This is a genomic window from Kluyvera sp. CRP (genome assembly GCF_019930565.1).
Taxonomy (GTDB): domain Bacteria; phylum Pseudomonadota; class Gammaproteobacteria; order Enterobacterales; family Enterobacteriaceae; genus Kluyvera; species Kluyvera georgiana_A.
In genome coordinates this window covers 2,815,680-2,931,022 of sequence record NZ_CP082841.1, presented here as the reverse complement: position 1 = coordinate 2,931,022, position 115,343 = coordinate 2,815,680, and the positions used below count along the sequence as shown (strand labels likewise).

General features: G+C 54.6%; 94 protein-coding genes (2 of these 94 cut by a window edge). 43 read left to right on the top strand and 51 right to left on the bottom strand.

The window, feature by feature from the left end; genetic code table 11:
• Together K7B04_RS13695 and fabA are read left to right on the top strand one after the other, a co-directional pair.
• Positions 1-310: the final stretch of a Lon protease family protein gene (locus K7B04_RS13695; RefSeq protein WP_223802251.1), read on the top strand. Its footprint begins 1,451 nt before the window's first position; 310 of the gene's 1,761 nt are visible here — the last part of the coding sequence; its start codon lies off the left edge, out of view; it ends in the stop codon at positions 308-310.
• A gap of 69 nt (positions 311-379) precedes the next feature.
• Positions 380-898 carry a 3-hydroxyacyl-[acyl-carrier-protein] dehydratase FabA gene (gene fabA / locus K7B04_RS13690; RefSeq protein ID WP_064548854.1) on the top strand — a complete coding sequence of 173 codons (519 nt, stop codon included), beginning with the start codon at positions 380-382 and terminating at the stop codon, positions 896-898.
• 97 nt (positions 899-995) lie between these two features.
• Here the strand turns inward: fabA and rmf are convergent, their stop codons facing one another.
• The 6 genes from rmf to rlmKL all read right to left on the bottom strand — a co-directional run bounded on the left by rmf (position 996) and on the right by rlmKL (position 8,920).
• Positions 996-1,163 carry a ribosome modulation factor gene (gene rmf / locus K7B04_RS13685; protein WP_163448557.1) on the bottom strand — a complete coding sequence of 56 codons (168 nt, stop codon included), beginning with the start codon at positions 1,161-1,163 and terminating at the stop codon, positions 996-998.
• Positions 1,164-1,425: 262 nt separating this feature from the next.
• Positions 1,426-1,980 carry a membrane integrity-associated transporter subunit PqiC gene (gene pqiC, locus K7B04_RS13680; RefSeq protein WP_223802250.1) on the bottom strand — a complete coding sequence of 185 codons (555 nt, stop codon included), beginning with the start codon at positions 1,978-1,980 and terminating at the stop codon, positions 1,426-1,428.
• Positions 1,980-3,617: an intermembrane transport protein PqiB gene (gene pqiB / locus K7B04_RS13675; RefSeq protein WP_163448553.1), complete on the bottom strand. Its 1,638-nt coding sequence runs from the start codon at positions 3,615-3,617 to the stop codon at positions 1,980-1,982. The genes pqiC and pqiB overlap by 1 nt, the downstream gene beginning before the upstream one ends.
• A gap of 4 nt (positions 3,618-3,621) precedes the next feature.
• On the bottom strand, positions 3,622-4,881 hold the full coding sequence (gene pqiA / locus K7B04_RS13670) for a membrane integrity-associated transporter subunit PqiA (RefSeq protein ID WP_223802249.1): 1,260 nt from the start codon (positions 4,879-4,881) through the stop codon (positions 3,622-3,624).
• Between the two features lie 13 nt (positions 4,882-4,894).
• Positions 4,895-6,802: an ABC transporter ATP-binding protein gene (locus K7B04_RS13665; protein ID WP_167576281.1), complete on the bottom strand. Its 1,908-nt coding sequence runs from the start codon at positions 6,800-6,802 to the stop codon at positions 4,895-4,897.
• 12 nt (positions 6,803-6,814) lie between these two features.
• A complete protein-coding gene (gene rlmKL / locus K7B04_RS13660) occupies positions 6,815-8,920 on the bottom strand; it encodes a bifunctional 23S rRNA (guanine(2069)-N(7))-methyltransferase RlmK/23S rRNA (guanine(2445)-N(2))-methyltransferase RlmL (RefSeq protein WP_223802248.1) in 2,106 nt (701 codons plus the stop codon).
• A gap of 98 nt (positions 8,921-9,018) precedes the next feature.
• Between rlmKL and K7B04_RS13655 the strand changes: the two genes are divergently transcribed.
• Positions 9,019-10,128: a YcbX family protein gene (locus K7B04_RS13655; RefSeq protein WP_223802247.1), complete on the top strand. Its 1,110-nt coding sequence runs from the start codon at positions 9,019-9,021 to the stop codon at positions 10,126-10,128.
• On the opposite strand, the gene zapC is transcribed toward K7B04_RS13655, so the two are convergent.
• Both zapC and pyrD read right to left on the bottom strand, forming a co-directional pair.
• Positions 10,125-10,667, bottom strand: a complete 543-nt coding sequence (zapC, locus tag K7B04_RS13650) for a cell division protein ZapC (protein WP_163448543.1) — start codon at positions 10,665-10,667, stop codon at positions 10,125-10,127. The two genes, K7B04_RS13655 and zapC, sit on opposite strands and share 4 nt — an antisense overlap.
• Positions 10,668-10,833: 166 nt before the next feature.
• Positions 10,834-11,844, bottom strand: a complete 1,011-nt coding sequence (gene pyrD / locus K7B04_RS13645; protein WP_223802246.1) for a quinone-dependent dihydroorotate dehydrogenase — start codon at positions 11,842-11,844, stop codon at positions 10,834-10,836.
• A gap of 251 nt (positions 11,845-12,095) precedes the next feature.
• Between pyrD and ssuE the strand changes: the two genes are divergently transcribed.
• Positions 12,096-12,671 (top strand): NADPH-dependent FMN reductase, encoded by a 576-nt coding sequence (gene ssuE / locus K7B04_RS13640; RefSeq protein WP_163448539.1) that lies wholly within the window; start codon positions 12,096-12,098, stop codon positions 12,669-12,671.
• A gap of 118 nt (positions 12,672-12,789) precedes the next feature.
• Here the strand turns inward: ssuE and pepN are convergent, their stop codons facing one another.
• Positions 12,790-15,402 carry an aminopeptidase N gene (gene pepN, locus K7B04_RS13635; RefSeq protein WP_223802245.1) on the bottom strand — a complete coding sequence of 871 codons (2,613 nt, stop codon included), beginning with the start codon at positions 15,400-15,402 and terminating at the stop codon, positions 12,790-12,792.
• A gap of 264 nt (positions 15,403-15,666) precedes the next feature.
• Between pepN and pncB the strand changes: the two genes are divergently transcribed.
• The 4 genes from pncB to K7B04_RS13615 all read left to right on the top strand — a co-directional run bounded on the left by pncB (position 15,667) and on the right by K7B04_RS13615 (position 21,606).
• A complete protein-coding gene (gene pncB, locus K7B04_RS13630; RefSeq protein ID WP_223802244.1) occupies positions 15,667-16,869 on the top strand; it encodes a nicotinate phosphoribosyltransferase in 1,203 nt (400 codons plus the stop codon).
• A 169-nt stretch (positions 16,870-17,038) separates the two neighbouring features.
• Positions 17,039-18,439, top strand: a complete 1,401-nt coding sequence (gene asnS / locus K7B04_RS13625; protein WP_163448533.1) for an asparagine--tRNA ligase — start codon at positions 17,039-17,041, stop codon at positions 18,437-18,439.
• A gap of 610 nt (positions 18,440-19,049) precedes the next feature.
• Positions 19,050-20,231: a porin gene (locus tag K7B04_RS13620; RefSeq protein ID WP_275957276.1), complete on the top strand. Its 1,182-nt coding sequence runs from the start codon at positions 19,050-19,052 to the stop codon at positions 20,229-20,231.
• A 184-nt stretch (positions 20,232-20,415) separates the two neighbouring features.
• The gene (locus tag K7B04_RS13615; RefSeq protein WP_163448531.1) at positions 20,416-21,606 is read left to right on the top strand and encodes an amino acid aminotransferase; all 1,191 of its coding nucleotides are present in this window, start codon (positions 20,416-20,418) and stop codon (positions 21,604-21,606) included.
• Between the two features lie 61 nt (positions 21,607-21,667).
• Here the strand turns inward: K7B04_RS13615 and K7B04_RS13610 are convergent, their stop codons facing one another.
• From K7B04_RS13610 to cmoM, 7 genes are all read right to left on the bottom strand, one after another.
• On the bottom strand, positions 21,668-22,315 hold the full coding sequence (locus tag K7B04_RS13610) for an MBL fold metallo-hydrolase (protein WP_065355691.1): 648 nt from the start codon (positions 22,313-22,315) through the stop codon (positions 21,668-21,670).
• A 64-nt stretch (positions 22,316-22,379) separates the two neighbouring features.
• The gene (locus tag K7B04_RS13605) at positions 22,380-22,931 is read right to left on the bottom strand and encodes a YcbK family protein (RefSeq protein ID WP_223802243.1); all 552 of its coding nucleotides are present in this window, start codon (positions 22,929-22,931) and stop codon (positions 22,380-22,382) included.
• 183 nt (positions 22,932-23,114) lie between these two features.
• Positions 23,115-24,899 (bottom strand): L,D-transpeptidase, encoded by a 1,785-nt coding sequence (gene ldtD, locus K7B04_RS13600; protein WP_223802242.1) that lies wholly within the window; start codon positions 24,897-24,899, stop codon positions 23,115-23,117.
• A 223-nt stretch (positions 24,900-25,122) separates the two neighbouring features.
• Positions 25,123-29,571, bottom strand: a complete 4,449-nt coding sequence (gene mukB / locus K7B04_RS13595; RefSeq protein ID WP_163448526.1) for a chromosome partition protein MukB — start codon at positions 29,569-29,571, stop codon at positions 25,123-25,125.
• Entirely contained in the window at positions 29,571-30,275 is a 705-nt protein-coding gene (gene mukE / locus K7B04_RS13590; RefSeq protein ID WP_064548815.1) for a chromosome partition protein MukE, read from the bottom strand. Before mukE ends, mukB begins: the two co-directional genes overlap by 1 nt.
• Positions 30,256-31,578 (bottom strand): chromosome partition protein MukF, encoded by a 1,323-nt coding sequence (gene mukF, locus K7B04_RS13585; RefSeq protein WP_163448524.1) that lies wholly within the window; start codon positions 31,576-31,578, stop codon positions 30,256-30,258. The genes mukE and mukF overlap by 20 nt, the downstream gene beginning before the upstream one ends.
• Entirely contained in the window at positions 31,571-32,365 is a 795-nt protein-coding gene (gene cmoM, locus K7B04_RS13580) for a tRNA uridine 5-oxyacetic acid(34) methyltransferase CmoM (RefSeq protein ID WP_163448522.1), read from the bottom strand. Before cmoM ends, mukF begins: the two co-directional genes overlap by 8 nt.
• Before the next feature lie 123 nt (positions 32,366-32,488).
• Between cmoM and elyC the strand changes: the two genes are divergently transcribed.
• Complete coding sequence (gene elyC, locus K7B04_RS13575; RefSeq protein WP_163448520.1) at positions 32,489-33,268, top strand: envelope biogenesis factor ElyC; 780 nt, start codon at positions 32,489-32,491, stop codon at positions 33,266-33,268.
• Here the strand turns inward: elyC and K7B04_RS13570 are convergent.
• The 14 genes from K7B04_RS13570 to K7B04_RS13505 form a co-directional block, all read right to left on the bottom strand.
• On the bottom strand, positions 33,245-34,138 hold the full coding sequence (locus K7B04_RS13570; RefSeq protein WP_163448518.1) for a YcbJ family phosphotransferase: 894 nt from the start codon (positions 34,136-34,138) through the stop codon (positions 33,245-33,247). The genes elyC and K7B04_RS13570 overlap by 24 nt on opposite strands.
• Before the next feature lie 140 nt (positions 34,139-34,278).
• Positions 34,279-35,025, bottom strand: coding sequence for a 3-deoxy-manno-octulosonate cytidylyltransferase (kdsB, locus tag K7B04_RS13565; RefSeq protein ID WP_163448516.1), 747 nt, complete (start codon positions 35,023-35,025; stop codon positions 34,279-34,281).
• The gene (gene ycaR / locus K7B04_RS13560; protein WP_035892430.1) at positions 35,022-35,204 is read right to left on the bottom strand and encodes a protein YcaR; all 183 of its coding nucleotides are present in this window, start codon (positions 35,202-35,204) and stop codon (positions 35,022-35,024) included. Before ycaR ends, kdsB begins: the two co-directional genes overlap by 4 nt.
• Before the next feature lie 51 nt (positions 35,205-35,255).
• Entirely contained in the window at positions 35,256-36,488 is a 1,233-nt protein-coding gene (locus tag K7B04_RS13555; protein WP_163448514.1) for a winged helix-turn-helix domain-containing protein, read from the bottom strand.
• A 27-nt stretch (positions 36,489-36,515) separates the two neighbouring features.
• On the bottom strand, positions 36,516-37,496 hold the full coding sequence (gene lpxK / locus K7B04_RS13550) for a tetraacyldisaccharide 4'-kinase (RefSeq protein ID WP_163448512.1): 981 nt from the start codon (positions 37,494-37,496) through the stop codon (positions 36,516-36,518).
• Positions 37,493-39,241: a lipid A ABC transporter ATP-binding protein/permease MsbA gene (gene msbA / locus K7B04_RS13545; RefSeq protein ID WP_163448511.1), complete on the bottom strand. Its 1,749-nt coding sequence runs from the start codon at positions 39,239-39,241 to the stop codon at positions 37,493-37,495. Before msbA ends, lpxK begins: the two co-directional genes overlap by 4 nt.
• Before the next feature lie 36 nt (positions 39,242-39,277).
• A complete protein-coding gene (locus tag K7B04_RS13540; RefSeq protein ID WP_167576292.1) occupies positions 39,278-41,539 on the bottom strand; it encodes a ComEC family protein in 2,262 nt (753 codons plus the stop codon).
• 214 nt (positions 41,540-41,753) lie between these two features.
• Positions 41,754-42,038, bottom strand: a complete 285-nt coding sequence (ihfB, locus tag K7B04_RS13535; RefSeq protein WP_015965094.1) for an integration host factor subunit beta — start codon at positions 42,036-42,038, stop codon at positions 41,754-41,756.
• A 152-nt stretch (positions 42,039-42,190) separates the two neighbouring features.
• Entirely contained in the window at positions 42,191-43,864 is a 1,674-nt protein-coding gene (gene rpsA, locus K7B04_RS13530; protein WP_064548795.1) for a 30S ribosomal protein S1, read from the bottom strand.
• Positions 43,865-43,976: 112 nt separating this feature from the next.
• Positions 43,977-44,660: a (d)CMP kinase gene (gene cmk, locus K7B04_RS13525; protein ID WP_064548793.1), complete on the bottom strand. Its 684-nt coding sequence runs from the start codon at positions 44,658-44,660 to the stop codon at positions 43,977-43,979.
• Between the two features lie 170 nt (positions 44,661-44,830).
• Positions 44,831-45,598, bottom strand: coding sequence for a M48 family metallopeptidase (locus K7B04_RS13520; protein ID WP_163448509.1), 768 nt, complete (start codon positions 45,596-45,598; stop codon positions 44,831-44,833).
• 136 nt (positions 45,599-45,734) lie between these two features.
• Positions 45,735-47,018 carry a 3-phosphoshikimate 1-carboxyvinyltransferase gene (gene aroA, locus K7B04_RS13515; RefSeq protein ID WP_163448507.1) on the bottom strand — a complete coding sequence of 428 codons (1,284 nt, stop codon included), beginning with the start codon at positions 47,016-47,018 and terminating at the stop codon, positions 45,735-45,737.
• Positions 47,019-47,089: 71 nt separating this feature from the next.
• Positions 47,090-48,178, bottom strand: coding sequence for a 3-phosphoserine/phosphohydroxythreonine transaminase (gene serC / locus K7B04_RS13510; protein ID WP_163448505.1), 1,089 nt, complete (start codon positions 48,176-48,178; stop codon positions 47,090-47,092).
• A 200-nt stretch (positions 48,179-48,378) separates the two neighbouring features.
• Positions 48,379-49,071 (bottom strand): DUF421 domain-containing protein, encoded by a 693-nt coding sequence (locus tag K7B04_RS13505; protein ID WP_163448503.1) that lies wholly within the window; start codon positions 49,069-49,071, stop codon positions 48,379-48,381.
• A 129-nt stretch (positions 49,072-49,200) separates the two neighbouring features.
• Between K7B04_RS13505 and ycaO the strand changes: the two genes are divergently transcribed.
• From ycaO to pflA, 4 genes are all read left to right on the top strand, one after another.
• Entirely contained in the window at positions 49,201-50,961 is a 1,761-nt protein-coding gene (ycaO, locus tag K7B04_RS13500) for a 30S ribosomal protein S12 methylthiotransferase accessory factor YcaO (protein WP_163448502.1), read from the top strand.
• 406 nt (positions 50,962-51,367) lie between these two features.
• Positions 51,368-52,225, top strand: coding sequence for a formate transporter FocA (gene focA, locus K7B04_RS13495; RefSeq protein ID WP_064548778.1), 858 nt, complete (start codon positions 51,368-51,370; stop codon positions 52,223-52,225).
• Positions 52,226-52,281: 56 nt separating this feature from the next.
• A complete protein-coding gene (gene pflB, locus K7B04_RS13490; RefSeq protein ID WP_163447728.1) occupies positions 52,282-54,564 on the top strand; it encodes a formate C-acetyltransferase in 2,283 nt (760 codons plus the stop codon).
• A 206-nt stretch (positions 54,565-54,770) separates the two neighbouring features.
• Positions 54,771-55,511 (top strand): pyruvate formate lyase 1-activating protein, encoded by a 741-nt coding sequence (pflA, locus tag K7B04_RS13485; protein ID WP_064548773.1) that lies wholly within the window; start codon positions 54,771-54,773, stop codon positions 55,509-55,511.
• A gap of 47 nt (positions 55,512-55,558) precedes the next feature.
• Here the strand turns inward: pflA and K7B04_RS13480 are convergent, their stop codons facing one another.
• Positions 55,559-56,407 carry a MurR/RpiR family transcriptional regulator gene (locus K7B04_RS13480; protein WP_167576294.1) on the bottom strand — a complete coding sequence of 283 codons (849 nt, stop codon included), beginning with the start codon at positions 56,405-56,407 and terminating at the stop codon, positions 55,559-55,561.
• A 122-nt stretch (positions 56,408-56,529) separates the two neighbouring features.
• On the opposite strand from K7B04_RS13480, the gene K7B04_RS13475 reads away from it, so the two are divergent.
• From K7B04_RS13475 to K7B04_RS13455, 5 genes are read left to right on the top strand one after another with little or no spacing between them, the layout of a single operon-like run.
• On the top strand, positions 56,530-56,805 hold the full coding sequence (locus K7B04_RS13475; RefSeq protein ID WP_163447730.1) for a PTS sugar transporter subunit IIB: 276 nt from the start codon (positions 56,530-56,532) through the stop codon (positions 56,803-56,805).
• 15 nt (positions 56,806-56,820) lie between these two features.
• Positions 56,821-58,086: a PTS ascorbate transporter subunit IIC gene (locus tag K7B04_RS13470; protein ID WP_064548768.1), complete on the top strand. Its 1,266-nt coding sequence runs from the start codon at positions 56,821-56,823 to the stop codon at positions 58,084-58,086.
• Between the two features lie 12 nt (positions 58,087-58,098).
• Positions 58,099-58,896: a transketolase gene (locus tag K7B04_RS13465; RefSeq protein ID WP_064548766.1), complete on the top strand. Its 798-nt coding sequence runs from the start codon at positions 58,099-58,101 to the stop codon at positions 58,894-58,896.
• On the top strand, positions 58,896-59,807 hold the full coding sequence (locus K7B04_RS13460) for a transketolase C-terminal domain-containing protein (RefSeq protein WP_163447760.1): 912 nt from the start codon (positions 58,896-58,898) through the stop codon (positions 59,805-59,807). The genes K7B04_RS13465 and K7B04_RS13460 overlap by 1 nt, the downstream gene beginning before the upstream one ends.
• Before the next feature lie 53 nt (positions 59,808-59,860).
• Complete coding sequence (locus tag K7B04_RS13455) at positions 59,861-60,298, top strand: PTS sugar transporter subunit IIA (protein WP_223802241.1); 438 nt, start codon at positions 59,861-59,863, stop codon at positions 60,296-60,298.
• Positions 60,299-60,329: 31 nt separating this feature from the next.
• Here K7B04_RS13455 and K7B04_RS13450 read toward each other — a convergent pair whose 3' ends face one another.
• The 10 genes from K7B04_RS13450 to lrp form a co-directional block, all read right to left on the bottom strand.
• Positions 60,330-61,751 (bottom strand): amino acid permease, encoded by a 1,422-nt coding sequence (locus K7B04_RS13450; RefSeq protein WP_064548763.1) that lies wholly within the window; start codon positions 61,749-61,751, stop codon positions 60,330-60,332.
• Positions 61,752-62,002: 251 nt separating this feature from the next.
• Positions 62,003-63,154 carry an MFS transporter gene (locus K7B04_RS13445; protein ID WP_163447733.1) on the bottom strand — a complete coding sequence of 384 codons (1,152 nt, stop codon included), beginning with the start codon at positions 63,152-63,154 and terminating at the stop codon, positions 62,003-62,005.
• 262 nt (positions 63,155-63,416) lie between these two features.
• The gene (locus K7B04_RS13440; protein WP_223802240.1) at positions 63,417-64,280 is read right to left on the bottom strand and encodes a dimethyl sulfoxide reductase anchor subunit family protein; all 864 of its coding nucleotides are present in this window, start codon (positions 64,278-64,280) and stop codon (positions 63,417-63,419) included.
• Position 64,281: 1 nt separating this feature from the next.
• Positions 64,282-64,899 carry a DMSO/selenate family reductase complex B subunit gene (locus K7B04_RS13435; RefSeq protein WP_167576297.1) on the bottom strand — a complete coding sequence of 206 codons (618 nt, stop codon included), beginning with the start codon at positions 64,897-64,899 and terminating at the stop codon, positions 64,282-64,284.
• Between the two features lie 10 nt (positions 64,900-64,909).
• On the bottom strand, positions 64,910-67,354 hold the full coding sequence (dmsA, locus tag K7B04_RS13430) for a dimethylsulfoxide reductase subunit A (protein WP_064548754.1): 2,445 nt from the start codon (positions 67,352-67,354) through the stop codon (positions 64,910-64,912).
• A gap of 203 nt (positions 67,355-67,557) precedes the next feature.
• Entirely contained in the window at positions 67,558-68,850 is a 1,293-nt protein-coding gene (gene serS / locus K7B04_RS13425; protein ID WP_035892448.1) for a serine--tRNA ligase, read from the bottom strand.
• Positions 68,851-68,942: 92 nt separating this feature from the next.
• On the bottom strand, positions 68,943-70,286 hold the full coding sequence (rarA, locus tag K7B04_RS13420; protein ID WP_163447736.1) for a replication-associated recombination protein RarA: 1,344 nt from the start codon (positions 70,284-70,286) through the stop codon (positions 68,943-68,945).
• 9 nt (positions 70,287-70,295) lie between these two features.
• A complete protein-coding gene (gene lolA / locus K7B04_RS13415; protein WP_163447737.1) occupies positions 70,296-70,907 on the bottom strand; it encodes an outer membrane lipoprotein chaperone LolA in 612 nt (203 codons plus the stop codon).
• A gap of 122 nt (positions 70,908-71,029) precedes the next feature.
• Positions 71,030-75,229 carry a DNA translocase FtsK gene (ftsK, locus tag K7B04_RS13410; RefSeq protein ID WP_223802239.1) on the bottom strand — a complete coding sequence of 1,400 codons (4,200 nt, stop codon included), beginning with the start codon at positions 75,227-75,229 and terminating at the stop codon, positions 71,030-71,032.
• Between the two features lie 120 nt (positions 75,230-75,349).
• The gene (gene lrp / locus K7B04_RS13405; RefSeq protein ID WP_000228469.1) at positions 75,350-75,844 is read right to left on the bottom strand and encodes a leucine-responsive transcriptional regulator Lrp; all 495 of its coding nucleotides are present in this window, start codon (positions 75,842-75,844) and stop codon (positions 75,350-75,352) included.
• 550 nt (positions 75,845-76,394) lie between these two features.
• Here lrp and trxB point away from each other — a divergent pair.
• From trxB to infA, 5 genes are all read left to right on the top strand, one after another.
• Entirely contained in the window at positions 76,395-77,360 is a 966-nt protein-coding gene (trxB, locus tag K7B04_RS13400) for a thioredoxin-disulfide reductase (RefSeq protein ID WP_163447739.1), read from the top strand.
• A 123-nt stretch (positions 77,361-77,483) separates the two neighbouring features.
• Entirely contained in the window at positions 77,484-79,250 is a 1,767-nt protein-coding gene (gene cydD / locus K7B04_RS13395; RefSeq protein ID WP_223802238.1) for a cysteine/glutathione ABC transporter permease/ATP-binding protein CydD, read from the top strand.
• The gene (gene cydC / locus K7B04_RS13390) at positions 79,251-80,972 is read left to right on the top strand and encodes a cysteine/glutathione ABC transporter ATP-binding protein/permease CydC (protein WP_223802237.1); all 1,722 of its coding nucleotides are present in this window, start codon (positions 79,251-79,253) and stop codon (positions 80,970-80,972) included.
• 41 nt (positions 80,973-81,013) lie between these two features.
• Positions 81,014-81,718 carry a leucyl/phenylalanyl-tRNA--protein transferase gene (gene aat / locus K7B04_RS13385; protein ID WP_223802236.1) on the top strand — a complete coding sequence of 235 codons (705 nt, stop codon included), beginning with the start codon at positions 81,014-81,016 and terminating at the stop codon, positions 81,716-81,718.
• 284 nt (positions 81,719-82,002) lie between these two features.
• Entirely contained in the window at positions 82,003-82,221 is a 219-nt protein-coding gene (gene infA / locus K7B04_RS13380) for a translation initiation factor IF-1 (RefSeq protein WP_001040187.1), read from the top strand.
• A gap of 105 nt (positions 82,222-82,326) precedes the next feature.
• Here the strand turns inward: infA and K7B04_RS13375 are convergent, their stop codons facing one another.
• The 3 genes from K7B04_RS13375 to clpS form a co-directional block, all read right to left on the bottom strand.
• Positions 82,327-82,557, bottom strand: coding sequence for a DUF2554 family protein (locus K7B04_RS13375; protein WP_163447743.1), 231 nt, complete (start codon positions 82,555-82,557; stop codon positions 82,327-82,329).
• A gap of 171 nt (positions 82,558-82,728) precedes the next feature.
• Positions 82,729-85,005: an ATP-dependent Clp protease ATP-binding subunit ClpA gene (gene clpA / locus K7B04_RS13370; protein ID WP_163447744.1), complete on the bottom strand. Its 2,277-nt coding sequence runs from the start codon at positions 85,003-85,005 to the stop codon at positions 82,729-82,731.
• Between the two features lie 30 nt (positions 85,006-85,035).
• The gene (gene clpS / locus K7B04_RS13365; RefSeq protein WP_064548721.1) at positions 85,036-85,356 is read right to left on the bottom strand and encodes an ATP-dependent Clp protease adapter ClpS; all 321 of its coding nucleotides are present in this window, start codon (positions 85,354-85,356) and stop codon (positions 85,036-85,038) included.
• Between the two features lie 395 nt (positions 85,357-85,751).
• Here clpS and cspD point away from each other — a divergent pair, with 395 nt between their 5' ends.
• A complete protein-coding gene (gene cspD / locus K7B04_RS13360) occupies positions 85,752-85,973 on the top strand; it encodes a cold shock-like protein CspD (RefSeq protein ID WP_163447745.1) in 222 nt (73 codons plus the stop codon).
• Positions 85,974-86,051: 78 nt separating this feature from the next.
• Here cspD and macB read toward each other — a convergent pair whose 3' ends face one another.
• Positions 86,052-87,992, bottom strand: coding sequence for a macrolide ABC transporter ATP-binding protein/permease MacB (macB, locus tag K7B04_RS13355; RefSeq protein ID WP_223802235.1), 1,941 nt, complete (start codon positions 87,990-87,992; stop codon positions 86,052-86,054).
• The gene (macA, locus tag K7B04_RS13350; RefSeq protein WP_223802234.1) at positions 87,989-89,104 is read right to left on the bottom strand and encodes a macrolide transporter subunit MacA; all 1,116 of its coding nucleotides are present in this window, start codon (positions 89,102-89,104) and stop codon (positions 87,989-87,991) included. Before macA ends, macB begins: the two co-directional genes overlap by 4 nt.
• Before the next feature lie 161 nt (positions 89,105-89,265).
• Here macA and K7B04_RS13345 point away from each other — a divergent pair, with 161 nt between their 5' ends.
• Both K7B04_RS13345 and K7B04_RS13340 read left to right on the top strand, forming a co-directional pair.
• Entirely contained in the window at positions 89,266-90,219 is a 954-nt protein-coding gene (locus tag K7B04_RS13345) for a VirK/YbjX family protein (protein ID WP_223802233.1), read from the top strand.
• 174 nt (positions 90,220-90,393) lie between these two features.
• The gene (locus tag K7B04_RS13340; RefSeq protein ID WP_223802232.1) at positions 90,394-91,350 is read left to right on the top strand and encodes a VirK/YbjX family protein; all 957 of its coding nucleotides are present in this window, start codon (positions 90,394-90,396) and stop codon (positions 91,348-91,350) included.
• Here K7B04_RS13340 and K7B04_RS13335 read toward each other — a convergent pair.
• Positions 91,347-93,005, bottom strand: a complete 1,659-nt coding sequence (locus K7B04_RS13335) for an ATP-dependent endonuclease (RefSeq protein WP_163447750.1) — start codon at positions 93,003-93,005, stop codon at positions 91,347-91,349. The two genes, K7B04_RS13340 and K7B04_RS13335, sit on opposite strands and share 4 nt — an antisense overlap.
• 373 nt (positions 93,006-93,378) lie before the next feature.
• Between K7B04_RS13335 and aqpZ the strand changes: the two genes are divergently transcribed.
• The 4 genes from aqpZ to hcr all read left to right on the top strand — a co-directional run bounded on the left by aqpZ (position 93,379) and on the right by hcr (position 97,902).
• Positions 93,379-94,071, top strand: coding sequence for an aquaporin Z (aqpZ, locus tag K7B04_RS13330; protein ID WP_064548706.1), 693 nt, complete (start codon positions 93,379-93,381; stop codon positions 94,069-94,071).
• Between the two features lie 152 nt (positions 94,072-94,223).
• The gene (locus tag K7B04_RS13325; protein ID WP_167576304.1) at positions 94,224-95,123 is read left to right on the top strand and encodes a lysine exporter LysO family protein; all 900 of its coding nucleotides are present in this window, start codon (positions 94,224-94,226) and stop codon (positions 95,121-95,123) included.
• A 147-nt stretch (positions 95,124-95,270) separates the two neighbouring features.
• On the top strand, positions 95,271-96,923 hold the full coding sequence (gene hcp, locus K7B04_RS13320) for a hydroxylamine reductase (protein WP_223802231.1): 1,653 nt from the start codon (positions 95,271-95,273) through the stop codon (positions 96,921-96,923).
• A 10-nt stretch (positions 96,924-96,933) separates the two neighbouring features.
• Positions 96,934-97,902 carry an NADH oxidoreductase gene (hcr, locus tag K7B04_RS13315; protein ID WP_223802230.1) on the top strand — a complete coding sequence of 323 codons (969 nt, stop codon included), beginning with the start codon at positions 96,934-96,936 and terminating at the stop codon, positions 97,900-97,902.
• 85 nt (positions 97,903-97,987) lie between these two features.
• Here hcr and K7B04_RS13310 read toward each other — a convergent pair whose 3' ends face one another.
• Positions 97,988-99,616, bottom strand: coding sequence for an SgrR family transcriptional regulator (locus K7B04_RS13310; protein ID WP_223802229.1), 1,629 nt, complete (start codon positions 99,614-99,616; stop codon positions 97,988-97,990).
• 655 nt (positions 99,617-100,271) lie between these two features.
• Between K7B04_RS13310 and K7B04_RS13305 the strand changes: the two genes are divergently transcribed.
• The 6 genes from K7B04_RS13305 to K7B04_RS13280 all read left to right on the top strand — a co-directional run bounded on the left by K7B04_RS13305 (position 100,272) and on the right by K7B04_RS13280 (position 106,428).
• Complete coding sequence (locus K7B04_RS13305) at positions 100,272-101,078, top strand: GGDEF domain-containing protein (RefSeq protein WP_223802228.1); 807 nt, start codon at positions 100,272-100,274, stop codon at positions 101,076-101,078.
• Between the two features lie 85 nt (positions 101,079-101,163).
• Positions 101,164-101,601 (top strand): FecR family protein, encoded by a 438-nt coding sequence (locus tag K7B04_RS13300; protein WP_167576307.1) that lies wholly within the window; start codon positions 101,164-101,166, stop codon positions 101,599-101,601.
• Between the two features lie 12 nt (positions 101,602-101,613).
• A complete protein-coding gene (locus K7B04_RS13295; RefSeq protein ID WP_167576308.1) occupies positions 101,614-102,195 on the top strand; it encodes an OmpA family protein in 582 nt (193 codons plus the stop codon).
• Position 102,196: 1 nt separating this feature from the next.
• A complete protein-coding gene (locus K7B04_RS13290; protein WP_223802227.1) occupies positions 102,197-104,152 on the top strand; it encodes a CHASE2 domain-containing protein in 1,956 nt (651 codons plus the stop codon).
• A 41-nt stretch (positions 104,153-104,193) separates the two neighbouring features.
• A complete protein-coding gene (locus K7B04_RS13285) occupies positions 104,194-104,571 on the top strand; it encodes a hypothetical protein (protein WP_167576310.1) in 378 nt (125 codons plus the stop codon).
• 240 nt (positions 104,572-104,811) lie between these two features.
• The gene (locus K7B04_RS13280; RefSeq protein ID WP_223802226.1) at positions 104,812-106,428 is read left to right on the top strand and encodes an FAD-NAD(P)-binding protein; all 1,617 of its coding nucleotides are present in this window, start codon (positions 104,812-104,814) and stop codon (positions 106,426-106,428) included.
• Between the two features lie 58 nt (positions 106,429-106,486).
• Here K7B04_RS13280 and K7B04_RS13275 read toward each other — a convergent pair whose 3' ends face one another.
• Entirely contained in the window at positions 106,487-106,921 is a 435-nt protein-coding gene (locus K7B04_RS13275) for a DoxX family protein (RefSeq protein WP_163446959.1), read from the bottom strand.
• Positions 106,922-107,073: 152 nt separating this feature from the next.
• On the opposite strand from K7B04_RS13275, the gene poxB reads away from it, so the two are divergent.
• The 4 genes from poxB to K7B04_RS13255 all read left to right on the top strand — a co-directional run bounded on the left by poxB (position 107,074) and on the right by K7B04_RS13255 (position 112,386).
• The gene (gene poxB, locus K7B04_RS13270; RefSeq protein ID WP_223802225.1) at positions 107,074-108,792 is read left to right on the top strand and encodes a ubiquinone-dependent pyruvate dehydrogenase; all 1,719 of its coding nucleotides are present in this window, start codon (positions 107,074-107,076) and stop codon (positions 108,790-108,792) included.
• Between the two features lie 38 nt (positions 108,793-108,830).
• The gene (gene ltaE / locus K7B04_RS13265; protein WP_223802224.1) at positions 108,831-109,832 is read left to right on the top strand and encodes a low-specificity L-threonine aldolase; all 1,002 of its coding nucleotides are present in this window, start codon (positions 108,831-108,833) and stop codon (positions 109,830-109,832) included.
• A gap of 10 nt (positions 109,833-109,842) precedes the next feature.
• Entirely contained in the window at positions 109,843-111,285 is a 1,443-nt protein-coding gene (locus tag K7B04_RS13260) for a DUF2867 domain-containing protein (protein WP_223802223.1), read from the top strand.
• A gap of 87 nt (positions 111,286-111,372) precedes the next feature.
• Positions 111,373-112,386 (top strand): NAD(P)-dependent oxidoreductase, encoded by a 1,014-nt coding sequence (locus tag K7B04_RS13255; protein WP_065355729.1) that lies wholly within the window; start codon positions 111,373-111,375, stop codon positions 112,384-112,386.
• A 3-nt stretch (positions 112,387-112,389) separates the two neighbouring features.
• Here K7B04_RS13255 and K7B04_RS13250 read toward each other — a convergent pair whose 3' ends face one another.
• Both K7B04_RS13250 and K7B04_RS13245 read right to left on the bottom strand, forming a co-directional pair.
• Positions 112,390-113,229, bottom strand: a complete 840-nt coding sequence (locus tag K7B04_RS13250) for an N-acetylmuramoyl-L-alanine amidase (RefSeq protein WP_163446968.1) — start codon at positions 113,227-113,229, stop codon at positions 112,390-112,392.
• Entirely contained in the window at positions 113,226-113,549 is a 324-nt protein-coding gene (locus tag K7B04_RS13245; protein ID WP_064548683.1) for a heavy metal-binding domain-containing protein, read from the bottom strand. The genes K7B04_RS13250 and K7B04_RS13245 overlap by 4 nt, the downstream gene beginning before the upstream one ends.
• A 192-nt stretch (positions 113,550-113,741) precedes the next feature.
• Here K7B04_RS13245 and K7B04_RS13240 point away from each other — a divergent pair, with 192 nt between their 5' ends.
• From K7B04_RS13240 to artI, 3 genes are all read left to right on the top strand, one after another.
• Positions 113,742-114,257 (top strand): lipoprotein, encoded by a 516-nt coding sequence (locus K7B04_RS13240; RefSeq protein WP_064548681.1) that lies wholly within the window; start codon positions 113,742-113,744, stop codon positions 114,255-114,257.
• Positions 114,258-114,568: 311 nt separating this feature from the next.
• Entirely contained in the window at positions 114,569-115,297 is a 729-nt protein-coding gene (gene artP / locus K7B04_RS13235; RefSeq protein ID WP_064548678.1) for an arginine ABC transporter ATP-binding protein ArtP, read from the top strand.
• 17 nt (positions 115,298-115,314) lie between these two features.
• Positions 115,315-115,343 carry the start of an arginine ABC transporter substrate-binding protein ArtI gene (gene artI / locus K7B04_RS13230; RefSeq protein ID WP_064548676.1) on the top strand. 703 nt of this gene lie beyond the right edge of the window, so the window shows 29 of its 732 coding nt (coding positions 1-29); its start codon is at positions 115,315-115,317; its stop codon lies beyond the right edge, outside the window.

The window sequence follows — 115,343 nt, the reverse complement described above, 5'->3', positions numbered from 1 at the left end:
AGGTTTCTTCGCTATCTGCGCCCAACGTGGCCTGACCGGCAAACAGGGAGTGATTATCCCTTCTGCCAACGTGCGCCATCTAAGCCTTGCCACCGAGGTGCAGGAAGCCGTCGAAGCCGGCGAGTTCTCTATCTGGGCCATTGATGACGTCACCGATGCGCTGCCGCTTCTGACGCAGCTCAACTGGGACGGCGAAGGTCAGACGCTGTTGCAAACTATTCAGGAACGCATCGCACAAGCCACGCAGCAGGAGCCTCGCTACCGCTATCCGTGGCCGTTACGCTGGTTAAACCGGTCGAATTCCAACTGATCGGACTTGTTCAGCGTACACGTGTTAGCTATCCTGCGTCCCGAACTTAAAATAAGGCTTACTGAAAACATGGTAGATAAACGCGAATCTTATACAAAAGAAGACCTTCTTGCCTCTGGTCGCGGTGAACTGTTCGGCGCGAAAGGCCCGCAGTTACCGGCTCCTAGCATGCTGATGATGGATCGTGTCGTGAAAATGACCGAAACCGGCGGCAACTTTGACAAAGGTTACGTTGAAGCCGAGCTGGATATCAACCCGGACCTGTGGTTCTTTGGTTGCCACTTTATCGGCGATCCGGTAATGCCTGGCTGCCTGGGCCTGGATGCAATGTGGCAGTTAGTCGGCTTCTACCTCGGCTGGCTGGGCGGTGAAGGCAAAGGCCGCGCCCTCGGCGTAGGCGAAGTGAAATTCACTGGTCAGGTTCTGCCGACCGCGAAAAAAGTCACCTACCGTATTCACTTCAAGCGCGTCGTTAACCGTCGTCTGATTATGGGTCTGGCGGATGGCGAAGTGCTGGTTGATGGTCGCCTGATCTACTCCGCGACCGACCTGAAAGTCGGTCTGTTCCAGGACACTTCTGCATTCTGATGCCATTTAACGCCGCGATACGCTGGCGATAAATCGGTGTTATGAATCTAAAGGCGAAACCTCCGCAGTGCGGAGGTTTCTTTTTAAAGAGACAGTGTCAGGCAATAACTGCCCTGTCCTCCATGGCTTCTCGCCAGCCTCCCAGCCAGTAAGACCTTTGGTTTATAGTCTGGTAAGGACACATTTCTTTCGGACGCCCGGTAATGCCGGCCTGATATCCACGCTGATGTGCCCGCTCCAGGCGATCTCGTTTTTGTCTCTTCATGCCTCGTTTCCCTCATATCTTGGTCTGGTGGAAAAGAAAACAGTGGCTACAAAATATGCAGGCCACGTAATACGAATACCGCTAAAAAATGGCCCCGTCAATGCGTAGAATTCACACCAATGTCATATTTGTGAGCTAATCAGAAGAACATTTGTACAAAAAATGTGAGGCGGCACAGGTAAGGCGCTGACCTCAGACATAAAAAAACCGCCATCGGTTTTGCACCGACAGCGGCCCTTAGAACAATTAATTCTACTTATGGTTAACGATTGATGGTACGCGCAATAGACGCGGCTTCCTGACTCCAGGCCTGGGCCAGAGTTTTCACCATCGCATCATAACCATCCTGCTGCTGCGCCAGTTCGATGTGGAATGGACGCTTGGTTAACTGCCCCTGATGATTGAGCAGCCATTCGCCGCTCACCACCACTTTGCCATCATAGCGGCCGTGGAATCCACTTACCGACACGTTCAACGTATCCTGGTCGCTGCCCAACGGCTGCGATGAAACCACCCAACCCGGCAGCTGATTGCTCAGGTTGGAAACCAGAGCAGTACGCAGCTGCTGATCCAGCGGGCTGGCCCACAGATTATTGCTGGCAATCACGTACTGAACGTCGCTGGTCTGGTAGACCACCCCGCTGCCCGCAAGGAAGTCAGGAATACTGACCTGCTCTATCCACAGCATGCGTTGGCTGGTGCTGGCACCGTTTTGTACCGTTCCGGTCGCTATCGGCAGCTGATAATACGTTTTATTTTCCGTGGTGCTGCAGGCCGCCAACAGGCAGGTCGCAGCCAGGACTAACCACTTTTTCATTATTTTGCCCTCTTAGGCTCTGGATCTTTTTTATCCTTCGCTTCGAACACCAGCGCGTTGCTCTTCTCATTGAGCGTCTTCAGCACTGGCTGCAGTTCACGCAATACCTGATCCAGACGCTGCATATCGGCCACCATCTTGTTATAGGCCGCGGAACCCGGCTGGAAGCCCTGCATGCTGCGATTCAGTTCACGCAACGTTTTCTGCATGTCACCCGGCAGCTGCTGCGCGGACTGGCTGGCGGTAATCTTGTTCAGATTATCCAGCGTCGTTTGCAGGCGGCGCATCGTATTCTGGCTCTCAGACAGCGTATTGGTGGCCTGTTGCACCATTGGCGTTAACGGCAGATTGTTGATCTTATCCAGCGTCTCCATCAGGCGCTGCTGGATCTGCGCCAGACCGCCGCTGACGGTTGGGATGATCCCCATACCGCTAAACTCTTTCATTTTCGCAATCGCCGGCTCTTTTGGATAGAAATCCAGATCGACGTACAGCGCGCCGGTCACGAGGTTACCGGTTTTCAGCGCCGCACGTAGCCCGCGTTCAATCAGCATCGGCAGATGGCCGCGTACGTCCGGGCTATCGCCAAACTGGGCCGCGAGACGTTCCGGCTCAATCTGGATCAACACCGGGATACGGTAATCATCGGTAATCGACTGGCGCAGGCCCGGCACAAAGTAAGGCACTTTAGCGACGGTACCGAGGCGAATCCCACGGAACTCAACCGGCGCGCCGGGTTGCAGACCACGAATAGAATCCTTAAAGAACATCAGGTAGTCGATATGCTGGGTATAGAGCGAATCCTGAATGCTTTTTTGATCGTCGTAGAGCTTAAACGCCGTCTTTTCCGCAATCGGCTGGCCCAGATCGACGCCTTCCGGCACGTCAAAGCTCACCCCGCCGCTGAACAGCGTCGCCAGCGACCCCATCTCAACGCGCATCCCGGCAGAGGTCAGATCCACCGCCACGCCGCTGTCTTTCCAGAAACGAACGTTACTGGTCACCAGGCGATCGTTCGGCGCGCTGATAAACAGCTGATAGCTGATGCTACGGGTTTGCGGATCGAAAGTACTGGTTTCCACCGACCCCACGCGATAGCCACGGAACAGGACCGGATCGCCGGGGCTTAGCTGCCCGGCCTTTTTGCTGTCGAGCAGCACGCGAATGCCCTTCGCATCTGGCGGCGCCAGCGGCGGCGAGTCCAGCAGTTGATACTGATTTAGCACCGAGCCTTTTTTGCCCGGCTGCAGCTCCACATAGGCGCCCGAGAGCAAGGTGCCAAGGCCGCTAATGCCTTCACGCCCCACCTGCGGTTTCACAACCCAGAAAACGGAGTCTTTATGCAGTAGCTTCTCCATTCCGGAATTCAGACGCGCCTTAATTTCTACGTGGGTCAGATCGTCGGTCAGCGTGGTGCTTTCTACCACGCCAACGTCCACGCTTCGGCTTTTAATGCGGGTTTTACCGCCCTCGATCCCTTCCGCGTTGGTGGTGATCAACGTCACCTCTGGCCCCTGATGGCTATAGTGATAGAACAGGATCCAGGCGCCAATCAGCGCGGTCACAATCGGGAAGATCCAAACGGGAGACCAGTTTTTCACTTTCTGCACTTTTGCCTCCCCACTCTTGGTTTCCATGCTTTTACGACTCCTCATGGCTTGATTCAGGTTCCCGATCCCACGACAGCCGAGGATCAAACGTCATTGCCGAGAACATGGTCATGATGACAACCAGCGCAAACATCAGCGCGCCAATCGCCGGATAAATATTCATTAGCCCCCCAATACGCACCAGCGCGGAGAGCACTGCAATGACGAACACATCAATCATTGACCAGCGGCCCACAAACTCAACCACTTCATAGATTAAGTGCATGCGTTCGCTGTCACGGTGACGCCGTTTCAGGCCGTTCGCGTCCAGACACAGCCAGGCAATGGCAATCATCTTCAGCGTCGGGACCATAATACTGGCGATAAAAATCACCATTGCGACCGGATATGAACCTTCGCTCCACAACAAAATCACCCCGGCAATAATCGTCGACGGCATTTTGTCACCCAGCAGATCGGTAATCATGATCGGCAGGATATTGGCGGGAAGATACAGGATAATCGACGTCACCAGCAGCGCCATGGTCCACTGTAAGCTGTTTTTACGACGAGCATGGCCTTTGCTGTGGCAACGCGGACATTCCAGTTGGTCGACCGGTAAAATGGCCGTACAGCAGGCGCAGGAACGCAACCCCTGCCGCATACCGGTGATGCCCGGCTTCAACGGCTGCGCCAGCGCAGGCATCGGGGCAATATCGTCCCACAGCCAGCGGCGGTCGACGCACTGGAAGGTACGAAGCTGGAGCAAACAGAACAGACACCAGGGCAGGAAGCTGCTGCCTACGCCAATATCACCGTAAGCCATCAATTTCACAAAACTCACCAATACCCCGGCGAGAAAGATTTCCGCCATCCCCCACGTTTTCAGCGTGAACAGAACGCGCGCCAGAAACGCTTTCAGGCGATGGGGCATTGGTACCCGATTTACCAGTAGCAGGATGGTAATCAGACAGAATGCCGGCACCAGTTGCACAAATAGCAAGAAGAACGTCCCGAGGCTGGCGTAGTCTTCCGAGAACATGACGCTGGGAATTTCCAGCAGTTCAATCTGGCTGGTCACTCCCGCGACGTTCATGCTGATAAAAGGGAAAAGGTTGGCCAGCAGCAGCATGAATAGCGCCACCAGCACGTAGGCGGTGGGACGGCGTCTCGGCTCGTCCCACACGGTTGTCAGCGTCGTGCCGCAACGCGGACAGGTCGCTTTATGTCGGTGCTCGAGGTGCGGCAACGCCACCAGCATGTCGCACTGTGAGCACAGAATATGCTGCGCAGCATGATGTTGTTCGCACATGAAAAGTCCTCAATCAGGCGCCGTTTTTCAACGCTTCCAGATATTCCCATCGTTCAAACGCTTCTTCCAGCGCCTGTTCCGCCTGCGACAGATCGGCCAGCACCTTTTGGGTGTGGTCATGCGGTTGGCTGAAGAAGTTTGCGTCAGCAACCTGCGCCTGTAACGCCTCTAATTCCGCTTCCAGCGTTTCCAGTTTCTGCGGCAGTTGCTCCAGCTCGCGCTGCAGGTTATAGCTTAGTTTGTTACTGGTGCGTTTGACAGTTTCTGCTTTAGCTTGAACCACTTCCGGCGTTTTCTTAATATTCGCCTGTTTTTGCGCCTGTGACTGCGACTGCTGCCCACGCGCATCGTGATAGCCGCCGACATACTGACCAATGCGCCCTTCACCTTCGAAGATCCAGCACTCGGTAACGGTATTGTCGACAAACTGACGATCGTGGCTCACCAGCAGCACGGTGCCCTGGTAGCCGTCGATCAGCTCTTCCAGCAGTTCAAGGGTTTCGACGTCCAGGTCGTTGGTCGGTTCATCGAGAATCAACAGGTTACTTGGCTTGAGGAACAGACGTGCCAGCAACAGACGGTTACGCTCGCCGCCGGACAGCGCGCGCACCGGCGTCATCGCCCGCTTCGGATGGAACAGGAAGTCCTGCAGGTAGCCCAGCACGTGGCGCGGCTTACCGTTCACCATCACTTCCTGTTTACCTTCCGCCAGGTTGTCCATCACCGTCCGGTCCGGATCCAGCTCAGCGCGGTGCTGATCGAAGTAGGCGACTTCCAGCTTGGTACCAACGTGAATACGCCCGCTATCGGCCTGCAGTTGACCCAGCATCAGCTTCAGCAGCGTGGTTTTACCGCAACCGTTCGCGCCAATTAGCGCAATTTTATCGCCGCGCTGGACCTGGGCGGAGAAATCTTTCACCAGCACTTTGCCGTCAACCTGATAGTTGACGTCTTCCATTTCAAAGACGATTTTGCCGGAGCGGGAAGCCTCTTCCACCTGCATCTTCGCGCTGCCCATTACTTCGCGGCGGGCGCTGCGTTCATTACGCATCGCTTTCAGGGCGCGAACGCGCCCCTCGTTACGGGTACGACGCGCCTTAATGCCCTGACGGATCCACACTTCTTCCTGCGCCAGCTTGCGATCGAACTCGGCATTTTGCAGCTCTTCAACGCGCAGCGCTTCTTCTTTTTCGATCAGATACTGATCGTAGTTACCCGGATAGGTCACCAGCTTGCCGCGATCGAGATCGACAATACGGGTCGCCATATTCCGGATAAACGAACGGTCGTGCGAAATGAAGATAATTGTGCCTTTAAAGGTTTTCAGGAAACCTTCCAGCCAGTCGATGGTTTCGATATCCAGGTGGTTCGTCGGTTCATCAAGCAGCAGCACGCGCGGCGCGCTCACCAGCGCGCGGCCCAGCGCCGCTTTACGCAGCCAGCCGCCCGACAGTGACGCCAGCTCCATATCGGGCTCCAGCCCAAGCTGCGCCAGCACTTCGTTGATGCGGTTTTCAAGCTGCCACAGGCCGTGGTGATCCAGCTGTTCCTGAACCTTTGCCAGCTCCTGCAAATTTTTATCGCTCGGATCGGTGATCACCAGGTGCGAGATATCGTGATAGCGTTTGAGGTATTCCGCTTGTTCTTCGATACCTTCGGCAACGAAATCATACACGCTACCCTGCACGTTACGCGGCGGATCCTGCTGCAGACGCGCCACGACCAGATCCTGTTCGTAGACAATACGCCCATCGTCAAGACCCTGCTCACGGTTAAGGATCTTCATCAGCGTCGATTTGCCCGCGCCGTTACGGCCAACCAGACAGACGCGCTCGTTATCCTCAATGTGCAGCTCGGCGTTGTCGAGAAGCGGCGCGTCGCTGAACGACAGCCAGGCGCCATGCATACTAATTAATGACATTCTTTATTCCTTTCAGGCTGCGGTAATCAGCCAGCAGTTGTGGATCTGACGGTTACGGGCAAAATCCTGCGACTGTGTTTTCTGGGTAATGTCTTGTGCTTTCAGTCCCAGTTCTGCCAGGCCGTCGTGGTCCATACGGAAGCCGCGTTTGTTGTTGGAGAACATGATAGTGCCGCCTTTACGCAGCAGACGTTTCAGATCCTTCATCAAACGCAGGTGATCGCGCTGGACGTCAAACGCATCTTCCATGCGCTTGGAGTTAGAGAAAGTCGGCGGATCGATAAAGATCACATCAAACTGTTCGTCGGTATCGCGCAGCCATGCCAGCACGTCCGCCTGCATCAGGCGATGCGCGCGACCGGTCAGGCCGTTCAGACGCAGGTTGCGTTCCGCCCACTCGAGGTAGGTACGCGACATATCCACGGTGGTGGTCGAGCGCGCGCCGCCAAGACCGGCGTGCACGCTGGCGCTACCGGTGTAGGAGAACAGGTTGAGGAAGTCTTTGCCTTTACTCATCTCGCCGAGCATGCGGCGAGCAATACGGTGATCAAGGAACAGGCCGGTATCCAGATAATCAGTCAGGTTGACCCACAGACGCGCGTTATATTCGCTCACCTGCATGAAGTCGCCCTTCTCGTTCATCTTCTGATACTGGTTTTTGCCTTTCTGGCGCTCACGGGTTTTCAGTACCAGCTTGTTCGGCGCGATCCCCAGCACCGCGATGGTGGCGGCGATGATATCGAACAGACGCTGACGCGCTTTGTTAGCATCTACGGTTTTCGGCGGCGCATATTCCTGCACCACTACCCAGTCGGCGTAGCGGTCAACGGCCACGTTATATTCCGGCAGGTCGGCATCGTACAGGCGATAGCATTCGATGCCCTCCTGTTTGGCCCACTTTTCAAATTTCTTCAGGTTTTTACGCAGACGGTTGGCATAGTCTTCCGCCAGCGATGCCGGTTTCTCACCCGTCGATTCGGTCAAATGATAGTTTTTCTGCACGCAGTCCAGCGGGCCGTTTTTCGCCTTAAACTGGCGTTCGGCACGCAATTGCAGGCAGCTCAGCAATTCCGGAGAGGCGCTGAACAGCGACAGGTTCCAGCCGCCAAACTGGTTTTTCATATTGCGCCCCAGCAGGCTGTGCATGGCAATCAACGCCGGTTCGCTTTCCAGGCGTTCGCCGTAAGGCGGGTTGCTGATAACAGTGCCGTACGGGCCTTTCGGCAGCGGGTTGCTCAGCTGCGCCACGTCTTTCACTTCAAAGGTGATCAGCTCGCCAATTCCGGCGCGACGGGCGTTACTGCGCGCCAGCTCCACCACGCGACTATCCACGTCAGAGCCAAAGAAACGGGATTCGTAGGCGGCGAGCCCGGCACGTGCGCGGGTCTGCGCGTCAGCCTTCACTTCTTTCCAGACGGCGTCGTCGTGCTGTGCCCAGCCGCTAAAGCCCCAGTGGCCGCGATGCAGCCCCGGCGCGCGATCGGTGGCCCACATCGCCGCTTCAATCAGCAGCGTACCGGAACCACACATTGGATCGAGCAGCGGCGTGCCCGGCACCCAGCCAGAACGCATCACGATAGCCGCCGCGAGGTTTTCTTTGATTGGCGCCATACCGGTGCGATCGCGGTAGCCGCGAAGGTGCAGACCTTCGCCGCTCAGGTCGAAAGAAATATAGGCGGTCTCTTTATTGAGGCGCACGTTAATACGCAGATCCGGATTGTCGCGATCGACGTTCGGACGCGGTAGATTTTTGCGCGTAAAGGCATCGACGATTGCATCTTTTACTTTCAACGCACCGTACTGACTGTTACGAATGCTATCGTTCAGGCCGCCGAAGCTGACCGCGAAGGTAGCATCCGGGGTGAAGATAGAGGTCCAGTCAATAGCCTGTACGCCAAGATACAGATCGAGATCGCTCCAGACGCTACATTCTCCCAGTGGCATCATGATGCGCGACGCCAGACGGCTCCACATCAGGCTTTTGTACAGAAGCTGCGTGTCGCCCTGGAAATGGACGCCGCCCTGGGCAATCTGGCACTCTTGGGCGCCCAGGCCTTCCAGTTCAGTTTTTAACAGCTCTTCCAGCCCACGGGCCGTACTGGCAAACAGAGAATTCATATCGTCACTTTTACTCGCAGAAAATTGTTGCGCATTATAGCCAATCTGCGCCCCATGTCATAAAGTTAAAGGCTTATTTTCGACTCAGGGACAGCGTTGTGGCTACATTATCGCGGCTTTTTATACATCCGGTGAAATCCATGCGGGGAATCGGGCTCACGCATGCCTTTGCCGATATTAGCGGGCTGGCATTTGACCGCATTTTTATGATCACCGAACCCGATGGCACCTTTATTACCGCCCGACAATTCCCGGCAATGGTGCGCTTTACCCCGGCGGTGCTGCACGATGGGTTACATCTTACCGCGCCCGACGGCAGCAGCGCGCTGGTGCGCTTCGCTGATTTTACCGGCCAGCCTTCGCCGACCGAAGTATGGGGCAACCATTTTACCTCGCGTATTGCGCCGGATGCCATTAATCAGTGGCTGTCGCCGTTCTTTAAACGCGACGTTCAACTGCGCTGGCTCGGCGCTGACCTCACGCGTCGCGTTAAACGCCACGATGCGGTGCCGCTCTCCTTCGCCGATGGTTTTCCGTTCCTGTTGGTTAACGAAGCTTCGCTACGCGACCTGCAACAACGCTGCAAAGCCAGCGTGCAAATGGAACAGTTCCGCCCGAACCTGGTGGTGACCGGCGTTGAAGCCTGGGCTGAAGATTGCTGGAAAACCATCCGCATTGGCGACGTCGTTTTTGACGTGGTGAAACCGTGCAGCCGCTGTATTTTTACCACCATCAGTCCGGAAAAAGGGCAGAAGCACCCCGCCGGAGAGCCGCTAAATACCTTACAGTCGTTCCGTACCGATCCAGCCACCGGCGACGTCGACTTCGGGCAGAATTTAATTGCCCGCAACAGCGGCGTGGTGCGCGTGGGGGATGAAGTGGAAATCCTCACCACCGGGCCCGCAAAAGTCTATACCGCCGGGCAAACCGACGATGCCGTCGCGCCGCAGGCTCAGCAAAATGCGTTGGTGGATATCGAGTGGGAGGGAAAAACCTTCAGCGGGAATAATCAGCAAATTTTACTGGAGCAGCTTGAACAGCAGGGTATTCGCGTGCCCTACTCCTGCCGCGCGGGCCTGTGCGGCAGCTGCCGCGTGACGCTGGTCGAAGGGGAAGTGAATCCATTGAAGAAAAGCGCGGTAGGCACCGACGGCACCATTTTGAGCTGTAGCTGTGTTCCCAAAACGGCGCTAAAACTGAGCCGTTAAACCGCCTGCTCCAGGCTGTAGCCGTCCAGCCCCGGCTGCGGTTGCAGCCTGTCGTTCATAATTTTGATCGGGTCGCCGAGTTGCATCGTGCGCCCGGCCAGTACCAGCCCAGGCTGCGCCAGCAAACAGAGCGCAGCGTTTTCACCCGGTTCAACGACCAGCAGATTAACCTGACTGTCGTCATCGCTCAGCCAGACGCTGGCCGCATCGCCGGTCACCGGCGTCCAGCCATTATCATGGGCGCGGAAGTGCCAGCTTTTCGGCATTTGGGGTTTCAGGAAACGAATCGCTACCAGGGCGTTAAGAATCAACTCGGCGCGATGTTCTTTAGACAACAGCAGATCGCGACATTTTTCTTCAAAAGAGAAATAGAGTGCGGCGTCATCGACGCAAAATCCGGTGGGTTCAAAAGCATCGGGAGTTAACATGCGGCGAGCAAAACGCGAGCGAAACAACATGCCGTTGGCTAAATCGAGCATCATGCGATCGTGCTCTTCATCATAATACCAGCGCCAGTTATCATCAGGTTTAATTCGCATTTTTCTCCCCCATCATTTTTGCATCCCGTGCAGCGTTTGTTCTTCCATTGCGTTAATTGTCGCCCTAAATAATAAAAGACCAATATGTCTAAATAAGCAACAATAAGGAAATATAAAGCAACCAGGGCTGGAAATAAAGCCCTGGATCACATTACTGGGAAAAAGACTAGATGTGGGTGACGATTTCTTTAATCAGCGGTGGGCCTTTAAAAATAAAGCCGGAATAAATCTGCACCAGTGACGCGCCAGCCGCCATCTTCTCGCGGGCCGCTATCACCGAGTCGATACCGCCAACACCAATAATAGGCAACTGACCTTTTAATTCGGCGGACAGCATACGAATAATTTCGGTGCTTTTTAATTGTAATGGACGACCGCTTAAACCACCGGTTTCATCACAATGTTTCATCCCCTGAACCAGAGAACGATCCAATGTGGTATTGGTGGCAATTACCCCATCAATATTATGGCGAACTAAACTGTCGGCCACCTGGATCAACTCTTCATGAGAAAGATCCGGCGCGATCTTCACCGCCACAGGAACATATTTATGATGTTTTTCCTGCAACTCAGATTGTTTATTTTTAATACCGGAAAGCAGATCGTCGAGCGCTTCACCATATTGCAGCGTGCGCAGGCCTGGGGTATTTGGCGATGAAATGTTAATCGCAATATAACCCGCGTAGGCATAGATTTTTTCCATACAAATCAGATAGTCATCTTTGCCGTGCTCAACAGGGGTATCTTTATTCTTACCGATATTAATACCCAGAATACCGTCGAAATGCGCTTTTTTAACGTTTTCTACCAGGTTATCTACGCCGTGGTTATTGAAGCCCATACGGTTAATCAGCCCTTCGGCGTCAACGAGGCGGAACAGACGCGGCTTATCGTTACCCGGCTGCGGACGCGGCGTCACGGTGCCGATCTCGATCGAACCAAATCCCATAGCGCCTAAGGCATCAATACATTCACCATCTTTATCCAGACCTGCCGCCAAACCCAGAGGGTTTTTGAACGTCAGCCCCATGCAGGTAACCGGCTTTTCCGGCACTTTCTGACGCACAAGCGCTTCCAGCGGCGTACCGGTGACTCGGCGTAATTGTTGAAACGTTAATTCATGAGCGCGCTCTGGATCGAGCTGAAAAAGTGCTTTACGAACGAAGGGATAGTACATGAACTCTCCTGGATTCCCGGTGTGCAAACCGGGGGCGTATTATGTGCGATCTCGCACAGAAAGGGAATTGACCTGCGGCAAAAAAAGCGCAATCGTTTTCCTTCTCTCCTTTATATATCTTCCCCGCCATATGCATTTTCCGGTAATCCTACGTCGGAAAAAGTATTTCGCGCACCTGACGACCTTTGAGACACTGAGGCAAATGTTATCAATTTTAAATTAATGTGTATTTTTAGTTATAAGGAGTGAACATGCGCGTCATTACTTTAGCCGGCAGCCCGCGTTTCCCCTCTCGTTCCAGCGCTCTGCTGGAGTATGCTCGTGAGAAACTTTCCGCGGCGGATGTGGAAGTGTTCCATTGGCATTTGCAGAATTTTGCGCCGGAGGATCTTTTCCACGCACGTTTCGACAGTCCAGCACTGCAAACGCTGACCGAACAACTGGTTCATGCCGATGGTTTAATCATCGCCACGCCGGTGTATAAGGCCTCTTTCGCCGGTGCGTTAAAAGCGCTGCTCGATTTACTGCCGGAGCGTGCGCTGGAAGGAAAAGTGGTTTTACCCCTGGCGACCGGCGGCACCGTCGCCCATATGTTGGCGGTCGATTATGCCCTTAAGCCGGTTCTCAATGCGCTGAAAGCACAGGAGATTTTGCAGGGTGTGTTTGCCGATGACAGCCAGGTCACTGATTATCAACATAAGCCGCAGTTCAGCCCAAATCTGCACACGCGTCTGGACAGCGCGCTGGAGACCTTCTGGCAGGCATTACACCGGCGAGACATCCAGGTTCCCACGTTAAGCGCAGCACGACAGACCGCGCATGTTTGATAAAAAAAACGCCGCAGGGAAAATCCCGCGGCGTTTTTGTTTACATCAAGTTAGCCCGCAACGGCGGGGAAACCACATATGCCCCGGAGTCGGCATAAACGCCTCGTCCGGGTGACGATCAGGCTAATGCTTTAGCAATCTTCTCGTACAGATCTCCGGAGAGATTCTCCAGCCCCTTCAACTGCTCCAGCGCAGAACGCATCAGCGCCTGACGTTTTGCATCATAGCGTTTCAGGCGGATCAGCGGCTCAATCAGACGCGAGGCCACTTGCGGGTTTTTGCTGTTCAGTTCGGTCAACATTTCAACCAGGAACTGGTAACCGCTGCCGTCTTCCGCATGGAACGCCGCCGGGTTGCTGCCGGCAAAGGCACCAATGAGAGAGCGAATGCGGTTCGGGTTATTCATGCTGAATGAGCGATGGTTCAACAGCTTACGCACTGTCGCCAGCACGTCATCTGCCGGGCTGGTCGCTTGCAGAATCAGCCATTTATCCATCACCAGACCATCATGATGCCACTTGTCGTCGTACTCCTGCATCAGCGCGTCACGGCACGGTAGCTCCGCCGCGACGGCTGCAGACAGTGCGGCCAGCGCATCGGTCATGTTGTCGGCGTTATGGTATTGCTCGCTCACCAGCTTGTTACCCAGCTCGCGATCGCCAAACGCCAGATAGCGCAGGCAGGTATTGCGCAGCGCGCGCTTGCCGATGTCCGCATGTTCAACGCGATAGCTGTCGAGTTTATTGGCGTTGTACACCGCCAGACACTCGTCCACCAGCTCGGTAGCCAGCGTGCGGGTCAGCGCTTCGCGCACTGCGGCAATGGCGATCGGATCAATGATCTCAAACAGTTCAGCAATTTCGCTGGCGGATGGCAGAGTCAGAATTTCCGCGGCCAGCGCCGGATCAATCTTCTCATCCAGCAGAATAGCGCGGAACGCGTCGGCCACGTGAATCGGCAGCGACAGCGGTTGACCCTGCTGATGACGAGCCACGTTCAGCTTAATGTAGGTTGCCAACAGGCTTTGCGCGGCGTCCCAACGAGAAAAATCATTACGCGCATGGCGCATCAGGAAGGTGAGTTGCTGATCGCTCCATTTATATTCCAGCTTCACCGGTGCGGAGAATTCACGCAGCAGCGACGGTACCGGCTGGAAGTAAACGTTATCGAACACAAACGTCTGCTCGGCCTGGGTCACATTCAGCACGTGATGCACCGGATGGCCATCTTTCTGCAGTGGGATCACTTTACCTTCGTTATCATACAGTTCGATATCGAACGGAATGTGCAGCGGGTATTTCTCCTCCTGCTCGGCCGTGGCTGGCGTACGCTGGCGGATGGTTAAGGTGTACTGCTCGGTTTCCGGATTGTAGTCGTCGTGCACGCTGACAATCGGCGTCCCGGCCTGGCTGTACCAGCGGCGGAAATGAGAGAGGTCGATGTTGGAAGCATCTTCCATCGCCTGAACGAAGTCGTCACAGGTGGCGGCGCTGCCATCGTGGCGCTCAAAGTACAGCTGCATCCCTTTCTGAAAGTTCTCTTCGCCCAGCAGCGTGTGCAGCATACGAATGACTTCCGCCCCTTTTTCATACACCGTCAGGGTATAGAAGTTATTCATTTCAATAACTTTGTCCGGACGGATTGGGTGCGCCATCGGACTCGCGTCTTCAGCAAACTGCAAGCCGCGCATGGTGCGCACATTGCTGATGCGGTTAACCGCGCGAGAACCCAGGTCGGAGCTGAATTCCTGATCGCGGAACACGGTCAGGCCTTCTTTCAGGCTTAACTGGAACCAGTCGCGGCAGGTCACGCGGTTGCCGGTCCAGTTATGGAAATATTCATGACCAATGACGCGTTCAATATCGAGATAATCTTTATCCGTCGCGGTATCGGTACGCGCCAGCACATATTTGGAGTTAAAGACGTTCAGCCCTTTATTCTCCATCGCCCCCATATTAAAGAAGTCGACGGCAACGATCATATAGATGTCGAGGTCGTATTCGAGGCCAAAGCGCTCTTCATCCCACTTCATGGAATTTTTCAGCGAGGTCATTGCCCACGGCGCGCGGTCGAGGTTGCCACGATCAACGAACAGTTCCAGCGCCACTTCGCGCCCAGAACGGGTTTTGAAGGTATCGCGCAACACGTCGAAATCGCCCGCCACCAGCGCAAACAGGTAGCACGGCTTCGGGAACGGATCCTGCCACTGTACCCAGTGACGCCCGTTATCCAGCTCGCCTTCGGCAATACGGTTGCCGTTGGACAGCAGGAACGGATATTTGCTCTTATCGGCGGTAATTTTAGTGGTAAAACGCGCCAGCACGTCCGGGCGGTCGAGATACCAGGTAATATGGCGGAAGCCTTCGGCCTCACATTGAGTACACAGCGCTTCACCTGATTGATACAACCCTTCCAGCGCAGTATTCGCCGCCGGGCTGATTTCATTGACAATCTTCAGCGTAAAACGCTCAGGCAGGCCAGAGATGACCAGCTGGTTATCTTCTTCTTTATAGTCGGCCCACGGCGCACCGTTAACATGAATGGAGACCAGCGTGAGGTCCTCACCGTTCAGGCGTAACGGCACATCAGACGCTGCGTGACGGGAAACCTGGCTTTCCGCGGTCACAACGGTTTTTGCGGCATCCAGGTCAAAGGCCAGGTCGATATCACTAATCAGGTAGTCCGGCGCACGGTAATCGTGGCGGTACTTGGCTTGGGGCTGTTGTGTCATAAAAAACCTTTAGCATCTTTTGTAAATGTCACCTCCAGTCTATTCCTGTTGTGTTAAACGCGCTATGCAGAATCTTCATCTTTTCCAGTCAAATAGGGAAAATAGATACATTTACGCAACATGCCGCACAAAACGCCGGAGTGGCGCTTCGTGCCATAACGTGTGATCGGGGTTCAATAAATCGTTAAACAAGGTATACTCCAGCCATTCTCCCCTGTTGTTTATTGTACTAAACGCTCCTGTGAGAGGATGCTACTGCGCACCATGACACAATTCGCTTCTCCTGTTCTGCACTCGTTGCTGGATACAGATGCCTACAAACTGCATATGCAGCAGGCCGTTTTCCACCACTACTACGACGTTAACGTCGCGGCGGAATTCCGCTGCCGTGGTGACGATCTGCTGGGCATTTATGCTGACGCCATTCGCGAACAAGTCGAAGCCATGCGTTCACTCACCCTGCGTGATGATGAATACCACTGGCTGTCCGGTCTGCCTTTCTTTAAGCAGGACTACCTGAACTGGCTGCGTGATTTCCGCTACGATCCACAACAGGTCACCGTAACAAACGATAACGGTAAGCTGAATATCCGCCTTGAAGGTCCGTGGCGTGAAGTCATCATGTGGGAAGTGCCGCTGCTGGCGGTGATCAGCGAACTGGTTCACCGTTACCGCTCACCGGAAAACGGGGTGCCGCAGGCGCTGGAAATGCTGGAACAGAAGCTGTCCGACTTTAATCAGTTGACGGCTGACCTGGATATGTCCGCTTTCAAACTGATGGACTTCGGCACCCGTCGCCGCTTTTCTCGCGAGGTTCAGGAAGCCATTGTCAGTCGTCTCCGTCAGGAGCCGTGGTTTGTTGGCACCAGCAACTACGATCTGGCGCGTCGCCTGAACCTAACGCCCATGGGCACCCAGGCACACGAGTGGTTCCAGGCGCATCAGCAAATCAGCCCGGATCTGGCGACCAGCCAGCGTGCGGCGCTGGCGGCCTGGCTGGAAGAATACCCGGACCGACTCGGCATCGCACTGACCGACTGCATCACCATGGATGCGTTCCTGCGCGACTTCGGCCCGGAATTCGCTACCCGTTATCAGGGTCTGCGCCACGACTCCGGCGACCCGTTTGAGTGGGGCGAGAAAGCGATCAAACATTATCAAAAGCTCGGTATCGACCCGCGCGAGAAAGTGCTGGTGTTTTCCGACAATCTCGATCTGCCGAAAGCCGTTGAGCTGTACCGCCACTTTTCACCGCGCATCAATCTCAGCTTTGGTATTGGCACGCGTTTAACCTGCGATATCCCACAGGTTAAACCGCTAAATATCGTGATCAAGCTGGTTGAGTGCAACGGCAAACCGGTGGCGAAACTCTCCGACAGCCCGGGGAAAACCATTTGCCACGATAAAGCATTTGTTCGCGCATTACGTAAAGCATTTGATCTCCCGCAGATCAAAAAGGCCAGTTAATCACCAGAGGGAGCCCAGGCGGCTCCCTTCTTCTTTATTTATTTCTTAAAACACCCCTTCCTTATGCGAATTCTACTTGTCTGATGGAAGATGACAGGTAACATAGATATCCCCCCGCCGTTCCGGGGAAAAACGATTTTTTTATTGGACTACGAATAGAGAGACTATTATGAGCGTTGTGCCTGTAGCCGACGTACTCCAGGGCCGCGTAGCCGTTGACAGCGAAGTCACCGTGCGCGGCTGGGTACGTACCCGCCGAGATTCAAAAGCTGGCTTTTCCTTCCTGGCCGTCTATGACGGTTCCTGCTTTGATCCTGTACAGGCCGTTATTAATAATTCTCTGCCCAATTACAATGACGAAGTCCTGCGTCTGACCACCGGCTGCTCGGTGATCGTCACCGGTAAAGTCGTGGCGTCTCAGGGTCAGGGCCAGAGCTTTGAAATCCAGGCCTCTCACGTGGAAGTCACCGGCTGGGTTGAAGATCCGGATACCTACCCGATGGCGGCAAAACGCCACAGCATCGAGTATCTGCGTGAAGTGGCGCATATGCGTCCGCGTACCAACCTGATTGGCGCGGTTGCCCGCGTTCGCCACACGCTGGCCCAGGCGCTGCACCGTTTCTTCGACGAGCAGGGCTTCTTCTGGGTTTCCACCCCGCTGATTACCGCTTCCGATACTGAAGGTGCTGGCGAAATGTTCCGCGTGTCTACGCTGGATATGGAAAACCTGCCGCGTAACGATCAAGGCAAAGTGGATTACGACAAAGATTTCTTTGGCAAAGAAGCCTTCCTGACCGTTTCCGGTCAGTTGAACGGTGAAACCTATGCCTGCGCGCTGTCGAAGATCTACACCTTTGGCCCTACCTTCCGCGCGGAAAACTCCAACACCAGCCGTCACCTGGCGGAATTCTGGATGCTGGAGCCGGAAGTGGCGTTTGCCGATCTGGAAGATAACGCCCGTCTGGCAGAAGCGATGCTGAAGTACGTCTTTAAAGCCGTTCTTGAAGAACGTGCGGACGACATGAAGTTCTTCGCCGAGCGTGTAGATAAAGATGCTATCGATCGTCTGGAACGTTTCGTTTCCGCCGACTTCGCGCAGGTTGATTACACCGACGCGGTCACCATTCTGGAAAACTGTGGCAAACAGTTTGAAAACCCGGTGTACTGGGGCGTAGACCTCTCTTCTGAACACGAACGCTATTTGGCGGAAGAGCACTTCAAAGCGCCGGTGGTGGTGAAAAACTATCCGAAAGAGATCAAAGCATTCTATATGCGTCTGAACGACGATGGCAAAACCGTTGCCGCCATGGACGTACTGGCGCCGGGCATTGGCGAGATTATCGGTGGTTCTCAGCGTGAAGAGCGTCTGGACGTGCTTGATGCGCGTATGGCCGAAATGGGTCTGAATAAAGAAGACTACTGGTGGTATCGCGACCTGCGTCGCTACGGTACCGTGCCACACTCAGGCTTCGGTCTGGGCTTTGAACGTCTAATCGCCTACGTCACTGGCGTGCAGAACGTTCGCGACGTGATTCCGTTCCCAAGAACGCCACGTAACGCTAGCTTCTAAAACCGTTTCATCCTCAAGGCCAGCCGCTCGCGCTGGCCTTTTTTTACCTGCACATGTAAAGAAATCTTTATTAATTTTAACAAACCTAAACTTCAAGCCCCCTGCCTCGCGCAGTTTGTTACATCACATTTCCCGGTAATAACCTCGAACAAAAATCATCCACATTTTTATTGCAATCAGGAAATCACTTAAGCCATAGCACATTTTTTATCCAAAACAACAGCTATCTGGACGGCTAAAAAATGTCATAACGAAATTATCATACATCCGCTCTGTGCGATAAGAAAAAGCGTTATACAAATAAAAGATAAGAAATTCATATTGATAGATAAGGCGTTGGTCAAATAACCCGCGTACATCTCAGAATTTTGAGTTAGTTCACAAAGTTCCTCAAAATTCACATTTAGTTACACATAATTTCTTTTGCTTACTTATTCTCGATGTTTGTAGCATTTTCAGGGTGGCGAAAGAATGTTTTGAATGGAAAGATGCCTCTCAGACACATAAAGACACCAAACTATCATCAATAGTTCCGTAAATTTTTATTGACGGAAGTAATTGGCGGCAGTGGCGAGTGTCTATAAAAAAAACCTAATGAGGGTAATAAATAATGATGAAGCGTAATATCCTGGCAGTGGTAATCCCTGCCCTGCTGGTAGCTGGCGCAGCAAATGCTGCAGAAATCTACAACAAAAATGCCAACAAACTGGACTTCTACGGTAAAGCAGTTGGTGAACACATTTGGACCACCAACGGCGACACCAGCAACGAAGACACCACCTATGCCCGTATCGGCTTCAAGGGTGAAACCCAGATCAACGATCAGCTGGTAGGCTACGGCCAGTGGGAATACAACATGGATGCCTCCAACTCTGAAGGCTCCCAGGGCACTAAAACCCGTCTGGCGTTCGCAGGTCTGAAATTTGGCGACGCGGGTTCTCTGGACTACGGTCGTAACTACGGCGCTATCTACGACGTCGCAGCTTACACCGATATGCTGGTTGAGTGGGGCGGCGATTCCTGGGCTGCTACCGACAACTTCATGAACGGTCGTTCTTCTGGCCTGCTGACCTACCGTAACAGCGATTTCTTCGGTCTGGTTGAAGGCCTGAGCTTCGCGCTGCAGTACCAGGGTAAAAACGATCGTAGCAACCCGGTTGCAGCGACCTACAACGACAAAACTGGCGCGCTGGAAAGCCTTGGCTACGGCGGCAACGGCGCTAAAGCGAACGGCGACGGCTTCAGCACCTCTGTACAGTATGATTTCGGCAACGGCATCGCGCTGGCAGCAGGTTATGAAGTTGCAGACCGTACCAACGACCAGGTTAACCCGGGCAGCTCTACCTTCAATGGCACCACTCACACTTGGGCGAGCGCTGGCGGCAGCAAAGCAGAAGCTTGGTCTACTGCTGCGAAATACGACGCGAACAACATCTACGCTGCGGTAATGTATGCTGAAACGCTGAACATGACCCGCGAGCCGGACAACAACTTCGCAAACAAAACTCAGAACTTCGAAGCTGTTGTTCAGTATCAGTTCGACTTCGGTCTGCGTCCGTCCCTGGGCTACGTGCAGTCCAAAGGTAAAGACCTGATCGGCCGTGGCGACTTCAAAGGCGGCGATGCTGACCTGGTTAAATACATCGAACTGGGCACCTGGTACTACTTCAACAAGAACATGAACGTCTACGCGGCGTACAAGTTCAACCTGCTGGACGACAACGCGTACTCTGCTGCCACCAAGCAGGGAACCGACGATCAGGCTGCTGTTGGTATCGTTTACCAGTTCTAATCAGCAGACCCTCACTGCTATATGCCTCAAGAGCAGGACTTCGGTCCTGCTTTTTTGCGTTCTAAAGAGGAAGATCTTAACTTTTGAAAAGCTTCGCGCTTTTAGTCTCTAACGGTTGGCATTTTGTAAATCTACCGTTAACCTGATAGCGGATTTCCCCCGAACTTATTAATGGAACCTCGTCATGTTTGAGAACATTACAGCCGCCCCTGCCGACCCAATTCTGGGCCTGGCCGATCTGTTTCGCGCCGACGAACGCCCGGGAAAAATCAATCTCGGGATAGGTGTTTATAAAGATGAAACCGGCAAGACGCCGGTGCTGACCAGCGTAAAAAAAGCTGAACAGTATCTGCTGGAGAATGAAACCACCAAAAACTATCTCGGTATTGATGGTATTCCTGAGTTTGGTCGCTGCACGCAAGAGCTGCTGTTCGGCAAAGGCAACAGCATCATTAGTGACAAACGCGCGCGCACCGCTCAGACCCCAGGCGGCACCGGCGCACTGCGCGTGGCGGCGGATTTCCTCGCGAAAAATACTGACGTGAAGCGCGTTTGGGTCAGCAACCCAAGCTGGCCGAACCACAAGAGCGTCTTTGGCGCTGCTGGCCTGGAAGTACGCGAATATGACTACTACGATGCGGAAAAGCATGCCCTTAACTTCGACGGCCTGCTGGCGAGCCTGAATGAAGCCCAGGCGGGTGACGTGGTGCTGTTCCACGGCTGCTGCCATAACCCAACCGGCATCGACCCGACGCTGGAGCAGTGGCAACAGCTGGCAAATCTGTCGATTGAAAAAGGCTGGCTGCCGCTGTTCGACTTCGCCTACCAGGGCTTTGCTCGCGGTCTGGAAGAAGATGCCGAAGGCCTGCGCGCATTTGCCGCGCTGCACAAAGAGCTGATTGTAGCGAGCTCCTACTCGAAAAACTTCGGCCTGTACAACGAACGCGTTGGTGCTTGCACCCTGGTCACCGCCGATGCCGACACCGCCGATCGCGCCTTCAGCCAGCTGAAAGCCGTGATTCGCGCGAACTACTCTAACCCGCCAGCGCACGGCGCATCCGTGGTCGCAACCATTCTCAGCAACGACGCGCTGCGCGCTATCTGGGAACAAGAGCTGACCGATATGCGTCAGCGCATTCAGCGCATGCGTCTGCTGTTCGTTAATACGTTGCAGGAGAAAGGCGCGAGCCGTGATTTCACCTTCATCACGAAGCAGAACGGGATGTTCTCGTTCAGCGGTCTGACCAAAGAGCAGGTACTGCGCCTACGTGAAGAGTTCGGTATTTATGCCGTCGCTTCCGGCCGTATCAACGTGGCGGGCATGACGCCGGACAACATGGCGCCGCTGTGCGAAGCCATCGTCGCGGTCCTGTAATCAATACGCTCCCTTCAGGGACAAAAAAGGCCGCATTCGCGGCCTTTTTATTATTCTGAGATTACCACACCGGCAATTCATCCTGCAGGAATGGATTATGCAGACGCTCATAACCCAGCGTCGACATTGGGCCATGGCCGGCAATAAACTTCACGTCATCGCCTAACGGCAGCAGTTTGCGCTTAATCGCATCGATCAACTGCGCGTGATCGCCACGCGGGAAGTCGCTGCGCCCGACGCCACCTTTAAACAGCACGTCACCCGAGATCAGCAAACGCGCCTGGTCATCGAAGAACACGACATGCCCCGGCGTATGTCCCGGACAGTGCAGCACCTGCAGCTTCACGTTGCCGACACTCACCGTATCCCCTTCGTTCAGCCAGCGGTCCGGCGTCAAAGGCTGACAGTCCTCGAGGCCAAACATCCGGCTTTGCGCAGGCAGCCCCTGCAACCAGAATTCATCTTCTTTTTCCGGGCCAATAATCGGCACCCCGTAGTGCTGCGCCAGTTCAGCCGCCGCCCCCACATGGTCAAGATGCCCATGGGTCAGCAAAATTTGCTGCAACGTCACGCCCGCTTCGGCAACCTGCTGCTTGATAGTTTCCGCATCGCCACCTGGGTCGACCAGCGCCGCCAGTTTAGTTTGCTCGCACCAGATCAATGAACAGTTTTGCGCGAACGCAGTCACCGGAATAATACGATAATTCATGTTGCTCCTGTTTGGACTCGTCACCGTTCAGACACTTCAGTGTGCCTGAACGGTTGGCGTAGAGCTACCAGTGCCGGACCGGCCCGGTATCAATATGCACAAAGTTGCTACGTGGGTAATATCCTACACCACCTGCGCGCATAGATAACGCAGCTTTGCGTATATTACTTAATGAAACGCCTTCAATATGAAAATCCATTGCCTGACCTTTCGTGTGATAACTATTTTTAGCCACCCCACGACTGTGCGCTCTCAGTTCGGTATTGGTATCAACAGAACGATACCCGGAAATCAATTGCACAGGTTTATTTGTTCCTAATAGTCCCTGAAGGCGATAAAGCTGATCGAACAAAGAAGGATCGATGCTTTTTATTTTATTCGCGCGATAGTCACGGAAAAAATGGTTTAGTTTTGCTAATTCATCCTGAATATAGCCTCGGCCGTCAAAAAACTCGGCTTTTATCAACTCACCTGTATGCAGGTTATTCAGCGTTAAAATACGCGGACGTGGGGTCGAGAGGGTGGCAAGCGCAGGCGTGGGCAAGATGGCGGCCGCGCTGAGCGCAACACCACCTAACGCCAGCAGCTTGCGGCGATTAGCGTCAAATTTGTCCATGATAATCAGGTCTACAGTCAGTAATGTGATCGAAAAATATGCACTTCTGGCGCACGTTAAGCACCTTACCGGGCATCAAAGCCAGCGTCAAGGCGGCCTGCCGCGCAGAGACACCAGCCCTGGACCTACGGGGCTGGTATCTGCGCTTTTTATTCGACAACTACATTACCTGAACTACTTCATTTATCTGATCAATTGTTCCGCTTTTGGCAAAATCTGTGCACCCGATCGCGCAGTGACATCGTAATTGTAAATATCTGTTCGATATTGTGTCTGACCGTCAGCACCGACAAAGGCGGTCAGATAATAGAGATTAACCGGAATATTCTGCCGGATATTCACGTAGCGCGTATTCCCTTCTTTAAGGGCATCAGAAATTCGGGCGTCATTCCAGCCTGCATCCTGTAACAGCATATTCGCCAGATCGGAAGCTTTATTTACCCGCACGCAGCCGGAGCTTAATGCCCGCGCATCTTTCTGGAACAGATTATGGTTAGGCGTATCATGCAGATAAATGGCATCGGAGCTTGGCATATTAAACTTATAGCGCCCCAGCGAGTTATGTTCACCCGGCGCCTGCTGGAAACGGAACGGCAAATTCGACGGTGTGATTGTCGACCAATCGACCCGCCACGGATCGATAGTCTCTTTACTGTTCCAGCCGCGTAACACGGTGTAATTATGTCGCTCCAGGTAGCCCGGATCATTACGCAGCTTCGGGAGAATATCGTTACGCGCCAGCGTCGGCGGCACGTTCCACGGTGGGTTGACCACCACATTATTCAGCGCGCTGCTCATCATCGGCGTTTTACGATCGGGGCGGCCCACGATAACCCGCGAGGCCAGCGCTTCGTTGCCGTTGAGATAGTAGACCAGCGAGTAAGCCGGAATATTCACCATAATCCCGGTAGAGACTTTCCCCGGTAACAGGCGCAGACGCTGAATGTTCAGCGCCAGCACGCCCGCACGCTGGGCGGAGGAGACGTTCAGCCAATCGCGCGTCGATGCCCCAATGACGCCGTCCGCGCCAAGCCCCTGCGCCGCCTGGAACCGTTTCACCGCATCCACCAGCTGGCGGTCATAGGCGGCGGACCCGCTTTTCGCTGCTTTTTTCGTCTTGCCGACGTTATCCCCCGGCAGCGGAATGGCCGGACTGTTGTCCAGCACGCCATTACGTTGCAGGATTTCACGTAGCGCCGGCACATCGCTGCTCCACTGCCCCGGACGCAATGCGGCCGTCGAGGTCAGTTTTGGCCACGGGCGGTTATCCCCCGTCAGCGCCAGTAGCGCCTGATGCATTGCGCTATACTGCGGATGCTGCGGCGCCAGCGCGGCGATAAACTGCGGCAGCGAGCCGTTTTCCAGCGCTAACTGCCATTGGTTAATCACCGACAGCGGCGGCGTCGCCAGCGTGTACGGTTTATCGCTATACAACCAACGATTGCCCTGAACCGGAATACCGCTGATAAAGTGCAGATAGCCCATCAGCGCGTCGGAAAGTACGACATCACGTGCCATCCCATTGACGCCGGGATCGGTCAGCAGCTCGACCCAACGGGTAAACTGCGGCTGAAAACCGGCGATCGCCACTTCCGCCAGCTGCTGCTGGAAGGCGCGTACCGCATCACGGTTTTCCCACATGGGTTTCATCTCTCGGGCGGCATACAATGTCGCCAGAGGATTCAGGTAGACAGGTTGATATCCGGCAGGTAGCGTAGCCAGAATATCGGCGCGGCTTTTCGCCGCCGCCCCTTCAGCCAGCGGCTGAGTGCCGACAAGGCTCGCCATTGCCGACGATTGCGCGCCCGAGTTCAGAAGCACTGGCGCTTGTTCTGCTGGCGTTGCGGTGCTATCAGAAGGAACCAGTTCTGGTTCATCCGCAAAGGCAGTAAACAGCGGAGCAAATGTCATCGCCAGACACAAACTCATGGCTGACAACCGACGACCATTTTCTTTTTTCAGCAACATCCCTTGCCCCCTGTTATCTATACGAAGACCCCTAACGTGGGCTTACCTTCAGTATATAAAGACAAAAACTATTTTGCCCGTTCAAATGTAAAGAAGTCTAAAGATAATAACGCGCTGGCGGCGAAAAACAGATAACAAAAAAGGCGACATTGCTGCCGCCTTAGATTCTGTATTCGGACACATGGACCGTTTCCCGGAGTCGCTGCGCGCCTCCGGACGACGGTTATGACGCGTCGGCGGTCCCTGGCAAGGTTTCCGGTAACTGTGCAGCAAAGCCGCGCAGCCCCACCACGTGTACGTGTTCGTGGTTGTGTACCACTTTACGCACCAGCTTGTAGGTTGTGCCTTTCTCCGGGCTGATGTTTTCCGGCGCCGCGATAATCAGCTGCATCTCCAGGCGTTCGCACAGCTCGAACAGCGTGGCGATAGAACGCGCATCGAGACGCGCGGCTTCATCAAGGAACAGCAGACGGCACGGTGACAAATCTTTACCGCGCAGACGTCGTGCCTCATCTTCCCAGCTCTGCACCACCATCACCAGAATCGACATCCCGGTACCGATCGCCTCACCGGTCGACAGCGCGCCGGACTCCGCGCGCAGCCAGCCGTCAGAACCACGGTTAACCTCAACTTCCATCTCCAGGTAGCTACGGTAGTCGAGCAGCTCTTCACCAATAGTCTGCGGCGTACGCTGGCCCATATCGATCTGCGGGTTCAGGCGCTGGTACAGCTTCGCCAACGCTTCCGAGAAGGTCAGACGGTTACTGTTGAACAGATCCTGATGCTGTTCGTGCTGCTCAGAGAGCACGTCCAGCAGCGTTGAGTGACTCTCACGCACGTTCACGTTCAGACGCACGCTGTTCACCTGGCCGAACGACACGCTCTGCAGCCCCTGGTTCAGCTGGCGAATACGGTTCTGCTCGCGCTGAATGGTTTTGCGAATAATATTCGCCACGCTACGAGAGCTGATCGCCAGCTTCTGCTCACGGTTGGTCAGTTCTTCAGTCAGACGGCTCAGTTCGATTTCCATCTGTTCGATGGCTTCTACCGGATCATCGGTGCGGATAATATCCTGACGGATACGTTCGCGCAGATGCTGATATACCGCCACGAAGAACTGAATCTTACGCTCAGGACGCTTCGGATCTTCCGACATACGCAGCACGTCACGCAGATGTTCGTTATCCGCAACCGCCAGACGCAGCGCGCCCAATGCTTTATCCGACATTGAACGCAGATCGTCTGCGGAGAGATAGGCCAGCTCGCGGCGGTGCAGGCGACGTTCAACGTTATTGTCTTTCACCAGACGCATTACCGCGCACCATCCCGCTTTCGCGCTGACGACTTGCTCACGCATTTCGAGATAATCACGCTCCAGCTTGCGCAGCTTACGGGTCAGGTTATCCATCTCCGCTTCGCAGAAGGTCAGCGCTTTTTCCAGCTGGTTACGGCGCGCACGGTTGTTGCTCAGCTGCGCGTGCAGCTCGTCACGGCGAATGCGCGCACGCTCTTCTGCACCCGCATCAGCACGTACGCCAATATCTTTCAGCTCTTTGTAGAGATCGTTAAGCAGCTCTTTTTTGGTGTCGTAGGAGCTCTTCAGCGACGCCAGCACCTGGCTGTACTGACTCACCTGCGCAGCGTGCGTGCGCATGGCTTCACGCGCGCGGCTACGCTCGCTTTCTGCCTGCGCCAGACGTTCGCGTAATTTTTCGTTCAGGTCGCTGTTGCCGCTCAGCATTTCCGCTGAGTCAGAGTAACCAAAGTGGGCGCGACGCTGCACGACTTCGGTCAGGGCAAACGCCTGCTGACGCGCTTCGCGCTGTACCTGCTGCGACCAGGCGTAATCTTCTTTCAGCTGTTCAAACTGCTCCGGGTCGCTCTGCAGTACAGAGACCATCGGCTCAAGTTTCGCCAACTGGTTACCGTGCTGCTGAATAAAGCGCGCCGCTTCCTGCGCTTCATCCAGACGCTCCTGAATTTCATCCACGCGATCGGCCAGCGTTTCATCGGCCAGCAGGTTCAGACGCGGCAGGAGACGGTTGAGCAGCGCAACGCCCTCTTTCGCCTGTTCGTACTGCGCCTGCTGCTGCTGGTTATCACTTTCGTGGCTGCTCAGCGCGCGTTCCAGCTCGTTGCGACGGGTATTCAGCTTGCGAATTTCCGCTTCCGGATCGTCGTCAAACGCCACCGACAGGTGACTGCCGATAAAGCGGCTGAACGCCTGATGCAAACGCTGGGTTTTCTGGACGTCGAACGACAGGGTCGCAAAACGTTCAGACAGCACTTCACGCTCGGCGTGCAGGCTCTCAATGCGGCTTTCGCGCGCGGCGCGGCCAAACAGCGGCACCGCCGGGAAGCGCGAATAACGCCACTGGCGGTCGGCGGTCTTCACCACTACCGCTTTTTCCAGCTCGTCGACGTTGAACACGCTGTCATCGAAGGATTGCGGATCCCCTTCAATGAGGTAGAGATCTTCCGGGCAATCTTCCAGCCCTTCCAGATACTCGGCGATCTGCGACAGATCCGGCACCACGATGGCATGACGCGACGGACCATACAGCGCGGAGAAGTACGGCGCGTCGTCCAGGCTGACGTCATCATAAATTTCCGACAGCAGTACGCCGCCAAAACGTTCAGCCAGCGCGTTAAGGCGCGGGTCTTCGGAACCGCCCGGCTGGCTTAAGCGCTCGATTTCATCATCGACGGCACGTTTGCGCGCGCCCACTTCGTCGCGTTCCACGATCGCTTCGCGCTCGCGCTCCAGCAGTTGCTGAAGGTATTCGGTCACATCCTGACTCGACTCGAACTGCTCGCCGCTCTGCTCGCACAGCTGGCTCAGGCTGTTCTGCGCCGCCAGCCAGACCGGCGCGCGGTGCATCAGCGCGGAGATACGCGATTGCAGCTGTTCCTGTTCCTGGCGCAGTTGCATACGCTGCTCGCGAGCGTCAGTCACGCTATCACTCAGGGCGGCGATGCGCGCTTCCAGCTCACGATGCAGGTTTTCAAGATCGTCAATGTCGTACTGTTTGCCCTGACGCTTGCAGAAATCGGCCAGCAGACGCTCGGCCTCCTGCTGTTCGCGCAGACGCTGTTCCAGCTCATTCAGACGGCTGCGCAGCGGCTGCGCCTGTTCTGCCAGGTGACGCTGGTTTACGCCGTCGCGCAACAGTTCACGCGCCACGTCCCAGGCTTCGTTACGCGCCAGCGGGCCGTTGATTGACGCCACCAGCTGATAGGCTTGCTCAAACTGGCTGTGTGCCGTCTCGGCAACGCTCATTTTCTGCTCGAGCGACAGCAGTTTTTCCGTCGCTTCCTGCTCTTTGGCCTGGAAGGTTTCCAGCCATTCCGCTGCGCTGTCAGGGGTTAAATCCGGCAGGTGGCACAGCGCTTTCGCGCGTTCCAATGCCTGTAGCGCCTGGGTGTACTGAATGGCGCGCGTTTGCTGCACGTCCAGCGCCTGCTGGTAGTCGGCGAGCTGGCTTTTCAGCTCATCCACTTCCAGCTCGGCGGCTTCGGCGCGCGCTTCGTTCTCTTCCTGCTGTTCGGCGGCTTCCGCCACCACTTCGTTCTGCTCTTCGAGGCGAATTTGCAGCTCGTCTAAATCCGCTTCATAGCGCTCAATTTTTTCCTGCTGACGCAGTGCAGTTTGCACCAGGTTCAGGTGGTCGCTGGCAGCCTGGTGATCGGCTTCGAGATCGCCTTCCGCGCCGTTGTGTTCCTGTAGCTCACGCGCCATGTCGACGTGCTTGTACTGTTCCGCCGCCAGCTGCGAGCGGGAGGTAAACAGTTCGCGACGGTACTCCAGCGCTTTATCCAGATGCACGCGGCGCTCGTTAGCGTGGCGCATATAGTCGGCGGCCACGTAGTCGGTGGCTTCGGAGATCAGATGCTTGAACAGGTCGCGGTCAGACTGGGTGACGCGAATCGCTTCCAGCGTCATCCGGTTTTCGCGCAGCGCCGCTTCCATATCCTGGAACGCTTTACGCACGCCGCTGTTTTCCGGCAGCAGGTAGTCGCGCAGCGAGCGGGTAATCGCGCTGGAAATACCGCCGTACAGCGAGGCTTCAATCAGGCGATAGAATTTACTACGGTCAGCGGCAGAGCGCAGACGACGCGCGACGATGCCCAGATCGAACATCAGCGCGTGGTAGTCGGTTATCGAGTTGAACTGCTTGAACTGTACGCCTTCGATGGTCTCAAGCTTATCTTTCAGCTCCTGCAACGTCAGCACGCGCGCCTGGCGCTCGTTCAGCGTTTCAGTCAGCAACTGGGTCGGCTGAATAGAGGTTGGCAGTCCCTGAATGGCGAATGGCTTAATGTCGACTTTACGATCGCGCCCCGCCACCTGTTGCAGACGCACGCCGACCACCACGCGCTGGTGACGCGAGTTCATCACGTCAAGCACCGAGTAGCAGACGCCCGCTTTCAGCTTACCGTGCAGACCTTTATCGCGTGAACCACTGGTGGCCCCCGCTTCGGTGGTATTGCGGAAGTGCAGCAGCGTTAAGTCGGGGATCAGCGCCGTGACGAAGGCCGCCATGGTGGTCGATTTACCGGCACCGTTACCGCCGGACAACGTGGTGACCAGCTCATCCAGATCGAAAGTACGGGCAAAGAACCCGTTCCAGTTAATCAGCGTTAGCGAACGAAATTTACCACGTTCGATCATTATTCTTCCTCCCCGCTATCCTGCTGATGGTCGTCGTTCTCGTCATTGAGCTGCAGATGGTTTTCAATCGCCATGGCTTCCCCGTCGCGAATCATGCGCAGCTGCGCTTCGCGCGCGTCATCGCCGGAACGTACGTCGGCGCCGAAGCGGAACACCGATTCGGTGATGCGGAATTTACTGCTGTCATGGCCCATAAACCACACCATGCCCAGACGGCGCAGGCGGTTGAGCGAAGAACGCACCTTTTCCTGTAACTTCTGACGGTCAAGGTCAGAACCGGTGGAACGGTTGTTAACCAGTTTCAACAGTTTGGCTTCATCGGCCAGCGCCAGCAGCTCATCGTACAGTTCCTGCTGGGTGAAGATGCCTTCATTTGCCAGACGTTCCGGGCTGAGGTAGAGGTAGCAAAGGATTTTGCCGACCATCATGTCCAGTTCGGAGAGAACCGAACGCGGAATCAGCGTGGTAGAACGCGGACGCAGATAGAAGAACCCTTCCGGCGCGCGGATCAGTTCAACGTTGTAGCGGGCGTAAAACTCTTCCAGGTACTCCTGGAAATCCATCAAGAAAGCGTGGTTGTCGAGCTCGTCCAGGCCAATATGGCGGCCAGCACGCAGCGCGCTATCCAGCGCAGGGAAAAGGGGGTTGGCCAGGGCCTGTGCCAGTTTAACCGGCATCACTTGTTCAATATTTGTCAATGACATGCGCCTGTACCTTGGCTCCGTAATCATTAATTGCCTGCCATTTGGCCGGCAGTCCGGTGAAATCTGCTTGCGCTACGCCCAAACGAACCGCCTGGTCAACCACAATACGCGCCACGTCGAAGTGACGCGCTCGCGGATACTGAGCCAGATACTCTTTCACTACCAGACCGAGGTCCAGCGGCAGCTGTTTGGTTTTATAGATAGCCAACTGTTCTTCGATCAGCGCGGCAAGCTGTTCGCGGATTTCGTTAAATTCTTCGAACTCTAAGTCCGGCGGAAGTTCGCCGGTGACCTCTTCGTCGCGCAGCGTCATCTCTTCATCACGCATGTCCAGCAAACGGTCGGCGCTGGCGTAGGTGAGCGCCCACGGCGCGTCGAAGTAGGACTGCACCGACTGGCGCAAGCGCTGAGCAAAGACGCGGTTTTTATCCATATCGATAGCGGTACGAATAAACTTATGCACGTGACGATCGTAGCCGATCCACAGGTCAATGGCCTGCTGACCCCAGCTAACGATACGGTCGAGCTTGCTTTGCAGGTCGAACACCAGCCGGTCGACAAAATGCAGATCGTTATGACTCAGCGTGGCATCCTGAATGCGCAGCAGGTTCGCCTGCAGCTTATCGCCCGCCGCGTCCAGCGTATCCTGCAATTCGCGTAACGTGCCGGAGGTTTCGGACAGCAAAAGCTCACAGCTGGAGATCGCCGCGCGCCAGTCTTTATTCAGCAGCTGCGCGATGTCATCTTTGACCGACTGTTGCTGCTCATCCATGATGCGCTGCGTCAGGTCGATGCTGTCAAAAATCTCCGCCACCGAATATTTCAGCGGCGCGTAAACATTGCGGTGCCAGTGAAACTCATCGCCGCCCTCTTCCGCCGAGTCGGCAGCTCTTTTCAGCTCGCTGGCCACAATCGACAGCTGCATTGACAGGCGCAACGTCGAAAATTCACGCTGGCGAATATAGTAGTCGGTAATGCCAATGCCCAGCGGCGTCAGACGATAGATGGCGTTTCCTTCCGTGATTTCGCTGGTAAAGCGGTTCAGCAGACGTTGGCGAACCAGATCGTTAATCGCGTTGTTGGCGCGCGTACCGATGGTTTCACTGGTTTGCTCAAACGCATCACTGACGTGACGGAACGCATCCACCAGCTCGCCTTCCGTCATTTCACCTTCCAGCCGCTCGCCGTTCAGCGTTGCGATAGCCAGCAAAAATGAGAGCCTATCGACGGGTAGCGAAATGGCGAAATCATTTTTTCTGGCCCAGGCAACCAGTTCGGGGACTGTCTGGGAAAATTCACTCATCGTTTATCCTTGTTTCTGTCTGCGGCTTAAGCGCGGTGACATGAATATAGCGCCCCAGGCTGATATAAGGTTCCTGACGGCAATAGCGCGTTTCCAGCTCCAGCAGGATGTCATAGCTATCCTGTTGCTTATGCTTATCGCGCAGATAGTCATGAAACACTCGCACGCCGGTTTTCCCGTTAATTTGCCAGCCAATCTCTTCCAGCCAGCTATAGACCTGCTGCGGGTCGCGCGGGTAGTTCGGCGACAGCGTACGCTTTTTCTTTTTCGGCATGCCAAGAGCAACATAATCAAAGTTGCCCGCCACCATGTTATGCATCAACAGGCCGTTTGCATTGTAGAACATTAATGATAATGCGCCGCCTGGACGCAGCACCGACCACAGCGTGTTTAACGCCTCCTGCGGTTCGGCCACCCACTCCAGTACAGCGTGAAACAATATCAGATCAACCGGGCTTTCCAAATGCCCGGCCACGTCCTGCGCCGCGCATTGTATGAAATGCATGTTGTGGCTCACACCTTTGTCGCTGGCAGCCTGACTTGCACGGGCGATCATCTCGGCAGAAAGATCGCACAGCGTCACATGATGACCGCGCTCCGCCATTTTGATCGCCGTCTGGCCTTCACCGCCGCCGGCGTCCAGAATGCGCAGCGGCTGCGTGCCCATGGCGGCAAGCAGCACATCAAGATCCTGCCACAGAATAGCCTGGCGCAGCTGGCCCTTGGTGGTGCCATAAATATTGCGCGAAAACTTTTCCGCAATGTCATCGAAATTGCGATCCTGCACGGGACGTCCTTCCATCACCAGCCACAAAGGGTCTATTTTGTCACACCCACGGCGAGAATGAAGCTATCTGGTGTAATATCCCTGCATTCATGCGTCAGATGGTTAAAAAAGGTACTCAATAGAATGCTTTTTATGCTGAAAAAGTTTATCGGCGGCATGATGCTGCCGCTACCTTTGCTGCTTTTATTGATCGGTTTGGGAATAGTCCTGGTGTGGTTTACCCGCTTCCAGAAAACGGGTAAATGCGCCATCACCGCTGGCTGGCTTTTTTTACTGCTGCTGAGCCTGCAACCTGTTGCCGACGGCCTGCTTAAACCCATTGAAGATAAGTACCCGACATGGCGCGGCGAGCAGCCAGCGCAGTATGTGGTTGTACTCGGCGGCGGCTATACGTGGAACCCACAGTGGGCGCCCAGCTCAAACCTGATTAGCAATAGCCTGCCGCGGCTAGCGGAAGGGATTCGCCTGTGGCAGGCCAATCCAGGGTCGAAGATGATCTTCACCGGTGCCCCGGCATTAACCAACCCGGTCAGTACCGCCGAAGCGGGTGCGCGGGTCGCGGAAAGCCTTGGCGTACCGCGCAGCGAGATTATCGTGCTGGATACACCAAAAGATACGGAAGAAGAGGCGAGCGCGGTGAAAGCCGCCATTGGTGATGCCCCATTCCTGCTGGTGACGTCGGCGTCGCATCTGCCGCGCGCGATGATTTTCTTCCAGCACGTTGGCCTGCATCCGCTGCCCGCGCCGGCCAACCAGTTGGCTATCACCTCGCCGCTGAATCCGTGGGAGCGTATTATCCCTTCCCCGGTCTGGCTGATGCACAGCGACCGGGTGGGCTATGAAACGCTGGGGCGCATCTGGCAATGGCTGAAAGGCGATTCAGGAGAGCCAGGGGAGCAGTGATTTCGAGGCCAGGTCAAAATTGGCGCGGTTAAATTTTCCCGTGTTGACCAGCTTCTCGACCTCATCCCACAAGAGATACAGCCAGCGCCGCCAGAGAAACGCTTCGGCGACCGGCGCGCGCTGGAGGTAGTGCCATAACAGCTGTTCCGCCTGCGGGCTTTCATGCAGGCGGAACAGCTCGTATTCGCGCGGCGCCCACAGAATCGGCCCTGGGCCGACCATCGCCAGCAGTTGATCGCTGCGCGAATCTTTCAGCATGCTGCGTAAAGTAAGATGACCGTGCACCAACACGCAGTTATCGCTAAAGCCCTCAAACAGCGCCTCCAGACATTCGCGGGTGCGGAACAGCAGTCGCTTATCCTGCATGGTCAGCCCAGTATTCTGATACAGGTTCAGCGTGCCCCACAGCACTTCGATCCGCTGTCGATACCATTGCGGCCAGCTGTTTTCCTGAGTGCTATCCACAAAGCCAACGCAACCCGCACTGTCTACCCGATGCCACGCCAGCAGCGCTTCGACAATCTGATCTTTTAACGCGTCCCAGCGTTGCTGATTACGGGTGGGCGCTTCAGCAGGAACTCCCCGCAGTCGCTCCAGCAGCAAGACATCCGGCCCAGGGTGCTCCTCGTGGGTCATCACGCCATACACTACCGGCATCCGCACGGTGCCGTGACGCGCCAGCGTTGAGAATTTCCATGCCAGCTGGCGAGCCAGGCCGGGGGACGTAAAGCTGCGCGCCAGCAGCGGCATGGCATTGCCTTCGGCATCATACAACGACCACAACGCGGTATCCGTTTGCTCGTTGATGCACTCTACGCGGCTGAGCGATTCACCCAAAAGATGGCTGAGTTCTACCCGTAGCTGTTCCATATCCGATTACCCCCATAAAAGCCATTGCTTTCATAATGAGCATATGAAAAGTGAATTTCACCAGACAAGATCAAAATTGAAACAGAAAGTCAGAAATACCCGGCAGGAAGCCGCCCCCTGAGAAGCAGGGGGCGGCAGGATTACTTCAGTTCGGCGCGGACGCGGGCCAAATCTTCTGGCGTATCAACGCCCGTACCCGGCACTTCTTTGGCGACGGCAACGTGAATTTTTTCGCCGTACCACAGCACTCGCAGCTGCTCGAGCATCTCAATGTGTTCCAGCGGACTTGGCGCCCAGTTAACATAGCGGCGAATAAAGCCGGCACGGTAGCCATAGATACCGATGTGGCGCAGCAGGGTGTCGCCAATTTCTTCGCGGCTTTTGGCGAAGCGGTCACGATCCCACGGAATGGTCGCACGGGAGAAATACAGCGCGTAGCCGTCTTTATCCATAACCACTTTTACCGCATTGGGGTTAAACGCTTCTTCCGCATCGTGAATCGGTACCGCGAGGGTCGCCATACCGGATTGGCTCGCGGCCAGGTTTTCCGCCACCTGGCGGATAATGACCGCCGGGATCATCGGCTCGTCGCCCTGCACGTTAACGATAACGGTGTCATCGCTGAAGGCGCATTTTTCCACCACTTCCGCCAGACGTTCGGTACCAGACTGGTGATCGGCACGGGTCATGCACACTTCACCGCCCGCCGCTTCAACGGCTTTCGCGACTTCGGCATGATCGGTCGCAACAATAATACGCTCAGCGCCAGATTCACGTGCGCGTTCCAGCACGTGCACAATCATCGGTTTACCGTTGATGTCCTGTAACGGCTTACCCGGCAGGCGCGTAGAGGCGAAACGCGCCGGAATAATCACAACGAAACTCATGGTCTGTTCTCTTCAGCGGCTAAAACGCGGGCTTCGTTTTCCAGCAATACGGGGATTCCGTCACGCAGGGGAAACGCCAGATTATCAAGTTTGCAAATCAGTTCTTGCTTGTCCTGGCTGTAATAGAGTTTGCCGTTGCAAACCGGGCAGGCAATAATTTCTAGTAGACGGTGATCCATGGTTCCTCCTGATGGGCCGTATCGAAAACCAGTGCAGCATATCATAGAGCGCTACCGGTCGGCGTCAATCTCCCAACCGTGTCGTTGATGGAGAAAGAGTTTTTCCGCCACCGCGCCGAGGGTCACGCGCGTCGCCCCCTGCCAGCGGGCAAAATCGTTGATGGCCTGCATCAGACCTTTTTCCAGATGCTGGCTGACCCGCACGCCCTCTTCCAGATACAGTGCGAAAATTTCCAGCACGCCGTCGCTACGGTGCATTTTGCTGTCCATGCGGCCAACTAACTCACCACGGTGCAGCAACGGCAGGACAAAATAGCCGTACTGCCGTTTCGGCGCGGGCGTGTAGCACTCCAGCCGATAGGTAAAATTGAAAAACTGTTCGGCGCGTTTACGATCCCAGACGACCGGATCGAAAGGTGATAACACCGCACTGTGGGTCGCATTGAGTTTACCTTCCGCCGCCCGCGCCAGCTCGGCTTGTAAGCTGTGATGTACCCACATCTCGCCAAGCTGTTCAACGTTTACCGGTACCACCTGTTCCTGCTCCTGCCACTGCGCCAGCAGCGCGCGGAGATCCGGCTGGCGCAATCGATAATAGTCCGCCAGCCACTGAGGACGAAAAATGCCCAGGCTGCGAGCGCTGTTTTCCAGCATCAGGGCTTCGGCCTGCGGTTGCGCAAGCGCGTCCCGGCGATCGTCCCACTGCGGCATGACGCGCTCCGTCAGATCGTATACGCGATGGAAGTTTCGCCGCTCGACCACCATAACTTCGCCTGCGGTAAACAGCCCCTCAAGGTGTCGCTTGTGCGGTTTCCACTCCCACCAGCCACTCTGCCCCTTACGCGGGTGTACAAAATCGGCGGAGCGCACCGGGCCATTCTCAGCAATATGCGCTTTCAGAGCCGCAATCTCGGCGGCGTGCTCATCCATCCAGCTTTGGTGATATTTCCAGCCCATGTTATGCGGCGCCAGCATACGATGGCGCACCAGCGCAAAATCGCTGCGCGGCAGGAAACACGCTTCATGCGCCCAGTACTCCATCAGCTCGCCGCGCGCGAGCGCATCATCGAGCCACGACGAAGGATAGGCGCCAAGACGGCTGAAGAGCACCAGATACGGGCTACGGGCCACCACGTTAATGGTGTCAATTTGCAGCAAAGACATTTGCTGAATGGTACGGAGAATATCCGTCGTCTGAGGCTGACGACGTGGACGGGTAAGAAGGCCCTGTGCCGCCAGATGCAGATGCCGCGCGGCGCGAAGGGTGAGTTGCAGTTCTGCCATGCCGTTCCCCTGCTTTCGCCGACGCGGTTAGCGCCGTGCGAGGGTAATCAATTCCTGTAGCAGCGTCTGCGCGCGATCGCCGGAAAGCACGGCGTCCACCGGCAGATACCACCAGTTTTTCTGCGCGAAGCGGCGACATTTCACCGCATCTTTTTCGGTCATGATCAGCATCTGTCCTGGCGCGACCAGCGCCTGCACATCCGCTTCACTCAGCGCCTGGTGATCGACCAGCGCCACCGTTCGTACCGGTTGCAGGCCGCAATCATTCAGGGTGGCAAAAAAGCGCGGCGGGTGACCAATACCGGCCATCGCCACCACGTTTTGTAGTGTGGAAACAGGCTGCCGCTCACCAGTCAGCAGATTGACGGCATCGCCGGGACGTAACGTCATCGGAATTTCGCCCGGCAGCGCTTCGCCACCGTTGACGATCCGCGCATCGACCGTATCCAGACGTGAAGCGCGTTCACGCATCGGGCCAGCCGGTAACCACCAGCCATTACCAAAGCGGCGCACACCGTCGATCACCACGATCTCTTTATCGCGTGCCAGCCGGTAGTGCTGCAAACCGTCATCGGTGACGATCATTTGAAGATCGTGAGCCGCCAGCAGCGCTTTCACCGCATCAACCCGCACCGGCGAAACCGCCACGGGCGCGCCGGTGCGCTGATAAATCAGCACCGGTTCATCTCCGGCCTGCGCGGTAGTGGTATCGGCATTCAGCAGCAGAGGATAGCTGTCCGCTTTGCCACCGTAGCCACGAGAGACCACGCCAACGCGTACTCCCTGACGCTGAAGCTGTTCCACCAGCCAGATAACCACTGGCGTTTTACCATTGCCGCCCGCCGTCAGGTTACCCACAACCACAACCGGGCATGGCGCACGCCAGGACTTCTTCAGGCCGAGTTGATAACACAGACGAATCACGCCGCTCACCAGGCCGTACAGCCAGGAGAGCGGCAGCAGCAGCCGCCACAGCGGCGATTCGCCGGACCAGATCTTCGCTATCATTCGCCAAACTGCATTTTATGCAGCTGTGCGTAGACGCCGCGCTGTTCGAGCAGATCGCGATGGCTGCCGCGCTCAACGATACGTCCGTCTTCGACCACAATGATTTCGTCAGCCTGCTCGATAGTGGACAGACGGTGCGCAATCACCAGCGAGGTGCGGTTTTTCTGCAGTTCGTCCAGCGCCGCCTGAATCGCACGTTCAGATTCGGTATCCAGCGCCGAGGTGGCTTCATCCAGAATCAGGATTGGGCTGTTACGCAGCAGCGCGCGGGCGATGGCAATACGCTGGCGCTGGCCGCCGGAAAGCAGAACGCCGTTTTCACCGATTACCGTATCGAGACCGTTATCCATTTTGTTGATGAAGTCCATCGCGTAGGCCATCCGCGCCGCCTCTTCAACCTGCTCGCGGCTGAACTCGTCGGTGCGCGCATAGGCGATGTTGTTGGCTACCGTGTCGTTAAACAGATGCACGTTCTGCGAAACCAGTGCGACCTGATTACGCAGCGATGCCAGCTTGTACTCGCGCAGGTCATGCCCGTCGAGCAGGATTTCACCTTCATCGATATCGTAGAAGCGGGTCAGCAGGCTGGCGATAGTGGATTTACCCGAACCGGAACGCCCCACCAACGCCACCGTTTTCCCTTCCGGAATCGACAGGTTGATGTTTTGCAGCGCCGGGGTTTCGCGGCCAGGATAGGTGAAGGTAACGTTACGGAATTCAACGCTGCCTTTGGCGCGTTCGATATCCAGTTTACCTTCGTCTTTTTCCTGCTCGCTATCCAGAATGGCAAACAGTGTCTGACAGGCTGCCATCCCGCGCTGGAACTGCGCGTTGACGTTAGTTAACGATTTCAGCGGACGCATCAACGCAATCATGGACGAGAAGACCACGGTAATGGTACCGGCAGTCAACGTTTCCATGACGCTTGGGAAGCTGGCGGCATACAGGACAAATGCCAGCGCCAGAGAGGCAATCAGCTGGATGATTGGGTCAGAGATAGACGACGCGGAGACCAGCTTCATCCCCTGCAGACGCATCTTGTTGCTGACCTTATCAAAACGCTTAGTTTCCACTTCCTGGCCACCGAACATCAGCACTTCTTTATGCCCTTTTAGCATCTGTTCTGCGCTGGTGGTCACCTGCCCCATGGTGTTCTGCATGTTTTTACTGATGCTACGGAAGCGTTTAGACACCACGCGGATCGCCATCGACACGATAGGCGCCAACACAATCAGAATCACCGACAGCTGCCAGCTGTAGTAAAACATCATGATGAACAGGCCGATGATGGAAGCCCCTTCACGCACCACGGTAATCAACGCGCTGGAAGAGGACGATGCCACCTGCTCAGAGTCATAGGTGATGCGCGACAGCAGCGTCCCGGTGGACTGCTTATCGAAGAAGGAGACCGGCATCCCCATCATGTGGCTGAACAGCCGACGACGCATGGTCATCACGACCTTGCCGGAAACCCAGGAAATACAGTAGCTAGAGATATAGCTCGTGATCCCACGCAGGATCATCAGGCCAATCACGACCAGCGGCATCCACAGCAGCACTGAGCGGTCTGTTTTACCAAAACCATCATCCAGTAACGGTTTAAGAAGCGATAGCATAAAGGTATCGCTGGCTGCGTTAAGGATTAACGCCACGCCCGCCACGATCAGCCCTGCTTTAAACGGCGCAATAGTTGGCCAGAGTCGGCGGAAGGTCTGCCACGTGGAGAGATCTTTGTCGTTCTGCATTCAAAAAACCAGCTTGTGTTGAAATAGCCGCATATTCTACCCGTTATCGCGAGCCTCGCCAAACCACTGATGATACCAACGAGGTAAAAGTTGATCTCGTAAGCCTTCAATCTTCCAGCCATTGGCACTAAAAGTGAGTGTAATTTGCCCCTGATGCGGTGTATCGAACCAGGCGTACTGTCGTTGAAGATAGCGCGTCCTGACCTTTGCTGAAGGCAGGTGCCATGCGTTATAGCGGGATGCGGAAGCCAGTGCGGCTGCACCGCCCACCCGTTGAATCAGCGCCATCCCCGAGGACGTCGAGCTACCGTGATGTGGGACCTGGATAATTGTAGACGCAAATGGCCGCCAGAAACGGCTAATCATGGCCATTTCTGCCGATAATTCAATATCTCCCGTCAGCAGGATACTGTTTTTGCCATCATCAACCCTCACGACACAGGAGCCGTTATTGCCCTTCGGAGCCTTCCCCGGCAGCGGCCAGAGCGCACGAAAGGTTAACCCCTGCCACTGCCAGGATTCCCCGCGCGCGCAGGGTTGATGACCGGCCCAGCCCAGAGGACTTCTGACCCACATTTCCGTCCAGGTTTGCTGTAGCGAACGCAGACCGCCGCGATGATCCAGATGATCGTGGCTCAGAATAATGCCCTGAGGCGTAAGTCCGTGCCAGCGTAACCATGGCGCAATCAGCTGTTCACCGCTGTCACCCTCCGGCCAGGCTAACCCGGTATCGTAGAGCAACGCTTTGCCCCCTCGCGAAATCACCATCGCTAACCCCTGCCCGACATCAAGCATGGTAACCTGCCACTGGTTTTCAGGCGTTTTACGCCACAGTGGGAAGGCCAGCAGTATGCTTAACGACAACCAAAGCGCCGGAAAGCGCAACCAGCCATGCAAGCGCCAGAGAATCAACGCTCCCCACGGCAGCAGGGAAAGTCCCAGCCATGCGCTGCCAATGTACCACCATCCGGTTGGCAGCAGGCGCAAGTAAGCAAACACCAGCGCCAGCACCCGGTCGGCGCCGTACCATGCCATTGTTTCCAGCGTCATTGGGCCGCACAGATGCAGGAACATCGCCAACAGAATCAGCGGAACAGCCATAAATGTCACCACCGGCACCGCAACCAGATTCGCCAACAGCGAGGTTAGGCTGATACCGTGAAACAACATGATTTGCAGCGGTGTTAACAGCAGCATCAAGCCAAGCTGAAGATGGATCAGGCTCGCGAGCGGGCGAAGCCATCGTGGATATTCCCACGCGGGCAACGGTAGCCACTGATACCAGAAAATGAGCGCGCCAACCGCAACTGCCGACAACCACAGACTATCGGACAGCACCGCCAGTGGGTCGAGAAACAGGATGGTTGCCAGACAGCAAAGCCACACTTCCCAGCCAGCCCAGCGCCTGGCGTGTAAACGGAGCAGACAGCAGACGGCGGCTGCCACCACCGTGCGCATCGCGGGCGGCTGCATTCCCGTCAGCGCCGCGTAAGCAAATCCACTCGCCAGTGACACCAGGAGCGGCAAACGCCAGTTAATCAGCCAGACGGGAAGGAAAAACTGCACGGCGCGCACCAACAGCCAGCCCAGTGAAGCGCCAAGCGCAATATGAAGCCCGGAAATCGCCATCAGGTGTGAAGTCCCGGTTTGCTGCATTAGCGATTTAATCTCCGGCGCCACCGAGAGCCTCTCCCCCATTCCAAGCGCCAGCATGACGTCACGCCAGGGATAGGCCGCGAGGGTTGTTTGCAGCGATGTCAGGTAGCGAGCGCGGAGGCTACAGGTATTGTGCAACAATTCCGCAGCGATCGCTCGCCCCGTCAAAGCACGGTGTTGTGAAAACGCGTAACGCTGGGAATCGAAGCCCCCTGAGTTTAGCTGCCCGTGAACGGCGCGCGCACGAATCGTCATTCGCCAACGCTGACCAACGCACGGCGGCTGCGGCAGATAGCTACCGTAGAGGGTAATCGCGGTGCCGGGGAACAGGCGCTGACCTTCCAGCCGGGTAATCATGCCCTGATGTGTCGTTTGTCCGTCAGTCTGCGTTATCGTCAACTCAACCTGACGATTCTTTCCCGGCAGCGTCAGTGCAGGCCACTGCACCTGCCACGCTGCCAGAACGCCCCAACAGAACATAAGCCCCACCAACGAAGCGGAGCGCCCCAACCGTCCACACGCGCTGAGAATAATCAGCGCGACAATGGCAAGCTTAATACACCAAAGCGCGGGCAGTTCTGGCAGCACACTCAGCGGTAAGATTCCAGCCAGCACATAGCCAGCCAGCTGCGGCAAACGCATTGACACCTCCTTGTTATCAGGAGTGTCGCGTAGGATAAAACGATTGTCGTGAGCGGTTTTTCAAACTTGCGTGGTGGTGTCAGATGAATATTCGTTGCGTGCAGGCATTGCGAAAAAAACGCGAGAGTGATTCCAGAGTGAGCATCTCAAAACGAAAAAAGCACCCGCAGGTGCTTTTCTCTCAACCAAGTTACCGCCGGTTAGCGGTCAAAACTCAATCGTAAATATTGGCGCGGTCGCGCAGTTCTTTACCCGGCTTGAAGTGCGGCACATATTTGCCTTCCAGTTCCACTTTGTCGCCAGTTTTCGGGTTACGCCCGGTACGTGGTGCTCGATAGTGCAGAGAGAAGCTGCCGAAACCGCGGATTTCAATGCGCTCGCCCTGGGCCAGGGTTGAGGCCATATGCTCCAGCATCTCTTTTACCGCATCTTCCACTGCTTTGGCAGGGATATGAGATTGCTGGCTGGCAAGTCTTTCAATCAATTCTGACTTGGTCATGATTCCTCCGGTTTCCTTTCAAGGAAAATTAGCTAACAGCTTATTAAACAAGGGCGGCCGTAGCCGCCCTTTGTGCTAGATTACAGGCCGAAACCTGCAATCTGTCAAGTAAACTCATCACAATTCAGGTTGTTAAACCCGAATGAGCAAGATTACTCGCCTTTAGCTGCTTTGAATGCTTCAGCCATAGCGTTGGAGAAGTTGCCGTCTTCCTGTTTGTTGTTAACAGTAGCGATTGCATCTTTCTCGTCAGCTTCGTCTTTCGCACGAACAGACAGGCTAATTGCGCGGTTTTTGCGATCAACGCCGGTGAATTTAGCTTCAACGTCGTCGCCAACGCTCAGAACCAGAGTCGCATCTTCAACGCGGTCACGGGAAGCTTCAGAAGCGCGCAGGTAACCCTCAACGCCGTCAGCCAGTTCTACGGTTGCGCCTTTAGCGTCAACTGCAGTCACTTTACCGTTTACGATTGCGCCTTTCTTGTTCAGAGCAACCCAGTTGTTGAACGGATCTTCTGCGAGCTGTTTAACGCCCAGGGAGATACGCTCACGCTCTGCGTCAACCTGCAGAACAACTGCTGCGATTTCGTCGCCTTTTTTGTATTCACGAACTGCTTCTTCGCCTGCAACGTTCCAGGAGATGTCAGACAGGTGAACCAGGCCGTCGATGCCGCCGTCCAGGCCGATGAAGATACCGAAGTCAGTGATAGACTTGATTTTACCTTCAACGCGGTCGCCCTTGTTGTGGGTTTCTGCGAACTGCTGCCATGGGTTAGATTTGCACTGCTTCAGACCCAGGGAGATACGACGACGTTCTTCGTCGATATCCAGAACCATAACTTCCACTACGTCGCCAACGTTAACAACTTTGGACGGGTGGATGTTTTTGTTGGTCCAATCCATTTCGGAAACGTGAACCAGGCCTTCAACGCCTTCTTCGATTTCAACGAAGCAGCCGTAGTCGGTCAGGTTGGTCACGCGACCGGTCAGTTTGGTACCTTCCGGATAACGCTTAGCGATAGCTACCCATGGATCTTCGCCCAGCTGTTTCAGGCCCAGAGATACACGAGTACGCTCGCGGTCGAATTTCAGCACTTTAACGTTGATTTCGTCACCAACGTTCACGATTTCGCTCGGATGCTTAACGCGTTTCCAGGCCATATCGGTGATGTGCAGCAGGCCGTCAACGCCGCCCAGATCAACGAATGCACCGTAGTCAGTGAGGTTCTTAACGATACCTTTAACTTCCATGCCTTCCTGCAGGTTTTCCAGCAGCTGATCGCGCTCTGCGCTGTTTTCGGATTCGATAACGGCACGACGAGAAACAACAACGTTATTACGCTTCTGGTCCAGCTTGATTACTTTGAACTCAAGCTCTTTGCCTTCCAGGTGCAGAGTATCGCGCACCGGACGAACGTCTACCAGGGAACCCGGCAGGAACGCACGAATACCGTTCAGCTCAACAGTGAAGCCACCTTTAACTTTGCCGTTGATAACACCAACTACAGTTTCAGCTTCTTCGTAAGCTTTTTCCAGCGTGATCCAAGCTTCGTGACGTTTAGCTTTCTCACGGGACAGCAGGGTTTCACCGAAGCCGTCTTCTACTGCATCCAGAGCAACGTCAACTTCGTCACCAACCTGGATTTCCAGTTCGCCCTGGGCGTTTTTGAACTGCTCAGCCGGAATGGCAGACTCAGATTTCAGACCGGCGTCAACCAGTACTACGTCTTTGTCGATAGCAACAACAACACCACGAACGATGGAACCCGGGCGGGTTTCGATTTCTTTTAAGGATTCTTCAAACAGTTGAGCAAAAGATTCAGTCATGTTTAATCTTCAGGTTAATATTAACGTCCACCTGACACCTTGTCGGATGGGGTTGTTTCACATACCCGCTGTCAATCCTTTGCAACGGGGGTACTGCAAATTCGGTCGCGTCTTACGCGATTGCCAATTTCTGGCGCGCATAGTCTAACGCTTTTTCAATTACTTGCTCAATGCTTAAGGTGGTGGAATCCAACACTAAAGCATCGGCGGCAGGAACCAGCGGCGCAACGGCACGATTACGATCGCGGTCGTCTCGCTCCTTTATCTCTGCCAAAAGGCGCTCAAAGTTAACACTAAAGCCCTTTTCCTGCAACTGTAGCATGCGGCGTTGCGCACGTTCTTCCGATGAGGCATCGAGGAAGATTTTGACCGGGGCGTCCGGGAACACCACGGTGCCCATGTCGCGGCCGTCGGCAATCAGGCCCGGCGCTTCGCGGAAAGCGCGCTGACGACGCAGCAGCGCTTCACGCACGCGCGGGAAGGCAGCCACCTGTGAAGCGGCGTTAGCCACTTCCTGAGTGCGAATTTCGCCGCTAACATCTTCCCCTTCGAGGATAACTTCCAGCGCCCCATCAGTAGAGACAAAACGTACGTCCAGATGCGCCGCGAGCGGGACCAGTGCATCTTCCGAGTTCACATCAACATGGTGATGCAGCGCCGCAAGCGCCAGCACGCGATAAATAGCGCCAGAGTCCAGCAAATGCCATTGCAATGCTTCTGCCATCGCTTTGCACAGCGTGCCTTTACCTGCGCCGCTCGGACCGTCAATGGTAATTACCGGGGCAATTGCCGTCATCTCACTCTCCTTAATAAAAGGCATACATAACGTAAACGCCGCGCATTATACGCATCTCTGCGCCAGACGGTTACCTTTGTCTGCGAATTCCAGAATTAGCCCTATCAATAGCAGGAGAATAGACAAGTATAGCGGGCCGACGAGAGGCCGGCCCGGAAAGTGACAGTGATTTACTTTTTGTCCGCCGCGATGCGGTCGCGAATATGCTGCGCGCGTTCGGCTGAAGGCGGGTGAGAGTCAAACAACGATTTCGAGTGACCCGCGTCAAGCGTCGCCAGCTTATCGAAGCTGCCGACCAGACCCTGGGTACTGATGCCGCGTTTCTTCATCAGGTCGTAAGAGAAGTCATCGGCTTCTGATTCTTGCGAACGGGAGAACGCAGAGTTGATCATCCCTTCCGCCACATCGCCAAGCTGCGATTTCGACAGCTGAGCCGCCGTGCCGCTGGTGGCGGAAATAGCATCGCGAGCCGCAACGGTCGCATAGGCAGTTTGCATCGCCTTACGTGAGTGACCCAACGCTACGTGCCCCAGTTCATGCCCCAGAACGCCTTCCACTTCGTTGTCGGTCATCATGTCCATTAAGCCGCTGTAAACGCGAACGCAGCCGTTGGCCATCGCCCATGCGTTGACATCGGAGGTCATGTATACCTTGTAGTTTACCGCCGTGCCGTTGATGTTATTACCCAAGGCTTTGGCAATCTTATTCAAGCGCTTGGTGTATTTGCTGGACTGACTCGCCAGCTTGTTGTCGCCATCCATTTGCTCGCAGGCATCGTTGGAAAGGGCTTTAACCTCACCGTCCGACAGCGTCGCCGCTTTGTAGGCCGTCATCCCGGATCCTACCAGCGCATTGGTGTCGACACCCTGCATATTTTTACAACCCACAAGCAGCGTCGCGGAAACCGCCAGCGCCAGCATTACCTTTGCATTCTTCATATGAATCATCCATTGATTAATTATAATTAAATATCAATTAGTTATTTCAGAAAGAAGGGTAACACTGCTCGGTGTGGGCAAAAAAGTCCGAAAAAAAACGCCGGCGTCATGCCAGCGTTTTTACGATAACAAAGGATTAGGCCGGGGTACTAATACGCGCCAACTGCTCGAAATAGTCCGGGAACGTTTTCGCCGTGCATTTCGGGTCAAGAATAGTGACGGGCGTATCCGACAGCGCCACCAGCGAGAAACACATTGCCATACGGTGATCGTTATAGGTGCCGATTTCCGCAAAATTTAGCGTCGCGGGCGGTGTCACACGAATATAGTCTTCACCTTCTTCAACTTCAGCGCCCACTTTACGCAGTTCGGTCGCCATCGCGAACAGTCGGTCAGTCTCTTTCACACGCCAGTTATAGATGTTACGCAGCGTCGTCGTGCCTTTGGCAAACAGCGCCGCGGTGGCAATCGTCATCGCCGCGTCAGGGATATGGTTCATATCCATGTCAATTGCGTTCAGCTCGCCGTGGGTGCAGGCAATGTAGTCATCGCCCCAGGTGATGGTTGCGCCCATTTTCTCCAGCACGTCAGCAAAGCGAATATCGCCCTGTACGCTGTGGCGGCCGATACCGGTCACCTTCACGGTGCCACCTTTAATCGCCCCGGCCGCAAGGAAGTAAGAAGCTGAAGAGGCGTCGCCTTCTACCAGATATTGTCCAGGAGACACATATTGCTGATTACCGCTCACGACGAAGCGCTGGTAATTCTGGTTTTCAACTTCAACACCGAAGGTTTTCATCAGGTGCAAGGTGATATCAATATACGGTTTGGAGACCAGGTCACCCTTGATACTAATGGTGGTGTCCTGCGGCGCCAGCGGTGCAGTCATCAGCAGCGCGGTCAGGAACTGGCTGGAAACGCTGCCGTCAACCTCAACGTTACCGCCGTTAAAACCGCCCTTCAGTCGCAGCGGCGGGTAGTTTTCCTGCTCCAGATACTCAATCTGTGCGCCGCCCTGACGTAGGGAATCGACCAGGTGACCAATCGGACGCTCCTTCATGCGCGGTTCGCCGGTCAGCACAATATTGTTTGCGCCGAGGCACAGCGCGGCAGCCAGCGGACGCATGGCGGTGCCGGCATTACCCAGGAACAGTTCCAGCTCGCCGGGCGCCTGCAGCGGGCCGCCGTTGCCGGTCACTTCGCAGCGGGTACGATCGGCAGACAGGGTGTAGTGAATTCCCAGCGCTTTCAACGCGTTCAGCATGTGGCGAACATCATCGCTGTCCAGCAGGTTTGTCAGGACGGTGGTGCCACGTGCCAGCGCCGCCAGCAGCAGCGCACGGTTCGACACGCTTTTAGAACCAGGCAGATTAATCGTGCCATCTACGCGCGCGATAGGTTGTAACGTCAGGGATTCCATGAAACTCAACTCTCAAAAGCAGAAGTAAAAACCCCACAGACTGGTGCTGTGGGGATGAACAAAAAATAAAATTAACCGTGGCGACGTTCGAAGTCCTGCATGAACTCAGTTAACGCCTGTACGCCAGCCAGCGGCATAGCGTTATAGATGGATGCGCGCATCCCGCCCACGACGCGGTGGCCTTTCAGCGCATGCAGGCCGGCGGCAAAGGATTCCTCGAGGAACACTTTGTCCAGCGCGCTGTCGGCTAGCTGGAACGGCACGTTCATGCGTGAACGGTTGGCGCTGGCCACGTCGTTGCGATAGAAATCGCTGCTATCAATGGTGTTATACAGAAGATCGGCCTTCTGCTGATTGATGCTGTCCATGGCCGCAACGCCGCCCTGCTCTTTCAGCCATTTGAAGACCAGACCCGCCAGATACCAGGCGAAAGTCGGCGGCGTATTGAACATGGAGTCGTTGTCGTTCAGCACGGTGTAGTCGAGGATAGACGGGCAAGCCACGTGCGCTTTGCCCAGCAGATCTTCGCGCACGATGACCAGCGTTAAGCCCGCCGGGCCAATGTTTTTCTGCGCGCCTGCGTAAATCACGCCGTAACGGCTGACGTCAATCGGGCGAGAGAGAATGGTCGATGAAAAGTCAGCGGCAACGATCACGTCTTTACCAAAGTTCGGCGTCTCTTCAATCGCGATGCCGTCGATGGTTTCGTTCGGGCAGTAGTGCAGATAGGCCGCGTTATCGGAAAGCTGCCAGTCGCGCATCGGTTTAACCGCACGCTTGCCGTCGACGGTAATTTTCGCGTCGATAACATTCGGGGTGCAGTATTTTTTGGCTTCTTTTACCGCACTTGCCGCCCAGTAACCCGCATCGACGTAGTCGGCAGTGGTTTTGTCACCCAGAATGTTCAGCGGAACGCCGGCAAACTGACCGCGTCCGCCGCCGTGGCAGAACAGTACTTTGTAGTTGGAAGGGATATTAAGCAGGTCGCGGAAATCTTTTTCTGCTTCCTCTGCCACGTGGATAAACTCTTTACCACGATGGCTGACTTCCATTACCGACGTACCTAACCCGTTCCAGTCGCAAAGTTCTTTCTGCGCCAGTTTAAGAACTTCTGCCGGAAGCATCGCCGGACCTGAACTGAAATTAAAGACCTGAGCCATAACCCTCACCACATTGCAATGTTGTCTGACCGCATGCCTCGCGCGTCATCAACGCGTGGGCATAAGTTATTCCTGTGGCTATTGGTTTTATCATTCAGTGACACGCGCCGCAATGTCTAAAACTTTCTGCCGCCGAAATGCGCCGTTCATCACACAATAGATTCTGCCGTCTTGCCGGTACAAAACCGACAAAATCGCTGTCAGGCAATGCGTTTCGCCCTGCTCACCTTCGTCCATGCCGGATTTGCGCAGCGCGGACATAATTGGCGTTCCCCCGCCTGTAGGCCGACAACATAGCTGCAACGGACGCACGCGTATTCTCCCGGCTCAGGCACCGCTTTAAATCGCTGGGTCAGGCTATCGGGTAAGATACACAGGCCAGGTTTTACCTCATCGTCGGGATAAAAAAACACGCTAATCTGGCCGTCGGTTTCCATAATCGCCAGGCGGACCTGCCCAAGTTGCTCAATGCTGTTAAGACGCAGCGCCATAAAAAAATCCAGCTCCGTCAGATTCGCTCGCCGCACGTTCTCCCAGGCCAGTTGGCCTTCTTTCACGATGACAATCGCTTTGCCTTCGAGTAGATCCTGCACTTTCTCGCTTTTCGACATCAGCCACATCGCCAGCCGATACAACAGCGCGAGAGTGACAAAAACGGCAAATACCGGTACCAGCGGGACATCATCATAAAACGCCACGTCTCCCGCCGCCGACCCCAACGTCAGGATAATCAGCACTTCAAAGAGCGACATCTGGCGAACGCCGCGGCGCCCGGTAATTTTGAGAAACAAGAAAACCAATACGAAAGTAAAGAGGCACCTTAGCGCCACTTCACCTAAAAATTCAGGGGGAGCTTTATCAAATGCCATCCGTTGAAGATCAAATGCTTTCATTTTTTTCGACGCCTTAACAGTAGGTTATCGTCAGTAAGCATAGCTGCCCCTTTTATTTTCGCCGAAGATAGCACCCGTCACGCAAAACCCGTATCATTGCGCGCTTTCCGTACGACAAAAGAGATTGCTATGACGCAAACCTATATTCCCGGCAAAGATGCCGCACTGGAAGATTCCATCGCTCGCTTCCAGCAAAAGCTGCTCGATCTGGGCTTCGATATTGAAGAAGCCTCCTGGCTGAACCCGGTTCCTAACGTCTGGTCGGTGCATATTCGTGATAAGGCATGCTCTCTGTGCTTTACCAACGGCAAAGGCGCGACCAAAAAGGCGGCGCTGGCTTCCGCGCTGGGCGAGTACTTCGAACGTCTGTCAACCAACTATTTCTTCGCCGACTTCTGGCTGGGCGACAAAATCGCCAACGATCCGTTCGTTCACTACCCGAACGAAAAATGGTTCCCACTGACCGATGATGATGAAGTACCGGAAGGCCTGCTCGACGCGCGTCTGCGTGCGTTCTACGATCCTGACGATCAACTGACCGCCAGCATGCTGGTCGATCTGCAGTCCGGCAACGACGATCGCGGCGTGTGCGGCCTGCCGTTTACCCGTCAGTCCGACGGTGAAACCATTTATATCCCGATGAACATCGTCGCGAACCTGTACGTTTCCAACGGCATGTCGGCGGGCAACACCCGTAACGAAGCCCGCGTTCAGGGTCTGTCGGAGGTGTTCGAACGCCACGTGAAAAACCGCATCATTGCGGAAAGTATCAGCCTGCCGGAGATCCCGGCCGAGGTGCTGGCGCGCTATCCGGGTGTGGTGGAATCCATCAAAACGCTGGAAGCGGAAGGTTTCCCGATCTTCGCTTACGACGGTTCATTGGGCGGTAAATATCCGGTTATCTGCGTGGTACTGTTCAACCCAGCCAACGGAACCTGCTTTGCCTCCTTCGGCGCTCATCCGGACTTTGGCGTCGCGCTGGAGCGTACGGTAACCGAGCTGCTACAGGGTCGTGGTCTGAAAGATCTCGACGTGTTCACGCCGCCCACCTTCGATGACGAAGAAGTGGCTGAGCATACCAACCTGGAAACCCACTTCATTGACTCCAGCGGTTTGATCTCCTGGGATATGTTCAAGCAGGACGCCGACTATCCGTTCGCCGACTGGAACTTCTCCGGCACAACCGAAGAAGAGTTCGCTACGCTGATGGCTATCTTCAAAGAAGAAGATAAAGAAGTGTACATCGCCGACTACGAGCACCTTGGCGTCTACGCGTGCCGCATCATCGTACCGGGCATGTCCGATATTTATCCGGCTGAAGATCTGTGGCTGGCAAACAACAATATGGGTAGCCATCTGCGCGAAACGATCCTCTCCCTGCCGGGCAGCCAGTGGGAGAAAGAAGAGTACCTGAATCTGATCGAGCAGCTCGACGATGAAGGGCTGGACGACTTTACCCGCGTGCGCGAACTGCTGGGTCTGGCGACCGGTCCAAACAACGGCTGGTACACCCTGCGTATTGGCGAACTGAAAGCCATGCTGGCACTGGCGGGCGGCGATCTTGAACAGGCGCTGATCTGGACCGAGTGGACCATGGAGTTCAACGCCTCGGTGTTCAGCGCAGAGCGCGCTAACTACTATCGCTGCCTACAAACGCTGCTGCTGCTGTCTCAGGAAGAAGAGCGCGAACCGCTGCAGTATCTGAACGCGTTTGTCCGTATGTACGGCGCCGATGCGGTGGAAGCCGCCAGCGCAGCGCTGAGCGGCGAAGAGGCATTCTATGGCCTACAGCCGGTTGACGGTTCTCTGGAGGCCTTCCCGGCCCATCAGTCGCTGTTACAGGCCTACGAGAAACTGCAGCGCGCAAAAGCCGCTTTCTGGGCGAAGTGATCGTTTCTCCATATAAATAGTAGGTTTAATCGACGACCTGGGCTATATTACGGGGCCACTTGCTGGCCCCTTTTTTATATTTCAACGTTTCGCTTCGTGATTCTGTGAAAATAAAGTTAAACATAAGTAAACACCATAATTAGTAGCTTACTTTTATTGTTAAATTTCACGATCATTACTCCATTTTAATTAACCAATAAAATGAAGGTAAAAGAAAAAATTCAACTGAATTTGTAAATCTTAAAATTTATTTTCACCTTATTATTCATATCGTTAGCAAGGGATTGTTGAAAAACCACGCGTTCTTCAGGCCTATTAGCCAGGTGAGATATGATCTACATCAAATTCTCATCTATAATGCTTTGTTAGTATCTCGTCGCCGATTAAATAAAAAGAGAGAGTTAGTGTGAAAGCTGACAACCCTTTTGATCTACTCCTTCCTGCCGCTATGGCCAAAGTTGCCGAAGAAGCAGGTGTCTATAAAGCAACCAAGCATCCGCTGAAAACCTTTTATCTGGCGATTACTGCGGGCGTCTTTATCTCGATTGCTTTTGTTTTTTACATTACCGCAACCACAGGTACAGCGGGCATGCCGTTCGGCATTGCTAAGCTGATTGGCGGTATCTGTTTCTCGCTTGGCTTAATTCTTTGCGTAATTTGTGGCGCTGACCTCTTTACATCGACCGTCCTCATCGTTGTGGCGAAAGCCAGCGGCCGAATCACCTGGGGTCAACTGGCAAAAAACTGGCTTAACGTCTATGTTGGTAACCTGATCGGCGCGCTGCTGTTCGTGTTGCTGATGTGGTTGTCCGGTGAATACATGACAGCCAACGGCGGATGGGGGCTAAACGTTCTGCAAACCGCTGACCACAAAATGCACCATACATTTATCGAAGCCGTTGCTCTCGGCATCCTGGCGAACCTGATGGTCTGCCTGGCAGTCTGGATGAGCTACTCTGGCCGCAGCCTGATGGATAAAGCCATGATTATGGTTTTACCGGTTGCCATGTTCGTCGCCAGCGGTTTTGAGCACAGTATCGCAAACATGTTTATGATCCCGATGGGTATCGTAATACGCAACTTTGCTAGCCCGGAATTCTGGACCGCTATCGGTTCGACTCCGGACAGTTTCTCTCACCTGACCGTGATGCACTTCATCACCGATAACCTGATTCCGGTAACCATCGGGAACATCATCGGCGGCGGTTTGCTGGTTGGGTTGACATACTGGGTCATTTACCTGCGTGGCGGCGACCGTCATTAATTGATGGTTGCTCCAGGCAGTAAATAAAAAGTCCACTTAAGATAGGTAGGTGTTACATGTCCGAACTTAATGAAAAGTTAGCCACAGCCTGGGAAGGTTTTGCGAAAGGTGACTGGCAGAATGAAGTAAACGTACGTGACTTCATCCAGAAAAACTACACTCCGTATGAGGGTGACGAGTCCTTCCTGGCTGGCGCAACTGACGCGACCACAGCACTGTGGGACAACGTTATGGAAGGCGTTAAACTGGAAAACCGCACTCACGCGCCAGTTGACTTTGACACCGCCGTAGCTTCCACCATCACTTCCCACGACGCTGGTTACATCAACAAAGCGCTGGAAAAAATTGTTGGTCTGCAGACTGAAGCTCCGCTGAAGCGTGCGCTTATCCCGTTCGGCGGCATCAAAATGATCGAAGGTTCCTGCAAAGCGTACAACCGCGAGCTGGATCCGACCATCAAAAAAATCTTCACCGAATACCGTAAAACCCACAACCAGGGCGTGTTCGACGTTTATACTCCGGACATCCTGCGCTGCCGTAAATCCGGTGTTCTGACCGGTCTGCCAGACGCATACGGCCGTGGCCGTATCATCGGTGACTATCGTCGTATCGCCGTTTACGGTATCGACTACCTGATGAAAGACAAATTCGCTCAGTTCTCCTCTCTCCAGTCTGATCTGGAAAACGGTGTGAACCTGGAAGCGACTATTCGTCTGCGTGAAGAAATCTCTGAACAGCACCGTGCGCTGGGTCAGATCAAAGAGATGGCTGCTAAATACGGCTACGACATCTCTGGTCCGGCTACCAACGCTCAGGAAGCTATCCAGTGGACTTACTTCGGCTACCTGGCCGCGGTTAAATCCCAGAACGGCGCTGCAATGTCCTTCGGTCGTACTTCCAGCTTCCTGGATATCTACATCGAACGTGACCTGAAAGCAGGCAAAATCACTGAACAAGAAGCTCAGGAAATGATTGACCACCTGGTCATGAAACTGCGTATGGTTCGCTTCCTGCGTACCCCTGAGTATGATGAACTGTTCTCCGGCGACCCGATTTGGGCAACTGAATCCGTCGGTGGTATGGGCGTTGACGGCCGTACCCTGGTCACCAAAAACAGCTTCCGTTTCCTGAACACCCTGTACACCATGGGTCCGTCTCCGGAACCGAACATCACCATCCTGTGGTCTGAAAAACTGCCGCTGGCGTTCAAAAAATTCGCCGCGAAAGTGTCCATCGATACCTCTTCTCTGCAGTACGAGAACGATGACCTGATGCGTCCGGACTTCAACAACGATGACTACGCTATCGCTTGCTGCGTAAGCCCGATGATCGTTGGTAAACAAATGCAGTTCTTCGGTGCGCGTGCAAACCTGGCGAAAACCATGCTGTACGCAATCAACGGCGGCGTTGATGAAAAACTGAAAATGCAGGTTGGCCCGAAATCTGAACCGATGAAAGGCGAATACCTGAACTACGATGAAGTTATCGACCGTATGGATCACTTCATGGATTGGCTGGCTAAACAGTACGTCACCGCGCTGAACGTCATCCACTACATGCACGACAAGTACAGCTACGAAGCTTCTCTGATGGCGCTGCACGACCGTGACGTTATCCGCACCATGGCTTGCGGTATCGCGGGTCTGTCCGTAGCGGCTGACTCCCTGTCTGCTATCAAATATGCGAAAGTTAAACCGATTCGTGACGAAGACGGTCTGGCTATCGACTTCGAAATCGAAGGCGAATACCCGCAGTTTGGTAACAACGACCCGCGCGTCGATGACATGGCGGTTGACCTGGTAGAACGTTTCATGAAGAAAATTCAGAAACTGACTACTTACCGTAACGCTATCCCGACTCAGTCTGTTCTGACCATCACCTCTAACGTGGTTTATGGTAAGAAAACCGGTAACACCCCAGACGGTCGTCGCGCTGGCGCGCCGTTCGGTCCAGGTGCTAACCCGATGCACGGCCGTGACCAGAAAGGTGCTGTTGCCTCTCTGACCTCCGTTGCTAAACTGCCGTTTGCTTACGCTAAAGATGGTATCTCTTACACCTTCTCTATCGTTCCGAACGCACTGGGTAAAGACGACGACGTTCGTAAAACCAACCTGGCAGGCCTGATGGATGGTTACTTCCACCACGAAGCGTCTATCGAAGGCGGTCAGCACCTGAACGTTAACGTTATGAACCGCGAAATGCTGCTCGACGCGATGGAAAACCCGGAAAAATATCCGCAGCTGACCATCCGCGTATCTGGCTACGCAGTACGTTTTAACTCCCTGACTAAAGAACAGCAGCAGGACGTTATCACCCGTACCTTCACTCAGTCCATGTAATGGATTTGACTGAAATCGCGATTTAAAAAGCGTACAATAAAGGCTCCACGTCAGTGGGGCCTTTCTTATAAGTGCTCTACGCTCTCCGAGCCTATTTTGCCTGCTAACTTCTATAATCAGGTTAACAAGCAAAATAAACTCAAGACGGCCTGAAATCATGATCGTCACCCTGCCGGACGCAGGGAAGAACTGGAGATAACACTGCAATGTCTGTAACTGGTCGCATTCACTCCTTTGAATCCTGTGGCACCGTTGATGGCCCGGGCATCCGCTTTATTACCTTCTTCCAAGGCTGCCTGATGCGCTGCCTGTACTGCCATAACCGTGATACATGGGACACGCACGGTGGCAAAGAGATCACCGTTGAAGAACTGATGAAAGAAGTGGTCACCTATCGCCACTTTATGAACGCGTCTGGCGGCGGCGTTACCGCGTCCGGCGGCGAGGCCATTCTGCAAGCCGAGTTCGTGCGCGACTGGTTCCGCGCCTGTAAGCAGGAAGGCATTCACACCTGTCTCGACACCAACGGTTTTGTGCGCCGCTACGATCCAGTGATTGATGAACTGCTGGAAGTGACCGATCTGGTGATGCTAGACCTTAAACAGATGAACGACGACATTCACCAGAACCTGGTTGGCGTATCTAACCACCGTACGCTGGAGTTCGCACAATACCTGTCAAAGAAAGACATCAATGTCTGGATCCGCTACGTGGTGGTGCCAGGCTGGTCCGATGATGACGATTCCGCGCATCGCCTGGGTGAATTTACCCGCGATATGGGCAACGTTGAGAAAATCGAACTGCTGCCGTACCACGAGCTGGGTAAACATAAATGGGTGGCGATGGGCGAAGAGTACAAGCTCGACGGCGTGAAGCCGCCGAAGAAAGAGACCATGGAGCGCGTGAAGGGCATTCTTGAGCAGTATGGTCACAAAGTGATGTACTAAACACCAATAGCTTACCCGGCGGCGCAAACGTCGCCGGGATCTCTTCCCTACGACATAAAATATTCCGACAGCTTGTTGGTCACGCTCTCAATCGAGAAAATACGCTTCTGATGCGCTTTCCGGCACTGGCTATAGCGTTCATCCTGCCCCTCCAGCGCACTTAAAATACGATCGGCGACCATCATAGCGCCCGCAATTTCGGCAAAGCCAGATTCCCCCTCGCCTTGCAGGGCGACGGCAGCCTGCAGGTTCCAGTCCGACAGTCGATTTAACGGCGCGAACGATCCCCGCGTCAGCGAGGCAATTTTAATCCCCTGTTCCTTTGCCAACGCCAGCGCCTGCATCATATCAGTCGATGTCTGCTCGGTATGGACAACGATAATTCCCGTCTTCTCGCAGTCGGCCAGCGGTGAGATGGCCGAAGGATAGGAGCGATCGATAAAGTTGGCGCTCTTCCCCATTTGCACCAGCTTCATCTGTAAAAACTGGGCGACCGGTACGGCACTCCCCACCGCATAAATGGCAATATATGTGAGCTGATTTAGCCACACCGCAATCGACTGCAATTCAATGCTATCAACGATAGCGTTGCTGTCACGGATACTGGCCATCACTGCGGAAGTTTCATCATCTGGCTCACCTTCTGAACGCGCCGCGCCGCGCTCCAGCGCCAATGCCGTTCTGAAGTCTGAGAACCCTTTAAAGCCAAAAGCCCGACAAAATCGCGTAATGCTGCCTTCGCTGGTATCAATCGAATCAGCAAGCTCAGAAATCGTGTGTCTCATCACGAAATCAGGATTTTCCGTGATAAAACGCCCTACTTTTTCCAGAATGGGACTTAACCCTGAAGCCTCATTTCTTATGTTTATCAATAAGTTGTTATCTATCTGGCTCATTTTTCGCCTTTTTTGCATGAAATGCAAATTCAGTCACATTCTTCGGTTTATTTTTCGATAATTATTTTTATCACAAAATATTAAATAAAAATAATTATTTTCACAAAACAGGAGAACGTCTCATGAAAGGTCTTATCGTCTGTCGTACCGGTATGGGCAGCTCGTTGATGCTCAAAATAAAAGCCCAGAAAATCATCGATAAAAACGGTTGGGACATCGATCTTGAACACGATGTACTGTCCGGCCTTGCTACATGGCAAGGCATTGATTTTGTTATCACAATGCGCGATCTCACCGATGAAATTGAAGCGGCCGGGTTCCGAGCTATCGGCATCACCGATTTGATGAACAGCGAAGAGATGGAATCCGCGCTCATCAGCGTCGTTCAGAACAACTAACCTCTCGGGGGAAATATGGATCTCCTAAAGTTTATTGTATTCGACATTCTGGGCGTAACCCCACTTTTAGTTGGTTTTATTGCACTCATAGGGCTGCTTATCCAACGCAAGCCTATCGAAAAAGTCCTCTCTGGAACCTTTAAAACTATCGTCGGTTTTCTGGTTTTTGCGGGCGGTGCAGGCCTCGCCGTCACCTCTCTGGGTAATTTTCAGACCTTGTTCAGCGATGGGTTCGGTTTGAAAGGCGTCATGCCTTTAGCAGAGGCGCTAACCGGGCTGGCGCAAACCAAATTCGCGATGTGCGTTTCACTCATTATGGTGGTGGGTTTTGGCTGGAACCTGTTTTTTGCCCGTATAACGCCGTTTAAGTACATCTTTCTCACCGGGCAACACAATCTGTATCTCTCCGCCCTGCTTACCGTCACGTTGAAAGCGCTAGGCTATAGCGACATGACGACAATTATCGTCGGTTCTATTTTGCTGGGGCTGGCAGCCTGCCTGTATCCGGCTATTGCCCAGCCGTGGATGCGCAAAATCACGGGCAATGATGAGATCGCTATGGGGCACTATGTCACTCTGGCTTACGCCGCGTCGGGGTGGATAGGCTCAAAGGTCGGCGATCCCAAACAATCAACGGAAAAGCTTAACCTTCCGGGATGGCTCGGGATCTTCAAGGATTACATTGTTTCAGTGTCGATCTCGGTCAGCATTTTTTACTACATTGCCGCGCTGGCTGCAGGTAAAGCCGCGGTCACCGCAGCCGCAGGCGGTATGCACTGGCTGGTTTATCCGCTGTATCAATCGCTCACCTTCACGGCATCGCTATACATTATTATCACTGGCGTCCGGCTGCTGTTGTCTGAAATTGTTCCCGCTTTTCTCGGTATCTCAGAGAAATTTATCCCTAACGCTAAACCCGCACTGGACTGCCCGGTCGTCTTTCCTTACGCGCCTACCGCCACCGTACTGGGATTTATTTCATCTTTTGTCGGCGGACTTGTGGTCATGGGGTTTCTTGCCCTGCTTGGCCAAACGGTCATTATTCCCGTCGCGATTCCCTACTTCTTTATCGGCGCCACGGCAGCGGTATTTGGGAACGCCTCAGGGGGCTGGAAAGGCGCTATTGCCGGAAGTTTTATCACCGGAATTCTGATCGGCATAGGCCCTGCACTGATCTATCCCATCATGGAATCCGTCGGACTGTCGGGCACCAGCTTCCCGGAAACCGATTTTGTCGCCCTGGGGCTGGTTGTGTACTACATCGGCAAAATGCTGCCATAAGAGGGAAATACGATGACTATTGAACAACTGAAGTCGCACGCGCTGAGCGCTCGCCGTGACATTGTAAGCATGATTTATGAATCAGGGATCGGCCACCCGGGAGGTGCCCTTTCCATCATCGATATCCTGACGTGGATCTATGATGAAGAGGTCGATTTTTCTGTTTCGCCGCGGGCCCGCGTGGTGATGAGCAAGGGCCACGCCGTTGCAGCGCAGTATGCCATGCTGTACCAGAAAGGAATTATCAATCGAAGTGAATTTAGCTCGTTCCGCCAGATTAACTCACGCCTGCAGGGTCACCCCAGCATTAAGTCGATTCCCGAGGTGGATGCCACCACCGGGCTGTTGGGTCAGGGATTATCCATCGCTTTCGGGATGGCCGCGGCCAAAAAACAGCACGGTGAGAACCAGCGCGTCTTCGCCATTATCGGTGACGGTGAAATGCATGAAGGGCAAATCTGGGAAACGCTGCAGCAGGCGGGGCATATGAAAATGGATAACCTGGTAGCCATTATCGACTACAACGGGTTTTCTTCTCACGACCCGGTTAACGAGGTGATTAACCTCGAACCACTAGCCGATAAGATCCGTCATTTTGGCTGGCACGTCCTTGAATTACAAAACGGTAATGACATGCACCAGGTCGCCGACACGCTGCTACTGTCACGCCATCTTAAAGGCAAACCAGTCGCGATCATCGCCCATACCACGAAAGGCTGCGGCGTAAGCTACATGGAAAATAACGGCGACTGGCATTCTAAAACCCCCACCACTGAACAGTACCAGCAGGCTATGGAGGAGTTGCAATGATGAAAGCACCACGCGATGAAATCGGTCAGGCGCTGATCGCCCTGAAACAAAAAGGCTACCCGATCGTCGCCATTGATAGCGATTTAGCCAGCTCGACACGGACCGACCAGTTCGCCGCCGTCTACCCGGATGCGTTTTTCGAAATGGGGATTGCGGAAGGTTCGGCGATGAGCTTCGCCATCGGTCAGGCGCTGGAAGGCAACATTCCCTTTTACGTTAACTTCGCCATGTTCATCACCGGCACGGCATGGACTCAGCTACGGCAGGCCTGCTACGCCAAAGCCAATATTAAGCTCGTCGGCAGCCACCCCGGGATGGATGATGGGCCTGATGGCGCTTCGCATCATGCCCTGGAAGACCTGGCGCTCACCCGGGTTCTACCTGGCCTGACTATCCTGACGCCCGCTGATGCCGAAGAGGTGGCGGAGGCATTTGAGCAAGCAGTAAACATCAACGGGCCGGTCTACATCCGCGTGGCGCGCGAACCGATGCCGGTCCGCGATAAATCTGTCGTTCCACGCGTCAGCGATATTGCCGCCATCGCCAACAGCGGCAGTGACTTTGCGATCGTTTTTGAAGGGACCGTGCTTGAGCAAGCGACTGAAGGCTATGAAAAGCTCCTCGCCAGCGGTAAAAAAGGCAAACTGATCCACGTCGCGACGCTGAAGCCGTTTAACCAGCAGGCATTCTTTACGCTGATTGAAGGCTGCCCGATCATTGCTTCGCTCGAGAATCACACGGTTAACGGTGGGTTGGGCGGGCAGATAGCCGAAACGCTGGCTCAGGTGGCCCACCCCGCTCGTCTTACCCGTCTTGGCACGCAGGATACATTTACCGAATCCGGTAACAGCCGGCAGCTAAAAGCCAAATACGGCATATCTGGCGACGCGCTATATCGTGCGCTTTGTTAACCAGGGAATCGGTCGCCCGGCGTATCGGGCGACCTTATCAGCAGGAGTTCGACATGGAGAATGCGCTTTTTACTGCCCATCAATTCACCGCGCAAAAAATCGATTGGCGCAGCGCCGTTAAGCTCGCCTGTCAACCGCTTGAAGCACAAGGAGATATCAGTGCTCACTACGCACAAGCCATTATCCGCGCCACCGAGCAGAACGGCCCCTGGTATATCCTTAGTCCCGAGTTTGCGCTACCTCACGCGCGTCCGGAAGAAGGCGTATTAAGCCAGCAAAGCCGCTTGTCGCTGCTCTGTTGCGCCGAATCGGTCGTTTTTCCCGACCACCCGGATGTGCGGCTGATTATCGTACTGGCCGCGGCAAACGGTGAGCAGCATATTCAAACCATTCAGCGTTTGGTCTGCTGGCTGGATGAGGAAAATCGTTTAGCGAATCTCACCGCCATCACCAGCCAGCAACAGTTCACATCGATGATCGCCAGCTCGTAATCGTAAAGGGGGCTTCCCCCCTTTGTTCGCTTTAGCGATTCTTACGCGCCAGCAGCGGGAAAATCAGCCCCAGCCCCACTAGCACAAACGGTGTCGCCACGTTCAACGATAGCTGGAAAGCCCACTCCGGCGTGAAAGCGGTCATTTTCGGGAAAATGCCGGTCAGGCAGGCAAAAGCGGTAAACAGGAAGCACCATACGCCAACGGTCATCGCCAGCGAGCGATTGCGAATAAACACGTACTCGGCGTGATATTTTTTTCCCAGCCGAATCACCGCAATAAACGCCACGAATACCCACAGATAGCGCAGCGGCATGACCACCGAGTTGAGGTTAAGCAGCCACTTGTAGAGGTTGTTCATATCGCCAATGCCCAGCGTCGGCAGCATAATCAGCAGCGCCACCAGCACCAGCGTCAACAGGTAACCATTGACCGGCGTGCCTGACGCATTGGTGCGGCACAGTTTCTGCGGGATATAGCGACTATCGGCATCGCTCAAGAGTACTTTCAGCGGCGCATCGATAGAAAACACCAGCGCGGCAACCTGCCCCAACGTGTTGGCAATGGCGTAAATGACCATCAGGCTATTGCCCATATGATAGTACTCGCCGAGGCGCTGGAAGGCGTAATACTGACCGTTGGCCATCAGGTCATCGGGAATATTGTTAGAGTCAAACATCATCCCCATCGCCAGCGAGCCGAGAATGGCGCACACCGCCACCATTACCGCGAGGAAGATCATCCCGCGCGGAAACTCTTTTCCGGGATTACGGGTATTGTTGACGTACGGCGAGATTTTCTCCGCGCCGCCAACGGCAAAGACCAGCATCGAAATGGTGGTGATATAAGTGAAGTCAAAATGCGGAATGAAAGTGCGCCAGGTAATATTGGTGGTGGCGATGGTCACTTCGGTGATGGCCGGTGCGGTCACCGCCATCACCACGTACAGCAGCGACATCACAAACATCGCGATACCGGCGATAGACCCCACCAGCTTCAGCGATTTCATTCCACGCGAAGCCACCCACATAAAGAAGACAAATAGCGCCAGCGTGCAGCCCTGGAGCGCGACAACGCCGTACTCGGTGATCAACGAGCCGTTGCCTTTAATCGCCCAACCGAGGGCAATCAGAATCGCCTGCGGCTTCTGCGCCAGATAGGGAATATGCACCACCCAGTAGGTCCAGGCCGCCAGATACGCCAGCCCCGGCCCCATGGTGTTTTTAATCCAGGTACTGACCCCACCCTTGCCGTCTTTAAAGGTGGAACCGAGCTGCCCGACGATCAGCGCATACGGCGTGAAGTAAAGGGCGAAGATAAACAGCCAGGAGAAAACAACCACCAGCCCCTGGTTGGCGTAGTTATTGACGACGTTGCCAAAACCCCACACCGTAATGAAAGACATCAGCGCGATGTTGTACCATCGCAGCTGTTTCTCTTGCTCGCTTGCCATAAAATCCGTTCCTTGAATGTTATTATTCGCAAATGCGTTATTTTTCGACGGATGATTATGCGAGCACTAAGCAGAAAAGGATAACGTAACAGTGCAAAACTCCAACATCCCGCACATTTAATAGGGTTAATGGCGTTGAAGTCAGCAGGTTATAGGCTCGCCTGAACCGCCGCGCTACGATAGCGCGACGTGAGTTCAGTATAGTGCCGATGGTGGGAAGGCGCGTTATCAGGCCGATAACGCGCCGAAAATCAGGCGTGGGCCACCGGGGTCGGATGGTGCCCGGCTTTGCGCAGCAGCATCATGAGATACACGAACGACACCCCGGCAATCATAATAAACAGCAGGTTATCGGAATAGTTTTGCATCAACATCGCGGTTAGCGTTGGGCCGACCAGGCTGCCGATGGTATAGCTCAGCAGCAGCGCCTGATTCATCGATACCAGTTGATGGTGTTCCACTTTCTCGCAGGCCCAGGCCATCGCGACCGGATAGAGCGTAAAGCCCGCAGCGCCCAGAATAAACAGCGCGGGCGCCATCATTGCCTGGCTTAACATCCCCATACAGCCGATAATGACGACAAACACCTGGACGCGCAGTACCAGCAAACGACCATAGCGGTCCGCCAGTCGGCCAATCGGCCATTGGCCCAGAATCCCGGCGCTGACCATCACCGCCATCCAGAAACCGATGCCGGAGTCGCTGACGCCGCGATGGTTAAGGTACAGCGGCATCAGCCCGTACAGCGAACCCAGCACGATACCGGAAATAATGCAGCCGTTGACGCCAAGGCGCGCCTGACGCAGCTTGAACATCGGCCAGACGCGCGCGCTGTCGTCCTGCTGTTCATCCTTCTGATTGAGAATACGGGTAAACAGCAGCGGCAGAATACCGGCCAACACCACGCCGGTCATTAGCGGCAGAATGGTCGCCATGTCCGTCGGCAGCTTGCTGACAATGAGCTGGCCGAGCACGGTGCCGATGTAGTACATCATCATGTAAGCCGCCAGCAGCCGTCCGCGGTTGCGCGAGGTGCCACTGCACATCAGCGCGCTCTCCACCACCACCCAGATCATCGCGCAGCCGACGCCGGCGATAAAGCGCCAGAACATCCAGCTCCAGAAGCCCACCATAAAGCCCAACCCCACGCAGCCCGCAGCAAAAATCAGCGACGCGATGTAATAGCTGAAGTTGAAGCCCAGACGCTTAATCAGTCGACCTGTCAGCATCGTACCGACCAGGTTGCCGGTAAAATAGGACGAACCGACCATCCCTACCTGCCAGGTTGGCAGATTTTCATGGGCGAGCCAGAGCGGGACGAGCGTGTTTAATACCGCGATCGCCAGCGTCAATAACAGTAAGCCGCAGAGCAGCAACAGCACTGGGCGAGTATAGGTGGACATGGGCTAAAAACCGTGAGGATAGAATGATTTCGAGCGCATCATGCCACCGCCAAAAACATTGTCAATCCACCTGATTTGCCCCAAAACACGCTTTCTGACGCGACGATTGATGTTTCTTATTCAGCGTGACGGTGCAAACGAATAAGCAAAATGTATTTGATTGTTTTTATTGATAAACGGAGTAAATGCGCAGGAAGGGTTCAGTCGAAAAAATTCATGAACAAAAAGTGCCAGGGCGGGATCGCCCTGGCAGATTATTAGCTTAGCTGGCCACCGCCATGCCCACGGTCATATGCAGACCGTAAAACACGCCACGCCCAATCAGCTCTCCGACCAGCACCAGCACAAATGCCAGGCTGAGGAGCGGCAGCGCCGGCTGATAGCCCTTCAACTGCGGAACTATCCAGCACACCAGCGCCAACACAATCGCAGCAACGCGCCACGCCATCAGCGAACCGTAGTCTGGCACCAGCGCAGACGCTTGCTGAATCGAGCTGTGAATCGTGGCCAGTTCAACCCCTTGCATCAGGGAAACCACCACGCTAATCACCAGCGCCGCGAGGCTCACCGCCGGCAGTAAGCGCAGTGCCCAACCTTCCACTCCTGCCCAACACAGCAGCAGGTAACCCAGCAGTGGGCCGCCGATAAACAGCGTCAGGAAGAAGCTCAGCGGTGTCCAGACGCTATACCAGGTCGGTACGGTATCGATGGTGTTATAGACGCGCACCATCATCCACACGAAGACCACGCCCAGCACCATCGTCACCACCAGCCACAGGCTACGCAGTGCGCAGGAGAGCTTGTTGGTCACGGCCAGCAGCCAGCCGATACCGCCGACGGCGAAGAAAATCGCGCCGCTGGCAATTTCGTTACTCAGTGACGACGCGCCTACGCGATTCAGCGAGTTAAAGGCACGCATCGGCGAACCGAGGTGTAGCGTCGAGGCGACAAACCCAATGCCCATCAACACCCACAGCGCAAACATACTCAGCACCACGCGCTGTTGCTGCTCGCGCGATAGCTGCCCTTTCATCAGCGCCAGCGCCAGAACGATAAAACCGCCGGCCACGCACTGCCCAAAGACCGTGAAGATCATTAGCGGCCATTCATGCCATCCACTTCCCATCTCACACCTCCTTCGGATTGGCCAGGTAGCCAGTGGTATCGCCGCACGGACGTGCATTGGCGTTCGGTTTAATCACAATGCTTGGTTTGGTGAAGTGCGCCGACGGCAGCGGCGCAACAGCCGCCAGTTGGCCGTGCTTCTGGCGCAGTTCTTCAATCGGCCCAAAGTCCAGCGCGCGCAGCGGGCAGGATTCCACGCAGATTGGTTTTTTGCCTTCCGCTACGCGCTCATGGCAGCCATCGCACTTGGTCATGTGGCCTTTGGCGGCGTTGTATTGCGGCGCGCCGTATGGGCAGGCCATGTGGCAGTAACGGCAGCCGATGCAGACATCTTCGTTAACGACCACAAAACCATCTTCACGTTTGTGCATCGCGCCGCTTGGGCACACTTTGGTACAGGCCGGATCTTCGCAATGGTTACAGGCAATCGACAGGTAGTAGGCAAAGACATTCTGGTTCCAGACGCCGTTGTCCTCCTGCCAGTCGCCGCCCGCGTATTCGTAAATACGGCGGAAGCTGACGTCCGGGGTTAAGTCTTTGTAATCTTTACACGCCAGCTCGCAGGTTTTACAACCGGTGCAGCGTGCCGAATCAATAAAAAAGCCATATTGGGTGGTCATCGGTTACTCCTTACACCTTCTCAACCTGGACAAGGTTCGTGTGCGATGGGTTGCCTTTCGCCAGCGGCGACGGGCGTTGAGTGGTCAGCACGTTAATGCAGCCCGCCTGGTCGATACGTTTTGTATCCGGGTCATACCAGGCCCCCTCACCCAGCGCAACGATGCCCGGCATCATGCGTGGAGTCACCTTCGCTTCAATATGCACTTCCCCGCGGTCGTTGAAGATACGCACGCGATCGCCATTGGCAATGCCACGTTTCTTCGCATCCAGTGGGTTGATCCACATCTCCTGACGGCAAGCCGCTTTCAGCACGTCGACGTTACCGTAGGTGGAGTGCACACGCGCCTTATAGTGGAAGCCGGTCATCTGTAGCGGGAATTTTTCCGCCAACGGATCGTTGTAGTTTTCAAACCCCGGGGTGTAGATCGGTAACGGATCGATCACATCGCCTTCCGGCAGTTCCCAGGTGGCGGCGATTTTCGCCAGCTCCTCGGAGTAGATCTCGATTTTCCCTGACGGAGTCGTCAATGGGTTGGCCTGTGGGTCTTCACGGAAGGCTTTGTACGCCACGTGGTGGCCTTCAGGGTCGCGCTGTTTAAAGATGCCCTGCTTACGGAAGGTATCGAAATCTGGCAGCTCCGGCACCGCCTGGCGAGAAAGTTCATGCAGATGACGCATCCAGCCTTCCTGCGTGCGCCCTTCGGTGAACTTCTGCTCCACGCCCATCCGTTTCGCCAGCTCGGTGGTCATGTCGTAAATCGTCTTGCACTCGAAACGCGGTTTGATGACCTGATCGGTGAAGATAACGTAGGACATGTTGCCGCAGGAGGCATCCAGCGCGAAGTCCATCTGCTCGGAAGCGGTGCAGTCCGGCAGCAGGATATCGGCATATTTCGCCGATGAAGTCATGTGGCAGTCGATCACCACAATCATTTCGCATTTCTTATCGTCCTGCAGAATTTCATGGGTGCGGTTAATTTCGGAGTGCTGGTTAATCAGACAGTTACCGGCATAGTTCCAGATCATTTTGATCGGCACATCCAGCTTGTCCTTACCGCGTACACCGTCACGCAGCGCGGTCATTTCCGGACCACGAACGATCGCATCGGTCCACATAAACATGGAGATGCTGGTTTCAACCGGGTTATCGAACGTCGGCATACGTTCGAATGGCACTTCATAGGAACCTTCACGCGCGCCGCTGTTGCCACCGTGAATACCGACGTTACCGGTCAAAATCGACAGCATGGAAATCGCGCGGGTGACGATTTCGCCGTTGGCGTGACGCTGCGGACCCCAGCCCTGGGAGATATAGGCCGGTTTAGCGCTGGCGATTTCACGCGCCAGTTTCACGATACGATCGGCTGGAATACCGGTGATCGTGGATGCCCACTCCGGCGTTTTCGCCGTGGCATCATTACCCTGCCCCAGGATATAAGCTTTGTAGTGACCGTTGGCCGGAGCACTCTTCGGCAGCGTTTTCTCGTCATAGCCGACGCAGTACTTATCGAGGAACGGCTGATCGACCAGATTTTCGGTAATCATCACCCACGCCAGCGCAGAAACCAGCGCCGCATCGGTACCCGGACGAATCGGGATCCATTCATCTTCACGGCCCGCGCCGGTATCGGTATAGCGTGGATCGACAATGATCATCCGCGCGTTCGATTTCTGCCGCGCCTGCTCCAGATAGTAAGTCACCCCGCCGCCGCTCATGCGCGTTTCGCCAGGGTTGTTACCGAACAGCACCACCAGCTTGCTGTTTTCAATATCGGACGGACTGTTACCGTCGGCCCAACCGCCGTAGGTGTAATTCAGACCGGCAGCAATCTGTGCTGAAGAGTAGTCACCATAATGGTTCAGGTAACCGCCGCAGCAGTTCATCAGACGCGCAATCAGGGTTTTTCCCGGCGGCCAGGAACGGGTTAAGGTGCCGCCGAGCGTCCCGGTACCATAGTTGAGATAAATAGATTCGTTGCCGTAATCTTTGATCAGGCGCTTCATATTATCGGCAATGGTATCAAAGGCTTCTTCCCAGCTGATACGCTCGAATTTGCCTTCACCGCGTTTACCGACGCGCTTCATCGGGTATTTGAGACGGTCCGGGTTATAGACGCGACGGCGCATCGAGCGGCCGCGCAGACAGGCACGCACCTGGTGCAAACCGTCGTAGTTATCATCACCGGTATTATCGGTTTCTACGTATTTAATCTCGCCATCGACAACATGCATGCGCAGCGGGCAGCGGCTTCCACAGTTTACCGTACACGCACTCCAGGTAACGTGCTCAGCGGCGGTAGCCGGGGCCAGCGTATCGGCCGCGTTCACGATGCGGCTAAAGGGAAGCGTAAAAGCGCTGCTGGCCATCGCCAGGCCACCTATGGCCGTGGTTTTCATTAAACCACGGCGGCTGACCTCGGCTGCCAGTAAAGCATCGGGGGTTTCAGTTTTCATGGACACTCACTTCGTTGCTTACATTGGAAACAAAGCTCGTTATATAGTTTTATATATAACGAATGGCTATTATTATAGTGTTATATGCTGTTGCTACTTCGAAGTGAGTATTAAGGGTTCTACCAGGAGAGGTATTGTTCAGTATCAATGAGGATATAAAAAAAGCGCCTTTCGGCGCTTTTTCGGATGAAACTATCAGGGAATTAACCGATATATTCCAGACCGTTCATGTAAGGACGCAGTACTTCAGGTACTTCGATACGACCATCTGCCTGCTGGTAGTTTTCCAGCACCGCAACCAGCGTACGCCCTACCGCCAGGCCAGAGCCGTTGAGGGTATGGACCAGACGGGTTTTCTTATCGGACTTACTGCGGCAGCGAGCCTGCATGCGGCGCGCCTGGAAATCCCAGACGTTCGAGCATGAGGAGATCTCACGGTAGGTGTTCTGCGCCGGAACCCACACTTCGAGGTCGTAGGTTTTGCAGGCGCCGAAGCCCATATCGCCGGTGCAGAGGATGATTTTACGGTACGGCAGGCCCAGCAGCTGCAGGACTTTTTCCGCGTGACCGGTCATCTCTTCCAGCGCCGCCATGGAGTCTTCCGGACGCACGATCTGCACCATTTCAACTTTGTCGAACTGGTGCATACGGATCAAACCACGGGTATCACGACCGTAAGAACCCGCTTCAGAGCGGAAGCACGGCGTGTGCGCGGTCATTTTGATCGGCAGATCGTCTTCGTCGATGATTTCATCGCGAACCAGGTTGGTCAGCGGCACTTCCGCAGTCGGGATCAGCGCGTAGTTGCTGCTGTCGGCTTCTTCTTCCAGCGGACGGGTATGGAACAGGTCGCCGGCAAATTTCGGCAACTGCCCGGTACCGTACAGGGTGTCCTGGTTTACCAGGTACGGCACATAGTTTTCGCTATAGCCGTGCTGTTCGGTGTGCAGGTCCAGCATGAACTGCGACAGCGCGCGGTGCATACGCGCGATCTGACCTTTCATCACAACGAAACGTGAACCGGTCAGCTTAACGGCGGCAGCAAAGTCCAGACCGCTGTGCATTTCGCCCAGTGTGACGTGATCGCGGATTTCGAAATCGAATTCGCGCGGCGTTCCCCAGCGGCTGACTTCAACGTTGTCGTTTTCGTCACGGCCAACCGGCGCGTCGTCGTGCGGAATGTTCGGGATGGTCAGCGCGATATCGCGAATCTCTGCCAGCAGAACGTCCAGTTCAGATTTCGCGGCATCAAGTTGTTCGCCAAGCTTGTTCACTTCCAGGCGTAAAGGCTCAATATCTTCCCCGCGTGCTTTCGCCTGGCCGATGGATTTCGATCGCGAGTTACGCTCTGCCTGCAGATTTTCAGTTTCTACCTGCAGCACTTTGCGACGCTCTTCAAGAGCGCGAAGTTTATCTACATCCAGCTTAAAGCCCCGGCGTGCCAGTTTTTCTGCGACTGCGTCTGGCTCTGTACGCAGCAGATTGGGATCGAGCATGCTTATCCTATGCTTATCGAATTGAAAGTGGAGTATGCGACCACAGCCCGTGGTCGCAGAGGTACGTTGACAACATTACCGCAACGACTGCACTAGCGGTAGCGTTTTGTGCGGCTATTTTGATCCTGTTCAGCGAGCCAGGCGAGCTTTTCGCCAATCTTGCCTTCAAGACCCCGATTCGTCGGGTGATAGTAGCGAGTTTGCGCCATTTCACTGGGGAAATATTCTTCGCCGGCGGCGTAAGCGTTAGGTTCGTCGTGGGCGTAGCGATACTCCTGACCATAGCCCATCTCTTTCATCAGCTTAGTCGGCGCATTACGCAGATGAACCGGCACATCGTAATCCGGACGTTCACGGGCGTCTGCCATCGCCGCTTTAAACGCGGTGTAGACAGCGTTGCTTTTCGGCGCGCAGGCAAGATAAACGATGGCCTGCGCAATCGCCCGTTCCCCTTCGGCCGGACCGACGCGCGTAAAACAGTCCCAGGCGGAGATAGCCACCTGCATGGCGCGCGGGTCGGCGTTGCCCACATCCTCTGAGGCAATCGCCAGGCAACGCCGCGCCACGTATAGCGGGTCGCCGCCGGCGCTGATGATGCGCGCATACCAGTACAGCGCGGCATCCGGCGCGCTGCCGCGTACCGATTTATGTAGCGCGGAAATCAGATCGTAAAAACGGTCGCCTTTGTTATCAAAACGCGCGCTGCGCTCGCCAGCTATTTCAGTCAGTAACTGTGGCTGTAGTACGCGCTTACCCGTGTCATCAAGCTCGGTCATATCGGCCATCATTTCCAGGGTATTGAGCGCCCGACGCGCATCACCATTCACCAGTTCGGCAATCGCGCGGCGAGTTTCGTCTGGCAGGATGATATCCTGACCGCCGTAACCTCGTTCGCTATCTTCCATCGCCTGAGTAAGCACTTGCTCAATATCTTCGGTGGTGAGCGACTTCAGCAAATAAACGCGGGCGCGGGAAAGCAGCGCCGAGTTTAATTCGAAGGATGGGTTTTCGGTGGTCGCACCGATGAAGGTAATGGTGCCGTCTTCGATATGCGGCAGGAACGCATCCTGCTGGCTTTTATTGAAGCGGTGAACTTCATCGACGAAGAGAATTGTGCGTCGCCCGGCATTACGATTCTGCCGCGCGCGCTCGATGGCCTCGCGGATCTCTTTCACCCCGGAGGTGACGGCTGAAATTCGTTCCACGTCGGCGTTGGCATAGCGAGCAATCACTTCCGCCAGCGTGGTCTTGCCGGTGCCCGGCGGCCCCCACAGAATCATCGAATGCAGATGCCCGGCCTCGATGGCGCGGGGCAGCGGTTTACCGGCCGCCAGCAGATGCTGTTGGCCGATATACTGCGCTAAGTTTTCTGGCCGCATACGCGCGGCCAGAGGTTGAAAGGTATTATCTGAAAAATCGAGCGACAGGTTGCCCACGCATGCCTCTTATTTACGCTGGTCGTCCACCGTCACGCCCTGCGGCGGTGTAAAGGTGAATTTGGACGCGTCCACCGAACCGTTCTGCTGCGATTTCAGCTGATAGCTGCTGCGCTGATCGTCCTGCTCGATGGCGCTGAACTGATGGATAGTGCCATCGCGTCCGACGTTAATGGTAAATTTCTTCAGGTTGCCGTTGCTGCCGCGCGGCGTCAGCACAAAATCATCGCCGGTTTGCTGGATATTGTACTGCTGCCAGTCGCTGGCCTGATTACGGGCAATCAGCATAAACGGCGTGTTGCCGGTGGCATCTTTCAGCCAGGTCGCGGTCGCCTGCTCAACAAACGGGTTATAGAACCACAGGGTTTTGCCGTCGGAAACCAGAATACTTTCATCCGGCTGGGTCATATGCCAGTTAAACAGATTCGGACGTTTTACCCACAGATCGCCCTGACCTTCCTGTACCGCGTTGCCGCTACCGTCCGTCACCTTCTGGGTGAAGCTGGCGTGGAAACTGCTGACTTTGTCAAGACGACTTTTCAGGTCACCGGCGGCGTCAGCCCATACGCTGCTGACAACAAAGCTGGAAAGTAATGCACACGTGATCGCTGCTTTTTTCATTGTTATTCCTTAAATAGCCTCATGCTCCCGCCAGGAGAGCTTCTGTCACTCACTCTAAGACTTCATCCTGAGCGGCGACAGAAGAAAATACTGAATTTTGACTTATTTACCCATCTTTGCAATCAGTCGAACGGTGGCGGTGCCAGCACCTCACGGTTGCCGTTATGCCCCTGTTCACTGACGATACCCTGCGCTTCCATCTGTTCGATGATACGCGCCGCACGGTTGTAGCCGATGCGGAACTGACGCTGCACGCCGGAGATAGATGCTTTACGTTTCTGGGTCACAAAATTCACCGCCTGGTCGAACAACGGATCCAGCTCTTCGCCTCCCTCGAAGCCACCGCCGCCGCCTTCGCTTTCGCTATCGGAGGTGATGCCGTCGATGTACTGCGGACGACCGCGCGCTTTCCAGTCCTGAACCACCGCATGAACTTCCTGGTCGCGTACAAACGCGCCGTGGACACGTATCGGGGTATTCGAGTTCGGGGCCGCATAAAGCATATCCCCCATCCCCAGCAGCGATTCCGCGCCGCCCTGATCGAGAATGGTACGGGAGTCAATTTTACTGGAAACCGTAAACGCAATACGGGTTGGGATGTTGGCCTTGATAAGGCCGGTAATCACATCCACCGACGGACGCTGGGTCGCCAGCACCAGGTGGATCCCCGCCGCACGCGCTTTCTGCGCCAGGCGCGCAATCAGCTCTTCGACCTTTTTACCAACGGTCATCATCAGGTCGGCGAATTCATCCACCAGCACGACGATGTAAGGCAGTTTCTCCAGCACCGGATGGGTGGCGTCCATGCTATCGCCCGGCTTCCAGTAAGGATCCGGAATCGGACGGCCCATGCGCGCGGCTTCGGCGATCTTATCGTTATAGCCCGCCAGGTTACGGACACCCAGCGCCGACATCAGCTTGTAGCGGCGTTCCATTTCGTTGACGCTCCAGCGCAAGGCGTTGGCGGCGTCTTTCATGTCGGTAACCACTTCCGTCAGCAGGTGCGGGATCCCTTCGTAAACCGACAGTTCCAGCATTTTCGGGTCGATCATGATGAATCGCACGTCTTCCGGCTGCGCTTTGTACAGCATACTGAGGATCATGGCGTTCACGCCGACAGACTTACCAGAGCCGGTGGTACCCGCAACCAGCAGGTGCGGCATCTTACCGAGATCGGCCACCACGGGCTCACCGGCGATATCTTTACCCAGCACCACGGTCAGCGGCGACGGGTTATCGCGGAATTTATCGCAGTCCAGCACTTCACGCAGGTAAACGGTCTGACGTTTCTTGTTTGGCAGTTCCAGACCCACGTACGGCTTGCCAGGGATAACTTCCACCACGCGCACCGCCACGGTCGACAGAGAACGTGCAAGGTCGCGAGAAAGGTTAGAGATTCGCGCGGCCTTAACGCCCGGCGCCAGATTCAGCTCGAAGCGAGTGATAACCGGGCCCGGTGAGTAGTTCACGACGTCAGCTTTGATACGGTAATCCGCCAGACGCGTTTCCACCAGGCGCGCCATCTGCTCCAGCGCGAAGGTATCGACCGGCTCAACTTCCGTTGGCGGCGGAGTTAACAGATCCAGCGACGGCAGCGGCGTAGTCGGTTTTTGCAACGGACGGTCGTCGCCATTACGCATCAACAGCGGGTGAATCAGGCTCTCCTGCGGCGGCGTGGCAGGCTGTTGCGGCGGCGCGTACTGCGGTTGCGGCTGCGGCTGCGCATACTGCGGCTGTTGTGGCTGCTGCTGTGGTTGAGCATACTGCGGCTGTTGTGGCTGTTGTGGCTGATGATAGCCTTGCGCATGCTGAGGCGGCTGCTGTTGATATTGCTGCGGCTGCGGTGCCTCAGGCTCCGGCATCACGCTTGGGGTAAACAGCGGCGCTTTTGGCGCATCATCAACCAGCGCTTTCATCGGCGAGAATTCGAAGTCATCAAGCGAGAAGGGATGCGCGCCTTCCGGCTGCTCGCTGGCATAACGCGTCTGCTGAGAGGCGGCAAACTGGCGTGCCAGTTCGGCCTCCGCGGCGGCATCGGCGTCGTTTTCATCCTCGGCGTAATCCTCAACGTGCGATTCACCGTAACGCTGCTGCTGAGAGGCGGCGAATTGACGCGCCAGCGCATCTTGTTCCAGCGCATCGGCTTCATCGTCGCTGAGATTAACATCGTCATCATGCTGATAACGCTCAGCTTCGCGCGCGGCACGTTCTTCGGCCATACGCTGCGACGGCAGCTTGATGCCATAGGACGCCAGTTCGCGACGCGTCGGCACGCGGACACGGTTCGGACGCGGTAATTTCGGGCCAATGCCCTCTTTCACCTGCGGACGCGGCCCTTCAGCTGGGCTAAACAGCGGCGCTGACGCTGCTGCGGCAGCGACGGTGCCAGCAGCGGTAGCTGCGTGACGAACGCTGGCCGCAACCGGATCCACAGCGGCTGAAGGTTCAGGCACCGCAACCGACGCCGATGCAGAAGGCATGGACGAAGCGCGCTGTTCAACCGGCGCTAAAGGTTCAGGGATCGGCTGATACCATGCTGCCAGCTGTTCACGCTCACGCGCGCGTTTTTCTTCCACTTCTTCGAAGTAGTAGAGCGGTGGGCGGTGGGCCGGTTTAACTTCTTCTTCAACAACTGGTTCTGGTTCAACAGTCGGCGCAGGCTCGGCCACGTATGGCTGTTCGTGAACAGGCTGTTCAGGCTGAGCATACTGCGGCTGTTCGTAAACCGGCTGCTGAGGCTGAGCATACTGCGGCTGTTCGTAAACCGGCTGCTGAGGCTGAGCATACTGCGGCTGTTCGTAAGCAGGCTGTTGAGGCTGAGCATACTGCGGCTGCTCGTAAGCCGGCTGCTGAGACTGAGCGTACTGCGGCTGTTCGTAAGCCGGTTGCTGAGGCTGAGCGTACTGCGGCTGCTCGTAAGCCGGCTGTTGAGGCTGAGCATACTGCGGCTGTTCGTAAGCCGGTTGCTGAGGCTGAGCGTACTGCGGCTGTTCGTAAGCCGGCTGCTGAGGCTGAGCATACTGCGGCTGCTCGTAAGCAGGCTGCTGAGGCTGAGCGTACTGCGGCTGCTCGTAAGCCGGTTGCTGAGGCTGAGCGTACTGCGGGTGTTCGTAAGCCGGCTGCTGAGGCTGAGCGTACTGCGGCTGTTCGTAAGCCGGTTGCTGAGGCTGAGCGTACTGCGGCTGTTCGTAAGCAGGCTGCTGCACTGGCGGCCAGCCTTCTGGCGCAGGTGCGATAGTTGGGTCAACGGCAGTTGGCGACGGCACGGACTGCCATTCCACACCCGGCGCTTCCCCTGGCGCAATTGCCTGGGTCGAATCGGCTGCCCATACTGGGGTTGAAGCAACGGCAGTTGCTGCGGCGGCTGGCGCGGTAACCGAGTGGCCATTCAGCAGCGGATCATATTCATCATACTCCGCCGCGCGCGTCGCGCTGGCACCGGAGAACAGTACATCATCTGGATCGGCCTGGGCCGCGTAGCGGGCAGTCTCTTCCGGCTCATCCATTCGGCGGCCCGAGAACAGCGCTTCGTCGGTTTTGCGGCCCATCGGGTTTGCGAATTTTTCAGCAATACGCTTACGGCGGGCCAGTGCGCCACGCAGGATGCGGGCACGACGAGATTCGCGCGTATTGCTCTGCGCCACGTCATCTTCGTACTCGTCTTCTTCTTCGTATTCGTCTTCATCGACCCAGGTATCGTCGCGACGGGTGCGATTGCTGGCAAAAGTCAGGATATTGAGGATCCAACTGCCCATTTTCTCGGCGATGCTGACCCAGGACCAGCCGGTAAACAGCGTCAGGCCCGCCGCCCAGATACACAGCAGCGCAATGGTGCCGCCGCTGCTATGCAGCATGGGCTGTAGCGCGGTGCTGAGCAGGCTGCCAATCACGCCGCCGGAAGCAAAGTACCAGATATCATCGGCGTTAATGGCGGCAAGGCCGCAGGAGGTCAGGATCAGCGCCAGCACGCCAATCAGGCGCAGCGATACGGCAAAATAGTCGATGTAGTCTTCGCTGGCACGGTGTCGCCAGGCGAACCAACAGCCGCCGATGATAATCACCGGAATGGTGTAAGCCATCACGCCGAAAATGAAGAACAGCGTATCGGCCAGCCATGCTCCGGGCGCACCGCACAAATTGTGGATAGGCTCATGCCAGGCCGTTTGCGACCAGCTGGGATCGGAAGGATTGAAGCTCAGTAGTGCTGCCATTAGCCAGACGGCAAAAATGGCGCAGAGAAGGAGTAACGCCTCAAGGAGCCGGCGTCCGCTGCTGAGTTTTGTGAGTTTGACTTCTTTGTCTTCTGTATATTCCTGGCTCAAGAAAGGCTCTCCAGGTGCCAAATGCTAAAACGGACAACAGTGCCAGATTGCGCCGACACTGTTGCTGTATGGATTAACAGGAGTGTAATCAAACTACGCTGATTTTGCACCTGTTCCGTTTTAGCGGGTCTTAATTACCAGACGATTACTCTGCTTGACCTCTTCCATCACGACGTAAGTACGGGTGTCGTTAACGCCTGGCAGGCGTAGCAGGGTCTCGCCAAGAAGCTTACGGTAAGCCGACATATCCGGTACGCGGGTTTTCAACAGATAGTCGAAATCACCGGATACCAGGTGACATTCTTGAATTTCTTCAAGTTTTTGCACAGCGGCGTTAAATTGTTCAAACACGTCCGGCGCACCGCGATTCAGAGTAATCTCAACAAATACCAGCAGCGATGCATCCAGATAATGCGGGTTTAACAGCGCGGTATAGCCCTGAATAAAACCCTGTCGTTCCAGACGACGTACGCGCTCAAGGCACGGGGTCGGAGAAAGTCCTACTCTTTTGGAAAGCTCGACGTTCGAAATACGCCCATCTTTTTGCAGCTCATTCAGGATGTTGCGGTCGATGCGGTCGAGATCTTTGCCAGGGCGTTTTTTACTATCTACCATTATTATTGTCTCTCTGTATTCCTTCCCTACTCCTGTCTTGACTCTGTGCACTTCACTGTTCAGAGCCTTCTCCCGTTTTCAACACGCCGTTGTTGCTGCAACGACGCATATCCCAGGGGTTGCGTATGAGAAGCCCCGGCGCCTCGCGGCCACCCTCCGACATCACGTATGACGTCTGTCCACACCATACGTAGATTTCAGTGATCCGGGTAAAAATGGCATTTGCGTGCATGAAAATTCACCACACGCGAAACACTGCTTTTCTTCTTCCTTGAATGTTGTCGCAAAAGCACAGGTGATTGTCAAAGCAAAACATCTTTTTTTAGTACAACATGCCAGATATTCATTATCACGCGGGCTTGATTCACATGTAATCGTCTTATAATCCAGCAGCGAACAGTAGAAATAGTTATATTTTTTGATGTTAAAATAAACAATCAATCGGCTCACTCTATTACACATATCGTTAACAAAATCGCTGTGCTCTTTTTTTACGTCTACAAATTCCCTACAATCCCGAACAATGTCTGCCAACAATTATGGGGATCTCATGGGCACGGCCAAACACAGTAAGCTGCTAATCCTTGGTTCTGGACCTGCGGGATACACCGCTGCGGTCTATGCTGCACGCGCAAACCTGCAACCGGTTTTGATTACCGGGCTGGAAAAAGGCGGTCAACTGACCACCACCACCGAGGTGGAAAACTGGCCTGGCGATCCGAACGATCTGACCGGTCCGCTGCTGATGGAACGTATGCACGAGCATGCGACCAAATTTGAAACCGAAATTATTTTTGACCACATTCACAGCGTGGATCTGCAAAACCGTCCGTTCCGTCTTACCGGCGACAGCGGCGAATACACCTGCGATGCGTTAATCATCGCTACCGGCGCGTCTGCCCGTTATCTGGGTCTGCCGTCGGAAGAAGCGTTTAAAGGCCGCGGCGTTTCCGCCTGCGCGACCTGCGACGGGTTCTTCTATCGTAATCAGAAAGTGGCGGTCATCGGCGGCGGCAACACCGCAGTAGAAGAAGCGCTGTACTTGTCCAACATTGCATCAGAAGTGCACCTGATTCACCGTCGTGATTCTTTCCGCGCGGAGAAAATCCTCATCAAGCGTCTGATGGATAAAGTGGAAAGCGGCAATATCGTGCTCCACACCAACCGTACGCTGGAAGAAGTGACCGGCGATCAGATGGGCGTGAGCGGTTTGCGTCTGCGTTCAACCGAGAGCGATGATATTGAATCGCTGGACGTCGCAGGTCTGTTCGTGGCTATCGGCCACAGCCCGAACACGGCGATTTTCGAAGGCCAGCTGGCGCTGGAAAACGGCTACATCAAAGTGCAGTCCGGTATCCACGGCAACGCCACCCAGACCAGCATCCCTGGCGTGTTCGCTGCGGGCGACGTGATGGACCACATTTACCGTCAGGCAATCACCTCTGCGGGCACCGGCTGTATGGCGGCGCTGGACGCGGAACGCTACCTCGACGGTCTGGCCGACGCCTGCAAATAATCTTTACAAGTCAGTAACAAAAGTAAAAAAGGCGACGATAAGTCGCCTTTATTTTTTCTGCGATGTAACATTGCCGCGCCCATAACTGAAACCATTATCCATAAGCCACCTGCTAAGCGCCCAATGAATAAAAGTCGCCAACAAGAACTCACCCGCTGGCTCAAACAGCAAAGCGTCCTGTCTCGCCGCTGGTTGATGCTCTCCCGCCTGCTCGGCTTCGCCAGTGGGATACTGATTATTGCTCAGGCGTGGCTGCTGGCCCGCATCCTTCACCATATGATTATGGAGAACATTCCGCGCGAGGCGCTGCTGATGCCGTTTATTCAGCTGGTGCTGGTTTTCGTCCTCCGCGCCTGGGTGGTGTGGCTGCGCGAGCGGGTCGGTTTTCATGCCGGGCAACAGATTCGTTTTGAGATTCGCCGTCAGGTGCTGGACCGTCTGCAACAGGCTGGCCCGGCGTGGATTCAGGGCAAGCCGGCCGGCAGTTGGGCGACGCTGATTCTTGAGCAAATTGACGATATGCACGACTACTACGCCCGCTACCTGCCACAGATGGCGCTGGCTGCCTGCGTGCCGCTGCTGATCGTCGTCGCCATTTTCCCGTCCAACTGGGTCGCCGCGTTGATACTGCTGGCCACCGCTCCGCTGATCCCGCTGTTTATGGCGCTGGTCGGCATGGGCGCCGCCGACGCCAACCGCCGCAACTTCCTGGCCCTGGCGCGCTTGAGCGGCCACTTCCTGGACCGTCTGCGCGGCATGGATACCTTACGTATTTTTGGCCGTGGAAAAGCCGAGACCGACAATATCCGCGAAGCCTCGCAGGATTTTCGCCAGCGCACCATGGAAGTTCTGCGCCTGGCGTTCCTCTCCTCCGGCGTACTGGAGTTTTTCACCTCCCTGTCGATTGCACTGGTGGCGGTCTATTTCGGTTTCTCATACCTCGGTGAGCTGAATTTTGGCAGCTACGGCGCGGCGGTCACGCTCTCCTCCGGCTTCCTGGCGCTGATTCTGGCCCCTGAATTCTTCCAGCCGCTACGCGATCTGGGGACCTTTTACCACGCCAAAGCCCAGGCGGTAGGCGCTGCCGACAGCCTGAAAACCTTCCTTGAAGCGCCGCTGGCGCACCCTGAACAGGGTGAGCAGATACTGGAGACCAGCGAGCCGGTGTCGCTTTGCGCGAAAGATCTTTTCATCACTTCGCCGGAAGGCAAAATGCTCGTCGGCCCGCTCAACTTCACGCTCAATGCCGGGCAGCGAGTGGTGCTGGTGGGGCAAAGTGGTTCCGGTAAAAGCTCGCTGTTGAACGCACTGGCCGGTTTCCTCCCCTACAGCGGTTCGCTGAAGGTCAACGGTATCGAACTCCGTCACCTGCAACCGGAAAGCTGGCATCGATTGATGAGCTGGGTCGGTCAAAATCCACAGCTGCCGGCCGCCACACTTCGCGAGAATGTGCTGCTGGGCAACCCGGAGGCCAGCGAAGAACAACTGCATCAGGCGCTGGAAAAAGCGTGGGTCAATGAGTTTCTGCCGCAGCTTCCTGACGGCATTGATACCGCGGTTGGCGAGCAGTCCGCGCGCCTCTCCGTCGGCCAGGCGCAGCGCGTCGCCGTCGCCCGCGCCCTCCTCGCTCCTTGCCGTCTGCTGCTGCTTGATGAACCTGCCGCCAGCCTTGATGCTCATAGCGAACAGCGCGTCATGCAGGCGCTGGGTGAAGCCTCAACGCAACAAACGACCCTGATGGTCACCCACCAGTTGGAAGGCATTACCGAGTGGGATGCTATCTGGGTCATGGAAAACGGCCAGATTATCGAGCAAGGCTCGTATTCGCAGCTGGTTGCAGCCAACGGCGTTTTCGCCAGCCTGCTGGCCAATCGTCAGGAGGAGATCTAAATGCGCGCACTGTTGCCTTATCTGGCGCTCTATAAACGCCATAAATGGCTATTAAGCCTCGGCGTGGTTCTGGCGATTGTGACGCTGCTCGCCAGCATCGGCTTGCTGACGCTTTCCGGCTGGTTCCTCTCCGCTTCGGCGGTGGTCGGGTTTGCTGGCGCTTACAGTTTTAACTACATGCTGCCTGCGGCGGGTGTGCGCGGCGCGGCGATTATCCGTACCGCCGGGCGTTACTTTGAACGTCTGGTCAGCCATGACGCCACTTTCCGCGTCTTGCAGCATCTGCGCGTCTTCACCTTCAGCAAACTGCTGCCGCTCTCACCTGCCGGGCTGGCGCGTTTTCGTCAGGGCGAGCTGCTCAACCGCATGGTGGCCGATGTCGATACGCTGGATCATCTCTATCTGCGCGTGATTTCTCCGCTGGTTGGCGCGCTGGTGGTTATCCTGGTCGTTACCGCCGGATTAAGCCTGTTGGACGTCAATCTGGCCCTGACGCTCGGCGGAATTATGCTCGCCACGCTGCTGATACTGCCACCGCTGTTTTATCGCGCGGGTAAACCCACCGGCGAGCAGCTCACTACGCTGCGTGGTCAATATCGCCAGCAGCTCACCGGCTGGCTGCAAGGACAGGCGGAGCTGACCATTTTCAACGCCAGCGATCGCTATCGTAAACAAATGGAACAGACGGAGCTTAACTGGCACGACGCGCAGCGCCGCCAGTCTGAACTGACCGCGCTGTCTCAGGCGCTGATGCTGCTGATTGGCGCCGCAGCCGTGGTCGCGATGTTGTGGCTTGCCGCCGGCGGCGTGGGCGATATCGCCCAGCCGGGCGCATTGATTGCACTGTTTGTTTTCTGCGCGCTGGCGGCCTTTGAAGCTCTGGCCCCGGTGACCGGCGCGTTCCAGCATTTGGGACAGGTGATTGCGTCAGCGCTGCGCGTGAGCCAGATTATCGAGCAACAGCCTGAAGTCACTTTCCCGCAGCAGGCCAGCGTTCGTCCACAGCAGGTAGCGCTCACGCTGAAGGAGGTCGCCTTTACCTATCCAGAGCAGACGCAACCCGCGCTGGAAAATCTCTCGCTGCACGTGGCAGCCGGGGAGCATATCGCTATCCTCGGGCGCACCGGCTGCGGCAAATCAACGCTCCTGCAACTGCTAACCCGCGCATGGGATCCGCAGCAGGGCAGCATTTTGCTCAACGATATCGCGCTTAATCAGTTCGATGAGCAGACGTTACGTCAAACTATGAGCCTGGTGCCGCAACGCGTGCATCTGTTCAGCGCCACGCTGCGTGACAACCTGCTGCTGGCCCGGCCAGATGCCACCGACGATATGCTTAGTGACGTACTGCATCGCACGGGGCTGGAGAAATTGCTGGAAGATGCCGGTCTCAACAGCTGGCTTGGCGAAGGCGGCCGCCAGCTTTCTGGCGGCGAACTGCGCCGTCTGGGCATTGCCCGTGCGCTATTGCACGATGCGCCGCTGATGCTGCTGGACGAACCGACCGAAGGACTGGACGCCACCACAGAAAGCCAGATTCTTGAACTGCTGGCTGAAGTCATGCGCGAAAAAACGCTGCTGATGGTTACCCACCGCCTGCGTGGCCTGGCGCGCTTTAATCGGATAATTGTCATGGACAACGGGCAAATTATTGAGCAAGGTAATCATACAGAACTGCTGGCAAAACAAGGTCGTTACTACCAGTTCAAACAGCGTCTGTAGACTATGATTGAGTTAACTTAGTTTCGTGGGGTTTTCGCGACATGCGCCTTGTGCAGCTTTCTCGTCATTCGATTGCTTTTCCCTCCCCGGAGGGCGCATTACGTGAACCCAACGGGCTGCTGGCGCTCGGCGGCGATCTTGGTCCCGCGCGTCTGCTAATGGCCTATCAACGCGGGATCTTCCCGTGGTTTTCGCCCGGCGACCCGATCCTCTGGTGGTCGCCAGATCCTCGCGCCGTGCTGTGGCCCGAGCAGTTCCATCTCAGCCGCAGTATGAAACGCTTTCATCGCCACTCGCCCTATCGCGTCACGCTCAATTATGCCTTTAGTCAGGTCATCGAGGGCTGCGCGCAGGATCGCCACGAAGGTACCTGGATCACCACCAGCATCAGCCAGGCCTACCATCGCCTGCATGAGCTGGGTCATGCGCATTCTATCGAGGTCTGGCAGGGAGAAACGCTGGTTGGCGGCATGTACGGCGTCGCGATGGGCGAGCTTTTTTGCGGCGAGTCTATGTTCAGCCGCGCGGAGAATGCCTCTAAAACCGCGCTGTACGTCTTCTGTGAGGCGTTTAGCCGTGCGGGCGGCAAACTGATTGACTGCCAGGTGTTAAACAGCCATACCGCGTCTCTGGGCGCGATAGAGATACCTCGCCGCGACTACCTTGAATATCTCAATACGCTACGCATGCAGCCGCTGGAGGACAAATTCTGGGTTCCGGGGCAGCTCTTTTCACCTGAAGCGTAAATGTTTTCAGCACAATTTCCATCAGGATGATATAATTGCCGACGAGAGTCGCTTCTGCCTTTTGCCCCGCCGCCGTTTGGGAATCATTCGAGTCAGATAACGCCCACGTTTATCCTGCTATTTCCGGCCTGGTTCGCGCCCATCACACGCTGTTTTGGTGTGGTGAAAGGGTAATGCGCAAAAACGACTTTCGCCGATTAAGACGGACAATTCTTTACTTACATGATGAACTTCGGCATTATCTTGCCGGTTCAAATTACGGTAGTGATACCCCAGAGGATTAGATGGCCAAAGAAGACAATATTGAAATGCAGGGTACCGTTCTTGAAACGTTACCTAATACCATGTTCCGCGTAGAACTGGAAAACGGACACGTGGTTACTGCACATATCTCCGGTAAAATGCGCAAAAACTATATCCGCATCCTGACGGGCGACAAAGTGACTGTTGAGCTGACCCCGTACGACCTGAGCAAAGGCCGCATTGTCTTCCGTAGTCGCTAATCACCGCAGATAATGAGCGTCTGGCGCGAAGTTCGCCGAGCGCTATTTGCCGAATGTGATGCCCTGCTTATGCGGGGCATTTTTTTTGGCTTTCTTTCATCCGTATCATAAAACATAAGTGTCGGGTTTATGCGCCTTTCGCCAGTTATGGCTATCCCGCAACCCTTCAGCCGACTCTTCCGCCACCACGCGCAATTCATCGCTATCAGCCTCATGGCGTAGCTGGTGACCGACGTTCTTAACCCACAAAAATTGGTGGCCTTTATGCCCCGCCATCAGTTGGCCAGAAAATAAGGCACACGTCAGCAACATCACCGATAACACTTTTGTCAACATCATCCCACCGTTCGGCTAAATCCTGTCGTTAGCATGCCGCGGCTTACGTCGGGTTATTATTCAACAGTTCAAATTTGCGAAAATGATCTGTCAACGTCGCCCGAGAAACGAGAGACAAAAAAAACCGAGCCACTATCAGCTCGGTTTTCGTTTTAATGCGAGTGCTCGCCGTTAATGCGCCGCTTCCGGTTTGTGCTTCTGGGCACTGTGGAAGCCGTAGGTCAGCGCATTTTTCTCTTTATCGAGCGCCACGGTCACCTGACCGCCGTCCACCAGCGAACCAAACAGCAGTTCGTTAGCCAGCGGTTTCTTCAGGTTATCCTGAATCACACGCGCCATTGGACGCGCGCCCATCGCCCGGTCGTAGCCTTTGTCGGCCAGCCAGTTGCGGGCTTCCTGGCTCACTTCCAGCGAGACGCCTTTCTGATCCAGCTGAACCTGCAGCTCGACAATGAACTTATCCACCACCTGATGGATCACGTCGGTAGACAGATGATCGAACCAGATAATGTTGTCCAGACGGTTACGGAACTCTGGCGTAAAGATCTTTTTGATCTCTTCCATCGCGTCGGTGCTGTTGTCCTGCTGGATAAGACCAATCGATTTACGCTCGGTTTCACGTACGCCGGCGTTGGTGGTCATCACCAGCACCACGTTACGGAAGTCGGCTTTACGACCGTTGTTATCCGTCAGCGTGCCGTTGTCCATCACCTGCAACAGCAGGTTGAAGACGTCCGGGTGCGCTTTTTCGATTTCGTCCAGCAGCAGCACCGCGTGCGGATGCTTAATCACCGCATCGGTCAGCAGGCCGCCCTGATCAAAACCAACGTATCCCGGAGGCGCGCCGATCAGGCGGCTCACCGTGTGGCGTTCCATATATTCAGACATATCGAACCGCAGCAGCTCAATGCCCATCGCCTTCGCCAGCTGGACGGTCACTTCCGTTTTACCTACCCCTGTCGGGCCAGCAAACAGGAAGGAGCCCACCGGGCGATGCTCGTGGCCGAGACCCGCACGGCTCATCTTAATCGCTTCCGTCAGCGCATCGATGGCGTTATCCTGACCAAATACCAGCATTTTCAGGCGATTGCCGAGCGTTTTCAGCGTATCGCGATCGCTCTGGGAGACGCTTTTCTCCGGGATACGCGCAATGCGCGCGACCACGGATTCAATGTCCGCCACGTTAATCGTTTTCTTACGCTTGCTCACCGGCATCAGGCGAGCGCGGGCGCCAGCCTCATCAATGACATCAATCGCTTTATCCGGCAGATGACGATCGTTGATGTATTTCACCGCCAGTTCCACCGCCGCGCGCACCGCTTTGGCGGTGTAGCGTACGTCATGGTGTGCTTCGTATTTCGGTTTCAGGCCGTTCAGAATCTGCACGGTCTCTTCTACCGACGGTTCGGTAATGTCGATTTTCTGGAAACGACGCGCCAGCGCCCTGTCCTTCTCAAAGATATTGCTGAATTCCTGGTAGGTGGTCGAGCCCATCACCCGAATCTTGCCGCTGGAGAGCAGCGGTTTAATCAGGTTTGCCGCGTCCACCTGGCCACCCGACGCGGCACCCGCACCGATAATGGTGTGGATTTCGTCGATGAACAGAATGCTGTTGGTATCCTGCTCTAACTGTTTGAGCAGTGCTTTGAAGCGTTTTTCGAAATCACCGCGGTATTTGGTGCCCGCCAGCAGCGAGCCAATATCCAGTGAGTAGATAGTGCAGTCGGCCATGATTTCCGGCACGTCACCGCGCACAATGCGCCATGCCAGGCCTTCGGCAATCGCCGTTTTCCCGACGCCGGATTCCCCCACCAGCAGAGGGTTGTTTTTACGACGGCGGCACAGCACCTGAATGGCGCGCTCCAGCTCTTTGTCGCGACCGATCAGCGGGTCAATTCCCCCAACGCGAGCAAGCTGATTAAGGTTGGTGGTGAAGTTTTCCATACGTTCCTCCCCGCCTGCTTGCTCTTCATTAGGTTGCTGATTTCCGGAATCGGAAGGCTGGCTTGGCTCGTCTTTACGCGTGCCGTGAGAGATAAAGTTCACCACGTCGAGACGGCTGACTTCATGTTTGCGCAGCAGATAGGCGGCCTGCGACTCCTGCTCGCTGAAAATCGCCACCAGGACGTTAGCGCCGGTCACTTCGCTACGCCCGGAAGACTGGACGTGGAAGACCGCGCGTTGCAGAACACGCTGGAAGCTGAGCGTCGGTTGTGTTTCGCGCTCTTCTTCACTGACCGGCAGAACCGGCGTGGTTTGTTCGATGAAGGCTTCGAGTTCCTGACGCAGCGCCACCAAATCAACCGAGCACGCTTCCAGCGCTTCACGGGCCGATGGATTGCTAAGCAGAGCCAGCAACAGATGCTCGACGGTCATAAACTCGTGACGGTGCTCGCGCGCTCTGGCGAAAGCCATGTTTAAACTGAGTTCCAGTTCTTGATTGAGCATAGGCACCTCCCCCCAATTTTCATGCCTGTATCAGGCTTGTTCCAGCGTACACAGTAGCGGATGCTCGTTCTCCCTCGCGTACTGATTCACCATCGCAACTTTGGTTTCGGCGACTTCTGCCGTAAAAACACCACAAATTGCTTTACCCTGATAGTGAACCGTTAGCATCAACTGTGTTGCGCGTTCTACATCATAAGAAAAGAATTTTTGTAACACGTCAATAACAAACTCCATCGGAGTGTAATCATCATTGACCAATATCACTTTATACATTGACGGGGGTTTAAGCCCATCCTGAAGTTTATCTGCCGCAAGCTGGTCGAAGTCCAGCCAGTCTCTGGTCTTACTCATTGTCAGTCATCATCGTCGGTGTCATCAATTGCTGCTGACGAGGCTGCGTACACGTATGGCTCCGTATTATTGACAGGATTAATGACACATTTCCCCGGCCAGCACGTTACCTTTCGTTCTTGCACATACAGGCTCTCAATTTACTGTAGATCATAGATAACTATCACCTATAGCTGCCATTCGCGAACTCTGTCACATTCCCGTCAATAGCGTTAACTGCTTCAAATTTTGATGCATTTTACCCCTTTAGCCCTCCGCAAACGCTTGACGCACTGTGCGAAATATCTAAATTGTACTGGCGAGAGTTGGTGAGGTTTTGAACAACTCCTGACTCCACCACCGGTTCATTCCATCTACTTATAAACGTATAATAGAGTTACGAAGGATGTCGAAGTATGGAAATGGGTACTGTTAAGTGGTTCAACAATGCCAAAGGGTTCGGTTTCATTTGCCCGGAAGGCGGTGGCGAGGACATCTTCGCCCATTACTCCACCATCCAGATGGATGGGTACAGAACGTTAAAAGCCGGACAAGCCGTCCAGTTTGATGTCCACGAGGGGCCGAAAGGTAATCATGCTAGCCTGATTATCCCCGTGGAAGCAGAAACAGCCGCCTAGTTTACTGCCCCATTGTGTACATCCCGCCGTCAAAATGCCAGTCCTTCTGACTGGCATTTTTTCATTTATTTTTCGCCGTTATTCCCGCGCCAGTGCATCGACAGGGTCGAGCCGCGCCGCGTTCCTTGCCGGTAGCCAGCCAAAGAGCACACCGGTGAGAGTTGAGCAGATAAACGCCGTCAACAGCGCCAGCGGCGAAAAACCAATCTCCCAGCCCGGCAGCACCAGTTGGAGCAGCAGCGCAATCATCAACGACAGCGTGACACCCAGTGCGCCACCCACCAGGCACACCAGAATCGCCTCAATCAAAAACTGCTGCAGGACGTTACTGGCTCGCGCGCCGACCGCCATACGAATGCCGATTTCCCGCGTCCGTTCCGTCACCGACACCAGCATGATATTCATCACGCCAATACCGCCAACCACCAGCGAGATCACCGCCACTAGCGTTAAGAACAGCTGTAATGTATGTGTGGTGCGTTCTGCCGTTTTCAAGATGCTGTCCATATTCCAGACGAAGAAATCTTTCTTGCCGTGACGCAAACTGAGCAGTCGGGTCAACTGCTGTTCGGCGAGACTGCTGTCGTAGCCCTCTTTCACCCTCACGGTGATGGAGTTCAGCCACGCCTGCCCCATCACCCGCCCGGACATCGTTGAATACGGTAACCAGACGCGCAGAATCTTGCTGCTGCCAAACATCGACTGTTTCTCATCCGCTACGCCAATCACCGTCGCCGGCGTATTACCCACCAGTATCACTTCCCCCACCACGCTGGCCTTATTGGGGAACAGCTGGCGGCGAGTATTGCTGTCCAGCACCACCACCTGCGCGCGTTCTGCGGCCTGGACATCATTAAAGGTATTGCCCTCGCTGAAGGTCATGCCATAAACGTTGAAGTAGTGCTGACCAATGCCCTGCACGCTGGCCGCAACGTCGATATTCCCAGCGCGGATGCGTAGATTCTTTGATACCGACGGCGTCACCGAGCTGACCCACGACTGCTTTTCGATCGCCAGCAGATCGTCATACTTCAGCGACTGCTGGTACTGCGGATCGTCATCGCCGAAATCTTTCCCCGGATAGACATCGATAGTATTGGTGCCAATGGAACGGATATCCGCCAGCACCATCTGTTTGGCCGCATCGCCCACCACCACAATCGATACCACCGAGGCGATACCGATAATAATGCCGAGCATGGTCAGCAACGTGCGCATTTTATTCGCCACCATGGCCAGCCAGGCCATCGACAGCGCTTCACGGAAACTATTGCTGAACTGCCCCCAGCCGGAAGCCGCCTGTATCACCGGCTGACGTGGGGCGACCGTCGTCTGTCGCGCCGGAGGGTTATGGACAATTTCACCGTCGCGAATCTCAATCACGCGCTCTGCTTGCGCGGCCACCTGCGGGTCGTGGGTGACGATAATAATCGTGTGCCCTTGCTCTTTAAGCTGATGGAGAATCGCCATCACCTCTTCACCAGAGCGACTGTCGAGCGCGCCGGTGGGTTCATCGGCAAGGATCACCTGGCCGCCGTTCATCAGCGCGCGGGCAATACTCACCCGCTGCTGCTGACCGCCGGAGAGCTGAGAAGGCGCATAATCGACGCGATCCGCCAGCCCCAGACGTTGCAACAGCTCCTTTGCCCGCGCCAGCCGCGCCTTGCGCTCCACGCCCGCGTACACCGCCGGCACTTCCACATTCTGCGCCGCCGTCAGGTGCGACAACAGGTGATAACGTTGAAAAATAAAGCCAAAGTGCTCGCGGCGCAGCGCGGCGAGCGCATCGCCGTCCAGCGTCGCCACATCGGTTCCCGCCACGCGGTAGGTGCCGCTGGTCGGCTTATCGAGGCAGCCGAGAATATTCATCAGCGTCGATTTCCCCGAACCAGAAGCCCCGACGATCGCCACCATCTCGCCGGCGTTAATTTGCAGTGAGATACCCTTGAGGACCTCAACGCTGCCGTCTCCCGACGGGTAGCTGCGGCGAATCTGGGTTAGCTCAAGCAGTGCGGTCATTGTTCCGCTCCGGCTTTACCTTCTCCAATGATCACCTCATCGCCCGCTTCAAGCCCTTTGGCAATCTCTACGTCAGTGTCGTTGCGCGCACCGATGACCACTTCACGCGTCTTGACTTCACCGTTGCGCAGTAGACGCACGTTGTAACGGTTATCCCCTACGCTATCGCCTAGCGCCGACAGCGGAATGGTCAACACATCGTTGACGCCACCGAGCTGGATATGCACCTGCGCGGTCATCTCCAGACGCAGTACACCGTTAGGGTTCGGCACTTCAAAACGGGCATAGTAGAAGATGGCGTCGTTGACTTTTTCCGGCGTCGGCAGAATATCCTTCAGGGTGCCTTCGTAGCGCGTCAGCGGGTCGCCAAGTACGGTAAACCAGGCTTTCTGTCCTGGTTTGAGATGAATGACATCGGCTTCGGAAACCTGAGCTTTCACCAGCATGGTGCTGAGATCCGCCAGCGTCAGAATGTTGGGCGCCTGCTGAGCGGCTATCACCGTCTGCCCTTGTAGCGTGGTAATTTGCGTCACTTCGCCACGCATCGGCGCCACAATACGGGTGTAGTCAAGGTTGGTTTTGGCCGTATCGAGTGAGGCCTGATTGCGTTTAATCTGCGCATCAATGGTACCTATTTGCGCCTGTTTTACCGCCATATCGGTGGCGGCGGTATCCAGATCCTGGCGCGAAACGACCTGAGTTTTCGCCAGCTGTTGCTGGCGTGAGAAGGTGACGCTCGCCAGCTTCCATTCCGCTTCTGCCTGTTTGCGCTGCGCGCGAAGCTCCATCAGCGTCGCTTCCACTTCTTTAATCTGGTTCTGCGCCTGTTCAGGGTCAATCACGCCTAAAAGCTGATCTTTTACCACCTTATCGCCGATGTTCACTGACAGGGTTTTCAACTGCCCGCTCACCTGCGCGCCGACGTCAACTTTGCGCAGCGCGTCAAGCTTACCGGTGGCCAGCACGCTCTGCTCAAGCGAGCCTTTGCGCACAATGAGCGTCTGGTAATTGGGCAACGGTGCGTTGAGCATTTTCCAGACGGCAATGAGCGCCACGATAAGCACGGCAAGCATCAGCCAGTAGCGTTTTTTTAGTTTTCCCTTGATGATCATAAAATCCTGAAATCCCCGAAAATATCGACACAATGTGAAATCAAACTTCAATGCAAGCTAAACAAACCAAGAAAAGTCTGAGCAAATACCCCTGCCCCGCTAATTGATTCATCATGGTGATGTTAAAATCGCCATTCATATGTAATTCTGGATAGTAAACCATGTCACAGCTCAGCGAAAATTCATTCGAGACTTCCCGCCACCCTTCCGCCCTCGGCCTCTTTTTTAGCCTGTTTAGCGGGCAATGGCGTCCAGGTGAGTTCTGGAACAAGCGTAGCTTTCGTCGGAAGTTTATGCTGCGCTCTTTACTGATGCCACGTCTGAGCCGCGAATGGATGAACGAACTGTCCCAATGGTCCCATCTGGATACCCTGCTTACGCGCCAGCCTCGCCTGCCGGTGCGTCTGCATCGCCCGTATCTGGCGGTAAATTTTAGCCGTCACCAGGTGCTGGACGCGCTGCGTTATCACTATACGCTGCTGTCAGAGGCGATGTCCTCCGAAGAGTTAACCACCTACCTGAATACACAGGCCTTAACGCTGGCGCAGATTGAAGGGAAAAATGGTGACACCTTTACTCTTGAGCTGACCATGCAGATTAATCTGGATAAAGAAGGCGATAGCACTATTCTGATGCGCAACGCCGACGGCGATGTGCTGGCGGAGATGACCTTCACCCTGCTTGACTACCAGAACCAGCGCACGCTGTTTATTGGCGGCCTCCAGGGCAGCAAACGCGATTTGCCGCACGAAGCGATTCAGAATGCCACCAAATCCTGCCACGGTCTGTTCCCGAAACGCCTGGTCATGGAAGCTGTATGCCGCTTTGCTGAACGCCTGCACGTGGATCAGATCCTGGCCGTCAGTAACGATGTGCACATTTTCCGCGGCGAACGCTACCAGGATAAGAATAAAAAGATTCTTTCCGATTACGACACGTTTTGGGAAGCGGTGGGCGGCGAGCGCGACAACGAGGGCTACTTCCATATTCCGGTTGCCATCGCCCGCAAGGATATTGCTGAAATCGCAAGTAAAAAACGTGCGGAATATCGCCGTCGCTATGAACTGATGGATGCAATTCAAAGCCAAATGTCGGGCTTGTTCCATCAGCCTTAATGTAAATTTCTGCGCGCTGAGTCATCAGCGCGTATAAAACAGCTAAAAATGAACATCACCAAACTTAAACCATTCATAAACAAAATGTAATCTTCACATTCTTTGCATTTGTTGAAATTACGTTGAAGGTTCCGTTGATTAAATAGGCAAAACCTCCTTAACGAGATTTTTCCTATGTCGAGCCTTGTCGATTTTTCCGCTTCCGCACATCCACAACCTGAATCCAGCTGGCACCTTTTTCGACTACTGTCGACCGGCACGCTTGCGCCCGGCCGTGCGTGGAAAAACCCGGCGTACCGACGTAAATTCCTGCTGCGCTCGCTGAGCACGCCGCGAATGACCGGTAAACTGCTGGGCAGTCTGGCGAAACAACCGCAGCTGATGCAAATTCTGAACGTACAGCCTGGCCTGCCGTGCCGACTGCATCGGCCGTGGCTGTGTACGCACCTGAGCCACCAGCAAACCATTGATGCGCTGTGCTGGCACTACCAGCAGTTGCTGGCCAGGCTACCGGAAAATGTCGCCAATCATTATCTTTCCCCACGCGGCGCGCTGCTGACCACGCTTAGTGGTAAAGACGGACAGCAATACAGCATTCGTCTGTGCGCGGATGCAATGCTGGATAAAGAAGGCGAAGCGACGATTGTTTTCCAGGACGAGAACGACACCGTGCTGGCGGAACTGACGTTTACGCTGTGCCAGTACAACGGGGTTGACACGTTCTTTGTCGGCGGCCTGCAAGGGGCGAAAGCGGACGTGCCGCACCAGCTGATTCAAGCCGCCACCAAAGCCTGCCACGGCTTATTCCCGAAACGTCTGGTGGTGGATGCGCTGTTAACCCTGGGGTCACTGCTGTCCGTTGCACACGTGCGTGCCGTCAGCAACGAAACGCACATTTATCGCAGCCTGCGCTACCGCCATAAAAAACGCGGCAAGCTGCATGCCGACTACAACAGTTTCTGGACGTCGTTGGGGGCACAGGCCGACGAGGAAGGTGATTACGTTTTACCGCTGACGTTGGCGCGTAAAACGATGGAAGAGATTGCCAGCAAGAAGCGCGCGGAGTACCGCCGTCGCTATGCGCTGCTGGACGAGCTCCAGCAGCAAATTACCGAAACAGTCCAGCGTTAATCTGCCTTCCCGCGCGCCAGCCAGACGACGCGGGAAAACATTTTCTTCAGCAAGGGCGGAACGGCTTCAATACCGCGCCGCCCGGCTTCCATCGCCACTTCAATCGCCAGATCGGGTTTCGATGAACGGTGAATCGCCTTGGTGATCACCCGGCGCATATTCATCGGGATGTTTTCCGGCAATTGCGCCACGCGGTGATAAACGCTGGAAAACCCCTGCCGGTACATAAAGTGTTCCATATCCGGCGCGGGCAACGTCGTCAGGTGATGATGTTCGGCTTCACGATCGTTGTTGAGCAGGCTGCGCACCGTGGCCGCATATTTTTTTCCTGCCTCATCCCCATCGACCAGCACGTGCCACTCTATCCCCATTCGACGAGCGAATTTAATCAACGGTTTGAGTCCGGACTGGGCAAACTCAATCACTTTGACCCCTTCAGCATCGAAATGGTGCCCGCACTGGCGCGCCAGCTCGTTAATCACCCAGGTTTCGGTTTCACCTTCCACCAGCAGCCAGCAGCGCGCAAACAGCGATGAGGCACGATTAAAACGAATGTGGAACGAAATGCGGCGACTGTCTTCGGCGTTCATTCCCTCCGGCCCCAGCCGCCATGCCGATACGCGGGAGGACTCACGGACCAGACGGCAAACGTTCTGCATTGGCGTGAGCGACAACAGCTCACCGGAGTTGGTGGTCGCCACACGCTGTAATGGCAGCAAGTTCAGCAGATTCCAGGCCACCGACAGCATAATCGGATGCAGCCGCGTTTCCGGATCCTCCACGAGCAGCAGCGGACGCGCGTCTCTATCGAGTTTGACCGTCCCCTTCGCCTGCAGCAGCGTCGCGAACATGCCCAGCAGGATCACCCGGTGATTGCGCGCGCCGGGCTTGTCGATCATACGGTTAATCAAATCCAGATAGCGCCAACTGCGCTGCTCGTCGTGCGAGCGACGGCGCATCAAGCGTTGAATCGCCGGGCCAGAGCCCTGCTCAGAGAAGTAGTGTTCCAGCAGTTGTCCCATCGCCGCCAGCCCCTGGCGTATCTGGCCATCGCTGAGATTCTGCGGGCTCGTCACCAGCTCGCGGGAAAGGTAATCGAGCTGGCGCGCGGTGATTTCAACGTCAGGCACATCCGGCACGGTGCCGCTGCGGATGCGGCGCATAAAACGGGCATCACGCAGGCGTAGTACGGGCATCAGGCGAATCAACTCGCGCGCCTGGCCGTCAATATCGTCAATGTCCAACGCCTGACCATCGCTGTCGATAAAGCTACGGAGCGTCAGCACGCTACCGTCGGCGGCCAGTTCACCCTCCAGGCGGTAGAAAATACGTCGAAAACCGTCGTCGCACAGCGTCCAGCAGTCGGAGAGCCCACGGTAGCGTCGGCCCCGGTAGCGGCCGGGTTCGTTTTCGCGAAAAGTCAGTATGATGTGCAGATGGTGCTCACGTCCCTGCACATCGCCGGGCGGAAACCAGAAATCGTTATAGACAAAGTGATACAGCTCATCGTGCGGTGAAAGCAGCAGCGTCAGCGCGTCCAGCAGGCTCGATTTACCCCACGCGTTTTCGCCGATTAAGACGTTATTCTCCTCCAGCATCAACGATAATCGATTAATGCCGCGAAACCCTGCAATTTCGGTGCGCTCAAGAAGCATAACCCCTCCGTAACACGATAGCTGCCATCCCTTCGTTATCGGCAGTATAGCGGCATGCGTCGCACTTGACACCAGACTGGCACGCCGCTTGCGTACGGAGTGATGCTTTATTAACCGCTGAAAGTAATAAAGTGCGTTCTCTATCACCTTCCACGATTATTCCGAAAATAATGCACTACACTCTACTTCAAAGAATAAATTGCTCAAGGAATAACACCACATTGTTTTGTATCAAAGTTCGGCTATTTATTTAACTGGTGAGGGATGACGTTCGTTTTTAAAATAATGAGGACTATGCCTGCCACCCATTTTGGTAGGGATATATTCAGTCGTCACCCTTTATGACGATAATAATTTTTAATTCGAGGTGGTTATGTTTAGAAAATTGGCTGCAGAGTGCTTTGGCACCTTCTGGCTGGTATTTGGTGGTTGCGGTAGCGCCGTTCTGGCTGCAGCATTCCCGGAATTAGGGATTGGCTTTGCGGGCGTTGCGCTGGCGTTCGGTTTAACCGTTCTCACCATGGCATTTGCCGTTGGCCATATCTCTGGCGGCCATTTTAACCCGGCAGTGACCCTGGGCCTGTGGGCTGGCGGTCGTTTCCCGGCCAAAGAAGTGATTGGCTATATTGTCGCACAGGTTGTCGGCGGGATTATCGCCGCTGCCGTATTGTATTTAATCGCCAGCGGTAAAGCGGGCTTTGACGCGGCAGCCAGCGGCTTCGCCTCCAACGGTTACGGCGAACATTCACCGGGCGGCTACTCAATGCTTTCCGCTATCGTGATTGAAATCGTACTGACCTGCGGCTTCCTGCTGGTGATCCACGGCGCAACCGACAAAAATGCCCCGGCAGGCTTCGCACCGATCGCCATCGGCCTCGCTCTGACTCTGATTCACCTCATCAGCATTCCGGTAACTAACACCTCCGTTAACCCGGCGCGTAGTACCGCGGTCGCTATCTTCCAGGGCGGCTGGGCGCTTGACCAGCTGTGGCTGTTCTGGGTGATGCCGATCATCGGCGGTATCCTGGGCGGCGTGATTTATCGCACCCTGCTGGAAAAGAAATAAGCCTTCTGTAAACCGGACATGGCGTGAATGCGCCAACCCGGCAAAGAAAGACCCGGTAAAGCCGGGTCTTTCTTTTTTCGCAGCTTTACTCGGTATGCGGTTTTCGGTAGTGTCTGTGCGCGATTTAAATACTACAAGGAAGCGTGTTCGTTATGTTATCGGGACTGCTCATCATTCTGGTGCCGTTGGTTATCGGCTATCTGATTCCCCTTACCCACCGCGGTGCGCTGCAGCTGATCAATCGCCTGCTCAGTTGGATTGTTTATCTGATTCTCTTCTTTATGGGGATCAGCCTGGCATTTCTGGATAATCTGGCAGCGAATCTATTATCTATCTTCCACTATTCTGCTATTAGCATTGTGGTTATTTTACTTTGCAATATTGCGGCACTGCTGTGGCTGGAAAAAGTGTTGCCGTGGGGACATCCTCATCATCAGGAAAAATTACCCTCACGCCTCGCGATGGCGCTGGAATCATTAAAGCTGTGCTTTGTGGTTATTGCTGGTTTTGTTCTCGGACTCAGCGGGCTTTCCTTTTTACAGCACGCCACCGATGCCAGCGAATATACGCTCATTTTCTTGCTGTTCCTGGTCGGTATTCAGCTGAGAAACAGCGGCATGACCTTGCGACAAATTATTCTCAACCGCCGCGGCATGGTGATTGCGTTAGTCGTGGTAGCCAGTTCGATGGTTGCCGGCGTCATCAATGCGTTTCTGCTTGGTTTGCCCATTAAAACCGGTCTGGCGATGGCCTCCGGATTTGGCTGGTACTCGCTGTCCGGTATTCTGCTGACCGACGCCTATGGCCCGGTAATCGGTAGCGCCACCTTCTTTAATGACCTGGCGCGCGAACTACTGGCCATTATGCTCATTCCCGGCCTGGTACGCCGCAGTCGCTCCACCGCGCTTGGCCTGTGCGGCGCAACGTCAATGGACTTCACCCTACCGGTCCTCCAGCGCTCCGGCGGCGTGGAAATGGTCCCTCCCGCTATCGTCCACGGTTTTATTCTTAGCCTGCTCGTACCGCTGATGATGGCCTTCTTCACCGCCTGATACCTCCATGGCGGTAGCCTTCGCTGCCGCCAAAATTGCGCTAAATCAACCTCCCTTTAAGTTGCACTAAAAATGCCTTTTCAAGGCTGAGTCTCAGGCTTACCCTTAAACATGTATATTAAATATAACTTTAAAAAGGTGTGACCCATGTTTTGTGTGCAATGTGAACAAACCATCCGTACTCCGGCAGGGAACGGCTGCTCTTACGCTCAGGGTATGTGTGGTAAGACGGCTGAAACGTCCGATCTGCAGGATCTGCTGATTGCGTCTTTGCAAGGTCTGTCCGCATGGGCGGTGAAGGCGCGTGAATACGGCATCATCAACCACGACGTTGATAACTTCGCCCCGCGCGCGTTCTTCTCCACTCTGACCAACGTTAACTTCGACTCTCCGCGTATCGTGGGCTACGCCCGTGAAGCGATTGCCCTGCGTGAAGCGCTGAAAGCGCAGTGCCTGACCAAAGACGCTAACGCCACCGTCGATAACCCGATGGCTGACCTGCAACTGGTCAGTGACGATCTGGGCGATCTGCAAAAACAGGCGGCGGAATTTACCCCGAACAAAGACAAAGCCACCATCGGTGAGAACATTCTCGGTCTGCGCCTGCTGTGTCTGTACGGCTTGAAAGGCGCGGCAGCTTACATGGAACATGCCCACGTTCTCGGCCAGTACGACAACGACATCTATGCTCAGTACCACAAAATCATGGCGTGGCTGGGCACCTGGCCTACCGATATGAACGCTCTGCTGGAGTGCTCTATGGAAATCGGCCAGATGAACTTCAAAGTGATGAGCATTCTGGACGCTGGTGAAACCACCAAATACGGCCACCCGACCCCGACTCAGGTCAACGTGAAAGCCACTGAAGGTAAGTGCATCCTGATCTCCGGTCACGACCTGAAAGATCTCTACAACCTGCTGGAACAAACCGAAGGCACCGGCGTTAACGTCTATACCCACGGTGAAATGCTGCCAGCGCACGGCTACCCGGAACTGCGTAAGTTCAAACACCTGATCGGTAACTACGGCAGCGGCTGGCAGAATCAGCAGGTTGAATTCGCCCGCTTCCCAGGACCGATCGTGATGACCTCTAACTGCATCATCGACCCAACCGTTGGCGCCTACGACGACCGTATCTGGACCCGTAGCATCGTCGGCTGGCCGGGCGTGAGCCACCTGGAAGGCGATGACTTCGGTCCAGTTATCGCCCAGGCCCAGCAAATGGCGGGCTTCCCGTACAGCGAAATTCCGCACCTGATCACCGTAGGTTTCGGTCGTCAGACCCTACTGGGCGCAGCTGATACCCTGATTGACCTGGTGAGCCGTGAAAAACTGCGTCACATCTTCCTGGTGGGCGGCTGCGACGGCGCGCGCGGCGAACGTAACTACTTCACCGACTTCGCCACCAGCGTGCCGGACGACTGCCTGATCCTGACTCTGGCCTGCGGTAAATACCGTTTCAACAAACTGGAGTTCGGCGATATCGAAGGCCTGCCGCGTCTGGTGGATGCCGGTCAGTGTAACGATGCATACTCTGCCATCATCCTGGCGGTCACTCTGGCAGAGAAACTGGGCTGTGGCGTCAACGATCTGCCGCTGTCGCTGGTGCTCTCCTGGTTCGAACAGAAAGCGATCGTGATTCTGCTGACCCTGCTGTCGCTCGGCGTGAAAAACATCGTTACTGGCCCGACGGCGCCAGGCTTCTTCACGCCGGACCTGCTGGCTGTGCTCAACGAGAAATTTGGTCTGCGTTCCGTGACCACCGTTGAAGAAGATATGAAGCAGCTGTTGAGCGCGTAAGGAGTTAAGCATGACAATGCCAACAAGTCAGTGCCCATGGCGGATGCAGGTTCACCACATCCATCAGGAAACGCCGGATGTATGGACCATTTCGTTGCTGTGCCACGACTATTATCCGTACCGCGCCGGGCAGTACGCACTGGTCAGCGTGCGCAACTCAGCGGAGACCCTGCGTGCTTACACCATTTCCTCTACGCCGGGAGTCAGCGAGTACATCACGCTGACCGTTCGCCGCATTGACGATGGCGCAGGTTCACAGTGGCTGACCCGTGACGTGAAACGCGGCGATTATATCTGGCTGTCCGATGCCATGGGCGATTTCATCTGCGAAGACAAAGCGAATGACAAATTCCTGATGCTGGCGGCTGGCTGTGGCGTGACGCCAATCATGTCTATGCGTCGCTGGTTGGCGAAGTACCGTCCGCAGGCCGATGTGCAGGTGATCTTTAACGTCCGTTCGCCGGAAGATGTGATCTTCGCCGACGAATGGCGTCAGTATCCGGTCACCCTGGTGGCGGAAAACAACGCCACCCACGGTTTTGTCTCCGGTCGTCTGAGTACCGAATTGCTGAAAAGCGTACCGGATCTGGCGTCTCGTACCGTGATGACCTGTGGCCCGGCACCGTATATGGAGCTTGTCGAAAAAGAAGTGAAAGCGCTGGGCGTGACCCGCTTCTTTAAAGAGAAGTTCTTCACCCCGGTTGCCGACGCGGCCACAAGCGGCCTGAAGTTCACCAAACTGCAGCCAGCGAAAGAGTTCTACTCTCCGGTTGGTACCACCTTGCTGGACGCGCTGGAAAGCAACAAGGTGCCAGTAGTGGCGGCCTGCCGTGCAGGCGTATGCGGCTGCTGCAAAACCAAGGTGGTTTCCGGTGACTATACGGTCACCAGCACTATGACGTTAAGCGATGCGGAAATTGCCGACGGGTACGTGCTGGCGTGTTCCTGCCATCCGCAGAGCGACCTGGTACTGGCGTAATTCACCCACTACTGCAAAAAGGCTACCCTGTAAAACGGGTGGCCTTTTTTAATGGGCATGCATAAAGATAAACAGCTGCCGATTGTCACCACGTATTGTTTTTATCATCAATCCATATCCTCGCAAAATCTGGCCAACACTGCGGATGGCAATGAATCCCCTTCACTGATTTTGGATACCGCAACGTGTACTGCTTTTGATACAGAGGAACGATCAAATGATGGCGAATAGCATGGCGCTGAAGCGCAATAAGGAGCCGTTTATGACGTTCCGGTTCTCGGTGTACCGACCTGTCCAGTAACCTTATCACGCGTTTTTGACTCTCTTTTGGCCAGAACACCTTTACCATGCTGCTTCTGCGCCAGCGTTCCTCAAAGGTAAATGCTGCTTGCTGGACAGAGCTTAAGTAGCCCAGGGCAATATCCATGCTTTCCCAGACCGCCCCGCTTGCCGGCCAGTGGGTATTATGAATGGCCCGTGTCGTTAACCGACATCCGACACGCAGCAAATATCGGGCAAACATTTTGACGAAAATTTCCGTATCCGGCGTACTGAAATAGGCCATGGAAAGCAGCGGAGGGAGCTCGGACATGTCCATTTCCTTTCCAGACATCGTCAGCCAACTCTCAACGGGCAGCAGATCAGACTGCTTCTTCATCATGCTGCTCGCCAGAGTTTTCGCGATTTCTGTCAGCGTGATGCGCTGCTGACGAGAGAGAATACTCGCGCTGCTATTGTTAAATGCCAGGAAGGAAAACGTATCGCTACAGGTCAAGGTTTCTGTCCTCTCCTGCCGCTCCGTAGAGCGCTCGGTCTCAAGTTGAACCACGCCCCAGTCCTTTACTTTCCGCAAACGCGTTTCAAGCGTAATCGCACGCGCTAGCGGCATTTCACCGTACCAGCCGGGAAAGCGGACAAGTGAGATACCGTCATCAGTATGTTTAGCGATCAAAAACGGGCCGATGCCAACAGTGGGAAAAACCGGATGCGGTATTGCAACAACCGGATTCGCCAAACGATGCAGTAACATCTCATCAGGTTGCGTCAGATGGAACTCAATACATTGCTGGTCAGCGGTAATATTCTGAACATAAGGTAACGCTTCTGTTCCTGCAAAAGCGCGCAATGTGTGCGCGCAATCAGCAACACTGAACGGATCGTTATTATGCCAGACCAGCCCCTGTCGAAGATAAAAGCGCCAGCACGTTCTATCGGTAGAAACCTCTACATGGTGGGCAAGAGCCAATTCTGGCTGCGTATTACCGTCAAGATACCTCGCCAATCCCACATGAACCATCCTGATTAAATGCCGGGTGAGATGCTGTGCCGATAATTTAGGAACGATCGCGGAAATCGGACGATAGTAAGGAAAGATGAAATGATACCCGCCAGACGCGGGTATCATCGGTAGGGGGGTCACTGAGGAGTTAACAGGAGCATCAATACCTTCCTGAAGGTGCTGGATGTCATGTCGGCACTGTATAAGACTTTGCTTCCCCCGCCCAGGCAGGGAAGCCCAGCTAATCCAGCCAATTTGTTGCATCTCTTTTAATAGCGTACGAGCATAACGCGGCGAGCAAGCGAGGGTATCAGCAACATCCTGTAACTGTACTTCACGCCGCTGGTTTTGATAGCGGTTCAACAGTCTTTTATATTGTCGTGCCAGCCGGAGTAATCTCGCGTCTGGCGCTATATTGTTAGACTGCTGGATCATTTCTCACCACCATTTTTTACCGGGAAGTCTCTTTAAAACTAGCGCGATTCTAATACCATACAATAAATCGCATTTAACTTATTATAGTTGCAGGCTGGTCATCTATATTACAAATAAGCCGTTGACAAATCAAAACCAAAGCAAACAAAAAACACCAAAAATCTCAACATTACAAAATTTAACACCAACAAACAAATAAAAAACAGAATAAAAAACCGGATATCAGTGTCCGATTTAACACATAAAACTAAAAACAAAATGCCAGATAAATTTTCATCAATCATTTCAATTAGTTACATGAATTACCTGACAGTTGTTAAAAACAGAATAAAATCGTAATATATCCCCAATCCGATTCCCACGGGCCAGAAAATAAAACTTAAACCATCAAAAATGGGGTACGATTTATCGTGATCTAAGGTTTTTATTACCTCACTGCAATATCTCAACAAAGACCTAAATTGCAATAATTAAACCTGCACTTGAATTTTAAAAGCATAGTAATTCTTATTATATGATGCAACAAAGAAATATTTTTATATCGTATCTTGTATTGATTATTTCATCGATCTCACTGTTATGTGTTTTTCAGTTAAATAACAGGGAAAACATTAGAGTAAGCAATGTTTTAAAAACCGTCTCGTTTCGGCATTTGATGTTACAAAAAACGCTCTCAGATCAACTTCAGGCAATGTGCCCTGAGGCGGACATTAACCGTAAAGATCTTCATCGTGAGATACAGAAAGAAAAACCAATTGAGTGGAAAAACACAACGACACAACCGATGTCAGAAGTACAATCCGGAGAAAACAATAATCATTGCCAAAAAATAAAAAAGATAAACATTAAACTTAATGAGGTGAGTGAAAAGGAACAACAGGAAGTAAAGTCAGTAATACATAACCTGTCTATACTGAGTTACCTCAATCCTATATTACTACTCATTATACCTCTGTCTTTTGCTATTTGGCGCACGGGAGGTTATATACGTTTAGTTCGCGAACGTAAAAACCTTTATATCGATTCTCTCACCGGAGCTTATAACCGACATTATCTTTATGAAGAGACAAAAAACAACAAACCAAGCCATCTCATCATGCTTGACCTGGATAATTTCAAGCAAATTAATGATAACTATGGCCATCTAATTGGCGATCGAATTTTGGTGGCCTTTAGTAGACTTTTGCGACATTCGTTACGTAGTACAGATCGTATCGTTCGTTTCGGTGGAGATGAATTCATCATTATGCTCTACGACTTCAAACCTGAAGATGCAGAACAATTGATTAAGCGATTACGATTTATGTCGCGTCAATATATAAAGGTTGATGAGCACAATATAATATTGCTACCAGAATTCTCTGTCGGGTTAGCTGAGTATTCAGGGACGCTTGAAGAAACGATTAGCAGAGCCGATGCTTTTGTTTATCAGGAAAAATCTGTTCATCAACATAATACATAATTTGGTTTAGTGCGCTTCTCTTTGCCTTATGTACTTGCTATTCACGAACTGAAACTATTGGTTTATTTTCATGATTGGAGAAAACATGCAAACAATTTCAAAGAGAATAATTGTAGCAGTACTTCTTTTCGTCTCCGCTGATGCTATGGCGGCCGAAAAGGTAGCTGTGATCAAAGAAACGGCACACGCCTGCAAAATGTTGCGTTCATCATGCCAGATCATCTCTTCCGGGGATGAAATACATGAAGGAGATGTGATTCAAACAGGAAAAGATGGCTATGCCGGATTAAGTTTTAACGATGGTACAACTGTCGCGTTAGATTCCGATAGCAAATTCCAGATCAATAAATATGACTACACGCCGTTAAAGCATAGCTACTCTTTTGACGTTTTATTAAGTCGCGGAGCCGCATTATATTCATCGGGAAGATTAGGAAAACTAGATCCTGCAGCCGTGAAATTTAAAACGCCAACAACAGTTATTGCTGTTCGGGGCACACGATTTCTTGTTTCGACCGATTGAGGCCTATTCCGCGTGAGAAAGAAAATTATATTATCTGCATTGTTATTATTGGCCGGTTGTACGAGCACCAAAGTAACGTTGCTTCCCGATGCCACCGGGCATGTCGGGCGTGTCATTGTAAAAAATAATGATAATCAACCCGTCACATTAGACAATTCGGGGCAAACCCTTGTCGATGGCCTTTTGGGAGAACATGAAGGCCAGTTATCTCCTGCTGATGCCCGCCAGCAGCGTCCTGCACTGTTTAAAGCAGAACCGGCGCCACTTGCCAGTGAAACGGTCTGGTTTCCTAATGATTCAGTTGAACCATTATCGACGACAAGCAACCTCATTCGACGCGTCAGAAAAGATTGCCTGCAGCGTAAACCTTGCCAGATAACCATCATCGGCCATACCGATGGCATTGGTAATAACCAATATAATATGCAGCTTTCCCTGCGCCGGGCACAAGTTATCCATGACATGTTATTACATGGGGGATTCCCTCAATCCGCTATGGATATTCGCTATCATGGCCCCTTTGATCCGCTGATTAAAACGCCATCAGGCCGCTCACAGCCTAAAAACAGGCGAGTAGAAATCATGGTGCACTAATATGCCTCTCACAAGTACGAAAAAAAAACGCCGGACCCATGGCGCCATTGGCCTCACCTTTATGGTTATCTGGCTCATTTTTATCGCCACATCCAATAATATCTTTATCTCACTTGAGGATCATCTACAGGAGATATTTAATATTCTTACTCCATACAAGCCGAAAGCCCCCGCCGTGGCGATTGTGGATATTGATGATTTAAGCTTACAGAAAGTTGGCCAATGGCCCTGGCCGCGTTATGTTCTTGGCAATTTGATCAAAGCCACCAGGCAGGAAAAGAGCCAGGTTATTGGCATGGACATTCTTCTTTTAGAACCCGATAGAACGTCACTGAATTATATTCAGCAACGTTATAAAATGGAGTTTGATATGGATATGTTTGTTGTCGGCGTGCCCGAGGGTATGCGCGACAACGATCATTATCTGGCGAGTGTTTTGCGGGATGAAGCCCCTATCGTTGGGGCGACACAACTTATTCTGAGTCGTGCTCGTGATACTCACACTCTTAAACACATTTTTAACACCAGCTTGAACTTACCCTATGCTGAAATGATATTAAAAAATACACCCGAAATCAGATCATCGCTTACACGCGCTGGTTTTGTTAACTTTATCAATGAAGGTGATGGTGTCCTACGTAATATTCCAATGATAATTAACAGCGACGAAGGTAATATCCCATCATTTACTCTGGCCATGTTAATGGAAAAAGAGGGAGTCGACCACTTTTCAATTGAGAAAACCGTCTGGGGACGGGAAATTAATGTCGGTCAATATCATATCCCGGTAGACAATGAAGGTAAGGCCTGGATAAACACAAAGCCAGGTGAAAGTCAGTTCGTTAGCATATCATCCTCAATGATACTCTCCGGACAATCAGATAAAATATCAGCGCCACTCGTTTTGATTGGCTCCTCTTCTGCAGCGCTCCATGACAAAGTCATCATGCCCGCTCACCATGCGATTGCTGGTGTTGGCGCGCATGCGACGATGCTGAACAATATCATGAACAATAACGTCGTGATACATCCATCATGGCTTAAAATATGGGATGTCATCACCTGCATTAGCTTATTGTCAGTAATTAATATACTCTATTTTTTATCGAGCAATTTTACTCGTCGCATTATTATTATTACATCTTTAGTTATCCTGTTAAATGCCGCCATGTTTTGCGCATTTTATTTCTATAACGTTTGGTTACCGGTTATCTATGCAGTTATAGGGGCATTCATTCTGATCATACTACATGAACTTGTAGAATATTTGATATTACGAAAAAATATGAATATATGGAAAGAAGACCTCGAGAATTCAAATCATGCTCTGCTGCATGCGATGGCCGCCGTATGTGATTCCAGAGATCCGGAGACAGGAGGACATACCAGCCGCACCCAGTTCTACGTGAAACGCCTTGCTGAAGTTCTGGAAAAGTATCATCCAGAAGCACAGCATCCTTTTTTTATCGATTCATTATTCCATGCGGCACCTCTGCATGACGTCGGCAAAGTGGCCATTCCTGACTCAATTTTACTGAAACCCGGTGCCCTTACCGACGAAGAGTTTGACGTGATTAAAACGCACACCACCATCGGTCGGCGGCTGCTAGCCGATGCCGCAGATAAACTGCGAGCACCCAGTGAGTTTCTCCACTGCGCCATTGATATGGCGGGCAGCCATCATGAACGCTGGGACGGCAAAGGCTATCCCGACCGCCTGTCAGGCACCGATATCCCCTTTTGCGCCCGTGTGATGGCCGTTGCGGACGTTTATGACGCATTAACCAGTAAGCGTGTGTATAAAAAAAGCATGTCCCATAGTAAAGCCCTCGACATCATTATTAGTGGGGCAGGAACACAGTTTGATCCCTCGGTGGTAAACGCATTTCTCGAATGTGAACAAGACATTAAGGAAATTTGTTCCCAATTTAATACCGCTCAGGGACATTCACGCTAAGCCTTAACTCCGTAACCTCGCTTTAAGGATTAATTTTCATTATGTTTAATGAAACACTAAGCATTATTAAAAACACAGTAATTATTGTTTTATTCATTCACTCTCAGGCGGTCTATGCTATTAACAACCCATTAAAACATTTAACGCTCAACTGCCAAAAGAGAGGGTACATTGAGGTCATTTTTCATCTATACGGTCATGTTCAGGAAAAATGGGGAGATAATTTTGAAGTGGGCACCAGGCAAAATAATACAGAGGGCTATGAGATAGCCTCGTTTACCAATGGTGATATTCTGTTCCATAACTTGCGCAGTAATACATTTATCTACCATTATTTTGATAATAGCTCGATATTATATTCTTGCGAAACGATTTATCAATCCGCTACGCACCCCGTCAATCTTATAAATATCGATTAAAACAGTTACCGACAGGCTGGCTGGGTTCAACATCAGCGGGCTGTCAATCGCCTATGATCCGGTCTTTTCCAGCGAAACGATGAGTCTCATCTAAACTTATCACTGGGCACACCGTTCAACTGACAGGTGTGTAAACAGCGTGGAATGAATATCGCCAAAATCAATTTATTGACCACAATAACTTTTGCAAGGCTACTCAAGCTCCCCGTCCCGTCTGCGAACGATTAACAAGGATCTGTCATGAAAAAAGTGGCCATCGTCGGCGTCGGCCCTACCGGTATATATACTTTCCACGCCCTGGTTGAGCGGGGAGAGCCGCTGTCCGTCTTGCTCTACGAGCAGGCTGAGCACGCAGGCGTTGGTATGCCGTATAGCGGCGAAAATAACACGGAATCAATGCTGGCAAACATCGCCAGCATTGAGATCCCGCCCATTTACATCACCTATCTGACATGGTTACAAAACCAAAGTGATGAATACCTGGCGCAATTTAATATCGAACGTATGACGCTGCATGAGCGCCAGTTTTTACCACGCGTGATCCTTGGCGACTATTATCGCGATCGCCTTTTTGCCATCGCCGACAAAGCGCAATCTTCAGGCTTCGACATTACCCTTAACGAATCAAGTCAGGTCACCGACCTGAGGGCAAATCCGCACGGGGTTTCTCTGTGGATCAACCACGCGGAACGTCCGGTCGACGTTGATTTTGCCGTCATAGCCACGGGCCATCAGTGGCCTGAGGATGATGACTCTCCTCGCGATTTTTTCCCCAGCCCGTGGTCCGGCCTGATGGAAGCCAAAATTGACGCCTGCCGCGTGGGGATTCTGGGCACCTCATTAAGCGCGATTGATGCTGCGGTAGCTGTCGTCAGCCAGCATGGTTTCTTCACCACCGATAGGGACAATGTGCCGCAGTTTATACGTAACCCCGGCAGCCAAAACCTGAAAATCACCCTAATGTCGCGCACCGGGGTACTACCGGAAGCCGATTTTTACTGCCCTCTTCCCTATGAACCCCTCAATATTGCCACCGAAGAGGCGATTGAGCATGTCATAGCATCGGGCGCTGATGGGCTATTAGATCGCATCTTTCAGCTCATTGTGAAGCAGTTACAGGACTCCGCACCAAACTGGAGTCAGCAGATTGGCCTGGAAAATCTCACCGCCGATACCTTTTCCACCGCCTACTTTGCCGACAGAATACGCCATGACCCTTTTGACTGGGCAAAGCTCAATCTTCTGGAAGTCGAACGTAACAAGCAACAGCAGCACACCGTGGCGTGGCGCTACACCCTGCTACGTCTGCATGAGATCATCGAAGAGCTTGTGCTTCATCTGGACGAGCGTGACAGGGAACGCTTCAAGCGCGGGCTGGCGCGCGTGTTTATCGATAACTATGCAGCAATTCCGTCTGAGTCGATTCGTCGTCTGCTGGCCCTGCACGACGCCAGGCTAATCGCAATACTGGCGCTGGGCGCGGATTATGAACGACAGAACGAAGGCGACACGACGGTTATTTACCACAATAATCAACGCAGCGAATTTGATGTCTTCATCGATGCAAGAGGACAAAAACCGTTAAAGAGCAAAGATATTCCCTTCCCGACACTACGCACTCAACTGCTGGCCTGCGGTGATGATATTCCGGATATCGGTGACGATTACACACTGCTGGCGCCGGATAACGCCCGTGGGCGGATAGCTTTTGGCGGCCTGCCGTGGTTAATGCACGATCGTCCTTTTATTCAGGGACTGGTGGCCAGCGCCGAGATTGGCGCAGCGATGAGCAACGCGTTAATTCAACACGCGGTGAAACGAAGAAAAAAACGGTTGTTTAGCGACGAAAGAGACTAACGCTCTTTTTAGAGAGAGGCGAGTGAGCTCGCCTCTGCGTTATGTCGTCAGAGAGTCACTACTGCCAGGCTGATTTGCTGCCCAGCGCAAATTTCCCCGCGCCCAGAAAAGCAATCGCCAGCCCCGCGACAAAGAAATAGACCAGGCTCTCAATCGCCCATGCCCCGGTTTTATCCAGCGCGGCGGTTTTATCGAGCCCCACCATCAACCAGGCAACGACCATGGTAAAGGCCAACACTAATGCCGCCGGGCGCGTCAACACGCCAAGAATGAGCAGGATGGGGGCGACCACTTCGCCTACCAACACGCCATAGGCGATAAAGCCCGGCAGACCTTTCGCCACCAGCATGGCGCTAATACCGTCAACACCGTCAAACAGCTTATGCAGCCCATGAAACAGCATCAGCCCCCCCACCACCAGGCGCAGCAACAGCTTGCCAAAATCATCACACGATAGTGTGCGGTTTAGCGAATTTAATATGGTTGTCATCATTTATATTTTTCCTGTTTTATCCCTGTTGAGCACTACGTTACTGCTTCTCATTTACAAAATATACCCGCTGAAAATAAGGGTATTTTCCCAGCGAAACGACAGGATTCATCTAAACTTGTAACCGGTATCACACTTCAGGAGATGGAAAACCAATGAAACAAACCGTAGCCAACTATATTGCCAAAACGCTCGAACAGGCTGGCGTGAAAAGAATCTGGGGCGTCACGGGCGATTCGCTCAACGGCCTGAGCGATAGCCTTAACCGCATGGGCACCATTGCCTGGATGCCGACGCGACACGAAGAGGTTGCCGCCTTCGCGGCAGGCGCCGAAGCACAGCTGACCGGTGAGCTCGCGGTGTGCGCCGGGTCGTGTGGGCCGGGAAACCTGCACCTCATCAACGGCCTTTTTGACTGTCACCGTAATCACGTGCCCGTCCTCGCCATTGCGGCACATATTCCGTCGAGTGAAATCGGTAGCGGCTACTTTCAGGAGACGCATCCGCAGGAGCTGTTCCGTGAATGCAGCCACTACTGTGAGCTGGTCTCCACCCCCGAGCAGATCCCGCAAGTGCTGGCCATTGCAATGCGTAAAGCGGTGCTTAACCGCGGCGTATCGGTGGTGGTATTGCCGGGCGACGTGGCGCTGAAGGCCGCGCCGGAAAGCGCCAGCAGCCACTGGTATCCGGCCCCGCACCCAATAGTGACGCCGCCGCAAAGCGAACTGGAAAAGCTGGCCGACACGCTGAAATCCTCACGCAACATCACCCTGCTGTGCGGCAGCGGCTGCGCCGGGGCGCATGACGAACTGACCGCGTTTGCTGAAAAGCTTAAATCCCCCATCGTCCACGCACTGCGCGGTAAAGAGCACGTCGAGTACGACAACCCGTACGATGTCGGCATGACCGGGCTCATTGGCTTCTCCTCCGGTTTTCACGCCATGATGAACGCCGATACGCTGATTCTGCTGGGCACCCAGTTCCCGTATCGCCCGTTCTACCCCAGCGAAAGCACCATCATTCAGATAGATATCAACCCCGCCAGTATTGGCGCGCACAGTAAAGTTGATATGGCGGTGGTTGGTGATGTCAAAGCCACCTTGTCCGCGCTGCTGCCGCTACTGGAAGAGAAAAGCGATCGCCGTTTTCTCGACAAAGCGCTGGAACACTATCGCGACGCGCGTAAGGGGCTGGACGATCTGGCCAAACCCAGCGACAAAGTCATTCACCCACAGTATCTGGCGCAGCAGATTAGCCGCTTTGCTGACGACGACGCCATCTTCACCTGCGACGTCGGCACGCCAACGGTGTGGGCCGCCCGCTACCTACAGATGAACGGTAAGCGCCGCCTGCTCGGTTCCTTCAACCACGGCTCAATGGCCAACGCCATGCCGCAGGCGCTGGGCGCGCAGGCGACAGAACCGGGACGTCAGGTTGTCGCGATGTGCGGCGATGGCGGCTTTAGCATGCTGATGGGCGATTTCCTGTCGGTGGTGCAGATGAAGCTGCCGGTCAAAATCGTGGTCTTTAATAACAGCGTACTGGGCTTTGTGGCGATGGAGATGAAAGCCGGAGGTTACCTGACCGATGGCACCGAACTGCACGACACCAACTTCGCGCGTATTGCCGAGGCCTGCGGGATCACCGGCATTCGCGTCGAGAAAGCCGCCGACGTCGATGACGCCTTACAACGCGCCTTCAGTATCGACGGCCCAGTACTGGTCGACGTGGTCGTGGCCAAAGAGGAGCTGGCGATTCCGCCACAGGTTAAACTCGAACAGGCCAAAGGTTTCAGCCTGTATATGCTGCGCGCCATCATCAGCGGTCGTGGCGATGAAGTGATCGAACTGGCGAAAACCAACTGGCTCAGGTAAAAATGGTGGCATTCTTCCGAGTTTAAAAAGGAAATGCCGTGATTGATTTACGCAGTGATACCGTAACCCGCCCGACGCGCGCCATGCTCGAAACGATGATGGCCGCGCCGGTCGGTGATGACGTCTATGGTGACGATCCTACCGTTAACGCCCTTCAGCAGTACGCTGCCGAACTGGCGGGCAAAGAGGCAGCCCTGTTCCTGCCTACCGGCACCCAGGCCAACCTGGTGGCGCTGCTGAGCCACTGCGAACGCGGCGAGGAGTACATCGTCGGCCAGGGGGCACATAATTATCTGTATGAAGCGGGCGGCGCGGCGGTGCTGGGCAGCATTCAGCCGCAGCCGATTGACGCTGCCAGCGACGGTACGCTGCCGCTGGATAAAGTGGCGGCAAAAATTAAAGCCGACGATATCCACTTCGCGCGCACCAAACTTCTGAGCATTGAAAATACCCACAACGGCAAGGTACTGCCGCGCGAGTATCTTAAATCGGCTTGGGAATTTACCCGCGAACGCGGCCTGGCGCTGCATGTCGACGGGGCGCGTATCTTCAACGCGCTGGTTAGCTACGGCTGTGAGCTAAAAGATATCGCCCAATACTGCGACTCGTTCACCATCTGCCTGTCCAAAGGGCTGGGCACGCCGGTCGGCTCGCTGCTGGTCGGGAATCATGACTACATCAAACGCGCCAACCGCTGGCGGAAGATGACCGGCGGCGGTATGCGCCAGGCCGGTATTCTGGCGGCGGCCGGGCTATATGCGCTGCAAAACAACGTCGCGCGTCTGCAGGACGATCACGACAATGCCGCCTGGCTTGCCGCTGCGTTGCGTGAGATTGGCGCCGACGTCATGCGTCACGATACCAATATGTTATTCGTGCGCGTGGGCGAAGAAAACGCTGCCGCACTGGGGGAGTTTATGCAGGCGCGCGGCGTGCTGATCAACGCCTCACCCATCGTGCGGCTGGTCACGCATCTGGACGTCAATCGTGAGCAACTTACGGAAGTGGTTGCCCACTGGAAAGCCTTTTTAGCGCGATAAGGAGTTCGGCGTGTCACAGACTATTTTGGTTTTTGGGGCCAGTGGCTATATTGGCCAGCATCTGGTCACTGAATTAAGCCTGCGCGGCTATACCGTCCGGGCGGTGGCACGTCGTATTGAACGACTCCAGAAGCTACAGCTTGCCGGGGTGACTTGCTATTCCGTTGACCTGGAAAAAAACGGCGATATTGCCCGGCTGTTGAACGGCGTGGATACCGTTTATTACCTCGTTCACGGCATGGGTGAAAGCCAGGATTTTATCCGCCATGAACGTCGGGTGGCGGAAAACGTCCGCGACGCGCTGCGGATTACCCCCGTTAAGCAGGTGATTTTCCTCAGCTCGCTACAAGCGCCAGAGCACCAGCAGTCGCCGCACCTGCGCGCCCGGCAGCTTACCGGCAATATCCTGCGCGACGCAGGCGTGCCGGTCAGCGAGCTGCGCGCCGGGATTATCGTTGGCGCGGGCTCCGCCGCCTTCGAAGTGATGCGCGATATGGTCTACAACTTGCCGGTGCTGACGCCGCCGCGCTGGGTCCGTTCGCGCACCACGCCGATTGCGCTGGAGAATCTGCTGGTTTACCTGGTCGAACTGCTTAACCACCCGTCCGCAGAACACCGCGTGTTTGAGGCCGCCGGGCCGGAAGAGCTGACCTATCAGCAGCAGTTCGAACATTTTATGGCCGTCAGCGGTCGTCATCGGCCGCTCATTCCCATCCCCTTCCCCACAAGCTGGATCTCGGTCTGGTTTCTGAACGTGATCACCTCCGTACCGCCGACGATCGCCAAAGCTCTGATCCAGGGATTAAAACACGATCTGCTGGCCGACGATCGCGCGCTGCGCACGCTGATCCCGCAAACCTTAATCCCCTTCGATGAAGCGGTACGCCGCACGCTGGAGGAAGAGAAAAAACTGGCCAACTCCAGCGACTGGGGCTACGACGCGCAGGCCTTCGCCCGCTGGCGTCCGGAGTACGGCTTCTTTGCCAAGCAGGCAGGCTTCACCGTCAGCACTCAGGCAAGCCTGTCGGCGCTGTGGGAAGTGGTTAACCGTCTTGGCGGCAAAGAGGGCTATTTCTTTGGCAACGCGCTGTGGAAAACCCGCGCGGCGATGGATCTGCTGGTCGGGCACCGGCTCGCCAAAGGCCGCCCCGCGCACCCACTGCTCCAGCCCGGCGACATGGTCGACAGCTGGAAGGTGATTATCGTCGAACCGGAAAAAGCGCTGACGCTGCTGTTTGGCATGAAAGCGCCGGGGCTCGGGCGTCTTAGCTTTACGCTGGTCGACAAAGGCTCTCATCGCGAACTTGACGTGCGCGCCTGGTGGCATCCGCACGGTATGCCAGGATTAATCTACTGGCTGCTGATGATTCCAGCACATCTGTTCATCTTTCGCGGAATGGCGCGTCGCATTGCCCGTCTGGCAGAAGAAGTCACAGGAAAAAGTGCGCAATAACCCTTTTTCGTCTTAGTTTCCCATTGCATACAAGTGAAATAAACGGAAGAATGCGCACGAAACTCTTTTTTAACACTGTGGATGATTATGAAGGTACTGGTCACCGGCGCCACGAGCGGATTAGGCAGAAACGCAGTTGAGTATCTGCGCCGCAAGGGCATTAGCGTCAGAGCGAGCGGTCGCAATGAAGCGATGGGCAAACTGCTGGAAAAAATGGGCGCCGAATTCGTCCATGCCGACCTGACCGAACTGGTCTCCTCTCAGGCCAAAGTGATGCTGGCGGGCGTTGACACGCTGTGGCACTGCTCCAGCTTTACTTCACCGTGGGGCACCCAGGCCGCCTTCGACCTCGCCAACGTCCGTGCCACCCGCCGCCTCGGCGAATGGGCCGTCGCCTGGGGGGTGCGCAACTTTATCCATATTTCTTCGCCGTCACTCTACTTTGACTATCACCACCATCGGGATATCAAAGAAGATTTCCGCCCGCACCGTTTTGCCAACGAGTTCGCCCGCAGTAAAGCCGCCAGCGAAGAAGTGATCCAGCTGCTGGCGCAGGCCAACCCGAACACGCGCTTTACTATTCTGCGCCCACAGAGTGTGTTTGGCCCGCACGATAAGGTGTTTATCCCGCGCCTCGCGCAGATGATGCACCATTACGGCAGCGTGCTGCTGCCGCGCGGCGGCCACGCGATGGTTGACATGACCTACTACGAAAACGCCGCCCACGCTATGTGGCTCGCCAGCCAACCGCGCTGTGACGGTCTGCCTTCCGGCCGCGCTTACAACATCACCAACGGCGAGCCGCGCACGCTGCGAAGCATCGTTGAGCGGCTAATCGACGAGCTGGACATTGCTTGCCGCATTCGTTCCGTGCCTTATCCGATGCTGGATATGATTGCGCGCAGCATGGAACGCTTTGGCGATAAAAAAGCCAAAGAGCCGTCGCTGACCCACTACGGCGTGTCGAAGCTGAACTTCGACTTTACGCTGGATATCAGCCGCGCCCGCGAAGAGCTGGGCTACGAGCCGATTGTGTCGCTGGACGACGGCATCGTGCGTACCGCCGCCTGGCTGGAAGATCACGGCAAGCTGCATCGCTAGGGCTTAGCCCTGGCCATATTTCTCCAGCAACGCCTCGGCAATCGCCAGACTCTCCATATCCGCGACGCCGTCATAGCGCGCCGGGCGGAAGTGCATCTGGAAGGCCGCAATCACCCGCATCTGCTGGAGCCGCGTCATATTCGGTTTGACCTCATAGCCATAGCGCGCCAGCAGGTCCAGCAGGGTATACGAGGCAATCGGCGCATTCGGCGATCGACCGTTCAGATAGAAGGCCACGCGGCTGGCATCCGGCCACGCGCCGATACCCTGCTGCGCCAGCGATTGCCATGGGAATAACGGACCGGGATCGTCCTTACGCTGCGGCGCGATATCCGAATGCGCGACCACGTTTTGCGGTTCGATGTTGTAGCGTTTGATAATGTCCTTCGCCAACGGCACCAGCGCCTGGATTTGCGCCGGTTCAAACGGCGTGAAGAACTTCGTCCCCTCCGACTTCTGCCAGCCACGGTTTTCCAGCTCAATACCGATAGAGGTATCGTTAATACGGGTTGCCCCGCGCCAGAAACTCGCGCCTGCATGCCAGGCCAGCTCGGACTCCGGCACCAGCTGCCAGATTCGCGGCTTGCCGCGTACCAGCGGCGGCACGGCGGGAATGAGATAATGGACGCTGACATCCTTGCCGGTCAGCGCCGTGAGCGAGACGTCAAAATCGTCCGCCGTGTAGTGGATGACCAGCATTTTAATGCGCGGATATGCCGCCGGGGCCGAACGGCTGGTATCGAGTACATAGTCAGGTTTCTCGATAACCGCTTTTTTCTCTTCTTTACTCGCACACCCCGCCAGCAGCACCGCCAGCATCACGATCGTCAGAAAACGTTTCATCTGCGCGTTTTGACCGCCGTACCGCTCACGCTGACCATCAGCATACTGCTGTCTTTACCGACAGTTTCATAATCAATATCAATGCCCACAACCGCATCGGCACCCAGCGCCGCGGCCTGCTCGCCCAACTCTTTAAAAGCAATTTCGCGCGCTTTGCGCAGCTCTTTTTCGTATGCCCCCGAGCGACCGCCGACGATGTCGCGGATACCGGCGAAGAAATCGCGGAAAATGTTGGCGCCTAAAATCGCCTCTCCGGTGACCACGCCGCAGTATTCGACGATCGTTTGCCCTTCAAGGGTGGGGGTAGTTGAAAATTGCATGGACAGCTCCTTCTTTAACGTTCAATGCCTTAGCTCTAAGCGCTAAACGCATTATCAGACCGATACGCTATGCTTGAAAAGGGATTACTTCATTATCGTATACGTAAATCGCGCCCGCTGCATGGCGGCGGTTGATACGCCCGTCGACGGCGTAGAAGCGACTAATGTTGAGACAGCTAACAAGGAATCACTATGCGTTACACCAACCTTGCACTTATTCTTCCCGCCGCGCTGCTGCTGAGCGCCTGCACCACCGTAACACCAGCCTACAAAGATACCGGCACGCGCGTCGGGCAATGTGTAGAAGGCGGCCCGGATACCGTGGCACAAAAATTCTACGACGACCAGATCCAGCGCCGGACCAGCGATATTAACGCCCTGCGCCCTTACCTCAGCGACGGCCTGGCCAAACTGCTGAACGAGAGCAGCCAGGATGCCAGCAAACGTTCGCTGATGCAGTCCGGCCTGTTCTCCAGCAGCGCCACGGCGCCTGATTCGGCAAGCGTGGCTAGCGCCTCGACTATCCCGAATACCGATGCCCGCAATATCCCGCTGCGCGTCGATTTAAAACAGGGAACCCAGAGCTGGAAAGATGAAGTGCTGATGATTCGGGAAGGTCAGTGCTGGGCGGTGGACGATGTGCGCTACCTTGGCAACAACAGCCATGCGCCAGCCGGTACGTTGCGTCAATCTCTCGAGAAACGTTAATAAAGTGTAAACAAATCCTGCTAAATCGCTTATCCCGGCAAAATGTCTGGCATTCCTCCAGGAATGCCGACATTTATACCCCTCGCCCACCCCGACCGTTATTTTGTGCTAACTTTAAAAGAAAAGTTGGTTTATATTTAAGTTTTAACGCACAAATATTGCATAACTATTCTGTCAAAGGTACTATTTGCGGCCTCAATTGCTGATAATTCCTCTATGGCTGATGCCTTCAGCGGGGAAATAGAAGAGCGGCAGCAGAGTAAGCACCTGGCGTTTCCAGGGCGAGAACAACTCTTTCGTGACGGGTATCAATGAGCATTAAATTAGACGGCATTAACTGCTTTTATGGCGCGCATCAGGCGCTGTTCGACATCACGCTACAGTGCCCGGAGGGCGAAACGCTGGTACTGCTTGGCCCTAGCGGCGCGGGCAAAAGCTCACTGCTGCGCGTGCTGAATCTGCTGGAGATGCCGAAATCCGGTACCCTGGCGATTGCGGGTAACCATTTCGATTTTGCTAAAACCCCGTCAGACAAGGCGATTCGCGAACTGCGTCAAAACGTAGGGATGGTCTTCCAGCAGTACAACCTGTGGCCGCACCTGACGGTGGTACAGAACCTGATTGAAGCGCCGTGCCGCGTGCTCGGCTTAAGCAAAGACAGCGCGATGGCCCGCGCCGAAAAACTGCTTGAGCGTTTACGCCTCAAGCCGTTCAGCGACCGTTACCCCCTGCACCTCTCCGGCGGCCAGCAGCAGCGCGTGGCGATTGCCCGTGCGCTGATGATGGAGCCGCAGGTGCTGCTGTTTGATGAACCGACCGCGGCGCTCGACCCGGAAATTACCGCCCAGATCGTCAGCATCATTCATGAACTGGCGGAAACCAACATTACCCAGGTGATCGTCACCCACGAAGTGGAAGTGGCGCGTAAAACGGCCAGCCGCGTGGTGTACATGGAAAACGGTTATATCGTCGAACAAGGCGATGCAAGCTGCTTTAACAGCCCACAGACTGATGCATTTAGAAGTTATCTTTCTCACTGAGATTCAGGACAATGACGATGAAAAAAGTACTGATTGCCGCGCTGCT

Excerpts from the sequence above, each read along its gene's own strand:
- lolA (WP_163447737.1), bottom strand. The coding sequence starts at position 70,907 with ATGAAAAAAGCAGCGATCACGTGTGCATTACTTTCCAGCTTTGTTGTC.
- asnS (WP_163448533.1), top strand. The coding sequence starts at position 17,039 with ATGAGCGTTGTGCCTGTAGCCGACGTACTCCAGGGCCGCGTAGCCGTT.
- artP (WP_064548678.1), top strand. The coding sequence starts at position 114,569 with ATGAGCATTAAATTAGACGGCATTAACTGCTTTTATGGCGCGCATCAG.
- ldtD (WP_223802242.1), bottom strand. The coding sequence starts at position 24,899 with ATGTTGCTGAAAAAAGAAAATGGTCGTCGGTTGTCAGCCATGAGTTTG.
- hcr (WP_223802230.1), top strand. The coding sequence starts at position 96,934 with ATGACAATGCCAACAAGTCAGTGCCCATGGCGGATGCAGGTTCACCAC.
- K7B04_RS13505 (WP_163448503.1), bottom strand. The coding sequence starts at position 49,071 with ATGAAAGCATTTGATCTTCAACGGATGGCATTTGATAAAGCTCCCCCT.
- K7B04_RS13275 (WP_163446959.1), bottom strand. The coding sequence starts at position 106,921 with ATGATGACAACCATATTAAATTCGCTAAACCGCACACTATCGTGTGAT.
- clpA (WP_163447744.1), bottom strand. The coding sequence starts at position 85,005 with ATGCTCAATCAAGAACTGGAACTCAGTTTAAACATGGCTTTCGCCAGA.
- ycaR (WP_035892430.1), bottom strand. The coding sequence starts at position 35,204 with ATGGATCACCGTCTACTAGAAATTATTGCCTGCCCGGTTTGCAACGGC.
- mukE (WP_064548815.1), bottom strand. The coding sequence starts at position 30,275 with ATGTCATTGACAAATATTGAACAAGTGATGCCGGTTAAACTGGCACAG.
- poxB (WP_223802225.1), top strand. The coding sequence starts at position 107,074 with ATGAAACAAACCGTAGCCAACTATATTGCCAAAACGCTCGAACAGGCT.
- rmf (WP_163448557.1), bottom strand. The coding sequence starts at position 1,163 with ATGAAGAGACAAAAACGAGATCGCCTGGAGCGGGCACATCAGCGTGGA.
- ycaO (WP_163448502.1), top strand. The coding sequence starts at position 49,201 with ATGACGCAAACCTATATTCCCGGCAAAGATGCCGCACTGGAAGATTCC.
- cydD (WP_223802238.1), top strand. The coding sequence starts at position 77,484 with ATGAATAAAAGTCGCCAACAAGAACTCACCCGCTGGCTCAAACAGCAA.
- K7B04_RS13665 (WP_167576281.1), bottom strand. The coding sequence starts at position 6,802 with ATGTCATTAATTAGTATGCATGGCGCCTGGCTGTCGTTCAGCGACGCG.
- K7B04_RS13375 (WP_163447743.1), bottom strand. The coding sequence starts at position 82,557 with ATGTTGACAAAAGTGTTATCGGTGATGTTGCTGACGTGTGCCTTATTT.
- pflA (WP_064548773.1), top strand. The coding sequence starts at position 54,771 with ATGTCTGTAACTGGTCGCATTCACTCCTTTGAATCCTGTGGCACCGTT.
- K7B04_RS13455 (WP_223802241.1), top strand. The coding sequence starts at position 59,861 with ATGGAGAATGCGCTTTTTACTGCCCATCAATTCACCGCGCAAAAAATC.
- aroA (WP_163448507.1), bottom strand. The coding sequence starts at position 47,018 with ATGGAATCCCTGACGTTACAACCTATCGCGCGCGTAGATGGCACGATT.
- K7B04_RS13570 (WP_163448518.1), bottom strand. The coding sequence starts at position 34,138 with ATGGAACAGCTACGGGTAGAACTCAGCCATCTTTTGGGTGAATCGCTC.
- lrp (WP_000228469.1), bottom strand. The coding sequence starts at position 75,844 with ATGGTAGATAGTAAAAAACGCCCTGGCAAAGATCTCGACCGCATCGAC.
- K7B04_RS13470 (WP_064548768.1), top strand. The coding sequence starts at position 56,821 with ATGGATCTCCTAAAGTTTATTGTATTCGACATTCTGGGCGTAACCCCA.
- macB (WP_223802235.1), bottom strand. The coding sequence starts at position 87,992 with ATGACCGCACTGCTTGAGCTAACCCAGATTCGCCGCAGCTACCCGTCG.
- cmk (WP_064548793.1), bottom strand. The coding sequence starts at position 44,660 with ATGACGGCAATTGCCCCGGTAATTACCATTGACGGTCCGAGCGGCGCA.
- fabA (WP_064548854.1), top strand. The coding sequence starts at position 380 with ATGGTAGATAAACGCGAATCTTATACAAAAGAAGACCTTCTTGCCTCT.
- infA (WP_001040187.1), top strand. The coding sequence starts at position 82,003 with ATGGCCAAAGAAGACAATATTGAAATGCAGGGTACCGTTCTTGAAACG.
- lpxK (WP_163448512.1), bottom strand. The coding sequence starts at position 37,496 with ATGATAGCGAAGATCTGGTCCGGCGAATCGCCGCTGTGGCGGCTGCTG.
- K7B04_RS13290 (WP_223802227.1), top strand. The coding sequence starts at position 102,197 with ATGCCTCTCACAAGTACGAAAAAAAAACGCCGGACCCATGGCGCCATT.
- K7B04_RS13605 (WP_223802243.1), bottom strand. The coding sequence starts at position 22,931 with ATGGACAAATTTGACGCTAATCGCCGCAAGCTGCTGGCGTTAGGTGGT.
- pqiB (WP_163448553.1), bottom strand. The coding sequence starts at position 3,617 with ATGGAAACCAAGAGTGGGGAGGCAAAAGTGCAGAAAGTGAAAAACTGG.
- K7B04_RS13245 (WP_064548683.1), bottom strand. The coding sequence starts at position 113,549 with ATGCAATTTTCAACTACCCCCACCCTTGAAGGGCAAACGATCGTCGAA.
- K7B04_RS13250 (WP_163446968.1), bottom strand. The coding sequence starts at position 113,229 with ATGAAACGTTTTCTGACGATCGTGATGCTGGCGGTGCTGCTGGCGGGG.
- pepN (WP_223802245.1), bottom strand. The coding sequence starts at position 15,402 with ATGACACAACAGCCCCAAGCCAAGTACCGCCACGATTACCGTGCGCCG.
- K7B04_RS13310 (WP_223802229.1), bottom strand. The coding sequence starts at position 99,616 with ATGATCCAGCAGTCTAACAATATAGCGCCAGACGCGAGATTACTCCGG.
- K7B04_RS13285 (WP_167576310.1), top strand. The coding sequence starts at position 104,194 with ATGTTTAATGAAACACTAAGCATTATTAAAAACACAGTAATTATTGTT.
- K7B04_RS13440 (WP_223802240.1), bottom strand. The coding sequence starts at position 64,280 with ATGGGAAGTGGATGGCATGAATGGCCGCTAATGATCTTCACGGTCTTT.
- K7B04_RS13615 (WP_163448531.1), top strand. The coding sequence starts at position 20,416 with ATGTTTGAGAACATTACAGCCGCCCCTGCCGACCCAATTCTGGGCCTG.
- K7B04_RS13300 (WP_167576307.1), top strand. The coding sequence starts at position 101,164 with ATGCAAACAATTTCAAAGAGAATAATTGTAGCAGTACTTCTTTTCGTC.
- cydC (WP_223802237.1), top strand. The coding sequence starts at position 79,251 with ATGCGCGCACTGTTGCCTTATCTGGCGCTCTATAAACGCCATAAATGG.
- macA (WP_223802234.1), bottom strand. The coding sequence starts at position 89,104 with ATGATCATCAAGGGAAAACTAAAAAAACGCTACTGGCTGATGCTTGCC.
- mukB (WP_163448526.1), bottom strand. The coding sequence starts at position 29,571 with ATGATCGAACGTGGTAAATTTCGTTCGCTAACGCTGATTAACTGGAAC.
- pncB (WP_223802244.1), top strand. The coding sequence starts at position 15,667 with ATGACACAATTCGCTTCTCCTGTTCTGCACTCGTTGCTGGATACAGAT.
- K7B04_RS13465 (WP_064548766.1), top strand. The coding sequence starts at position 58,099 with ATGACTATTGAACAACTGAAGTCGCACGCGCTGAGCGCTCGCCGTGAC.
- mukF (WP_163448524.1), bottom strand. The coding sequence starts at position 31,578 with ATGAGTGAATTTTCCCAGACAGTCCCCGAACTGGTTGCCTGGGCCAGA.
- K7B04_RS13520 (WP_163448509.1), bottom strand. The coding sequence starts at position 45,598 with ATGAAGAATGCAAAGGTAATGCTGGCGCTGGCGGTTTCCGCGACGCTG.
- ihfB (WP_015965094.1), bottom strand. The coding sequence starts at position 42,038 with ATGACCAAGTCAGAATTGATTGAAAGACTTGCCAGCCAGCAATCTCAT.
- serS (WP_035892448.1), bottom strand. The coding sequence starts at position 68,850 with ATGCTCGATCCCAATCTGCTGCGTACAGAGCCAGACGCAGTCGCAGAA.
- zapC (WP_163448543.1), bottom strand. The coding sequence starts at position 10,667 with ATGCGAATTAAACCTGATGATAACTGGCGCTGGTATTATGATGAAGAG.
- K7B04_RS13340 (WP_223802232.1), top strand. The coding sequence starts at position 90,394 with ATGTCGAGCCTTGTCGATTTTTCCGCTTCCGCACATCCACAACCTGAA.
- K7B04_RS13450 (WP_064548763.1), bottom strand. The coding sequence starts at position 61,751 with ATGGCAAGCGAGCAAGAGAAACAGCTGCGATGGTACAACATCGCGCTG.
- aqpZ (WP_064548706.1), top strand. The coding sequence starts at position 93,379 with ATGTTTAGAAAATTGGCTGCAGAGTGCTTTGGCACCTTCTGGCTGGTA.
- pyrD (WP_223802246.1), bottom strand. The coding sequence starts at position 11,844 with ATGTACTATCCCTTCGTTCGTAAAGCACTTTTTCAGCTCGATCCAGAG.
- K7B04_RS13240 (WP_064548681.1), top strand. The coding sequence starts at position 113,742 with ATGCGTTACACCAACCTTGCACTTATTCTTCCCGCCGCGCTGCTGCTG.
- K7B04_RS13435 (WP_167576297.1), bottom strand. The coding sequence starts at position 64,899 with ATGACCACCCAATATGGCTTTTTTATTGATTCGGCACGCTGCACCGGT.
- aat (WP_223802236.1), top strand. The coding sequence starts at position 81,014 with ATGCGCCTTGTGCAGCTTTCTCGTCATTCGATTGCTTTTCCCTCCCCG.
- K7B04_RS13305 (WP_223802228.1), top strand. The coding sequence starts at position 100,272 with ATGTTACAAAAAACGCTCTCAGATCAACTTCAGGCAATGTGCCCTGAG.
- rlmKL (WP_223802248.1), bottom strand. The coding sequence starts at position 8,920 with ATGAATTCTCTGTTTGCCAGTACGGCCCGTGGGCTGGAAGAGCTGTTA.
- kdsB (WP_163448516.1), bottom strand. The coding sequence starts at position 35,025 with ATGAGTTTCGTTGTGATTATTCCGGCGCGTTTCGCCTCTACGCGCCTG.
- K7B04_RS13445 (WP_163447733.1), bottom strand. The coding sequence starts at position 63,154 with ATGTCCACCTATACTCGCCCAGTGCTGTTGCTGCTCTGCGGCTTACTG.
- cspD (WP_163447745.1), top strand. The coding sequence starts at position 85,752 with ATGGAAATGGGTACTGTTAAGTGGTTCAACAATGCCAAAGGGTTCGGT.
- K7B04_RS13480 (WP_167576294.1), bottom strand. The coding sequence starts at position 56,407 with ATGAGCCAGATAGATAACAACTTATTGATAAACATAAGAAATGAGGCT.
- rpsA (WP_064548795.1), bottom strand. The coding sequence starts at position 43,864 with ATGACTGAATCTTTTGCTCAACTGTTTGAAGAATCCTTAAAAGAAATC.
- ssuE (WP_163448539.1), top strand. The coding sequence starts at position 12,096 with ATGCGCGTCATTACTTTAGCCGGCAGCCCGCGTTTCCCCTCTCGTTCC.
- pqiC (WP_223802250.1), bottom strand. The coding sequence starts at position 1,980 with ATGAAAAAGTGGTTAGTCCTGGCTGCGACCTGCCTGTTGGCGGCCTGC.
- pflB (WP_163447728.1), top strand. The coding sequence starts at position 52,282 with ATGTCCGAACTTAATGAAAAGTTAGCCACAGCCTGGGAAGGTTTTGCG.
- K7B04_RS13460 (WP_163447760.1), top strand. The coding sequence starts at position 58,896 with ATGAAAGCACCACGCGATGAAATCGGTCAGGCGCTGATCGCCCTGAAA.
- pqiA (WP_223802249.1), bottom strand. The coding sequence starts at position 4,881 with ATGTGCGAACAACATCATGCTGCGCAGCATATTCTGTGCTCACAGTGC.
- hcp (WP_223802231.1), top strand. The coding sequence starts at position 95,271 with ATGTTTTGTGTGCAATGTGAACAAACCATCCGTACTCCGGCAGGGAAC.
- serC (WP_163448505.1), bottom strand. The coding sequence starts at position 48,178 with ATGGCTCAGGTCTTTAATTTCAGTTCAGGTCCGGCGATGCTTCCGGCA.
- trxB (WP_163447739.1), top strand. The coding sequence starts at position 76,395 with ATGGGCACGGCCAAACACAGTAAGCTGCTAATCCTTGGTTCTGGACCT.
- msbA (WP_163448511.1), bottom strand. The coding sequence starts at position 39,241 with ATGCAGAACGACAAAGATCTCTCCACGTGGCAGACCTTCCGCCGACTC.
- K7B04_RS13280 (WP_223802226.1), top strand. The coding sequence starts at position 104,812 with ATGAAAAAAGTGGCCATCGTCGGCGTCGGCCCTACCGGTATATATACT.
- clpS (WP_064548721.1), bottom strand. The coding sequence starts at position 85,356 with ATGAGTAAGACCAGAGACTGGCTGGACTTCGACCAGCTTGCGGCAGAT.
- dmsA (WP_064548754.1), bottom strand. The coding sequence starts at position 67,354 with ATGAAAACTGAAACCCCCGATGCTTTACTGGCAGCCGAGGTCAGCCGC.
- K7B04_RS13475 (WP_163447730.1), top strand. The coding sequence starts at position 56,530 with ATGAAAGGTCTTATCGTCTGTCGTACCGGTATGGGCAGCTCGTTGATG.
- K7B04_RS13555 (WP_163448514.1), bottom strand. The coding sequence starts at position 36,488 with ATGGCAGAACTGCAACTCACCCTTCGCGCCGCGCGGCATCTGCATCTG.
- K7B04_RS13610 (WP_065355691.1), bottom strand. The coding sequence starts at position 22,315 with ATGAATTATCGTATTATTCCGGTGACTGCGTTCGCGCAAAACTGTTCA.
- K7B04_RS13325 (WP_167576304.1), top strand. The coding sequence starts at position 94,224 with ATGTTATCGGGACTGCTCATCATTCTGGTGCCGTTGGTTATCGGCTAT.
- K7B04_RS13335 (WP_163447750.1), bottom strand. The coding sequence starts at position 93,005 with ATGCTTCTTGAGCGCACCGAAATTGCAGGGTTTCGCGGCATTAATCGA.
- K7B04_RS13540 (WP_167576292.1), bottom strand. The coding sequence starts at position 41,539 with ATGCGTTTGCCGCAGCTGGCTGGCTATGTGCTGGCTGGAATCTTACCG.
- K7B04_RS13620 (WP_275957276.1), top strand. The coding sequence starts at position 19,050 with ATGATGAAGCGTAATATCCTGGCAGTGGTAATCCCTGCCCTGCTGGTA.
- K7B04_RS13345 (WP_223802233.1), top strand. The coding sequence starts at position 89,266 with ATGTCACAGCTCAGCGAAAATTCATTCGAGACTTCCCGCCACCCTTCC.
- K7B04_RS13255 (WP_065355729.1), top strand. The coding sequence starts at position 111,373 with ATGAAGGTACTGGTCACCGGCGCCACGAGCGGATTAGGCAGAAACGCA.
- elyC (WP_163448520.1), top strand. The coding sequence starts at position 32,489 with ATGCTTTTTATGCTGAAAAAGTTTATCGGCGGCATGATGCTGCCGCTA.